The sequence below is a fragment of the Pseudomonas sp. Irchel s3h14 genome (assembly GCF_900187425.1).
Classification (GTDB): Bacteria; Pseudomonadota; Gammaproteobacteria; order Pseudomonadales; family Pseudomonadaceae; genus Aquipseudomonas.
The window spans coordinates 113091-226026 of the sequence record NZ_FYDJ01000006.1 but is presented as its reverse complement, the minus strand read 5'-3'; the positions used below and the strand labels follow the sequence as shown (position 1 = coordinate 226026).

The 112936-nt window shown below is 59.3% G+C and carries 110 protein-coding genes and 1 pseudogene (2 of these 111 only partly in view); 63 read left to right on the top strand and 48 right to left on the bottom strand.

The window, feature by feature from the left end:
• The 11 genes from nuoG to CKW16_RS14525 form a co-directional block, all read left to right on the top strand.
• Positions 1–2278 carry the 3' portion of an NADH-quinone oxidoreductase subunit NuoG gene (gene nuoG, locus CKW16_RS14575; RefSeq protein ID WP_095128994.1) on the top strand. Its footprint begins 437 nt before the window's first position, so 2278 of the gene's 2715 nt are visible here — the last part of the coding sequence; the start codon falls outside the window, past its left edge; its stop codon occupies positions 2276–2278.
• Positions 2275–3282 (top strand): NADH-quinone oxidoreductase subunit NuoH, encoded by a 1008-nt coding sequence (nuoH, locus tag CKW16_RS14570; protein ID WP_095128993.1) that lies wholly within the window; start codon positions 2275–2277, stop codon positions 3280–3282. Before nuoG ends, nuoH begins: the two co-directional genes overlap by 4 nt.
• A 12-nt stretch (positions 3283–3294) precedes the next feature.
• Positions 3295–3840, top strand: coding sequence for an NADH-quinone oxidoreductase subunit NuoI (nuoI, locus tag CKW16_RS14565; RefSeq protein WP_218244071.1), 546 nt, complete (start codon positions 3295–3297; stop codon positions 3838–3840).
• 9 nt (positions 3841–3849) lie between these two features.
• Positions 3850–4353: an NADH-quinone oxidoreductase subunit J gene (nuoJ, locus tag CKW16_RS14560; protein WP_007905076.1), complete on the top strand. Its 504-nt coding sequence runs from the start codon at positions 3850–3852 to the stop codon at positions 4351–4353.
• 2 nt (positions 4354–4355) lie between these two features.
• Positions 4356–4664, top strand: a complete 309-nt coding sequence (nuoK, locus tag CKW16_RS14555) for an NADH-quinone oxidoreductase subunit NuoK (protein WP_007946416.1) — start codon at positions 4356–4358, stop codon at positions 4662–4664.
• Positions 4661–6514, top strand: coding sequence for an NADH-quinone oxidoreductase subunit L (gene nuoL / locus CKW16_RS14550; protein WP_095128991.1), 1854 nt, complete (start codon positions 4661–4663; stop codon positions 6512–6514). The genes nuoK and nuoL overlap by 4 nt, the downstream gene beginning before the upstream one ends.
• A gap of 39 nt (positions 6515–6553) precedes the next feature.
• Positions 6554–8086 carry an NADH-quinone oxidoreductase subunit M gene (nuoM, locus tag CKW16_RS14545; RefSeq protein ID WP_095128990.1) on the top strand — a complete coding sequence of 511 codons (1533 nt, stop codon included), beginning with the start codon at positions 6554–6556 and terminating at the stop codon, positions 8084–8086.
• A 7-nt stretch (positions 8087–8093) separates the two neighbouring features.
• Positions 8094–9557, top strand: a complete 1464-nt coding sequence (nuoN, locus tag CKW16_RS14540; RefSeq protein WP_095128989.1) for an NADH-quinone oxidoreductase subunit NuoN — start codon at positions 8094–8096, stop codon at positions 9555–9557.
• 207 nt (positions 9558–9764) lie between these two features.
• Complete coding sequence (locus CKW16_RS14535) at positions 9765–10196, top strand: type II toxin-antitoxin system Phd/YefM family antitoxin (RefSeq protein WP_095128988.1); 432 nt, start codon at positions 9765–9767, stop codon at positions 10194–10196.
• A complete protein-coding gene (locus tag CKW16_RS14530) occupies positions 10193–10570 on the top strand; it encodes a type II toxin-antitoxin system VapC family toxin (protein WP_095128987.1) in 378 nt (125 codons plus the stop codon). Before CKW16_RS14535 ends, CKW16_RS14530 begins: the two co-directional genes overlap by 4 nt.
• A 170-nt stretch (positions 10571–10740) precedes the next feature.
• A complete protein-coding gene (locus tag CKW16_RS14525; protein WP_095128986.1) occupies positions 10741–12066 on the top strand; it encodes an OprD family porin in 1326 nt (441 codons plus the stop codon).
• A gap of 148 nt (positions 12067–12214) precedes the next feature.
• Here the strand turns inward: CKW16_RS14525 and CKW16_RS14520 are convergent, their stop codons facing one another.
• The 5 genes from CKW16_RS14520 to CKW16_RS14500 form a co-directional block, all read right to left on the bottom strand.
• Positions 12215–12547, bottom strand: coding sequence for a DUF2790 domain-containing protein (locus tag CKW16_RS14520; RefSeq protein ID WP_095128985.1), 333 nt, complete (start codon positions 12545–12547; stop codon positions 12215–12217).
• A 68-nt stretch (positions 12548–12615) separates the two neighbouring features.
• Positions 12616–12816: a co-regulatory protein PtrA N-terminal domain-containing protein gene (locus CKW16_RS14515; protein WP_095128984.1), complete on the bottom strand. Its 201-nt coding sequence runs from the start codon at positions 12814–12816 to the stop codon at positions 12616–12618.
• A gap of 225 nt (positions 12817–13041) precedes the next feature.
• Positions 13042–16194 carry a CusA/CzcA family heavy metal efflux RND transporter gene (locus CKW16_RS14510; protein WP_095128983.1) on the bottom strand — a complete coding sequence of 1051 codons (3153 nt, stop codon included), beginning with the start codon at positions 16192–16194 and terminating at the stop codon, positions 13042–13044.
• Between the two features lie 39 nt (positions 16195–16233).
• Positions 16234–17427: an efflux RND transporter periplasmic adaptor subunit gene (locus CKW16_RS14505; RefSeq protein ID WP_095128982.1), complete on the bottom strand. Its 1194-nt coding sequence runs from the start codon at positions 17425–17427 to the stop codon at positions 16234–16236.
• A 49-nt stretch (positions 17428–17476) separates the two neighbouring features.
• A complete protein-coding gene (locus tag CKW16_RS14500; RefSeq protein ID WP_095128981.1) occupies positions 17477–18736 on the bottom strand; it encodes a TolC family protein in 1260 nt (419 codons plus the stop codon).
• 467 nt (positions 18737–19203) lie between these two features.
• On the opposite strand from CKW16_RS14500, the gene CKW16_RS14495 reads away from it, so the two are divergent.
• From CKW16_RS14495 to CKW16_RS14480, 4 genes are all read left to right on the top strand, one after another.
• Positions 19204–19878, top strand: coding sequence for a heavy metal response regulator transcription factor (locus CKW16_RS14495; protein ID WP_007940896.1), 675 nt, complete (start codon positions 19204–19206; stop codon positions 19876–19878).
• The gene (locus CKW16_RS14490) at positions 19875–21281 is read left to right on the top strand and encodes a heavy metal sensor histidine kinase (RefSeq protein WP_095128980.1); all 1407 of its coding nucleotides are present in this window, start codon (positions 19875–19877) and stop codon (positions 21279–21281) included. The genes CKW16_RS14495 and CKW16_RS14490 overlap by 4 nt, the downstream gene beginning before the upstream one ends.
• Before the next feature lie 227 nt (positions 21282–21508).
• Positions 21509–21859, top strand: coding sequence for a toxin (locus CKW16_RS14485; protein WP_095128979.1), 351 nt, complete (start codon positions 21509–21511; stop codon positions 21857–21859).
• Positions 21849–22163 carry a DNA-binding transcriptional regulator gene (locus CKW16_RS14480; protein ID WP_095128978.1) on the top strand — a complete coding sequence of 105 codons (315 nt, stop codon included), beginning with the start codon at positions 21849–21851 and terminating at the stop codon, positions 22161–22163. The genes CKW16_RS14485 and CKW16_RS14480 overlap by 11 nt, the downstream gene beginning before the upstream one ends.
• Positions 22164–22354: 191 nt before the next feature.
• Here the strand turns inward: CKW16_RS14480 and CKW16_RS14475 are convergent, their stop codons facing one another.
• Genes CKW16_RS14475 through CKW16_RS14450 form a run of 6 tightly spaced genes read right to left on the bottom strand, consistent with a single transcriptional unit; the run spans position 22355 to position 28291 of the window.
• A complete protein-coding gene (locus CKW16_RS14475; RefSeq protein WP_095128977.1) occupies positions 22355–24097 on the bottom strand; it encodes an ABC transporter substrate-binding protein in 1743 nt (580 codons plus the stop codon).
• A gap of 47 nt (positions 24098–24144) precedes the next feature.
• Complete coding sequence (locus tag CKW16_RS14470; RefSeq protein ID WP_008146061.1) at positions 24145–24417, bottom strand: DUF2160 domain-containing protein; 273 nt, start codon at positions 24415–24417, stop codon at positions 24145–24147.
• A 10-nt stretch (positions 24418–24427) separates the two neighbouring features.
• A complete protein-coding gene (locus CKW16_RS14465; protein WP_017339615.1) occupies positions 24428–25228 on the bottom strand; it encodes a carbohydrate ABC transporter permease in 801 nt (266 codons plus the stop codon).
• Positions 25229–25236: 8 nt separating this feature from the next.
• Positions 25237–26103, bottom strand: coding sequence for a carbohydrate ABC transporter permease (locus tag CKW16_RS14460; protein WP_074878246.1), 867 nt, complete (start codon positions 26101–26103; stop codon positions 25237–25239).
• Between the two features lie 2 nt (positions 26104–26105).
• Positions 26106–27197: an ABC transporter ATP-binding protein gene (locus CKW16_RS14455; protein WP_095128976.1), complete on the bottom strand. Its 1092-nt coding sequence runs from the start codon at positions 27195–27197 to the stop codon at positions 26106–26108.
• Complete coding sequence (locus tag CKW16_RS14450) at positions 27197–28291, bottom strand: ABC transporter ATP-binding protein (protein WP_008146067.1); 1095 nt, start codon at positions 28289–28291, stop codon at positions 27197–27199. Before CKW16_RS14450 ends, CKW16_RS14455 begins: the two co-directional genes overlap by 1 nt.
• A 427-nt stretch (positions 28292–28718) precedes the next feature.
• Here CKW16_RS14450 and CKW16_RS14445 point away from each other — a divergent pair, with 427 nt between their 5' ends.
• Complete coding sequence (locus tag CKW16_RS14445) at positions 28719–30554, top strand: sigma-54-dependent Fis family transcriptional regulator (protein WP_095128975.1); 1836 nt, start codon at positions 28719–28721, stop codon at positions 30552–30554.
• A gap of 170 nt (positions 30555–30724) precedes the next feature.
• Here CKW16_RS14445 and cysS read toward each other — a convergent pair whose 3' ends face one another.
• A complete protein-coding gene (cysS, locus tag CKW16_RS14440; protein WP_095128974.1) occupies positions 30725–32107 on the bottom strand; it encodes a cysteine--tRNA ligase in 1383 nt (460 codons plus the stop codon).
• Between the two features lie 17 nt (positions 32108–32124).
• Positions 32125–33822, bottom strand: a complete 1698-nt coding sequence (locus CKW16_RS14435) for a glutamine--tRNA ligase/YqeY domain fusion protein (protein ID WP_095129097.1) — start codon at positions 33820–33822, stop codon at positions 32125–32127.
• 277 nt (positions 33823–34099) lie between these two features.
• On the opposite strand from CKW16_RS14435, the gene CKW16_RS14430 reads away from it, so the two are divergent.
• Both CKW16_RS14430 and lpxH read left to right on the top strand, forming a co-directional pair.
• Positions 34100–34603 (top strand): peptidylprolyl isomerase, encoded by a 504-nt coding sequence (locus tag CKW16_RS14430; protein WP_095128973.1) that lies wholly within the window; start codon positions 34100–34102, stop codon positions 34601–34603.
• On the top strand, positions 34600–35352 hold the full coding sequence (lpxH, locus tag CKW16_RS14425) for a UDP-2,3-diacylglucosamine diphosphatase (RefSeq protein WP_095128972.1): 753 nt from the start codon (positions 34600–34602) through the stop codon (positions 35350–35352). Before CKW16_RS14430 ends, lpxH begins: the two co-directional genes overlap by 4 nt.
• A gap of 127 nt (positions 35353–35479) precedes the next feature.
• Here lpxH and CKW16_RS14420 read toward each other — a convergent pair whose 3' ends face one another.
• From CKW16_RS14420 to CKW16_RS14390, 7 genes are all read right to left on the bottom strand, one after another.
• The gene (locus CKW16_RS14420; protein WP_095128971.1) at positions 35480–37009 is read right to left on the bottom strand and encodes a DHA2 family efflux MFS transporter permease subunit; all 1530 of its coding nucleotides are present in this window, start codon (positions 37007–37009) and stop codon (positions 35480–35482) included.
• 65 nt (positions 37010–37074) lie between these two features.
• The gene (locus CKW16_RS14415) at positions 37075–38280 is read right to left on the bottom strand and encodes an efflux RND transporter periplasmic adaptor subunit (RefSeq protein WP_095128970.1); all 1206 of its coding nucleotides are present in this window, start codon (positions 38278–38280) and stop codon (positions 37075–37077) included.
• A 15-nt stretch (positions 38281–38295) separates the two neighbouring features.
• On the bottom strand, positions 38296–39765 hold the full coding sequence (locus CKW16_RS14410) for an efflux transporter outer membrane subunit (RefSeq protein WP_095128969.1): 1470 nt from the start codon (positions 39763–39765) through the stop codon (positions 38296–38298).
• A complete protein-coding gene (locus tag CKW16_RS14405) occupies positions 39762–40235 on the bottom strand; it encodes a MarR family winged helix-turn-helix transcriptional regulator (RefSeq protein ID WP_095128968.1) in 474 nt (157 codons plus the stop codon). The genes CKW16_RS14410 and CKW16_RS14405 overlap by 4 nt, the downstream gene beginning before the upstream one ends.
• A gap of 261 nt (positions 40236–40496) precedes the next feature.
• A complete protein-coding gene (locus CKW16_RS14400; protein WP_095128967.1) occupies positions 40497–44171 on the bottom strand; it encodes a translocation/assembly module TamB domain-containing protein in 3675 nt (1224 codons plus the stop codon).
• Positions 44168–45895 carry an autotransporter assembly complex family protein gene (locus tag CKW16_RS14395; RefSeq protein WP_095128966.1) on the bottom strand — a complete coding sequence of 576 codons (1728 nt, stop codon included), beginning with the start codon at positions 45893–45895 and terminating at the stop codon, positions 44168–44170. The genes CKW16_RS14400 and CKW16_RS14395 overlap by 4 nt, the downstream gene beginning before the upstream one ends.
• 65 nt (positions 45896–45960) lie before the next feature.
• Positions 45961–46611 carry an N-acetyltransferase gene (locus CKW16_RS14390; RefSeq protein ID WP_095128965.1) on the bottom strand — a complete coding sequence of 217 codons (651 nt, stop codon included), beginning with the start codon at positions 46609–46611 and terminating at the stop codon, positions 45961–45963.
• A 176-nt stretch (positions 46612–46787) separates the two neighbouring features.
• On the opposite strand from CKW16_RS14390, the gene xthA reads away from it, so the two are divergent.
• On the top strand, positions 46788–47600 hold the full coding sequence (xthA, locus tag CKW16_RS14385) for an exodeoxyribonuclease III (protein WP_095128964.1): 813 nt from the start codon (positions 46788–46790) through the stop codon (positions 47598–47600).
• 196 nt (positions 47601–47796) lie between these two features.
• The gene (locus CKW16_RS14380; protein WP_095128963.1) at positions 47797–49137 is read left to right on the top strand and encodes a substrate-binding domain-containing protein; all 1341 of its coding nucleotides are present in this window, start codon (positions 47797–47799) and stop codon (positions 49135–49137) included.
• A gap of 178 nt (positions 49138–49315) precedes the next feature.
• Here the strand turns inward: CKW16_RS14380 and CKW16_RS14375 are convergent, their stop codons facing one another.
• A complete protein-coding gene (locus tag CKW16_RS14375) occupies positions 49316–49834 on the bottom strand; it encodes an ankyrin repeat domain-containing protein (RefSeq protein ID WP_095128962.1) in 519 nt (172 codons plus the stop codon).
• 111 nt (positions 49835–49945) lie between these two features.
• Positions 49946–51784: a long-chain-acyl-CoA synthetase gene (locus tag CKW16_RS14370; RefSeq protein ID WP_095128961.1), complete on the bottom strand. Its 1839-nt coding sequence runs from the start codon at positions 51782–51784 to the stop codon at positions 49946–49948.
• Positions 51785–52128: 344 nt separating this feature from the next.
• Between CKW16_RS14370 and CKW16_RS14365 the strand changes: the two genes are divergently transcribed.
• The gene (locus CKW16_RS14365; RefSeq protein ID WP_008146103.1) at positions 52129–52407 is read left to right on the top strand and encodes a DUF3509 domain-containing protein; all 279 of its coding nucleotides are present in this window, start codon (positions 52129–52131) and stop codon (positions 52405–52407) included.
• A gap of 163 nt (positions 52408–52570) precedes the next feature.
• Here CKW16_RS14365 and mtnC read toward each other — a convergent pair whose 3' ends face one another.
• From mtnC to aroC, 5 genes are read right to left on the bottom strand one after another with little or no spacing between them, the layout of a single operon-like run.
• A complete protein-coding gene (mtnC, locus tag CKW16_RS14360; protein WP_095128960.1) occupies positions 52571–53254 on the bottom strand; it encodes an acireductone synthase in 684 nt (227 codons plus the stop codon).
• 4 nt (positions 53255–53258) lie between these two features.
• On the bottom strand, positions 53259–53804 hold the full coding sequence (locus tag CKW16_RS14355; RefSeq protein ID WP_095128959.1) for an acireductone dioxygenase: 546 nt from the start codon (positions 53802–53804) through the stop codon (positions 53259–53261).
• Positions 53805–53824: 20 nt separating this feature from the next.
• Positions 53825–54451 carry a methylthioribulose 1-phosphate dehydratase gene (locus CKW16_RS14350; protein ID WP_095128958.1) on the bottom strand — a complete coding sequence of 209 codons (627 nt, stop codon included), beginning with the start codon at positions 54449–54451 and terminating at the stop codon, positions 53825–53827.
• The gene (locus tag CKW16_RS14345) at positions 54448–55599 is read right to left on the bottom strand and encodes an MFS transporter (protein WP_095128957.1); all 1152 of its coding nucleotides are present in this window, start codon (positions 55597–55599) and stop codon (positions 54448–54450) included. The genes CKW16_RS14350 and CKW16_RS14345 overlap by 4 nt, the downstream gene beginning before the upstream one ends.
• Positions 55600–55627: 28 nt before the next feature.
• Entirely contained in the window at positions 55628–56719 is a 1092-nt protein-coding gene (gene aroC, locus CKW16_RS14340; RefSeq protein WP_095128956.1) for a chorismate synthase, read from the bottom strand.
• A gap of 83 nt (positions 56720–56802) precedes the next feature.
• Between aroC and CKW16_RS14335 the strand changes: the two genes are divergently transcribed.
• Together CKW16_RS14335 and CKW16_RS14330 are read left to right on the top strand one after the other, a co-directional pair.
• Positions 56803–57801 carry an alpha/beta hydrolase gene (locus CKW16_RS14335; RefSeq protein ID WP_095128955.1) on the top strand — a complete coding sequence of 333 codons (999 nt, stop codon included), beginning with the start codon at positions 56803–56805 and terminating at the stop codon, positions 57799–57801.
• Between the two features lie 366 nt (positions 57802–58167).
• Positions 58168–58959, top strand: a complete 792-nt coding sequence (locus CKW16_RS14330) for a hypothetical protein (RefSeq protein WP_095128954.1) — start codon at positions 58168–58170, stop codon at positions 58957–58959.
• Between the two features lie 121 nt (positions 58960–59080).
• Here the strand turns inward: CKW16_RS14330 and prmB are convergent, their stop codons facing one another.
• Positions 59081–59989 (bottom strand): 50S ribosomal protein L3 N(5)-glutamine methyltransferase, encoded by a 909-nt coding sequence (gene prmB, locus CKW16_RS14325; protein WP_095128953.1) that lies wholly within the window; start codon positions 59987–59989, stop codon positions 59081–59083.
• Between the two features lie 238 nt (positions 59990–60227).
• Here prmB and CKW16_RS14320 point away from each other — a divergent pair, with 238 nt between their 5' ends.
• From CKW16_RS14320 to CKW16_RS14285, 8 genes and pseudogenes are all read left to right on the top strand, one after another.
• Positions 60228–60818 (top strand): cysteine hydrolase family protein, encoded by a 591-nt coding sequence (locus CKW16_RS14320; RefSeq protein WP_033057146.1) that lies wholly within the window; start codon positions 60228–60230, stop codon positions 60816–60818.
• A gap of 131 nt (positions 60819–60949) precedes the next feature.
• Entirely contained in the window at positions 60950–61270 is a 321-nt protein-coding gene (locus tag CKW16_RS14315; RefSeq protein WP_095128952.1) for a hypothetical protein, read from the top strand.
• Between the two features lie 75 nt (positions 61271–61345).
• A complete protein-coding gene (locus tag CKW16_RS14310; RefSeq protein WP_008146127.1) occupies positions 61346–61903 on the top strand; it encodes a Smr/MutS family protein in 558 nt (185 codons plus the stop codon).
• 69 nt (positions 61904–61972) lie between these two features.
• Positions 61973–62707, top strand: coding sequence for a helix-turn-helix transcriptional regulator (locus tag CKW16_RS14305; RefSeq protein ID WP_095128951.1), 735 nt, complete (start codon positions 61973–61975; stop codon positions 62705–62707).
• 275 nt (positions 62708–62982) lie between these two features.
• Entirely contained in the window at positions 62983–63657 is a 675-nt protein-coding gene (locus CKW16_RS14300) for a polysaccharide lyase family 7 protein (protein WP_095128950.1), read from the top strand.
• A 94-nt stretch (positions 63658–63751) separates the two neighbouring features.
• Positions 63752–63994, top strand: a pseudogene (locus tag CKW16_RS14295) (site-specific integrase); the annotation flags it as partial.
• Positions 63995–64016: 22 nt separating this feature from the next.
• Positions 64017–64562 (top strand): GTP cyclohydrolase I FolE, encoded by a 546-nt coding sequence (gene folE, locus CKW16_RS14290; protein WP_213028761.1) that lies wholly within the window; start codon positions 64017–64019, stop codon positions 64560–64562.
• Positions 64563–64663: 101 nt separating this feature from the next.
• The gene (locus CKW16_RS14285) at positions 64664–65035 is read left to right on the top strand and encodes a glutathione S-transferase N-terminal domain-containing protein (protein ID WP_046047502.1); all 372 of its coding nucleotides are present in this window, start codon (positions 64664–64666) and stop codon (positions 65033–65035) included.
• 78 nt (positions 65036–65113) lie between these two features.
• On the opposite strand, the gene CKW16_RS14280 is transcribed toward CKW16_RS14285, so the two are convergent.
• A complete protein-coding gene (locus CKW16_RS14280; protein WP_095128948.1) occupies positions 65114–66280 on the bottom strand; it encodes a PLP-dependent aminotransferase family protein in 1167 nt (388 codons plus the stop codon).
• Positions 66281–66361: 81 nt separating this feature from the next.
• Here CKW16_RS14280 and CKW16_RS14275 point away from each other — a divergent pair, with 81 nt between their 5' ends.
• From CKW16_RS14275 to CKW16_RS14265, 3 genes are all read left to right on the top strand, one after another.
• Entirely contained in the window at positions 66362–66808 is a 447-nt protein-coding gene (locus tag CKW16_RS14275) for a MarR family winged helix-turn-helix transcriptional regulator (protein WP_095128947.1), read from the top strand.
• 333 nt (positions 66809–67141) lie between these two features.
• Positions 67142–68491: an NCS2 family permease gene (locus tag CKW16_RS14270; protein ID WP_095128946.1), complete on the top strand. Its 1350-nt coding sequence runs from the start codon at positions 67142–67144 to the stop codon at positions 68489–68491.
• Between the two features lie 79 nt (positions 68492–68570).
• Complete coding sequence (locus tag CKW16_RS14265; protein ID WP_095128945.1) at positions 68571–69197, top strand: LysE family translocator; 627 nt, start codon at positions 68571–68573, stop codon at positions 69195–69197.
• Positions 69198–69405: 208 nt separating this feature from the next.
• On the opposite strand, the gene uraH is transcribed toward CKW16_RS14265, so the two are convergent.
• Complete coding sequence (gene uraH, locus CKW16_RS14260; RefSeq protein WP_008146146.1) at positions 69406–69759, bottom strand: hydroxyisourate hydrolase; 354 nt, start codon at positions 69757–69759, stop codon at positions 69406–69408.
• 431 nt (positions 69760–70190) lie between these two features.
• Here uraH and puuE point away from each other — a divergent pair, with 431 nt between their 5' ends.
• The 8 genes from puuE to CKW16_RS14215 all read left to right on the top strand — a co-directional run bounded on the left by puuE (position 70191) and on the right by CKW16_RS14215 (position 78224).
• Positions 70191–71117 carry an allantoinase PuuE gene (gene puuE / locus CKW16_RS14250; protein ID WP_008146148.1) on the top strand — a complete coding sequence of 309 codons (927 nt, stop codon included), beginning with the start codon at positions 70191–70193 and terminating at the stop codon, positions 71115–71117.
• Positions 71114–71629, top strand: coding sequence for a 2-oxo-4-hydroxy-4-carboxy-5-ureidoimidazoline decarboxylase (uraD, locus tag CKW16_RS14245; protein WP_095128943.1), 516 nt, complete (start codon positions 71114–71116; stop codon positions 71627–71629). The genes puuE and uraD overlap by 4 nt, the downstream gene beginning before the upstream one ends.
• A gap of 86 nt (positions 71630–71715) precedes the next feature.
• Positions 71716–72711 carry an allantoicase gene (gene alc / locus CKW16_RS14240; protein WP_046047508.1) on the top strand — a complete coding sequence of 332 codons (996 nt, stop codon included), beginning with the start codon at positions 71716–71718 and terminating at the stop codon, positions 72709–72711.
• A 139-nt stretch (positions 72712–72850) separates the two neighbouring features.
• A complete protein-coding gene (locus tag CKW16_RS14235; protein ID WP_008146154.1) occupies positions 72851–73354 on the top strand; it encodes an ureidoglycolate lyase in 504 nt (167 codons plus the stop codon).
• Positions 73355–73404: 50 nt separating this feature from the next.
• Positions 73405–74706, top strand: coding sequence for a urate hydroxylase PuuD (locus CKW16_RS14230; RefSeq protein ID WP_095128942.1), 1302 nt, complete (start codon positions 73405–73407; stop codon positions 74704–74706).
• 119 nt (positions 74707–74825) lie between these two features.
• Positions 74826–76184, top strand: coding sequence for a nucleobase:cation symporter-2 family protein (locus tag CKW16_RS14225; RefSeq protein WP_095128941.1), 1359 nt, complete (start codon positions 74826–74828; stop codon positions 76182–76184).
• A 94-nt stretch (positions 76185–76278) separates the two neighbouring features.
• Positions 76279–77064 (top strand): outer membrane protein OmpK, encoded by a 786-nt coding sequence (locus CKW16_RS14220; protein WP_095128940.1) that lies wholly within the window; start codon positions 76279–76281, stop codon positions 77062–77064.
• A gap of 374 nt (positions 77065–77438) precedes the next feature.
• Positions 77439–78224: an outer membrane protein OmpK gene (locus CKW16_RS14215; protein ID WP_095128939.1), complete on the top strand. Its 786-nt coding sequence runs from the start codon at positions 77439–77441 to the stop codon at positions 78222–78224.
• A gap of 115 nt (positions 78225–78339) precedes the next feature.
• Here CKW16_RS14215 and CKW16_RS14210 read toward each other — a convergent pair whose 3' ends face one another.
• Together CKW16_RS14210 and CKW16_RS14205 are read right to left on the bottom strand one after the other, a co-directional pair.
• On the bottom strand, positions 78340–79512 hold the full coding sequence (locus tag CKW16_RS14210; protein ID WP_095128938.1) for a patatin-like phospholipase family protein: 1173 nt from the start codon (positions 79510–79512) through the stop codon (positions 78340–78342).
• A 34-nt stretch (positions 79513–79546) separates the two neighbouring features.
• On the bottom strand, positions 79547–80479 hold the full coding sequence (locus CKW16_RS14205) for a lipid A biosynthesis lauroyl acyltransferase (protein WP_095128937.1): 933 nt from the start codon (positions 80477–80479) through the stop codon (positions 79547–79549).
• A 118-nt stretch (positions 80480–80597) separates the two neighbouring features.
• Between CKW16_RS14205 and minC the strand changes: the two genes are divergently transcribed.
• From minC to CKW16_RS14170, 8 genes are all read left to right on the top strand, one after another.
• Positions 80598–81335, top strand: coding sequence for a septum site-determining protein MinC (gene minC / locus CKW16_RS14200; protein WP_095129096.1), 738 nt, complete (start codon positions 80598–80600; stop codon positions 81333–81335).
• A gap of 203 nt (positions 81336–81538) precedes the next feature.
• On the top strand, positions 81539–82351 hold the full coding sequence (gene minD, locus CKW16_RS14195; RefSeq protein WP_008146172.1) for a septum site-determining protein MinD: 813 nt from the start codon (positions 81539–81541) through the stop codon (positions 82349–82351).
• A complete protein-coding gene (gene minE / locus CKW16_RS14190) occupies positions 82351–82605 on the top strand; it encodes a cell division topological specificity factor MinE (protein WP_007898843.1) in 255 nt (84 codons plus the stop codon). The genes minD and minE overlap by 1 nt, the downstream gene beginning before the upstream one ends.
• Positions 82606–82787: 182 nt before the next feature.
• Entirely contained in the window at positions 82788–83423 is a 636-nt protein-coding gene (locus CKW16_RS14185; RefSeq protein WP_008146175.1) for an RluA family pseudouridine synthase, read from the top strand.
• A 150-nt stretch (positions 83424–83573) separates the two neighbouring features.
• Positions 83574–84416 carry a hypothetical protein gene (locus CKW16_RS14180; RefSeq protein ID WP_095128936.1) on the top strand — a complete coding sequence of 281 codons (843 nt, stop codon included), beginning with the start codon at positions 83574–83576 and terminating at the stop codon, positions 84414–84416.
• 106 nt (positions 84417–84522) lie between these two features.
• A complete protein-coding gene (locus CKW16_RS14175) occupies positions 84523–85812 on the top strand; it encodes a M18 family aminopeptidase (RefSeq protein ID WP_095128935.1) in 1290 nt (429 codons plus the stop codon).
• A 140-nt stretch (positions 85813–85952) separates the two neighbouring features.
• Positions 85953–86129 (top strand): hypothetical protein, encoded by a 177-nt coding sequence (locus CKW16_RS32305; protein ID WP_176471556.1) that lies wholly within the window; start codon positions 85953–85955, stop codon positions 86127–86129.
• Positions 86130–86207: 78 nt separating this feature from the next.
• Positions 86208–88361, top strand: a complete 2154-nt coding sequence (locus CKW16_RS14170) for a mechanosensitive ion channel family protein (RefSeq protein ID WP_095128934.1) — start codon at positions 86208–86210, stop codon at positions 88359–88361.
• Between the two features lie 259 nt (positions 88362–88620).
• On the opposite strand, the gene CKW16_RS14165 is transcribed toward CKW16_RS14170, so the two are convergent.
• Entirely contained in the window at positions 88621–90294 is a 1674-nt protein-coding gene (locus tag CKW16_RS14165) for a DEAD/DEAH box helicase (RefSeq protein ID WP_008146183.1), read from the bottom strand.
• 421 nt (positions 90295–90715) lie between these two features.
• Here CKW16_RS14165 and CKW16_RS14155 point away from each other — a divergent pair, with 421 nt between their 5' ends.
• The gene (locus CKW16_RS14155; RefSeq protein ID WP_095128933.1) at positions 90716–91507 is read left to right on the top strand and encodes a crotonase/enoyl-CoA hydratase family protein; all 792 of its coding nucleotides are present in this window, start codon (positions 90716–90718) and stop codon (positions 91505–91507) included.
• Positions 91508–91644: 137 nt separating this feature from the next.
• Here the strand turns inward: CKW16_RS14155 and CKW16_RS14150 are convergent, their stop codons facing one another.
• Complete coding sequence (locus CKW16_RS14150; protein ID WP_046047519.1) at positions 91645–92400, bottom strand: spermidine synthase; 756 nt, start codon at positions 92398–92400, stop codon at positions 91645–91647.
• A gap of 149 nt (positions 92401–92549) precedes the next feature.
• Between CKW16_RS14150 and CKW16_RS14145 the strand changes: the two genes are divergently transcribed.
• Complete coding sequence (locus CKW16_RS14145; protein WP_008031425.1) at positions 92550–93896, top strand: class II 3-deoxy-7-phosphoheptulonate synthase; 1347 nt, start codon at positions 92550–92552, stop codon at positions 93894–93896.
• A gap of 114 nt (positions 93897–94010) precedes the next feature.
• On the opposite strand, the gene CKW16_RS14140 is transcribed toward CKW16_RS14145, so the two are convergent.
• Together CKW16_RS14140 and CKW16_RS14135 are read right to left on the bottom strand one after the other, a co-directional pair.
• Positions 94011–95240 (bottom strand): winged helix-turn-helix domain-containing protein, encoded by a 1230-nt coding sequence (locus tag CKW16_RS14140; RefSeq protein WP_095128932.1) that lies wholly within the window; start codon positions 95238–95240, stop codon positions 94011–94013.
• A gap of 64 nt (positions 95241–95304) precedes the next feature.
• Positions 95305–95520, bottom strand: a complete 216-nt coding sequence (locus CKW16_RS14135) for a DUF1127 domain-containing protein (RefSeq protein ID WP_074878333.1) — start codon at positions 95518–95520, stop codon at positions 95305–95307.
• Positions 95521–95615: 95 nt separating this feature from the next.
• On the opposite strand from CKW16_RS14135, the gene CKW16_RS14130 reads away from it, so the two are divergent.
• A complete protein-coding gene (locus CKW16_RS14130) occupies positions 95616–96470 on the top strand; it encodes a LysR substrate-binding domain-containing protein (protein WP_095128931.1) in 855 nt (284 codons plus the stop codon).
• Here CKW16_RS14130 and CKW16_RS14125 read toward each other — a convergent pair.
• A complete protein-coding gene (locus CKW16_RS14125) occupies positions 96460–97194 on the bottom strand; it encodes a sulfite exporter TauE/SafE family protein (RefSeq protein WP_371918030.1) in 735 nt (244 codons plus the stop codon). The two genes, CKW16_RS14130 and CKW16_RS14125, sit on opposite strands and share 11 nt — an antisense overlap.
• Before the next feature lie 127 nt (positions 97195–97321).
• Here CKW16_RS14125 and CKW16_RS14120 point away from each other — a divergent pair, with 127 nt between their 5' ends.
• From CKW16_RS14120 to CKW16_RS14105, 4 genes are all read left to right on the top strand, one after another.
• On the top strand, positions 97322–98278 hold the full coding sequence (locus CKW16_RS14120) for a LysR family transcriptional regulator (protein WP_095128929.1): 957 nt from the start codon (positions 97322–97324) through the stop codon (positions 98276–98278).
• Between the two features lie 69 nt (positions 98279–98347).
• Complete coding sequence (locus CKW16_RS14115; RefSeq protein WP_095129095.1) at positions 98348–98809, top strand: MarR family winged helix-turn-helix transcriptional regulator; 462 nt, start codon at positions 98348–98350, stop codon at positions 98807–98809.
• 276 nt (positions 98810–99085) lie between these two features.
• Positions 99086–99505, top strand: a complete 420-nt coding sequence (locus tag CKW16_RS14110; RefSeq protein ID WP_027925717.1) for an organic hydroperoxide resistance protein — start codon at positions 99086–99088, stop codon at positions 99503–99505.
• Between the two features lie 34 nt (positions 99506–99539).
• Positions 99540–100553, top strand: coding sequence for an alpha/beta hydrolase (locus tag CKW16_RS14105; protein WP_095128928.1), 1014 nt, complete (start codon positions 99540–99542; stop codon positions 100551–100553).
• A 181-nt stretch (positions 100554–100734) separates the two neighbouring features.
• Here the strand turns inward: CKW16_RS14105 and CKW16_RS14100 are convergent, their stop codons facing one another.
• Positions 100735–101304, bottom strand: coding sequence for an elongation factor P (locus tag CKW16_RS14100; RefSeq protein WP_028619992.1), 570 nt, complete (start codon positions 101302–101304; stop codon positions 100735–100737).
• Positions 101305–101352: 48 nt separating this feature from the next.
• Positions 101353–102495 carry an elongation factor P maturation arginine rhamnosyltransferase EarP gene (earP, locus tag CKW16_RS14095; protein WP_095128927.1) on the bottom strand — a complete coding sequence of 381 codons (1143 nt, stop codon included), beginning with the start codon at positions 102493–102495 and terminating at the stop codon, positions 101353–101355.
• 138 nt (positions 102496–102633) lie between these two features.
• Between earP and CKW16_RS14090 the strand changes: the two genes are divergently transcribed.
• Both CKW16_RS14090 and CKW16_RS14085 read left to right on the top strand, forming a co-directional pair.
• Entirely contained in the window at positions 102634–103044 is a 411-nt protein-coding gene (locus tag CKW16_RS14090; RefSeq protein WP_095128926.1) for a hypothetical protein, read from the top strand.
• Between the two features lie 14 nt (positions 103045–103058).
• Positions 103059–103541 (top strand): GreA/GreB family elongation factor, encoded by a 483-nt coding sequence (locus CKW16_RS14085; RefSeq protein WP_046047528.1) that lies wholly within the window; start codon positions 103059–103061, stop codon positions 103539–103541.
• Positions 103542–103709: 168 nt separating this feature from the next.
• Here CKW16_RS14085 and cysB read toward each other — a convergent pair whose 3' ends face one another.
• The 5 genes from cysB to CKW16_RS14060 form a co-directional block, all read right to left on the bottom strand.
• Positions 103710–104684, bottom strand: a complete 975-nt coding sequence (gene cysB / locus CKW16_RS14080; RefSeq protein ID WP_008148549.1) for an HTH-type transcriptional regulator CysB — start codon at positions 104682–104684, stop codon at positions 103710–103712.
• Positions 104685–104833: 149 nt separating this feature from the next.
• The gene (locus tag CKW16_RS14075; RefSeq protein WP_095128925.1) at positions 104834–105337 is read right to left on the bottom strand and encodes a universal stress protein; all 504 of its coding nucleotides are present in this window, start codon (positions 105335–105337) and stop codon (positions 104834–104836) included.
• A gap of 94 nt (positions 105338–105431) precedes the next feature.
• Entirely contained in the window at positions 105432–106337 is a 906-nt protein-coding gene (locus CKW16_RS14070; protein WP_095128924.1) for a 5'-nucleotidase, read from the bottom strand.
• A 25-nt stretch (positions 106338–106362) separates the two neighbouring features.
• Positions 106363–107319 (bottom strand): putative 2-dehydropantoate 2-reductase, encoded by a 957-nt coding sequence (locus CKW16_RS14065; RefSeq protein WP_095128923.1) that lies wholly within the window; start codon positions 107317–107319, stop codon positions 106363–106365.
• A complete protein-coding gene (locus CKW16_RS14060; protein WP_095128922.1) occupies positions 107316–107702 on the bottom strand; it encodes a thioredoxin family protein in 387 nt (128 codons plus the stop codon). The genes CKW16_RS14065 and CKW16_RS14060 overlap by 4 nt, the downstream gene beginning before the upstream one ends.
• On the opposite strand from CKW16_RS14060, the gene CKW16_RS14055 reads away from it, so the two are divergent.
• On the top strand, positions 107701–108144 hold the full coding sequence (locus tag CKW16_RS14055) for a PilZ domain-containing protein (RefSeq protein ID WP_046047532.1): 444 nt from the start codon (positions 107701–107703) through the stop codon (positions 108142–108144). The genes CKW16_RS14060 and CKW16_RS14055 overlap by 2 nt on opposite strands.
• 182 nt (positions 108145–108326) lie before the next feature.
• Entirely contained in the window at positions 108327–109403 is a 1077-nt protein-coding gene (locus CKW16_RS14050) for a 3-deoxy-7-phosphoheptulonate synthase (protein ID WP_095128921.1), read from the top strand.
• Between the two features lie 71 nt (positions 109404–109474).
• Here the strand turns inward: CKW16_RS14050 and CKW16_RS14045 are convergent, their stop codons facing one another.
• A complete protein-coding gene (locus CKW16_RS14045) occupies positions 109475–109762 on the bottom strand; it encodes a GNAT family N-acetyltransferase (RefSeq protein WP_008057026.1) in 288 nt (95 codons plus the stop codon).
• Positions 109763–110403: 641 nt separating this feature from the next.
• Here CKW16_RS14045 and oprI point away from each other — a divergent pair.
• Positions 110404–110655: an outer membrane lipoprotei OprI gene (gene oprI, locus CKW16_RS14040; RefSeq protein ID WP_002553018.1), complete on the top strand. Its 252-nt coding sequence runs from the start codon at positions 110404–110406 to the stop codon at positions 110653–110655.
• A gap of 124 nt (positions 110656–110779) precedes the next feature.
• Here the strand turns inward: oprI and CKW16_RS14035 are convergent, their stop codons facing one another.
• The 3 genes from CKW16_RS14035 to CKW16_RS14025 all read right to left on the bottom strand — a co-directional run bounded on the left by CKW16_RS14035 (position 110780) and on the right by CKW16_RS14025 (position 112809).
• Positions 110780–111751 carry a L,D-transpeptidase family protein gene (locus CKW16_RS14035; RefSeq protein WP_095128920.1) on the bottom strand — a complete coding sequence of 324 codons (972 nt, stop codon included), beginning with the start codon at positions 111749–111751 and terminating at the stop codon, positions 110780–110782.
• A 102-nt stretch (positions 111752–111853) separates the two neighbouring features.
• Positions 111854–112147: a hypothetical protein gene (locus CKW16_RS14030; RefSeq protein ID WP_003226812.1), complete on the bottom strand. Its 294-nt coding sequence runs from the start codon at positions 112145–112147 to the stop codon at positions 111854–111856.
• 56 nt (positions 112148–112203) lie between these two features.
• Positions 112204–112809, bottom strand: coding sequence for an arylesterase (locus CKW16_RS14025; protein WP_095128919.1), 606 nt, complete (start codon positions 112807–112809; stop codon positions 112204–112206).
• 10 nt (positions 112810–112819) lie between these two features.
• Between CKW16_RS14025 and CKW16_RS14020 the strand changes: the two genes are divergently transcribed.
• Positions 112820–112936 carry the start of an ABC transporter ATP-binding protein gene (locus CKW16_RS14020; protein ID WP_008148510.1) on the top strand. The gene runs 567 nt beyond the window's last position, so the window shows 117 of its 684 coding nt (coding positions 1–117); it begins with the start codon at positions 112820–112822; its stop codon lies off the right edge, out of view.

Sequence of the window (112936 nt, the reverse complement as noted above, 5' to 3'; positions counted from 1 at the left end):
CGAAATGAACCGCTGCATTGCTTGCTACCGCTGCGTGCGCTTCTATAAGGATTACGCTGGCGGCACCGACCTCGGTGTGTTCGGAGCCCACGACAACGTGTACTTCGGTCGCGTTGAAGACGGCACCCTGGAAAGCGAGTTCTCCGGCAACCTCACTGAGGTCTGCCCGACCGGTGTGTTCACCGACAAGACTCACTCCGAGCGCTACAACCGTAAGTGGGACATGCAGTTCTCGCCGAGCATCTGCCATGGCTGCTCCAGCGGTTGCAACATCTCCCCGGGCGAGCGTTACGGTGAACTGCGTCGTATCGAAAACCGTTTCAACGGTTCGGTAAACCAGTACTTCCTGTGCGACCGTGGCCGTTTCGGCTATGGCTACGTCAACCGCAAGGATCGCCCGCGTCAGGCATTGCTGGCCAACGGCGCCAAGCTGACGCTCGACGAAGCGCTGGATAAAGCCGCCGATCTGCTGCGCGGTCGCAACATCGTCGGTATCGGTTCGCCGCGTGCCAGCCTCGAAAGCAACTACGCGTTGCGCGAACTGGTCGGCGCCGAGCACTTCTACTCCGGTATCGAAGCCGCCGAGCTGGAACGCATTCGTCTGGTCATGCAGGTGCTGAAAGACAGCCCGCTGCCGATCCCGAACATGCGCGACATCGAAGACCACGATGCGATCTTCGTCCTCGGTGAAGACCTGACCCAGACCGCTGCGCGTATGGCCCTGTCCCTGCGTCAATCGGTCAAAGGCAAAGCCGAAGACATGGCCGACGCCATGCGCGTTCAGCCTTGGCTCGACGCCGCCGTGAAGAACATCGGTCAGAACGCTCTGAATCCGCTGTTCATCGCCAGCCTGGCTGAAACCAAGCTCGACGACATCGCTGAAGAATGCGTACACGCTGCGCCAGACGACCTGGCCCGCATCGGTTTCGCCGTGGCTCACGCCCTCGATGCCAGCGCGCCTGCCGTTGAAGGCCTGGACGCTGAAGCCCTTGAGCTGGCCAAGCGCATTGCCGACGCCCTGCTCGCCGCCAAGCGTCCGCTGATCATTGCCGGTACCTCGTTGGGTTCCAAGGCGCTGATCGAAGCCGCGGCAAACATCGCCAAAGCCCTGAAGCTGCGCGAGAAGAACGGTTCCATCAGCCTGATCGTGCCAGAGGCCAACAGCCTCGGCCTGGCCATGCTCGGTGGTGAATCGGTCGACGCAGCCCTGCAAGCGGTGATCGACGGCAAGGCCGACGCCATCCTCGTGCTGGAAAACGATCTGTACACCCGTACCGACAAAGCCAAGGTCGATGCTGCCCTGAACGCCGCGAAAGTGGTGATCGTGGCGGACCATCAGAAGACCGCCACCAGCGATCGCGCGCACCTGGTTCTGCCAGCCGCCAGCTTCGCTGAAGGCGACGGTACGCTGGTCAGCCAGGAAGGCCGCGCCCAGCGCTTCTTCCAGGTCTTCGACCCGACTTACCTCGACGCCAGCATCATGGTTCACGAAGGCTGGCGCTGGCTGCATGCCCTGCGCGCCACCCTGTTGAACCAGCCGATCGACTGGACCCAACTGGACCACGTCACCGCTGCCTGTGCCGCCAGCACTCCGCAACTGGCCGGCATTGTCAGCGCCGCGCCGTCCGCCGCGTTCCGCATCAAAGGCCTGAAACTGGCTCGCGAACCGCTGCGTTACTCTGGTCGTACCGCCATGCGCGCCGACATCAGCGTGCACGAACCGCGTACTTCCCAGGACAACGACACCGCGTTCTCGTTCTCCATGGAAGGTTACTCGGGCTCGGTCGAACCGCGTCAGCAAGTGCCATTCGCCTGGTCTCCGGGCTGGAACTCGCCGCAAGCCTGGAACAAGTTCCAGGACGAAGTCGGTGGTCACATCCGCGCTGGCGACCCGGGCACCCGCCTGATCGAAAGCACCGGTGACTCGCTGAACTGGTTCGCCAGTGTTCCGCGTGCGTTCAACCCGGCTCCGGGCACTTGGCAGGTTGTGCCGTTCTTCCACCTGTTCGGCAGCGAAGAGAACTCTTCCAAAGCCGCGCCGGTTCAGGAACGCATCCCGGCCGCTTACGTGTCGCTGGCCAAATCCGAAGCTGACCGTCTGGGTGTCAATGACGGCGCCTTGCTGAGCTTGAGCGTTGCTGGCCAGACCCTGCGTCTGCCGCTGCGCATCAACGAAGAGCTGGGTGCCGGTCTGGTCGCATTGCCGGCCGGTATCGCCGGCATTCCGCCAGCGATCTTTGGCAAATCCGTTGACGGTCTGCAGGAGGCAGCTCAATGACCTGGTTCACGCCTGAAGTGATTGACGTGATCATCTCGGTCCTCAAGGCCATCGTGATTCTGCTCGCCGTCGTGGTGTGCGGCGCGTTGCTGAGCTGGGTCGAGCGTCGTTTGCTCGCCCTCTGGCAGGACCGTTACGGTCCGAACCGCGTCGGCCCGTTCGGCGCGTTCCAGATTGCGGCCGACATGATCAAGATGTTCTTCAAGGAAGACTGGACCCCGCCGTTCGCCGACAAAGTGATCTTCACGTTGGCGCCGGTCGTGGCCATGAGCGCCTTGCTGATTGCCTTCGCGATCATCCCGATCACCCCGACCTGGGGTGTGGCGGACATCAACATCGGCATCCTGTTCTTCTTCGCCATGGCCGGTCTGTCGGTCTACGCGGTGCTGTTCGCCGGCTGGTCGAGTAACAACAAGTTCGCCCTGTTAGGCAGCTTGCGGGCCTCGGCACAAACCGTGTCGTACGAAGTGTTCATGGGCCTGTCGCTGATGGGCATCGTGATCCAGGTTGGCTCGTTCAACATGCGCGACATCGTTGAATACCAGGCGCAGAACCTGTGGTTCGTCATCCCGCAGATCTTTGGTTTCCTGACCTTCTTCATTGCCGGCGTCGCCGTGACTCACCGTCACCCGTTCGACCAGCCGGAAGCAGAGCAGGAACTGGCCGACGGTTACCACATTGAATACGCCGGCATGAAATGGGGCATGTTCTTCGTCGGCGAGTACATCGGCATCGTGTTGATTTCGGCGCTGCTGGTGACCCTGTTCTTCGGTGGTTGGCACGGTCCGTTCGGCATTCTGCCGCAGATCCCGTTCATCTGGTTCGCACTGAAAACCGCGTTCTTCATCATGTTCTTCATCCTGCTGCGCGCCTCGATTCCGCGCCCACGGTATGACCAAGTGATGGATTTCAGCTGGAAGTTCTGCCTGCCGCTGACCCTCATCAACATGCTGGTGACCGCTGCGATCGTGTTGCTCAACACGCCCGCCGTCGCGGCTCAGTGAGGATAGAGAATCATGAAGTACATATTTGACATCGTGCATGGCTTCTTCACCCAGCTTCGCAGCCTGGTGATGATCTTCAGCCACGCCTTCCGCAAGCGCGACACGCTGCAATATCCGGAAGAGGCGGTGTACCTGCCGCCACGCTTCCGTGGCCGTATCGTGCTGACCCGCGATCCCGACGGCGAAGAGCGTTGCGTAGCCTGCAACCTGTGCGCTGTAGCGTGCCCGGTCGGTTGCATCTCGCTGCAGAAAGCTGAAACCGATGACGGTCGCTGGTACCCGGAGTTTTTCCGTATCAACTTCTCGCGCTGCATTTTCTGCGGCCTCTGCGAGGAAGCCTGCCCGACCACCGCGATCCAGCTGACACCGGATTTCGAGATGGCCGAGTTCAAACGTCAGGACCTGGTGTACGAGAAAGAAGATCTGTTGATCTCCGGCCCCGGCAAAAACCCTGATTACAACTTCTATCGTGTTGCAGGTATGGCGATTGCCGGTAAGCCAAAAGGCGCCGCGCAGAATGAAGCCCAGCCGATCAACGTGAAGAGCTTGCTGCCTTAAGGAAGAAAGATGGAATTCGCTTTCTATTTCGCATCGGGTATCGCTGTTGTGTCCACGCTTCGCGTGATCACCAACACCAACCCTGTGCACGCCCTGCTCTACCTGATCATTTCGCTGATTGCCGTGGCGATGACGTTTTTCGCCCTCGGCGCGCCGTTCGCCGGTGTGCTGGAAGTGATCGCCTACGCTGGCGCCATCATGGTGCTGTTCGTGTTCGTGGTGATGATGCTGAACCTGGGCCCCGCCTCGGTTCAGCAAGAGCGCGTCTGGCTCAAGCCCGGCATCTGGCTCGGCCCGGTCGCACTCGGCACCCTGCTGCTGGTTGAACTGCTGTACGTGCTGTTCAGCGACGCCAGCGGTCAGGCCATCGGCCACACCACCGTAGACGCCAAGGCCGTGGGCATCAGCCTGTTCGGTCCTTACCTGCTGGTGGTCGAACTCGCCTCGATGTTGCTGCTCGCCGCAGCCGTCACGGCGTTCCACTTGGGCCGCAACGAAGCCAAGGAGCAATGACGATGCCTGCTATCCCTATGGAGCATGGTCTGGCGGTCGCCGGCATCCTGTTCTGCCTCGGTCTGGTCGGCCTGATGGTCCGCCGCAACATTCTCTTCGTGCTGATGAGCCTGGAGGTCATGATGAATGCCTCCGCACTGGCCTTCATCGTTGCCGGTAGCCGCTGGGCGCAGCCGGATGGACAAATCATGTTCATCCTGGTGATCAGCCTGGCAGCCGCCGAGGCCAGTATTGGCCTGGCGATTCTGTTGCAGCTGTATCGCCGCTTCCACACTCTCGATATCGACGCTGCCAGCGAGATGCGCGGATGAATCTTCTCTATCTGACTTTCGTATTCCCTCTCATAGGTTTCCTGCTGCTGGCGTTCTCACGCGGCCGCCTCTCGGAAAACCTGTCGGCGCTGATTGGCGTCGGTTCCATCGGCTTGTCTGCCATCGTCACGGCTTATGTGATCTGGCAATTCAACGTCGCGCCACCTGAAGGCGGTCACTACACCATGGTGTTGTGGCAGTGGATGGCGGTGGAAGGCTTTACGCCTAACTTCGCGCTGTACCTGGATGGTCTGTCCCTGACCATGCTCGGTGTGGTGGTCGGCGTCGGCTTCCTGATCCACCTGTTCGCGTCCTGGTACATGCGCGGTGAAGCCGGTTACTCGCGCTTTTTCGCCTACACCAACCTGTTTATCGCCAGCATGCTGTTCCTGGTGCTGGGCGATAACCTGTTGTTCCTGTACTTCGGTTGGGAAGGCGTGGGCTTGTGCTCGTACCTGTTGATCGGTTTCTACTACAGCAACCGCAACAACGGTAACGCGGCACTCAAAGCCTTCATCGTCACCCGTATCGGCGACGTGTTCATGGCCATCGGCCTGTTCATCCTGTTCGCGCAACTGGGCACGCTGAACATCCAGGAACTGCTGGTGCTGGCGCCACAGAAATTCCAGTCTGGCGACTTCTGGATGGTCATGGCCACCCTGATGCTGCTGGGCGGCGCTGTCGGTAAATCCGCGCAACTGCCGCTGCAAACCTGGCTGGCGGACGCGATGGCCGGTCCTACTCCGGTTTCGGCACTGATCCACGCCGCAACCATGGTGACCGCCGGTGTCTACCTGATCGCCCGTACTCACGGCCTGTTTTCCCTGGCACCGGATATCCTGCACCTGGTTGGCGTTGTCGGCGGTGTGACCCTGGTACTCGCCGGTTTTGCCGCACTGGTTCAGACCGACATCAAACGTATCCTCGCCTACTCGACCATGAGCCAGATCGGCTACATGTTCCTGGCCCTGGGCGTTGGCGCATGGGATGGCGCGATCTTCCACCTGATGACCCACGCCTTCTTCAAGGCGCTGCTGTTCCTTGCATCCGGTTCGGTGATCGTTGCCTGCCACCACGAGCAGAACATCTTCAAGATGGGCGGTCTGTGGAAGAAACTTCCGCTGGCCTACGCCAGCTTCATCGTCGGTGGTGCCGCTCTGGCAGCCCTGCCACTGGTGACCGCAGGTTTCTACTCCAAGGACGAAATCCTCTGGGAAGCATTCGCCAGCGGCAACCACGGTCTGCTGTATGCAGGTCTGGTCGGTGCGTTCATGACTTCGCTGTACACCTTCCGACTGATCTTCATCGCGTTCCACGGTGAAGTGAAGACCGAAGCGCACGCCGGTCACGGCATCGCTCACTGGCTGCCACTGTCGGTGCTGATCGTATTGTCTACCGCCATTGGCGCGATGATCGTTCCACCGCTGCACGGCGTGCTGCCGGAAAGCGTCGGCCATGCCGGCGGCGAAGCCAAGCACAGTCTGGAAATCGCGTCGGGCGCCATCGCCCTCGCCGGTATCCTGCTGGCCGCGCTGCTGTTCCTCGGCAAGCGTCGTTTCGTCACTGCAATCGCCAACAGCGGCATCGGCCGCTTCCTTTCGGCCTGGTGGTTCGCTGCCTGGGGCTTCGACTGGATTTACGACAAACTGTTCGTCAAGCCATACCTTGCGATCAGCCACGCACTGCGCAGAGACCCGCTCGACCAGACCATCGGTCTGATCCCGCGTATGGCCAAAGGTGGTCATACCGCCCTGAGCCGTACCGAAACCGGTCAACTGCGTTGGTACGCGGCATCGATGGCAGCCGGCTCCGTGCTGGTCATCGGCGCCATCGTGCTGGTAGCGGTCTGATATGAACCTTGCGAACTTGCGAAAGGAATTGAGCCCGTCATGATTCTGCCTTGGCTAATCCTGATCCCCTTCATCGGCGGCCTGCTGTGCTGGATGGGTGAGCGCTTCGGCGCTACCCTCCCCCGCTGGATTGCGCTGATCACCATGTCCCTGTTGCTCTCCCTCGGCCTCTGGCTGTGGGCCAACGGTGACTATTCACTTGCCCCGGCGCCTGGCGCCGACCCGAGCTGGGTGCTTGAGTTCAAGCATGTCTGGATCCAGCGCTTCGGCATCAGCGTGCACCTGGCCCTCGACGGCCTGTCGCTGCTGATGATCATGCTGACCGGTCTGCTGGGTGTTCTCTCGGTACTGTGTTCGTGGAAAGAGATTCAACGTCATGTTGGCTTCTTCCACCTGAACCTGATGTGGATCCTGGGCGGTGTCGTCGGCGTGTTCCTCGCCCTCGACCTGTTCATGTTCTTCTTCTTCTGGGAAATGATGCTGGTGCCGATGTACTTCCTCATCGCGCTCTGGGGTCACAGTTCTTCGGACGGCAAGAAAACCCGGATCTACGCGGCGACCAAGTTCTTCATCTTCACTCAGGCTTCCGGCCTGATCATGTTGGTGGCGATCCTGGGTCTGGTCCTGGTCAACTTCGACGACACCGGCGTGATTACCTTCAACTACGCCGACCTGTTGAAAACCAAGATGTCGCTGACCACCGAGTACATCCTGATGCTCGGCTTCTTCATCGCCTTTGCGGTGAAGCTGCCAGTGGTGCCGTTCCACTCCTGGTTGCCTGACGCTCACGCCCAGGCGCCGACAGCGGGTTCGGTCGACCTGGCCGGTATCTTGTTGAAAACGGCTGCTTACGGTCTGCTGCGTTTCGCCCTGCCGCTGTTCCCGAATGCTTCGGCCGAGTTCGCGCCGTTCGCCATGACCCTCGGTCTGATCGGGATCTTCTACGGTGCGTTCCTGGCGTTCGCGCAAACTGACATCAAGCGTCTGGTCGCGTACTCCAGCGTTTCGCACATGGGCTTCGTGCTGATCGGCATCTACTCCGGCAGCCAACTGGCGCTGCAGGGCGCGGTGATGCAGATGCTCGCGCACGGTCTGTCGGCGGCGGCACTCTTTATCCTGTGTGGCCAGCTCTACGAGCGCACTCACACTCGCGACATGCGTGAAATGGGTGGCCTGTGGTCGAAGATCACCTACTTGCCAGGCGTCAGCCTGTTCTTCGCGGCGGCCTCCCTGGGCTTGCCGGCGACCGGTAACTTCGTCGGCGAGTTCCTGATCCTGATCGGCACGTTCCCTACCGCCCCATGGATCACTATCATCGCGACGTCCGGTCTGGTGTTCGGTTCGGTCTATTCGCTGATCATGATTCACCGTGCCTACTTCGGCCCGTCCAAATCGGACGTGGTGCTGCGTGGCATGGATGGTCGCGAACTGATCATGGTGGTCGGTCTGGCAGCGTTGCTGATTTACATCGGCGTGTACCCGCAACCGTTCCTCGATACCTCTGCTGCGACGATGCATGGCGTGCAGCAATGGCTCGGCACCGCCTTCACTCAACTCGCTTCGGCCCGGTAAGAGCGCTATGGAATTCACGACTCAACACTTTATCGCGCTTGCGCCGTTGTTGATCACCAGCGTCACGATCATCGTGGTGATGCTGGCGATTGCCTGGCGCCGCAACCACTCGCAGACCTTCCTGATTTCCGTGGCGGGTCTGAACCTGGCGTTGCTGTCGATCCTGCCAGCCCTGAAAGTCGCGCCTCTGGCCGTGACTCCACTGCTGCAGATCGACACCTTCGCTTGCCTGTACATGGCGCTGATCCTGGTCGCCACCCTCGCTTGTGTGACCCTCGCCCACGCCTACCTCGGCGATGGCGGTTCGGGTTACCCGGGCAACCGTGAAGAACTTTACCTGCTGATCCTGATGGCCGCCGCCGGTGGCCTGGTACTGGTCAGCGCGCAGCACCTGGCCGGGTTGTTCATCGGTCTGGAACTGCTCTCGGTACCGGTCTACGGTCTGGTGGCTTATGCCTTCTTCAACAAGCGTTCGCTGGAAGCCGGTATCAAGTACATGGTGCTGTCGGCCGCCGGTTCTGCGTTCCTGTTGTTCGGTATGGCACTGCTCTACGCCGATTCGGGCAGCCTGAGCTTCGTCGGTATCGGCCAGGCGCTGGCGGCTACTGGTCTGCCAAGCTCGCTGGCGCAACTGGGCCTGGGCATGATGCTGATCGGTCTGGCGTTCAAGCTGTCGCTGGTACCGTTCCACCTCTGGACCCCGGACGTTTATGAAGGTGCTCCGGCACCGGTGGCCGCGTTCCTGGCCACCGCTTCGAAAGTCGCTGTGTTCGCAGTGATGGTGCGTCTGTTCCAGATCTCGCCGGCGGCGAGCAGCGGTGTACTGAGCGACGTGCTGACCATCATCGCCATCGCGTCGATCCTGTTCGGTAACCTGCTGGCACTGACCCAGAGCAACCTCAAGCGTCTGCTGGGTTACTCGTCCATCGCTCACTTCGGTTACCTGCTGATCGCCCTGGTGGCGAGCAAGGGTCTGGCCGTGGAAGCCATCGGCGTGTACCTGGTCACCTACGTGATCACCAGCCTCGGCGCGTTCGGCGTGATCACCCTGATGTCCTCGCCGTACAACGGCCGTGACGCGGATGCCCTGTACGAATACCGCGGCCTGTTCTGGCGCCGTCCGTACCTGACCGCCGTACTGACCGTGATGATGCTGTCCCTGGCCGGCATCCCGCTGACCGCGGGCTTCATCGGCAAGTTCTACATCATCGCTACCGGTGTCGAGTCGCACCAATGGTGGCTGGTCGGCTCCCTGGTACTGGGCAGCGCCATCGGCGTCTTCTACTACCTGCGCGTCATGGTCACCCTGTTCCTGATCGAACCAAACCTGCGTCGCCACGATGCGCAACTGCACTGGGAACAACGTGCAGGCGGCGTGATGCTGCTGGCGATCGCTGCACTGGCGTTCTTCCTTGGTCTGTATCCGCAGCCGTTGCTGATTCTGGTTCAGCAGGCGGGGTTGGCGGGTTGATCGCTTAAGCGGTACTTGGTAGAAAACAGAAACGGCACCTTCGGGTGCCGTTTTTGCGTTTGTACGATTTGTTACCGCTGCACTCCCCTCCTCTCGCAATCCCCGAAAGCTCTCGCCGGACTATCCGCCTCGTCCTACAGCCAGCATTGAGCACTTGGCTCTATCTTGAGTGACTGCTGGATAGAGCAATCAAGGCGAGAACGAATAATGAAACGTGACATCTTTTTAGAATTGGTAGAAGGCTTCGATGCTTTGGCCGCTGAGCGCCAAGGAAAAGTCTCACTGCTACACCCAAAAGCGAAAGCCGCCAAACTAGCCTCCGTCATCAATGAGGAACCGCACAACTTTGCCGCCCCCAAAAATTCTGGCTATATTTGTCCAGAATACGGGAGACACATGATGATCATTGTTCCGTTGGCAGAAGCAAAAAACAATCTATCTAAACTCGTCGATGACGCCGCCGCGGGACAGGTCATCACGATTACCAAACATGGTCGGGCACTTGCCCGCCTCGTTCCCGTGGGAAAACCCTGCGCACAGCGTATCGGAGCAATGAAAGGCAAACTGGTACTGCCCGAAGAGTTCGACGCTCCATTGCCGAACGACATGCTTGATGCTTTTGAAGGCACTCAAGAATGAGGCTTCTGCTCGACACGCATATATTGCTCTGGACGCTCAGCGATGACCCCAGGCTATCCGGCAAAGCCAGAACGCTTATTCAGAACGCTGCCGACATTTACATCAGCGCAGCGACATTCTGGGAGATGGCGATCAAGGTCGGGCTGGGAAAGCTGAACGTTGACCTGGAGGAAATCCGGCAGTACTGCCTCGACAGCGGGTTCATCGAACTGCCCGTGACCTCAGAACACGCCATTGCCGTGAAGGACCTCGAACATCACCATCGGGACCCGTTTGACCGCCTCATTGTTGCAACGGCCATGACAGAACCCATGAAACTCCTCACCGCCGATCCATTGGTTGCCCGGTACACGGATCTGGCTGTTTTGGTCTGATCGGGCAACATCAGATGCACATGACGAAATTGTAATTCCCCCATCACCTTGGCGTTATCCGCAGCTTGCGACGATGTCACCCGGCGACCATGCCGGCGGGCCCTTGCCCGCCGAACAATAAAACCTACGCCGAAGCACGTTCCCGTTCTGCCGAACCCAAGGAGTGATTGATGGTTAACAATACAAAAATGTCGATAGCCGCTTTAGCTGTGGTTGTCGGCTCCGGGCCGTCCATGGTGTTTGCGGAAGATAAAGCCGAGGGGTTTATCGAGGGCAGCAGCCTGACGGTGCTCAACCGCAACTTCTACTTCAATCGTGATCACCGTGACGGCCAGTCCAGCCCCACTGGCAATGGTTATTCCGAGGCCTGGGCCCATGCGGTCATCAGCAAGTTCGAATCAGGGTTTACACAGGGCACCGTCGGGGTCGGTGTCGATGCGTTTGCGATGATCGGTTTGAAGCTTGATACCGGTGACGGGCGCAACGGTGGCCGTAGTTCGTTTGATGTGCTGCCGGTCGACAGTGATGGCCAGGCGCGGGACGAATACACCAAGGTCGGTGGCGCCGCCAAAGTGCGCGCCTTCGATACGGTGGTGAAGGTCGGCGATGTGTTCCCCGCCAACCCGGTGGTTGCGGCGGGTGACTCCCGACTGTTGCCGGAAAGCTTCCGGGGTGTCACGGCCACCAACACCAGTATCGAAGGTCTGTCGGTACAGGGCGGTCGCCTGCATGCGATGAGCCAACCGGTGTCCAGCGACATGCGCGAGAACTTCGCGACCTTCTATGCCGGCCCGGTCAACTCGCCGTGGGTCGGCTACTTCGGTGGTGATTACGCGCTGAACAAGAACCTCAGTTTCAGCCTGTATTCCAGTCGCCTCAAGGATGCCTGGAATCAGTACTACGCCGGCACTGCGTGGACTTACCCACTGTCGGATGACCTGTCGCTGTTCGGTGGCCTGAACTATTACAAGGCGGTCGACGAAGGCAAACAACTGCTCGGCAAGTTCGACAACAACATCTGGAGCGGCCGGGTCGGGGTGAAACTCGGCGCCCACTCCGTTGCGTTATCGCACCAGCGCAACAACGGCAACGACGACTTCGACTACCTGCGCCAGTCCGACTCGATCTTCCTCGACAACTCCATCCAGTACAGCGACTTCAACTCGCCCAAGGAACGTTCGTGGATGGTGCATTACGACCTCGACATGAGCAGCTATGGCGTGCCGGGTTTGTCGTTCATGACCCGTTACGCCCGCGGCACCGACGCCGACTATTCCAGTGCCAACGCCGTGTACATGCGCCGTGATTCCGACGGCAACCCGCTGACCGACCAGAAGCGCTGGGAGCGCGACATCGAAGTCAAATACGTGGTGCAGAGTGGTTCGTTGAAAGATATGTCGCTGCGCCTGCGTCAGGCCAATACCCGAGCCACTGCGTATGAATCGGATCTGGATGAAGTGCGGGTGATTATCGAGTATCCGCTGGCGATTCTCTGACTTCACGGCTCATGCAAATTCACCTTTAGAAGCTCCTTGCTCCTTTGGTAAGAGGTGAATCTTTTGGCGCCCTTCGGGGCGCCTTTTTTATGCCTGTAGATTGAGCACTGCAGGAGCAGCCTTCGGCAGCTCCACAGGGGAATTGGTGTCAGCCGCCGCGATTGCGGCAATCGCCTGCCACGGTGTATTTGATGGTGTTGAGTTGGCCCTTCGAGTCTTCGTAGGTCATTGCGGTGGGAACTACAGCGCAGGCAACTTGCGGCCGCACAACGCTCACCACTTTCACCACGTCCAGCTTCATCCCGTATTCATAATCCTTGACCACAGGCGCCGGTTTGCCCTGGTTGGCCGCGTATTGCTCCATGGCTTTGGTGTTGGCACTGAGCGCTCTCTCGAACGTCCGGTCGCCCCCACCTTCAGCCAGCACATTCAGGGACATCGCCATCACACCGGCGAACGTCATCAACTTGATAAGTTTCATGTTCAATACCTTCATAAAAAAAGCCCGGCATCGGGACTCGACGACGGGCTTGTTCAAGTGCGACACGCTTACAAGTCTTTGGTGTTGTCGTCCTTCTTTTCATTGACGACGACTGGGTCGCGGGCCTGTTCCTTGGCTACGAACAGCTCTACGGAGCGGTCGTTGGCGGTCATCATTTTTTCGAAAGTTCGGTCGCCGCCGCCTTCGGCCAATGCCATGGAAGACATCACCAACGCCACTGCAAACGCACTCAGTTGTGCAAGTTTCATGTTTGATTCCTCGTTTAATTAACTGACGGGATCAAGGTAACAATCCGAACCTTTCGTGACGGTGGCGTGGAGATTACATATCCGTTATGTGGCTGCCACTCTGTTGAATCAGGGTAAATAACGAATGTGGGAGCGGGCTTGCTCGCGAAGGCGGTGTGTCATTCAAAGCATTTGTTGACTGACACGGCCTCTTCGCGAGCAAGCCCGCTCCCACAGGGGGATCACCTACTTAGTTGAAGCTGCGTCTTCGTCGCGTCGATGGGCTAGCTGATACAACGCAGGCAATATCAACAGCGTGAGAATGGTCGAGGATAGGATCCCGCCGATCACCACCGTTGCCAGCGGACGTTGCACTTCCGCACCTGTGCCGGTTGCCAGGGCCATCGGAATAAAGCCCAGGGACGCCACAAGCGCCGTCATCAACACCGGCCGCAGCCGCGTTAGCGCGCCCTCGTTGATCGCATCACTGAGTGAACGCCCCTCCTCCCGCAAATTGCGGATAAACGCAATCATCACCAACCCGTTAAGCACCGCCACCCCTGACAGCGCAATGAAACCGACGCCCGCCGAGATCGACAGCGGAATGTCCCGCAGCCACAACGCCATGACGCCGCCAGTCAAGGCAAACGGAATCCCGGTGAATACCAGCAAGCCGTCCTTGAGGTTGTTGAACATCATGAATAGCAGCCCGAACACCAGCAACAAAGCCACCGGCACCACAATCTGCAAGCGTTTTGCCGCCGACTGCAACTGCTCGAACTGCCCGCCCCAACGGGTCCAGTAACCCGCCGGAACCTGAACTTCGCGCTCGATCACCTCGCCGGCCTCTTTAACGAAGGAGCCAATATCCCGCCCACGCACGTTGGCGCTGACAATCACCAGGCGCTTGCCGTTTTCGCGGCTGACCTGATTCGGCCCGAGCACCAGATCAAGGCTGGCGACGTCGTTGAGGGCGATGAAGCCAATCTGATTGGCAGCGCCATTCAGGGGCGCCGGCACCGGAATCAACAGTGCCGACAAGCCTTCGATGTCCTTGCGCATGGCATCGGACAGACGCACCACCATGTCGAAACGCCGATCGCCTTCATACAGTGTCCCGGCCTGACGCCCGCCGACCGCCACCGCAATGGTGTCTTGCACATCGCCGACGTTGAGCCCGTAACGCGCCGCCTTGTCGCGGTCGATGTTGATGGTCAGCACCGGCAGGCCGGTGGTTTGCTCGACCTTGACCTCGGACGCGCCGTTGACCTTCTGCATGGCGGCGGCGATCTTCGCCGCCGTGGCGTTGAGCACGTCCATGTCATCCCCGAACACCTTGACCGCCACATCGCTGCGCACACCGGAGATCAGTTCGTTGAAGCGCAACTGGATCGGCTGCGACAGTTCATAGTTGCTGCCCGGCAGCGTCGCGGCGGCTTGTTGCAGTTCGGCCATCAGCGTTTCGCGGGACTTGCCCGGATCCGGCCACTGCTCCTTCGGCTTGAGCATCACGTAGCTGTCGGAGATGTTCGGCGGCATCGGGTCGGAGGCAATTTCGGCGGTGCCGGTACGGGCGAACACGCGCTCGACTTCGGGCACCTTGTTGAGGATCAAGGTCTCCAGACGCTGCTGCATATCCACCGACTGGGTCAGGCTGGTGCCTGGCACGCGTAACGCTTGCAAGGCAAAATCGCCCTCACTGAGGCTCGGCACAAACTCGCTGCCCATGCGACCGGTCAGCACACCACTGAGCACAATCACCCCGAGCGCCGCGCCCACGGCCACTGCTCGATGGGACATCACCCAGGCCAGCGCCGGCGCATATACCTGACGTGCGCCGCGCATGACCAAGCCTTCCTCTTCCTTGACCTTGCCGGTGACAAACAGCGCAATGGCCGCCGGGACGAAGGTCACGGACAAGAGCATCGCACCGAGCAGTGCGATGACCACGGTGAAGGCCATCGGGTGGAACATTTTCCCTTCGACACCGCTCAGGGCGAAGATCGGCAGGTACACGACCATGATAATCAACTGGCCGAAAATCAGCGGCCGCCGCGCTTCTTTTGCCGCCGCGAATACCTCGTGAAAACGTTCGGAACGGGTCAGCAATCGCCCGTGATGCTGCTGCGCATGGGCCAGGCGCCGCAGGGTGTTTTCGACAATAACCACCGCACCGTCCACGATGATCCCGAAGTCCAGTGCGCCGAGACTCATCAGGTTGGCGCTGACTTTGTTGGTGAACATGCCGGTGAAGGTGAACAGCATCGACAGCGGAATCACCATGGCGGTGATCAACGCCGCGCGGATGTTGCCCAGGAACAGGAACAGAATCGCGATGACCAGAATCGCGCCTTCCACCAGGTTCTTTTTCACCGTGGCGATGGCCTTGTCCACCAGGTGCGTGCGGTCATACACCGGAACCGCGATCACGCCTTTGGGCAGGGAGCGGTTGATCTGTTCAAGCCTGGTAGCCACTGCCTGGGAGACCGTTCGGCTGTTTTCGCCGATCAGCATGAACACTGTGCCAAGCACCACTTCGCGACCGTTCTCGGTGGCGGCACCGGTACGCAGTTCGCGGCCGATGTCCACGGTCGCGACGTTCTTCACTCGGATCGGCGTACCGTCGACATTGGCCATGACGATGTTGGCGATGTCCTCGACACTCGCTACCTGGCCGGGCGCACGAATCAGCAACTGCTCGCCGCTGCGCTCGATGTAACCGGCGCCGACGTTGGCGTTGTTGCGCTCCAGCGCCGTAACCAGATCGGTGAGGGTCAGCTTGTAAGCCGCCAGCCGTTTCGGGTCGGGGGCAATCTGGTATTCCTTGGCGAATCCGCCGATGGTGTTGATTTCGGCCACACCGGGCACGTTGCGCAATTGCGGCTTGATGATCCAGTCTTGAATCACCCGCAGGTCGGTCGGCGTGTAGGCCGTGCCGTCGTCCTTGAGCGCACCGTCCTGCGCCTCCACCGTCCACAGGAAAATCTCGCCAAGCCCGGTGGAAATCGGCCCCATCAGCGCCTCCGCGCCCTCGGGCAATTGCTCCCTGGCGATCTGCAAACGCTCGTTGACCAATTGCCGGGCGAAGAACAGATCGGTGCCGTCCTTGAAGATCACCGTGACCTGCGACAGCCCCGAACGCGACAGCGAACGGGTCTGCTCCAGCGCCGGTAGACCGGCCATGGCGGTTTCAATCGGGAAGGTGATGCGCTGCTCGGTTTCCAGCGGCGAAAACCCGGCCGCGCCGGTGTTGATTTGCACCTGGACGTTGGTGATGTCCGGCACGGCGTCGATCGGCAGCTTTTGATAACTGGCGATACCGAGGCCGGCCATGAGGAGAACGGCGAGCAGCACGATGATGCGCTGCTCGATGGCAAACTGGATCAGGCGTTCGAACATGAGGACCTTCTCGTCGAGGGGGCGGATCAGTGGGAGTCTTCAGTGAGAGTGCTCGGCTGAGGCTTTGCCCAACTCCGATTTGAGGACGAAGCTGCCGGCACTGGCGACTTGCACGCCCGGTTCCAGCCCTTGGGTGACTTCCACCAAACCGGCCGCGCGACTGCCCAGTTCCACCGGTTGCGCCTTGAAGCCGTCGTCGGTGCGCACGAACACCGTGGGTTTGTCCTCGACGGTCTGGATCGCGGTTTCAGGCACGGCGACCTTGGCTTGGCGACTGTCGGTAGCAACCAGCGCGGTGACGAACAGGCCGGGGCGCCACGAGCCTTGCGGATTTTCCAGGGTCACGCGAACCGTTGCAGTGCGGGTCTGTTCACCCAGCAAACTGCCGACGTAGGCCACGGTGCCGGCGACTTCGGCATTGAGTTCCGGGGCGCTGACGGTGACCGGTTTGCCCACTTGCACCTTGTTCAGATCCTTGGGCGAAACGCCGAACGTCACCCACACCCGCGACAGGTCGGAGAGCGTAAAAGCCGCCGAGGATTCATCGACCACCTCCCCCGGCGTCAGGTGTTTCTCCACCACCACGCCGTCGAACGGCGCGCGCAGTTCATAGCGATTGCCGCCGGTGGCGACCACGCTGCCACTGAGCACGCTGATTTTTTGCCGGGCATTGGTCAGGGAAATTTCGGCTTCTTCCAATGCTTGACGTGCCTGAAGGAAATCCTGCTCGGCGGAGATCTTGTCCTGCCACAGTTTTTTCTCGCGTTCGTAGGTGGTGCGCGCCAAGGTCAGGCGACGCTGTGCGGCAGCCTGTTCGCTGCGCTGATCGGAAATCTGCTGACTGGCGATCACCGCCAGCAACTGGCCCTTCTTCACCGACTGCCCGAGATTGACCGACACCGACTCGACCACGCCGGGGACGCGCGGCACCACGTGCGCGGTGCGGTCTTCGTCAAAGCGCACTTCGCCGGGGAACGGCAAACCGAGGCTGATGTTCTGCGCCCGCGCTTCGGCCAGTTGAATGCCCGCCGCTGTGATCTGTTCGGTGCTCAACTCCAAGTGCCCTTCTTCTGTATGTTCACCGTCGGCTGCAGCGCCTTCTTCAGCGTGATCGGCGTGTTCCGCCGCTTCATCGGCGTGAGCGTCGATGGACGCATTGCCCGGCCACATCGAGCCAATACCAATGCCCAGCGCCAACGTCGCCGCAGCAACCACGATCAGTTTTTTTTCCATGGAAACTCCTCTGCGCCATGCCATCGCGCAGTGATCTGAAAGATGAAATTCAAGGGCTGACGAAGAGGTCGCCGAAGATGCGTTCGATGCGTACTCGCGCGTCCGTCGCCTCGCTGACGGCCTGGATGTATTGGCTGCGCGCGCTGATCAGGGTGCGTTGGGCGTCGAGCACGTCGAGGAATCCGAACTTGCCCATTTCGAAGCCGCGCGTGGCGCTGTCGACCGCACTTTGCGCGGCGGGCAGGATGGTCTGGTTGAACGCTTCGACTTCGCCGTTGGCGGTCTGCCATTGCTCAAGGGTGGTCTGGATTTCCGTGCGCAAACGCAGCTCGGTGGCGTTGCGCAGATCCCGCGCCTGATCGCTGCGCCGGGCCGCCGCCAACACATTGCCCTGATTGCGATTGAACAGCGGAATCGGCATCGACAGCCCGACCACGTTGACCCGCTCGCGCTCGGTTTCACTGTATTGGCTGCCAATGCTCACGGTCAGGTCGGGAATGCGTTGCGACTTTTCCAGACCCAATGAGGCTTCGCGCTGATCGATCTGCAATTTGGCCAGACGCAGCTCGGCGGTCTCGTTCAGGCGCTCAAGCAATCGGGTCGGCGGTGGCACGGCGGGCATGCTTTGCGTGGCCGCTTGCACAGTGGTCGAGGTTGGCAACGGTGAGCCCATGACCTGCGCCAATTGCTGATAGGCGTTGGCCTGATCGCGTTCGGCGCGGCTCAGTTCCAGGCGTACTTCAGAGAGTTGCACTTGCGCACGGGTTCCTTCGACTGGCGATGATTTACCGGCCTCGATGCGTCCTTGGGCGACGCGCAAACCGTGTTCGGCGAGTTGCAGCGACTGGCGCGACAACTGCAAGCGTTGTTGCGCGGTCTGGGCGCTGTTGAACGCCTGAATCACATCGGCGCGCAAGGCATTGCGCTTGCGCTCCAGTTCGATCCCGGCGGCGTCCTGTGCGCGGCTGGCGACATCGATTCGTGCGCCACGTTTGCCACCCAGTTCGATCGGTTGGCTGAGCATCACGGTGGTGGTTCGCGAATCGCGGCGGGTGTCCTCAGCCTCCCACGACACTTCGGGGTTGGGGATCAGACTGGCCTGCTGCCGATCCCCTTCGGCGATACCGATTTCCCACTGAGCCGCCGCCAGATCGGGGTTACCGGTGAATGCCGTTTGCAGGGCTTGATCGAGGGTCAGGGTCGATGCATGCACAAGACCCGTGCCGGCCAGCAACACAACGCTGGCCGTCACTGTCCTCGCTGTTTTTTTCAGGCGTGATCGCGCCGTCAGTTCTTTTAAACCGGGCAATGGAAGACTTCCTTTATTCAAGAATCTTTGATGCCGCCACGGTAGGGTTTTGAACTTATCGGCAAGGTGACTGGAACATTACAAATCCGTTATCCACGGTTTGTGGAAGTTGTTTTGGTCTAGGATGCGAAGTGCGAAGTGCGACATAGCAATACACAGAAACAAATACACGGCAGTTATCTGCCAAACAGCACTTGCCTGAATGCGGCACTTCGGAACTCGGGCTTGCCTGCTGCGACAGGCTGTCGCAGATCGCCATTCTCAGGGCTCAAGACCCAGTATTTCAGTTGACTCTGTAGCCACTACAGCCTTTACCTTGCACGCCATCACACAGGGAAATCTCTGTCGGAAACCAGAAACTCACAACATCTAGTCGTTATTAAAACCCGTCCGGAAGCCCCTACAAAAACAACAACTTTCCCGGCCACCTTAATTAAATATCCATTAAATAAAAGTGGTGAAAGATCATGCGAATCCTTGTCGTCGAGGACGAGCTTAAAGCTGCCGAATACTTGCATCAGGGACTGACGGAAAGTGGTTATATCGTTGACCACGCGGCCACCGGCGCCGATGGACTGCATCTGGCGCAACAGCAGGCGTATGACCTGGTGATTCTGGATGTAAACCTGCCGGAACTCGATGGCTGGGGCGTGCTGGAACAATTGCGTCGCACCCACTCCACCCGGGTGATGATGCTCACTGCGCGCGGGCGTCTGGCCGACAAGATTCGTGGTCTGGATCTGGGCGCCGATGATTATCTGGTCAAACCGTTCGAGTTCCCCGAATTGTTGGCGCGGGTGCGCACGCTGATGCGGCGCAGCGAAAACATCCCGGTGCCACAGGTACTCAAGGTCGCCGATCTGGAACTCGATCCTGGGCGCCATCGCGCCTTTCGCGGCGAGCAGCGCATCGACCTGACCACCAAGGAGTTCGCCCTGCTGCATCTGCTGATGCGTCAGTCCGGGGAGGTGCTCACCCGCACCCAGATCATTTCGCTGGTGTGGGACATGAATTTCGACTGCGACACCAACGTGGTCGAAGTGTCGATCCGCCGCTTGCGCGCCAAGATCGACGACCCGTTCGACAGCAAACTGATCCATACCCTGCGTGGTGTCGGCTATGTGCTGGAGGCGCGGGAATGAAGCCCGCCAGCCTGTCGCTGCGCCTGGGCTTGACCGTCAGCATCCTGGGGGCGGTGCTGGTGGTGTTCCTGGCTGTATTGGCGTTCTTTGCCCTGACCCATGAACTGAACGTGTTATCCAGGGACAGCCTGACCCAGAAGATGGAACAGGTGGAACACAGCCTGTCGCTGTACGCCGATTCCGCAGAAATTCGTTCGGCGCCGCACATTCTGCTCGATCAGGTCATGGGCCATGACAACCTCACCCTGACGATTTATGACCGCGCCAACTTGCGTACGCCGCTGTTGAAATCCGGCTCTGGCATGGTCGACCCGCGTATTGAGCGCAAGGCAGCGCTGGCCGCCAACGAACAACTGGCGTTCTCGGGCAGCACCGACGATCAAGACAAACGCTACCTGACCGCCTCTCGGTTAATCCGCATCAAGGACGGCACCCGCGTCCCGGTGCTGCTGTCGATGGACGATGCCCACAACCAGGCGTTGCTCAGCGCCTATCTGCGCTCGACGCTGATTGCTTTGCCGTTGCTGCTGATCTTCATCGGCCTCAGTGCCTGGGCCGCCGTACAGCGGGGGCTGAGGCCGCTGCGCGAGTTTCGCAAAGTGGCGGCGATGGTCTCGACGCAAGACCTCGGCCATCGGCTGTCGGTGCTCGACATGCCCCAGGAACTCAGTGAACTGGCCCGGGGGATCAACTTCATGCTGGATCGCCTCGATAATGGTGTGCAGCAGTTGTCGCAGTTCTCCGATGACCTGGCCCATGAACTGCGCACGCCGATCAACAATTTGATGGGCAAGGCACAGGTGACGCTGTCCCGGGAACGCACGGCCGAGGCGTACAAAAACGTTTTGGTGTCTTGCACTGAAGAACTGGAGCGTGTCGCGCGGATTGTCTCGGACATGCTGTTTCTGGCGCAGGCCAGTAACCCGGCAGCGCTCACGTCCTACGAGTCGGTCGCCCTGGAAGAAGAAGCCGAAAAGGTGGCCGACCTGTTTTCCTTGTCGGCTCAAGACAAGCGCATAAGCCTGAGCGTGACCGGCAGCGCACGCGTGCTGGGCGACCGCTTGATGATTCAACGGGCAATATCGAACCTGCTGTCCAACGCCCTGCGCCACTGCCCGGCAGGGCAAACGGTTTCGCTACACATTGAGCAAGAGGCCACTCAGGTTTCGCTGCGGGTCAGCAACCCTGGCGCGGGCATCGAGGCACAGCATCTGCCGCATCTATTCGACCGCTTTTACCGCGTCGACAGCAGCCGCTCCCGCTCACAAGGCAGCACCGGACTGGGCCTGGCCATCGTGCGCTCGATCATGAGCTTGCATCAGGGAGTGGCCGAAGTTGAAAGCCTGCCCGGTGCGATGACCGTGTTCAGACTCGCTTTCCCCAAAAACGAAAATGCAATGTAGATACCGTCTTGAACCTCACCGAGCAAGCGCAAGTTTCGGGTCATAAGGCTGGCCCGCTTATTCCTCCTCCCCGATATCCAGAATCGCCTCGCGGGTGAATCAGCCTCGTCCTACATCCCGATCCTGCCTTCGACTTTAACGTAATGACTTGACCGAATTGGCCAAGAACAGAAGCCTTGACCTATTCGATTCTTGTGATAGAAATATACGCAGGTAACGTACAGAACATGGACGCTCTTTTTATCGAATTACCCGCATTTCAAAAGCACAGAAATGACTACCTGGACGACGAACTGTTTCGCAGCTTTCAACTGGAGCTGCTGAAAAACCCGGAAGCGGGCGATCTCGTGGAAGGTACGGGCGGTTTGCGCAAAGTCCGCTTCTCCGACCAGCGACGAGGCAAAGGCAAGCGCAGCGGATTACGGGTGATTTATTACTGGTGGTCAGGTTTCGATCAATTCTGGCTGTTCACGGTGTACAGCAAAAACGAGCAGGACGACCTGACGCCAGCCCAGAAAAAACTTTTCAGACAAACGCTGGATAGAGAAATCAATACGAGAACTCACTATGAAACGTGACATTTTTTCCGAACTGATGGAGGGCCTCGAAGCCTTGGCCGACGAGCGCCAAGGTAAGGTCACGCTGCGGAGCCACAAGGTCAAACTGCCAAAACTGGTACCCATCACTGCCGAGGAAGTGGTAGCCATACGCCAACAGCTCAACCTTTCCCGTTCGGTATTCGCGATGTATTTGCGTACGAATACCCGGACGCTGGAAAACTGGGAGCAAGGACGAGCGAAACCTAATGCTCAGGCGACAACGTTGATCCGGCTGGTTGAGCGCTTTCCGGAGACGGTTCAACAACTGGCGGCGCTGACCTGAAGTGCCCTCTGCGTTTTCAATGACGCCATCGCGAGCAGGCTCGCTCCCACAGGGGACCACGTTCTGTCAGAAAGAATGCGGTTCAATGTGGGAGCGAGCTTGCTCCGGGCGGCGATCCGACGAAGGCGGCGGAGCAGACACAAATGAGAACGGCACCTTACGGTGCCGTTTGCGTTTCACATTACAGACGCTTATTTACGCGCCGCCTCCCACGATTTCAGCAGTTCGGCATAGCTCACGGTTTCACCTTTAGGCTTCTCGTTCGCCAGTTTCGGCTTCGGTGCACCCGGTTGGTCCAGCCAGTACTGCGCGTCGCGCTCGGGGTTCATTTTCGGTGCGCAGGTGGCTTGCGCCTTCGAGCGTTCCAGACGGGTCATGATCGCGTCCTGATCCTTGGCCAAACCATCCAGCGCCTGTTGCGGGGTTTTCTCGCCGCTGGCGGCTTCGGCGATGTGGCTCCACCACAGTTGCGCCAAACGCGGATAGTCCGGCACGTTGGTCCCGGTCGGGGTCCATTGCACACGGGCCGGGCTGCGATAGAACTCAACCAGACCACCGAGTTTCGGTGCCAGGTCGGTCATGGCTTGCGAGTTGATGTCCGACTCGCGGATCGGCGTCAGGCCAACGATGGTTTTCTTCAGGGATATGGTTTTCGAGGTCACGAACTGCGCGTACAACCAGGCCGCCAGCCTTTGCTTTTCTGGCGTGGACTTGAGGAAGGTCCAGGAACCGGCGTCCTGATAACCGAGTTTCATGCCCTCTTCCCAATACGGACCTTTCGGCGACGGTGCCATGCGCCATTTCGGCGTGCCGTCGGCGTTCATCACCGGCAAGCCCGGTTTGGTCATGTCGGCGGTAAACGCGGTGTACCAGAAGATCTGCTGCGCGATGTTGCCTTGGGACGGCACCGGACCGGATTCGGAGAAGGTCATGCCCGCCGCTTCCGGTGGCGCATATTTCTTCAGCCAGTCGACGTATTTGGTGGTTGCATAGACCGCCGCCGGGCCGTTGGTGTCGCCGCCTCGGGTCACGCTGGAGCCGACCGGATGGCAGTCCTCGACGCGGATGCCCCACTCGTCCACCGGCAAGCCGTTGGGAATGCCCTTGTCGCCAGCACCCGCCATGGAGAACCAGGCATCGGTGAAGCGCCAGCCCAGGGACGGATCTTTCTTGCCGTAGTCCATGTGACCGTAGACGCGCTTGCCGTCGATTTCCTTGATGTCTTCACTGAAGAATTTGGCGATGTCTTCATAGGCCGACCAGTTCACCGGCACGCCCAGTTCATAGCCGTATTTTTCTTTGAATTTTGCTTTCAGATCCGCCCGCTCGAACCAGTCGGCGCGAAACCAGTAAAGGTTGGCGAACTGCTGGTCGGGCAGCTGATAGATCTTGCCGTCCGGCGCGGTGGTGAACGAGATGCCGATGAAGTCTTTGATGTCCAGGGTCGGCGAGGTATAAGCCTTACCTTCGTTGGCCATCAGGTCGGTGATCGATTCGGTTTTGCCGTAGCGAAAGTGCGTGCCAATCAGGTCCGAGTCATTGACCCAGCCGTCATAGATGTTCTTGTCCGATTGCATCTGGGTCTGCAGCTTTTCCACCACGTCGCCTTCTTGCAACAAGTCGTGGGTCAGCTTGATCCCGGTGATCTCGGTAAAGGCTTTGGCCAGCACTTTGGATTCATATTCGTGGGTCGCGATGGTTTCCGAGACCACTTTGATGCTCATTCCGCGAAACGGCTCGGACGCCTTGATGAACCACTTCAGCTCTTCGAGCTGCTGGGCTTCGGTCAGGGTGGACGGTTTGAATTCGCTGCCAATCCATTTCTTGGCGGCGTCTTCATAGGCATCCGCCCAGGCTGCAGCGCTCAACCCGCTGAGTGCCAGCATGGCTGCCAATGAAACGCTATGTCGCAGCTTATTGTTTTTGTCGAACATAGAGACCTCCTGTTTAGGTTTCGGAGCAACTTTGCCGAGCGATTCGACTAGCCCCAACGCATCACAGCCAACAGCCACACCAGGGACAACGCGAACGCCACCCAGATGCTCCAGTCGGTGACGCCGATTACCAGCAAATGCAGGTAGGCGCTGCCGAGAAGACCGATAAACAACCGATCGCCACGGGTGGTGGCAATCGGCAACAAACCACGCCGAAGGATGCTCGGCGAACGCAGTTCCCAGGTCGTCATGCCCACCAGGATCAAGGCAATGACGCTGAAGAATGCCGCCGTAGGGCCGGTCCAACTCATCCATTCCATCATCAGTTCCTCAGACCCGGCCCAGGGCAAAGCCCTTGGCCACGTGGTTGCGAACAAACCAGATCACCAGCATGCCTGGCAGGATAGTCAACACCCCCGCCGCCGCCAGCACGCCCCAGTCGATACCGGACGCCGAGACCGTGCGCGTCATCACCGCCGCAATCGGTTTGGCGTTGACCGACGTCAGCGTTCGCGCCAGCAGCAGTTCGACCCAGGAAAACATAAAGCAGAAAAACGCCGTCACACCGATCCCGGAACCAATTAGCGGAACGAAAATCTTCACGAAGAACTTGGGGAAACTGTAGCCGTCGATGTAGGCGGTTTCGTCGATTTCCTTCGGTACGCCGGACATGAAGCCCTCAAGGATCCACACCGCCAACGGCACGTTAAACAGGCAATGAGCCAACGCGACAGCGATGTGCGTATCGAACAAGCCAATCGAGGAATACAACTGGAAGAACGGCAGCAAAAACACCGCCGGTGGTGCCATGCGGTTGGTCAGGAGCCAGAAGAACAGGTGCTTGTCACCGAGGAACCGATAGCGCGAGAACGCATACGCGGCCGGCAATGCCACGCTCAGCGAAATCACCGTGTTCAGGCTCACGTAGTACAGCGAGTTGAGGTAACCGGTGTACCAGGCCGGATCGGTGAAGATCACCTTGTAGTTGGCGAAGGTGAAATCCTGCGGAAACAACGTCAGGCCACTGAGGATTTCGGTGTTGCTCTTGAAGGACATGTTCAGCAACCAGTAGATCGGCACCAGCAGGAACAGGATGTAGATCAGCAACGGAATCAGCTTTCTCTTGCTCATGGCAGACCTCAGCGGTTGGCGTCAGAGTGAGTCATGGCGGTGTAAAACAGCCAGGACACCAACAGGATGATCAGGAAGTACACCAGCGAGAAAGCCGCCGCCGGGCCGAGGTCGAACTGCCCGATCGCCATTTGCGTCAGGGTCTGACTCAAGAACGTCGTGGCATTCCCCGGACCGCCACCGGTTAGCACAAACGGCTCGGTGTAGATCATGAAACTGTCCATGAACCGCAACATCACCGCGATCAACAACACGCTCTTGAGCTTGGGCAACTGGATGTGTCGGAAAACCGCCCAGGCCGAGGCCCGATCAATCCGCGCCGCCTGGTAGTACACGTCCGGAATCGCTCGCAGACCCGAGAAACACAACAGCGCCACCAACGACGTCCAGTGCCAGACGTCCATCACCAGCACCGTGACCCAGGCGTCCATGGTGTTGGCCGCGTAGTTGTAGTTGATGCCCATGGCCTTGAGGCTGGCGCCGAGCAGACCAATGTCCGCCCGACCGAAGATCTGCCAGATCGTGCCGACCACGTTCCACGGAATCAGCAACGGAATCGCCAGGATGATCAGCACCAGCGACGACCAGCGGCCCTTGGTCGGCATGGTCAGGGCGATGGCGATGCCCAGCGGGATTTCGATCAGCAGCACACAGCCGGAGTAGATGAACTGACGCAGTAATGAGTCATGCAGGCGCGGATCGAGCAGCACTTGTCTGTACCAGTCGGCGCCGACGAAGTAGCGGCTGGACTGGTCGAAGATGTCCTGCACCGAGTAGTTGACCACCGTCATCATCGGGATCACCGCACTGAACGCCACCAGCAAAAACACTGGCAACACCAGCCACCAGGCCTTGTTGTTCTGCACCTTGTTCATGGCTACGTCTCCAAGAGATATTCGTCGGCATACACCATCAACCATTGCGCCGGAAAGCTGATGTGGGCGGTTCCCTCAGGCACTGGCTTGTCTTCGGCCAGGCGCACTTTCAAAGGAACGCCGTCGAGGTTCAGGGTCATGATCTTGTAGGTGCCAAGGTCTTCGACATGTACGACCTGTGCCTGCATCGCCTCATCAAACGGCTCGTCCCACACATGCACGAACTCCGGACGGATACCGACCTTCAGGGTTTTCCACTCGGACTCGGCAACGCGTTTCTGCTGAGCATCGGACAGCGGCAAATGTGTCGAGGCGAAACCGACACCACCCGGTTGTGGCTGTACCTCGATCAGGTTCATCCCCGGACTGCCGATGAAATAGCCGACAAAGGTGTGGCTCGGCCGCTCGAACAGTTCTCGCGGCGTGCCGAATTGCACAATCTGCCCGCCGTACATCACCGCAATCTTGTCGGCGAAGGTCGAGGCTTCGAGCTGATCGTGGGTGACGTAGACCATGGTGATGTTGAACTGCTCGTGGATCTGCTTGAGCTTGCGTCGCAATTTCCACTTCAGGTGCGGGTCGATCACGGTCAGCGGTTCATCGAACAGGATCGCTGACACGTCATCGCGCACCAGCCCACGGCCCATGGAGACTTTCTGCTTTTCATCGGCGGTGAGGTTGCGCGCCTTCTTGCTCAGCAGCGTCTGGAGGTCGAGGACTTCGGCGATTTCCTGCACCTTGCTGTGAATTTTCGCCTCGGCCATGCCCTGATTGCGCAGCGGGAAGGCCAGGTTGTCGAACACCGTCATGGTGTCGTAGACCACCGGAAACTGGAAAACCTGGGCGATGTTGCGCTTCTCCGGGGTCAAGTCGTTGACCACTTTGCTGTCGAACAGCACCTGACCCTGGGACGGACTGAGCAGCCCGGAAATGATGTTGAGCAAGGTCGACTTGCCGCAGCCTGAAGGCCCGAGCAAGGCATAGGCGCCGCCCTGCTCCCAGACGTGGTCCATCTCGCGGATCGCGTAATCCTCGGGGCCGGTCGGCGTGCGGGTGTAACTGTGGGCAAGGTGCTGCAAACGGATTTCGGCCATCAGGCAACCCTCGCGATACGGCGACCGGGCGCCTGGACCAGCCGCCCCTGCGTATCGAAGACAAACAGTTTATGGGTCGGGATATAGATGCGAATCGGCGCATCGACGTCGTATTCGTGAACGCCGGGCAAGTGCAGCACCAACAGGAAATGTTCGTTGCGCACGTGCAGGAAGGTTTCCGAACCGCTGATCTCGGCCACCTCGACGGTCACCGCCAGTTCCAGGTCATCGTCGTTGCTCGGCACCAGCGAAATATGGCTGGGCCGTACGCCAAAGCGGAACTCGCCCTCGCCCACCGGCCGCAGATCGACGTTCAGCGGGAAGTGCACGAAATTGGCGAAGCTGACTTCGTTGCCGGCAATGCGTCCCGGCATCAGATTGATCGGCGGCTCGGAGAACAGCTCTGCGGCCAGCACGGTTTGCGGCTGGTGATACACCTCGGAAGACTTGCCGCTCTGAATAACCCGACCTTCGTGAAGAATGGTGGTGGTGCCGCCCAGCGCCAGGGCTTCGTTGGGTTCGGTGGTGGCGTAGATGGCGATGGTGTGGTGAGCCTTGAACAGCTCGCGCATTTCCTGACGCAGTTCTTCACGCAGCTTGTAGTCGAGGTTCACCAGCGGTTCGTCGAACAGGATCAGCTCGGCATCCTTGACCAGCGCCCGGGCCATCGCCGTGCGTTGTTGCTGACCACCGGAGAGTTCAAGCGGATGGCGCTGGAGGAATTTCTCGATGCGCAACATCTTCGCGGTTTCCAGCACTTTGCTCTGGATCAGCTCATTGGAAACACCGCCCTGGCGCAAGGGCGAGGCGATGTTCTCGAACACCGTCATGGTCGGGTAGTTGATGAACTGCTGATAGACCATCGACACATTGCGCAAACGCACCGGGCGCTGGGTGACGTCGACGCCGTTCATCAGGATGCGGCCGCTGTCGGGCTTGTCCAGACCGGCCATCAAGCGCATGAGACTGGTTTTGCCGGACAGCGTGCGCCCGAGCAAAACGTTGAAGGATCCGGCTTCGAAACTAAGGCACGCATCGTCGATCCAGGTCTGGCCCTCGACGGTGCGGCTGACGTGCTCCAGGGTTAATGACATGGCTCGGCCTTTTTATTATTGGAGTCAAGCGACCGGAGCTACAGAGCGACATTCGTGCCAGAAAATGCAAGCCGTTGATCCGGCTTGAGAATCTTGCAAATGGAAGAAAAACCGCGTTCATTGCTGAACAGAAATGAACAACCGCGACTGAACAATTGAACAATCCGGCGGTTGACAATGAACAATAGTGAACAACACTCTACGGATGCTTTTACTGCGGGAAATTCTGAATCGCGCACGCCCTTGTAGCAGCTGGCGAAGCCTGCGTTCGGCGACGCAGTCGTCGTGATATCAGGCGGCGCGGTGTATCAGGATGACCGCGCAAACAGGTTTCACGACGACTGCGTCGCCGAACGCAGGCTTCGCCAGCTGCTACATGAATCGCGTTACTCATAACAAAAATAATAATGATCAGAGATCGATTGCCATGGCCGCACCCGCCTTGCCGCTCTCCCACGACGCCATCATCCAGGACTCCTGGTCCCGTTGCCGCGCGTTCGGCCTCAATCATCAGAGCGCCCCGGCGTTCGACCAGCTGCCGGCAGAGGGCATTGCGCAATTGCTGGAGAGCCAGCACTCACTGGTGCAAACCACTCACCAGGAAGTCCTGCCGTATTACGAGAACATCCTCAGCAACTCCAACTGCCTGATCATGCTCGCCGACAATCAGGGCCAGGTGCTGACGTCCTGGGGCACCCAGCGTTTTATCGAGCCGAACCTGACCCGCGGTTTCAGCGCCGGCGCCAGCTGGATGGAACGCTGCAGCGGCACCAATGCAATCGGCACCGCCCTGGCCTGCGAGCAGGCGGTGCACATCGAGCACGATGAACATTTCCTCAAGGCCAACCGATTCATGACCGGTTCTGCCGCACCGATTTTCGATGCCGAGCGCAAGGTCATCGCGGTGCTGGATGTGTCCAGCGACAGTTACCTGCCGCCGTCCCACACCCTCGGCATGGTCAAGATGATGAGTCAGACCGTGGAAAACCGGCTGATCCTCAACCTGTTCCATGGCCAGCATTTCCAGTTGACCTTCAACACCGGACTGAACAACCTCGACAGCCAATGGGCCGGGCTGCTGATCTTTGATGAAACCGGTCAGGTGCTGTCCGCCAACCGCCGGGCCGACAATCTGCTGGGCATCAGCCTGTCGCGGGTCAGTGTCGAAAGTCTGTTCAAAGTCTCACTGCTGGAGTTGCTGAACCAGCCGGACGGCCTGCCGTTTGCCCTGCAAGCCTCGGGGCGTAACCGCTTTCAATGCCTGCTGAAACGGCCAAAACAAGCGCCGATTCAAGCCCGAGTGTTTGCTGAACCCACGGTGCCGGCGCCCACAGCGATCAGCCTCAATACCCTGCATTTTGGCGACAGCCGCGTGGAAAAAGCCGTGCGTCAGGCCGAGCGGTTGCTGGAAAAAGACATTCCGTTGTTGATCCACGGCGAAACCGGGGTCGGCAAGGAAGTCTTCGTCAAAGCCCTGCATCAGGCCAGCTCACGCAGCAAACAACCGTTCATTGCGGTCAACTGTGCAGCGATCCCCGCCGAATTGGTGGAATCCGAATTATTTGGCTATGAGAAAGGCGCATTCACCGGTGCCAACCAGAAAGGCAGCATCGGGCTGATCCGCAAGGCTGACAAAGGCACCCTGTTCCTTGATGAAATCGGTGATATGCCGTTGCCGACTCAGGCTCGACTGCTGCGAGTGTTGCAGGAGCGCTGCGTGCAACCGGTGGGCAGCAGCGAGTTGTTCCCGGTGGATATACGGATTATTTCGGCGACCAACCGCTCGTTGCGCGAGCAGGTTCAGTTGGGGCGGTTTCGTGAGGATTTGTATTACCGGATTGGTGGTTTGACCCTGGAACTGCCTCCTCTGCGCGAACGCAGTGACAAGGAAGCACTGTTCAAACGCCTGTGGGAGCAACACCGCGAGCCGAGCCAATGGGCCGGCTTGAGCAGAGAGGTATTGGAGTTGTTTGGGCGTCATCCGTGGCCGGGGAATTTAAGGCAGGTCAGCAGCGTGATGCAGGTAGCGTTGGCCATGGCCGAGGAGCAACCGGTGCGGCCGGAGCATTTGCCGGATGATTTTTTTGTTGATCTGGAGATGGAGCCGGTGGGGGTGGCGGAGCCGTTGGCGGTGGATTTGAATGATGCCGAGGATTTGAATCGGCAGTTGCAGGCGGCCGGGGGGAATATCTCCCATTTGGCCCGCAGGCTTGGGGTTAGCCGAAATACCCTTTATAAACGATTGCGCCAGACAGGCGACTGATCGTTCCCACGCTCCGCGTGGGAATGCCTCAACGGACGCTCCGCGTTCGGCTCTGGAAGGGACGCGGAGCGTCCCGGGCTGCATTCCCACGCAGAGCGTGGGAACGATCAATCAGTGAGGCAAACAAAAACCCGCACAAGGCGGGTTTTGTTTTGTAGCCAATCAAGCAATCAGTCAGCCAGACGCCAGGTCGTCCCACCCTTCCCGTCTTCCAGCACCACGCCCATGGCGGTGAGCTGGTCGCGGATGCGGTCGGATTCGGCCCAGTCTTTACCAGCACGAGCGGCCAGACGCGCGGCAATCAGCGCATCAACCTCAGCCGCATCAACCCGCCCTTCGGCGCCGGCCTGCAGGAAGTCATCCGCTTCGAGCTGCAACACACCCAGCACACTCGCCAACTCCTTCAAGCGCGCCGCCAGACCCGCCGCCGCATCGAGATCACTATCGCGCAGACGGTTGATCTCACGAACCATCTCGAACAGCACAGCACAGGCTTCCGGCGTACCAAAGTCGTCGTTCATCACCTGAGTGAAACGCTCGACAAAGGCTTCGCCACCGGCCGGTGCCACGCTCGGCAGGCCTTTCAACGCATGGTAGAAACGCTCGAGTGCGCCTTTGGCGTCCTTGAGGTTGTCTTCCGAGTAGTTGATCGCACTGCGGTAGTGGCTCGACACCAGCAGGTAACGCACGACTTCCGGGTGGTACTTTTCCAGCACGTCGCGAATGGTGAAGAAGTTGTTCAAGGACTTGGACATCTTCTCGCCATTGATGCGAATCATGCCGCAATGCATCCACGCGTTGGCGTAGGTCTTGCCGGTGGCCGCTTCGCTCTGGGCGATTTCGTTTTCGTGGTGCGGGAACTCGAGGTCGCTGCCGCCGCCATGAATGTCGAAGGTCTCGCCGAGGCAGCAGGTGGACATCACCGAGCACTCGATGTGCCAGCCCGGACGACCATCGCCCCAAGGCGAAGGCCAGCTCGGCTCGCCCGGCTTGGCGCCTTTCCACAGCACGAAGTCCAGCGGATCTTGCTTGGACTCGTCGACTTCGATCCGCGCACCGATGCGCAGGTCTTCGATTTTCTTGCGCGACAGCTTGCCGTAGCCCATGAACTTGGCGACACGGTAATACACGTCGCCATTGCCCGGGGCGTAGGCGTAGCCCTTGTCAATCAAGGTCTGGATCATCGCGTGCATGCCGGGGATATGCCCGGTAGCGCGCGGTTCCATGTCCGGCTTCTTGATGTTCAGGCGCGCTTCGTCTTCGTGCATCGCCGCGATCATGCGCTCGGTCAAGGCTTCGAACGACTCGCCGTTCTCCTTGGCCCGATTGATGATCTTGTCGTCGATGTCGGTGATGTTGCGCACGTAAGTCAGGTCGTAGCCGCTGAACCGCAACCAGCGGGTCACCAGGTCGAACGCGACCATGCTGCGGCCATGGCCCAGGTGGCAGTAGTCGTACACGGTCATCCCGCAGACGTACATGCGCACCTTGTTGCCATCCAAGGGTTTGAAGACTTCTTTGCTCTTGGTGAGCGTGTTGTAGATCGAAAGCACGTTAGAGGTTCCTTGAATCACTGGCCCCACGAATCACGCAAGGTCACGGTACGGTTGAACACCGGATGACCGGGTTTCGAGTCCTTGATATCCGCGCAGAAGTAACCTTCGCGCTCGAACTGGAAACGGTCTTCCGGCTGTGCATTGCCCAGCGAAGGCTCGGCACGACAACCGGTGAGGACTTGCAGCGAGTCAGGGTTGATGTTGTCCAGGAAACTGGCGCTGTCTTCAGCCTTCTCAGGGTTGGCCGAACGGAACAGGCGGTCGTACAGACGTACTTCGCACTCGACGCTGGCAGCGGCCGGCACCCAGTGAACCACGCCTTTGACCTTGCGGCCTTCAGGGTTCTTGCCCAGGGTTTCCGGGTCATACGAGCAACGCAGTTCGACGATGTTGCCATCGGCGTCCTTGATCGCTTCGTCAGCGCGAATCACATAGCTGCCGCGCAGACGCACTTCGCCAGCAGGTTCCAGGCGTTTGTAGCCTTTTGGCGGCTCTTCCATGAAGTCTTCACGGTCGATGTAGATCTCACGGGCGAACGGCAGAACGCGCACGCCCATGTCTTCTTTCGGGTGGCACGCCAGTTCGAGGTTCTCGACCTGGCCTTCCGGGTAGTTGGTGATCACGACTTTCAGCGGGCGCAGCACGCACATGGCACGCGGGGCGCTGTGGTCGAGGTCGTCACGGATGCTGAATTCGAGCATGCCGAAGTCGACCACGCCGTCGGAACGGTTGGTGCCGATCATTTCGCAGAAGTTGCGGATCGATTTCGGCGTGTAACCACGGCGGCGGAAGCCGGACAGCGTGGACATGCGCGGGTCGTCCCAGCCATGAACGTGCTTTTCATCGACCAGTTGCTTGAGCTTGCGCTTGCTGGTGATCGTGTAGTTCAGGTTCAGACGGCTGAATTCGTACTGACGCGGTTGCGCCGGTACGGGCAGGTTCTCGAGGAACCACTCGTACAGCGGACGATGGCTTTCGAACTCCAGGGTGCAGATCGAGTGAGTGATGCCTTCGATGGCATCCGACTGACCGTGGGTGAAGTCGTAGTTCGGGTAGATGCACCACTTGTCACCAGTCTGGTGGTGGTGAGCGTGACGGATGCGATACATGATCGGGTCGCGCAGGTTCATGTTCGGCGAGGCCATGTCGATCTTGGCCCGCAACACGCGTGCGCCATCCTTGAATTCACCGGCCTTCATGCGGGCGAACCAGTCGAGGTTTTCTTCCACGGAACGATCGCGGAACGGGCTGTTCTTGCCCGGTTCGGTCAGGCTGCCACGGTATTCCTTGGCCTGTTCAGGGCTCAGGTCATCGACGTAGGCCTTGCCGGCCTTGATCAGTTCAACGGCCCAATCGTGCAACTGGTCGAAATACTGCGAGGCGTAGCGCACTTCACCGGACCATTCGAAGCCCAGCCATTTGACGTCGCTTTCGATCGCGTCGATGTATTCCTGGTCTTCCTTGGCCGGGTTGGTGTCGTCGAAACGCAGGTGCGTGACGCCACCAAATTCCTGGGCCAGACCGAAGTTCACGCAAATCGACTTGGCGTGACCGATGTGCAGGTAGCCGTTGGGCTCAGGCGGGAAACGGGTGACGATCTGCGTGTGCTTACCCGAGTCCAGGTCCGCCTGGATGATCGGGCGCAGGAAATTGACCGGCACGGCAGGGCCGGTCTTGGAATTCGAGGTAGGGTCGACAGTGGGCTTGCTCATAGGATCCTTGAACGTACAAGTGCGCGGCCAGTTGGCCAAATCAAAGCGGCGGTTAAAACAAAGGGGCTTATCATAGCCGATGCCGTCAAGTCGCTGACAGCGCAGGGCAAAAAACGGCTGCATTTAATCGGATGCAAATGAAAAACAGCCTCGAAATTCGCGCTTGGCACGCTAAACTGCGCATCTTGGCCAAAATTGGCCGGACCGGTTGAGGGCTTCAACGCCCCGAAACCCACGAATTCCCAGAAAACGCTTTTTTTAAAAAGAGTCCCCGATCATGACCCAAGTCAAACTGACCACCAACCATGGCGACATCGTCCTGGAACTGAACGCTGAAAAAGCCCCGATCACCGTGGCCAACTTCATCGAGTACGTCAAAGCCGGTCACTACGAAAACACCGTTTTCCACCGCGTCATCGGTAACTTCATGATCCAGGGCGGCGGTTTCGAGCCAGGCATGAAAGAAAAGAAAGACAAGCGCTCAAGCATCCAGAACGAAGCCGACAACGGCCTGCCGAACGAGAAGTACACCGTTGCCATGGCCCGCACCATGGAGCCGCATTCGGCTTCCGCCCAGTTTTTCATCAACGTGGCTGACAACAGCTTCCTGAACCACAGCGCCAAGACCACTCAGGGCTGGGGCTACGCCGTATTCGCCAAAGTCGTTGAAGGCACCGACGTAGTGGACAAGATCAAAGGTGTTTCCACCACCATGAAATCCGGCCACCAGGACGTACCAGCAGAAGACGTGATCATCGAGAAAGCCGAGATCATTGAGTGATACTGCTGATTTCAGACTTGCATCTGGAAGAGGAGCGCCCGGACATCAGCCGGGCGTTTCTGGATTTGCTCGCCGGACGCGCCCGCTCGGCGAGTGCGTTGTACATCCTGGGCGACTTTTTCGAGGCGTGGATTGGCGACGATGCCATGACGCCCTTTCAGCGTTCCATCTGCCAGGCCCTGCGCGAACTCAGCGACAGCGGCACGGCCATTTTTCTGATGCACGGCAATCGCGACTTCATGCTCGGCCAGGCCTTCTGCAAACAGGCCGGCTGCACATTGCTGAAAGACCCGAGTGTCGTGCAGTTTTACGGCGAGCCGGTGCTATTGATGCACGGCGACAGCCTCTGCACCCGCGACGAAGCCTATATGAAGCTGCGTCGCTATCTGCGTAATCCGATCACCCTGTTCATCCTGCGGCACTTGCCTTTGCGCACCCGGCATAAGCTGGCGCGCAAGCTGCGCAGTGAAAGCCGTGCGCAGACGCGGATGAAGGCCAATGACATTGTGGATGTCACGCCGGAAGAAGTGCCGCGAATCATGCAGGCATTTGGCGTGAAGACCTTGATCCATGGGCATACCCATCGCCCGGCCATTCACAAATTGCAGATTGGCGAGCAGGCGGCCAAACGGATTGTGTTGGGGGATTGGGATCGTCAGGGGTGGGCGTTGCAGGTGGATGAGAATGGGTTTGCGTTGGCACCGTTCGACTTCGCCCCGCCGCCACAGCTCGCAGCACCTGCGAACTGACTACCGAACACAAAACCCTTGTGGGAGCGGGCTTGCTCGCGAAGGCGGATTAGCATTCAACATCTTAGTTGACTGTTACACCGCATTCGCGAGCAAGCCCGCTCCCACATTGGTTCTTCACCTGACTCTAGTGGCCGGAGGCAGCCGGCCCCGCCTTCGCCGCAAACGGCGGTTTCGCCAGCCACACCAGCACAATCAAGCCCATGAATGCCCAGCCCAGCAATGTGAAGTAATCCACGGTGGAGAGCATGTACGCCTGACTGGTCAGCACATGATCCAGTTGCGCATACGCCGGATTGCTCGCCCCGCCCAGGCTGTTCAGCGCCTCGCGGGTCGCCGGCTCATAGGTGCTGATGCTTTCGCTCATATAGGCGTGGTGCTGATCGGCCCGGCGAATCCAGATCCAGGTCGTCAGCGACGCCGCAAAACTACCGCCCAACGTCCGCAGGAACGTCGCCAGGCCCGCGCCGTCGGCGATCTGGCTCGGTGGCAGGTCCGACATCAGAATGCTCAAGGTCGGCATGAAGAACAGCGCCACGCCAATCCCCATGAACAGCTGCACCAGAGCGATGTGCTGGAAGTCCACTTCGTTGGTAAACCCGGCACGCATGAAGCAGCTCAGGCCAATCGCCAGGAACGCCAGGCCGGCCAACAGCCGCAGGTCGAACTTGTGTGCGTACTTGCCGACAAACGGCGACATCAACACCGGCAGAATCCCGATCGGCGCCACCGCCAGACCCGCCCACGTGGCGGTATAGCCCATCTGGGTTTGCAGCCATTGCGGCAGAATCAGGTTGATCCCGAAGAACCCGGCGTAACCCAACACCAGCACAATCGTGCCGATCCGGAAGTTGCGGTAAGCGAACAGCCGCAGGTTGACCACCGGGTGTTTGTCGGTCATTTCCCAGATCACGAACACCGCCAGCGCTATCACTGAAATGGCCGCGCCGATGAGGATGAAGTTCGACTCGAACCAGTCCAGGTCATTGCCCTTGTCGAGGATCACCTGCAAGGCGCCGACGCCAATGATCAGCGTGATCAAACCGACGTAATCCATCGGCTGGTAGCTGGTTTCCACCGGCCGCGCCTTGAGTTGCTGGCGCACCACCATCACCGCGAAAACACCGATCGGCACGTTGATGAAGAAGATCCACGGCCAGCTATAGCTGTCGGTAATCCAGCCGCCGAGGATGGGACCGGCAATCGGCGCCACCACCGTGACCATCGCCAGCAACGCCAGGGCCATGCCGCGCCTGGCGGGCGGATAGACGGCAATCAGCAGCGTTTGAGTCATAGGGTACAGCGGACCTGCCACCAGACCTTGAAGCACCCGAAAGCCAATCAGCTCCGGCATCGAGGTCGAGATACCGCACAGAAACGAGGCCAGCACGAACAGGATCGTCGCCCAGAGAAACAGCTTCACCTCGCCGAAGCGCCGACTGAGCCAACCGGTCAGCGGCAGCGCGATGGCGTTGCTCACGGCGAACGAGGTAATCACCCAAGTGCCCTGCTCCGAACTCACGCCCAGGTTGCCGGAAATCGTCGGCAGCGCCACGTTGGCGATGGTGGTGTCGAGCACTTGCATGAAGGTCGCCAGCGACAGGCCGATGGTGCTGAGCAGCAGGCTGGGCGGCGTAAAAGACGCGTTATTGCTCATCGCGAATCCTTTGAAACTGGGCTGTCGCGACACCTTTTAACGGGCGTCGCTGAGGGATTGGCGAATCAGCGTTGAACGGTTTTGCTGACCGCAGCGCTGTTGTCGTGGATCAACTGAGTGATCATCGCGTCGGCCTCGGCCAACTGACGGTCATAGACGTTGGTGCTGAACGAGGCCTTTTGCGGCGGTTGTTGCGCCAGCACCGGGCCGCTCTGGTCACGCAGGTTCACATCGACCTGGGTCGACAGGCCGACCCGCAACGGGTGCTTGGCCAGTTCTTCGGCGTTGATGTGAATCCGCACCGGCACCCGCTGGACGATCTTGATCCAGTTGCCGGTGGCGTTCTGTGCCGGCAGCAAGGCAAACGCGCTGCCGGTGCCAGCGCCGAGGCTGTCGATGGTGCCGCTGAACTTCACGTCGCTGCCGTACAGGTCGGCTTCGATGTCCACTGGCTGCCCGATGCGCATGTCACGCAGCTGGGTTTCCTTGAAGTTGGCGTCGATCCACAGCTGATCCAGCGGAATGACCGCCATCAATGCGGTGCCCGGCTGGACGCGTTGGCCCAGTTGTACCGAGCGCTTGGCCACGTAACCGGTCACCGGCGCGATCAAGGTGCTGCGGGAGTTGTTCAAGTAAGCCTGACGCAATTGCGCGGCAGCGGACATCACGTCCGGGTGCGACGACACCACGGTGTCATCGACCAGCGCACTGGTGGTTTTCAGTTGCTGTTTGGCGTTGGCCAAGGCGTTTTGCGCCGAGGTCAGGTCGTCGCGAGCGTGGGACAGTTCTTCCTGGGAAATCGCGCCGCCAGCGGCGAGGTTTTTCCGGCGATTGAAGTTGTCCTGAGCCTTTTGCACTTCAGCCTGTTGGGCGTTGACCTGGGCTTTCATGCCGTCGACGTTGCTGTACAAGCCGCGAACCTGACGCACCGTGCGGGCCAGATTGGCCTGGGCACTTTGCAGACCGACTTCGGCGTCGTTCGGGTCGAAGTTGATCAGCACCTGACCTTCGTGAACCAGGTCGCCGTCGTCGGCACCGATGCTGACCACCGTGCCGGTGACCAACGGAGTGATTTCCACCACGTTGCCGTTCACATAGGCATCGTCGGTGCTTTCGTTCCAGCGCCCGTAGAATTCGTGATAACCCCAGACGCCGACACCCGCGAGGACTACCACGATAGCCAGAACGACCAGCATGACTTTGCGTTTGCGCGGATTGCTCGTGTCTTGAGCGTTGTCAGGGGTTTGTGTTGTTGAATCGGCAGTGGCCATGACAAGTACCTTGAATTAGTTGTGCTGCGTGGCTGGGGTTGCGTTGGCTGCGGTCAGGGTTTCGCCCTGGAAGCCGCCGCCCAGCGCCTGCATCAGTTGGATCGACAGGTCGATCTGCTCGGCATTCAGGTTGGCCAGCTGACGCTGGGCCTGGAGCAATTGCTGCTCGATGCTGAGCACGTCCAGGTAATTCCCGATGCCGGAACCGTACCGCTGGACCACGGTGTTGTAAGAATCCTGGGCAATGTCGGTGGCGTGCTGCTGAGCCCCGATCTGCCGGCCGATATCGCGCAACTGGTTGAGGGTGTCGCTGACATCACCCAGGGCTTTCACCAGGCTTTTGTTGTACTGCGCCACGGCGAGGTCGTAATCGGCGTCGCGGGAATCGAGGTCGGCGCGCAGGCGGCCACCGTCGAAAATCGGCACAGAAATGGTCGGCGCGATGTTGAAGAAACGACTGGCCGAACCGAACATCGCATCGCCCAGCAACGACTCGGCTCCGGCCGCGGCGCTCAGGTTGAGGTTGGGGTAGAAGCGGGTTTTTCCGGCGTCGATGTTCTTGCTCGCGGCCTCGACCCGCCAACGGGCGGCCACCAGGTCTGGACGACGACCGAGCAACTCGGCCGGCAGCACCGTTGGCAACGCGACGGCACTGGCCTGAAGGATTTTCGGCCGGGCGATTTCGTTGCCGCGATCCGGGCCTTTACCGAGCAAGACGGCCAAGGCGATTTTCGCGCTTTGCAGGCGTTTTTCGGCGTCGATCAGGCTGGCTTCGGACGTGGCTTCCAGACTCTCGGTTTGCTGGAACTGGTATTGACTGTCGATCCCGGAACTCAGGCGGCGCTGGCTCAGATCGAGCATTTGTTTGGTGCGTTTGAGGTCTTCCTGCGCCAGGTCGTGAACGATATGCGCCTGCCCCAGATCGCTATAAGCGCGGGCAACGTCGGCGGATAACGTCAGTTGCGCCGCTTGCTGATCGACTTCGGCAGCGCGGGCCTGGCCCAATGCGGCTTCCCAGGCGTCACGCTGACCGCCCCAGAGGTCGAAGTTGTAATTGAAACTGGCACTGATGTTACGCACGGTGGAGTATGCATCGCCCTCGCCTCTCGGGTCCTGATCCCGGGCCAGACGCGAACGGCTGACGCCAGCGCTGGCATCGAGGGTGGGCATGCGTGCGGCATCTGCTGCATAAGCGGCGGCGCTGGCCTGGTGGGCGCGGGCGTCTGCGATTTGCATGTCGGGGCTGTCGTGCAGGGCCTCGCGGATCAGGCCATCGAGCTGTGGGTCGCCGAGGCTTTTCCACCAGTCGCTTTTCGGCCAGGCCGCGGGCGACAGGGTCACGCCGCTAAGGGATTGCCCGGCCTTGAGGTTTTTCGCATCGAGGCTGACGCCTTCAGTGGTCAGGCCGCTGTAGCTGGCACAACCGGCCAGGGTCATGGCCGCCAGCACCAGACTCAAGCCGGTACGCAGGGTTTTACTGCTCATTTGCCACCTACCCGCAGCAGGGTGATCGAGTCACCGGCTGCCACCAAAATCTTCTTCAGGATCTGTTCGAGGGTCTGCAACTCCTCTGGGGTGATCGCGCCAGCCAGTTCATTCATCGCGTCGGCGCCGATCTCCGGCAGGCGGTCAGTCAACCGCTGGCCTTGTTCGGTCAGCACCAGCTGAACCTGACGGCGATCCGCTTCGGAGCGTTGGCGGGCGAGGAAGCCTTTCTGTTCCAGACGGTCGAGCATGCGGGTCATCGATCCGCTATCCAGCGACAGGTGACGGCACAGCTCGGCCGGGGTATCGACGCCGAACTGGGCCATGATGATCAGCACTTTGAACTGCGCGGCGGTGATGCCGTGGGGTTCCATATGCGTGTCGATGATCCGGTCCTTGAGCAACGCAGCGCGCCCGAGCAGGAGGCCGAGATGGCAAGTGTGGAATGCGTCCGGGGTGAAATGTTTCATCTGGCCACCAATTAGCTGCCTAGGCAGAGAATGTATGTCGAGATGTTACTGCCTAGACAGTGAATGTCAACGCAATAGTTAGGTTGCTTGCTATTTAGTTGATAAATGGCGCGGCAAAGTTGCTTCGGATCGATGACCGCAGCGCGCCCTTCGCGAGCAAGCCCGCTCCCACACTTGACCGAGTTGTCTGGGCAAACGCGGTTAAATGTGGGAGCGGGCTTGCTCGCGAAGGCAGCGAATCGGTTTTGGAGGAGCGGGAGTTTAGAAATCCCGCTTGTAGAAGATGTCCAGCGAACTGGCCACGCCGCCCGCCGCTTCGAGGTAGACCTTCTTGCTCAGCTTGTAACGCAAGGCGATGGTGTTGGCCGGCTCGAACACGCCAACGCCATAACGCAGGCTGAGCTTCTCGGAGATATTGCCGCTGGCTACCACGCTGGTGGCGTTGCCGCTGCCCTGAGTGTCGAGCTGGAAGTCCTGAATCCCCAGGTTCTTGGCCAAGCCGCTGGTCACTCCCGAACTGCCCATCAAGCCCAACCCGAGGGCCGCTTGAGCCAGCATGTTGTTGTCCTCACCGCTGGTGCTCAGCGGACGCCCCAGCACCAGATAGGACAACGCCTGTTCCTGACTCATGGCCGGCTCGGAGAAGATCTGTGTGGTCGGCTGCTCGGCGCTGCCGCTCAGGCGAATGCCGGCGATCACGTCGTCGGTCTGGCGGATTGCTTCGATGTCCAGATACGGCTGATCGATGGGACCTGCAAACAGCAAACGCGCCCGGCGCACGGTCAATCGCTGACCATAGGCACGGTATCGCCCATCGTTGAGCCAGAGCTCGCCGCGGGTGTCCATGTTGTCGCCGATGTGCACATGACCTTGCAGGTTGGCGGTCAGGCCAAACCCGGCGAAGCTGAGTTTGTCCTGACCGACCACCACATCGATGTCCATCGCCATGGCCATCGGCGGTTTGCCCTCTTCGGTCTGCTGACCGACGATCACCGTGTCATCGGACACCTTGACCGTCGATGGCGGCAACTCGCGCACGGTGATCTCGCCTTTCGGCACCAACACTTTGCCGGTGATCGCCAGTTTGTCGTCCTTCACCGAAATCTTCAGGTCCGGCGCCACTTCCAGCTTGGCGTACGGCTCGACGGTGACGGGCAATTGCGTACCTTTGAGCGCCAGATCCACCACCAATGCCTGACCCCAGGCGATGTTGCCGCTCAAGGTGCCCTGCCCGGTCTTGCCGCTTTTCCAGCCGCCGTTCAATTGCACGGTTTCGCCAGCGATCACGGCTTGAAGTTGCAGCGCTTCAAGGTCCATCGGCAGTTCAGGCCCGGAAATCTCACCATCGCTGAGCAGCAGATTGCCGTTGACCTGCGGCGCCAGCAGCGTACCTGCGAGCGTGCCGCTGCCATTCAAGCGTCCGGTCAGTTTCTCGACCATCGGCACAAACGGCCGCGCCACCGACAGGTCCAGTCCATTCAAACGGAATGAGCCGGTCAGTGGCTTGTCCTTCGGCAACGGATTGATCTGCGCCTGGAGCATAAGCTCACCGAGCTTGCCGCCGACGAAGTTGAGGTCAGTGTCGATGCGCTTGGGCGTGAGTTTGCTGTTGAGTTTCAGGGTCTGGTACGGGAAATCCAGCCACTGGTCCTTCTCCTTGATGCGCAACGTGCCGCCGCTGGCATCGACGCTGATCTGGCCGTTCGGGCCGCTGGCCGGCAGGTCCAGTTGCAGGTCGGCGTTGAGCCGGCCCTTCCAGGTGAAATCTTTGGGCAACCACTGCGCCAGGCTGTCGATCGGGAATTGTTTGAGGTGATAACGCAGCTTCGGCTCAGGCATCAGGCGCTGATCCTCACCGCACAGGCTGGCCGGGCCGGACGTCCAGCAGTGAGCGCCAAAATTGATCTTGCCGTCCGCCAGCCGCTCCAACTTCGCCGGACCTTGCAGTTTCCAGTCTTGACCGCCGGCCTGGATATCGCCGCTGGCCAGGCGCCCACGCCAATTGCCTTGGTCCAGATTGCCGTCGAGGCCGAGCGCGAGTTTCAGCTTCGGCCCTTGCAGGTCGAGGGTGAGTTTCTGGTTTTTGATATCACCCTGGCCGCTGGCGGTCAGCGTCCCCAGTGACGTCTCACCGGCCTGAATGCCGCTGCCCTTGAGGTCGATTTTCGCGCGCTGCGCGCTGTCGAGGGTGGCGTCCAGATTCAGGCTTTGCAGGCGATTGTCTTCGAAGGCCAGTTGCGTGCCTTGCAGCCCGAGCTTGCCTTGCGGGGCCTTGAGTGTCCCGGCGACATCGACGCGACCATTGAGCTGACCGCGCAGTTGCGGCCACAGCTGGCCCAGGCGCGGCAGCTTGATATCGATCTGACCGGCGAGCTTCTGTTGCAGACTGCCCTTGCCGTTGATGCTGTTGTCGCCGAGGCGAATCTGCAATGCGCTGAGGTTCCATTGCTCGCCGCCGCCATCGGCTTTGGCCTGGACCACTGCCGGTTGGCCGCGCAGCTTGCCTTTCAGATCGAGATCAGCGGTCAGGCTGAGTTTTTCATTCTTCATCTCGCCTTTACTGCGCAACGGTCCGGCCAGGGTGCCCGGCAACTCCGCGACCCAATACGCCGGATTGATCGCCGACAGGTCCAGCGCGGTGTCCCAGGCAATGCCGTCGGCGAACTGCAGGTTCAGGTGCCCTTCGGCCTTGCCCTGCCCGGCTTCGAGTTGAATTTGTTGCAGGTAGATTTTCGTCAGATCACCGCTGAACGGGCTGGTAAGGCTGAACGCCCCGGCCGGGCCGTCGAGTGCGGCTTTGAAGTTGCCGAGGTATTTACCGTCGGTGTAGGAGACTTCACCGTTGAAGCTGCGCAACGCCACTTCGGGCTCGTCGATCAGTGGATAAAGGCTGTGCCACGGGAAATCCAGCCAGTCGATTTTGGCATCGGCGCTCAGGCCTTTGCTCCAGTCGAGGTTGCCGGTGAGTTTCAGGCTTTGCTTGTCGTTGGCAGTGAGGTCCAACCCGGCGATCTGAGCGCCATTGGTGTCGACCTTGCCTTGCAGCAACAACGCGACGGGTCCTTTTTCGCCAGGCAACGTGGCTCTGCCAAGCAACTGGTAACCGTTTTTCAGGTCGCCGTCGCCGGTGAGTTCCAGTTGGTTGAGTTGCAGGGTGTCCGGCAGATCGGCGCTAGGCTTGAAACCGTCACCGGTGATCCGCACCTTGGCCGGCAGGTTTTCCACCAGCGGTTGCAGTTCGCCGGTCAATTGCCCGTTGAGGTAACCGCTGCTGTCGGCTTTCAGGTTCAGGGTTTTCAGCAGATCGCCGTCGACCTTCAGCGCCAGCGTCCAAGGCCCGGTGCCGGGGGCTGGCAGGGTCAGTTTGCCTTCGGCCTTGAGCGGCCAGTTGCCGCTGGGTTGCAGCAGGCCTGAAAGATTCAGGCTCAGGTCATCCCTTTGCAAATGAACGGAGTCGATCTGCAAGCCGTTGACCGTCCAGTGCGCCGCCAGTTGCAGGCCCTTGAGTTCTTCGCTGCCGTTGAACATCAGGCTGCCGACCTGGACATCGCCCAGCTCGATGGCCAAAGGCAGTTTCAAATCCGGGAGACTGATCGGCCCGCTGCTTTCTTCTTCCGTGCCGGGCGGAAATTGCAGGCTGACCTGATCGGCTTTCAATTGCTCGATGCACAGGGTCATGCGCGTCAGGCACAACGGCGACCAGGCGAAAATCACCTTGTTCAGCTCGACTCGACTACTGTCCTGCTGCCACAGCAGATGGTCGGCACTCCACTGTCCGCCCAAACGACCCTGGAAATTCTCGACGGTCAAACCTGGCACAAACACCAGCGCCCAGCGACTGCCCGTTGCCGTGCCCAGCACCGTGGCCACGGTCAGGACGACCAGCATCAGCAGCGCCAGAATCGCCAGCAGCGTTACTTTCAAACCACGCTTCACAGCTCAGGCCCCATGGAAAAGTGCAATCGAATGCCGCCGTCGTCGTCCATCGCATGAGCCAGGTCGAGGCGTATCGGCCCCACCGGAGAAACCCAGCGCACACCGATACCGACACCGGTCTTGAGGTTTGGCAGTTCGAGGGTATTGAAAGAGTTGCCCTGATCGATGAACGTCGCGACTCGCCATTTTTCGGCGATGGAGTACTGATACTCGACGCTGCCGGCAACCATGTAGCGGCCACCGATGCGGTCGCCCTCGGAGTTCTCCGGGGACAGGCTCTGGTAATCGTACCCGCGCACGCTCTGATCGCCACCGGCAAAGAAGCGCAACGACGGCGGCACTGATTTATAGCCATTGGTGGCGCTACCGCCGACCTGCACCCGACCGAGGAAGCGGTGTTTGTCGAAGACCGTGGTCAAGCCTTTCACCAACGCGGTGCCGTAAAGCAGGTTGGTGTCGGAGCCCAAACCTTCCTTGGCCACTTTGGTCTCGAATTCCAGGCGATAACCGTTGTGCGGGTCGATGCGGTTATCACTTTTCAGGTAGGAATAGCTGACGCCAGGCATCAGCAACGTGCTGAGCCCTGAGTCGTCGCCGAGCCTGTATTCCTCGCGCTGCCACTTGAGCGACACCACCCGCTGCCAACCGCTGGGCAACTTGCTGTGCCACTCGGGGCCGACGGTCAGCAGTTTGCTGAGGGAGTCCTTGTCTGCGATTTCTTCGTTCTGATAACCACCGGCGAACCGCAGTTTGTCGGTCAGCGGCGGGTCCAGGGGAATGTCGTAGAACACACCGACGTTCTGCCGGGGCGCGGAAACTTCAGTCTCCCAGCCATAACTGTGCCCTTGAGGGTTGACCCAATGCCGGGTCCAGTTGGCCTTGACCCGTGGGCCGACGTCGGTGGAATAACCCAGCCCCAGACCCATGGTCCGTGGTTTGCGGGTTTCGAGTTTGACGTCCACCGGGATCACGTCGTTCTTGGACGCCGTCGGCGCCGCATCCACCCGCACGCTTTCGAAATAGCCGCTCGATTGCATGGCCTGACTGAGTTCGGCGATCAGTTCGGAGTCATAAGGCGCGCCCGCCTTGAAGGGCACCATGCGCCGCAGCAGGTCTTCGTCGAACGGCGTGTCACCTTCAAAACTGACCTTACCCAATGAATAACGCGGGCCGCTGTTATAGATCAGTTCGATGTCGGCGACGCCGGCTCGCGGGTCGACCAACAATTTCTGGCTGCTGAAATAACCACTGAAAAAGCCATAGCGCGAGGCCTGATTCTGAATCAGGCGTTTGGCGTCTTCGTAATGGCCATGGTTGAGCACGGCGCCGGTTTTCAGCGCATCGCTTTTGGGTACACGGAAGGATTTGAGGGAGGCGGCCGGGCCGTCGATGCGAATAGTGACATTGCGCAAATGCACCGGCTCGCCGGGATCGATGTTCAGCACCAGGCGCGGCGTCTTGCCGCCCTTCACATCCGAGTCGATCTGCGGCTGGTAATAACCCAAGGCCTGGGCGGCCTTGCGTGCCTGTTCTTCGGCGCCACGACTGAAGCGCAGCAAGGCTTCTTCGTCACGATCGCCGAGGCTGCCGATATAGCCCTCTATATTGGCTTTCAGTTCATCGTTGGACGGTTTGATCCGCACATCCAATTCACTTTGCGCCAGCGCCGCGCAGCTGGTAATCAGCATCAGCACGCCGCTGGTCATTCTTCCTGGAAAATTCATAGGCGCGGATGCTATCACGAGCTTGGGAGCGTGATAGAGCCTGGCGTGCGGTGAAAGTTCTACCTTTATGCCGTTGCAGTTTGTAACACCTGCGGATTGGCATGGAAAAACACGTGTTCGCGAATCGGTCCTACGGCGACCTCACCGATTTCCTCATAACCCTGACGCTTGTAGAACTCCAGATAACGAGGATTCCCGGTATCGAGGATTACGCCCTCGGAGTGTTCATCCACTGCGCACCAGTTGTGCACCGCTTGCAGCAATTGTTCGCCAAAGTGTTGGCCCTGAAATTGCGGATGAACCCCCAGCAACGGCAGCAGGTGCACCGAGTCGGACGGCACGCAAGCCATCACGGCATCGTGATACTCGAGATAACGTCGGGTGCAGCGAAACCCGGTGCTGAGCACCATGCGCAGACGCCAGGCCCAACTTTCAGTGATGCCCAGGCGGCGTTGCGGCGGCGCGATCAGCGCGATGCCGATCAACCGGTCGTTGACCAGCAGGCCGATGGCCGGCAATTCCTGAAAAAAGTGTTGCTTGACCAGTTCACGCACAGTGGCGCGGACCCGTTGTTCATAGCCGGGACGCTCCGCTTCGAACAGGTAGCCGAACGTCGGCTCATGCCGGTAAGCCTGGTACAACAACGAACGTGCTTCGCGGGAATAGCCGCTGTCGAGCATGTGAATATCGGCGATGACGGTCGAGGTTTCGGGCATAACGGTAGTTCTCCCCTGGGCGAGGCTCAAAAAGGCCTCGTTCTTATTGGTACGAGCCTTGCGCAGTCGCGATCGTTCCCACGCCCCCAGACATTAGCAGCGCATTTGGACTACTGCCACGCTGGCCCCGATCCTACATGTCAGCTAGCATCGCCCTTTTGCCAGGACTGCCGACCATGAAGATCGTCTCCTTCAACATCAACGGGCTGCGCGCTCGCCCGCATCAGCTGGCAGCGCTGATCGAAAAGCATCAGCCAGACGTTATCGGCTTGCAGGAAACCAAGGTTCACGACGACCAATTCCCGCTGGCCGAGGTTCAGGCGCTGGGTTATCACGTGTATTTCCACGGTCAAAAAGGTCATTACGGCGTCGCCCTGCTCTCGCGTCAGGAACCTATCGCGCTGCACAAAGGTTTCGCCACCGATGAAGAAGACGCTCAGCGCCGCTTCATCTGGGGCACGTTCGCCGACGCCAATGGTGTGCCGGTGACCATCATGAACGGCTATTTCCCACAGGGCGAAAGTCGCGATCACCCGACCAAGTTCCCGGCCAAGGAACGCTTTTACAGCGATCTGCAACAATTGCTGGAAAGCCAGTTCAGCAACGATCAGCCGGTGGTGGTGATGGGCGACGTGAACATTTCCCCGGAAGACTGCGACATCGGTATCGGCCCGGACAACATGAAACGCTGGCTGAAAACCGGCAAATGTAGCTTCCTGCCGGAAGAGCGCGAGTGGATGGCTCGCTTGAAGAACTGGGGCCTGGTGGACAGCTTCCGTCACTTGAACCCGGAGGTGGCCGACCGTTTCAGCTGGTTCGACTACCGTAGCCGCGGTTTTGAGGATGAGCCCAAGCGTGGGCTGCGGATTGACTTGATCATGGCGTCCCACGGGTTGTTGCCACGCGTGAAGGATGCGGGTGTGGATTACGAATTGCGCGGGATGGAAAAACCGTCGGATCACGCGCCGATCTGGCTTGAACTGAGCTGATCCCGCTTTAGATCGTTCCCACGCTCCGCGTGGAAATGCCGCCAGGGACGCTCCGCGTTCCGCCTCTGGAGGTGACGCAGAGCGTCACGGGATGCATTCCCACGCAGAGCGTGGGAACGATCACTCACCCTGTCATCTTTCAGAAACCTTACTGTCTTATTCTCCCGGCACTTCCTTTGGCTTATAAGGTGCCGGCATGACGCTACGCGTGTTGTTCCTGTTGATGCTGTGCGCCTGGCTGCCGCTGACGACTTCGGCGGGCGCGTTGCCGACGCCCGAGTCTGGCCCGGTGCTGCGCATCCAGGGTTCCAACACCATTGGCGCGGCATTGGGCCCGGCGTTGGTTGAGGGATTGATGCGCGAACAGGGCCTGCTGAAGATTCACAGCGAAGCCCCGGACAAAGCCAACGAACTGCGCGTCATCGGCGAAACCGTTCAGGGCCGCCGGGTCGCGGTGGACATTGCCGCCCACGGTTCCAGCACCGGTTTCACCGCCCTGAAAACCGCCACCGCCGACCTCGCCGCCTCTTCGCGCCCGATCAAGGACAGCGAACGGACAGACCTTGCACGCCTGGGCGACTTTAAAAGCCCCGGCGCCGAGCAGGTCATCGCCATCGATGGCCTGGCAATCATCCTTCATCCGCAAAATCCGTTGAGTGAACTGAACACCGAACAACTGGCAAGAATCTTCAGCGGCGAGGCAAAAACCTGGGAAGAACTCGGCGGCAGCGGTGGGACGATTCATCTCTATGCGCGGGATGACCAATCGGGCACCTACGACACGTTCAAGGAATTGGTCCTCAGCCGTCGTGGGAAAACACTGAGCAGCGCTGCGAAACGGTTCGAATCCAGCGAGCAATTGTCCGATGCGGTCAGCCTCGACCCGCAAGGTATCGGCTTCATCGGCCTGCCTTATGTGCGTCAGGCCAAAGCCGTGGCGATTGCCGACGGCCAATCCCAAGCCATGTTGCCGCTCAACAGCCTGATTGCCACGGAAGACTATCCGCTGTCCCGCCGGCTGTTCTTTTACTTGCCGCCCAACGGGAAAAACCCTTGGGCCGACGCACTGGTGGCGTTCGCACAAAGCAGCAAGGGTCAGGCGATTGTTGCGGCCAATGGCTTTATCGCCCAGACCGTCCAGGCCATGACCGTCACGCCGAATGCATTGATGCCTGAGGGTTATCAGGCGCTCAGTCGCCATGCCCAACGACTGACAGTGAATTTCCGTTTCGAAGAAGGCAGTGCGACGCTGGACAACAAGGCCCGGCAGGACCTGTGGCGGGTACTCGACTATATAAAGCAGCGTGACAAGACCAATCGGCAGGTGACGCTGGTGGGGTTTGGCGACGCCAAAAGTGATCCGGCCCGCGCCGATCTGCTGTCGAAACTGCGCGCGATGGCGGTGCGGCGGGAACTGGTGAAAAGCGGCGTGGTGTTTCGCGAGATTCGTGGTTTTGGCGCCGAGATGCCAGTGGCGGCCAATAGCGCGGATGAGGGGCGAATCAAGAATCGGCGGGTTGAGGTTTGGGTGTATTGACGGTGTGTATGTGTAGCAGCTGTCGAGCTTGCGAGGCTGCGTTCGGCTGCGCAGCAGTCGTGAAATCAGGCGATGCGGTGTTTCAGGGAGACCGCACATACAGGTTTTACGACTGCTGCGCAGCCGAACGCAGCCTCGCAAGCTCGACAGCTGCTACATGGCAGCTACAGGGTGCAAATCAGCCAAGCAGTTTCTGCAACTGCGCCGTGGTGTCCACCGCGCCCATCGTCTTGGCGGCATCCAGCGCAGAGACGCCATTGGTGTCCTTGGCTTTCGGGTCGGCGCCTTTGCTGATCAGGTAGTCGACGATTTCGACGCGATTGAACATCGCCGCCATCATCAGCGCCGTACGACCGTCGAAGGACGAACCTTCGACTTGCGCGCCGCCTTCAACCAGTGCCTTGACCACCGCCAGGTCACCTTTGAACGCCGCGCCGGCAATCGGGCTCTGGCCGTTGTCGTTGCGGATTTCCGGGTCAGCCTTGTGTTCGAGCAGGACTTTTACCGTCTCCACATGGCCGTGGTAAGCGGCCAGCATCAGCAAGGTGTCGCCCTTGTGGTTACGCAAGTTCGGCGGCAAGCCCTTGGTCAACAGCGCAGCCATCATGGCCGCATCGCCCTCGCGCGCCTTGTTGAATACCTGTTCGGCAAATTCAGCGGCTTCTTCGGGGGACATCTGGCGGCTTTGGTCTGACATTGGGCACTCCACGTTCGGTTATTCGCAAAGCCGACAGTTTCCCGAGCAGCCCCGAGGCTGTCACTTCTTTTTTCTCATGGACGGCCATAGCCACATTCAATAGCGCTGCATTCAATAACGAAAAGCGCCGCCGTGAATATCCGCCAGCAACTGCGGAGTGACCTGCACGTAAGTCTGGGTCCCCGGCAGCCAGGCGTAGATCGGATCATCGCCGGTTTTGCCGGGGTCGAAGGCTTCGTCCTTGAGGCGGGTCTTCTGATATTTGAAGGTGCCGGTGGTCTCCATTTTCACTTTGACTCGCAGGAACAAGGGCACCGCATAGGCGGGCATTTGTTCACGAGCGAAAGCCAGCAGCTCACTGAAATCCAGGGTCGCCAGGGACTCGGCTGGCGTAATCGCCGCCATCCCCGCACGCCCGTTGGTGTTGCGGATTTCCACGCCGTAGGCCACGGCTTCGGAAATATTCGGGTGTTGCAGAAGGATGTTCTCGACCTCGGTGGTCGAGACGTTTTCACCCTTCCAGCGGAAGGTATCACCCAAACGGTCAACAAACTGCGCATGACCGAAACCGATGTTGCGCAGCAGGTCCCCGGTATTGAAGTAACGGTCGCCCTTCTCGAACACGTCGTGCAGCACAACCTTTTCGGTCTTCTGCGGATCGGTGTAGCCGTCCAGCGGCGCCTTGTCGTCGATCTTCGCCAGCAACAAACCCTGCTCGCCTTTGGCGACTTTGCGCATGAAGCCCTGGGCATCCCGAATCGGCGCGCCGCTGTCGTGGTCGTACGCGGCCAACTCCCATGACATCAGGGAAAAACCGACGGTGTTATCAAAGTTGAGGATGTTGGTGAAACCGATGTTGCCGTCGCTGGCGGCGTAGAGCTCGCAGATGTGGTTCACCCCGAATCGCGTCTTGAACTCGCCCCACGCGCCGGGGCGCAGGCCATTGCCGATCATCTTCGTCACGCTGTGCTTGCTGTCGTCGGCGCTGGGCGGTTGATCCACGAGGTAGCGGCACAATTCGCCGACATAACCGAGGGTGGTCGCGCGGTACTTGCGCACGTCGTTCCAGAATTGACTGGCGCTGAACTTGCGGCGAATGGCGAAGCCCGAGGCGCCACTGATCGCCGAGCCCCAGCACACGCACAGCCCGGTGGCGTGATAGAGCGGCAAGGTGCAATAGACGACATCCTCCGGACGCATATCCAAGGCGATCAGCCCGAAGCTTGCGGAGCTACGCATCCAGCGGCCGTGTTTGAACACCCCGGCCTTGGGTAAGCCAGTGGTGCCCGAGGTGTAGATATAGAAACAAGGGTCGTCGAAAAAAACCTGCTGACTGCTGACGGGGTTAGCGCCGGAGCTGTCAGCACTGGCGGTCATCAGGTTGATGAACCCGTCGGGCGCAATACCCGGATGGCTGAAGGTGTCTCGATCAGCGACGAACCAGGTGCGCGCCGCCTCGATCGACACCCGTTCGCGGACCGCCGAAAACGCCGGGACCAGCTCTTCTCCGACAATGATCGCCGCGGGTGCCACCAGGTTCAGGCTGTGGGCCAGGGTATCGCGGGTCTGCGACGTATTGAGCAAGGCACTGATCGCGCCGACCTTGGCCACCGCCAGAATCGTCACCAGCAGTTCCGGGCGATTCTCGATAAAGACCGCCACCACGTCGCCCTTGCGGATGCCTTGGGCAATCAGGTGATGGGCAATGCGATTGGCCCATTGGTTGACCTGAAAATAAGTCAGCGCCACTTCACCCTGCAGCAATGCCGGGCCATCGGGATTGCGCAACGTCGCTTGTTCGAAGCTCCAGCCCAGGCCGCACGGTTGGGTCGGGTCCTTGACGTTGGCGGCTTTCATGCCCTTCACCACGCGAGGAATGGCTTTGGCAATGGAAGGCAGCTTGCGGAGCATCATGCCCCAGGTAATCGTGTCGTTCGGCGTGCGGCTCATGGTTGCTCCCGGTCGATCTTTTTATTGTTCGGGCGGCGTTGATTGAGGCCGAAAATACGTCAGCGGTTCCTGAGCTGTACACGCGGTTTTTGAAATGATTTGTATCCACGGCTGCGGTATTCGAAATCGTGAGCCTGCGCCGGGCAAATGGTTCCATCGAATCGACGTCGACCACGCAAAATGCAGGATGCACGATGGCCATTCATGCAGATTGCACGAAAGCGAAAAATCACTGAAAGATCAACTTATTGATTTATAACGATTTTTAAAAAATCAGGTGCTGGCACAATCACTGCAACTACCTCTGCATGCTTGCCATTCAAGAGCTAACGGAGCTGATAGACATGAACCTGATCCAAGAAAAATTTTCGTCCCTGTTCTCCAACTTCGAAGTGACCACCCAGCCACGTCCTGACGGCGGCATTCTGCTGACCTTGAGCAGCACCGACGGCAAAGTCTTCAAACGCTCGATTTCCTACCAGCAATTGCATGCTGGCGATCAGCTGTCCTGGGTGATCAGTGCCATTCGCCGTGACATCGCCGAACAGGCAAGCGAACTGCCGCAGATTTCCATGCTGCAAAGCCAGCAGCGGTTTGCCCTGCCGACGTATCACTCGGTTTAAACCGTTCCAGAGCTGTAAACAAACAGGCCGTGAGAGCTTTCGCTTCACGGCCTGTAGGAGCCGAGCTTGCTCGCGATGGCGGCGTGTCAGTCAGCACTAATGTCGCCTGATACACCGCCATCGCGAGCAAGCTCGGCTCCTACAGGTTATGTGAGTTATGTGGTTACAGGGTAGAAGGGTTGATCCGCGCAAAACTGTCGACGGTCACATGCCCCGCCAGCTCCCCGCCGTCACGGGCCAGCCCGCACGTCGCCATTCCCGCCGTGCGCGCCGCGTCCAGTTCCTCGACGATGTCGGACAGAAACAGGATCTGCGAAGCGTCCAGGCCAATGGCCTGGGTAATGCGCTCGTAGGACTGCGCTTCACGCTTGGGCCCCGAGGTGGTGTCGAAATAGCCGCTGAGCAGCGGCGACAAATCACCCGCCTCCGAGCAACCGAAGATCAGCCTTTGCGCCTGAATCGATCCCGAAGAATAAACAAACAGTTTGAAGCCGTCCTGATGCCAGCGTTTGAGCGCTTCAACGGCGTCCGGGTAAACGTGGCCTTTCAACTCTCCGGCCTGATAACCCTGCTCCCAGACCATGCCTTGCAACGCTTTTAGCGGCGTGGCTTTGCGGTCTTCGGCGATCCATTGCAGAAGAATGTCGATCACCCGCTCGACGTCGGCGTTCGGCTCGTTGGTATCCCGGCGAACGGCGTCCAGTTGCTCGGCAACATCCGCACGCGCGGCGTTATGGCGAACAAAATCCGGCAAGTGTTTGGCCGCGTAGGGAAACAGCACGTCGAACACAAAACTCACCGCGCTCGTAGTGCCTTCGATGTCGGTGAGAATCGCTTTGATCGGCATCGCCTCAGTCCTCAAGACGCGGGAAGCGACTGGCGATGTCGTCGCCGGTGAAATTGGCCACCCAGCCTTCAGAGTTGTTGAACAGGCGGATCGCGACGAAATGCGGATGCTCGCCCATGTCGAACCAGTGCGGGGTGCCGGCCGGTACCGAGATCAGGTCGTTTTTCTCGCAGAGCACCGCGTAGACGTAATCGTCGATGTGCAGGGTGAACAAGCCACGGCCGGCGACGAAAAATCGTACTTCGTCTTCGCCATGGCGATGTTCGCCGAGAAACTTGGCGCGCAATTCGGCTTTTTGCGGGTGATCGCTGTTCAGGCTGATCACATCGACGGTGATGTAACCACGTTCGGTCATCAGCTTGTCGATTTGCTCCTGATACGCGGCGATCACTTCTTCCTGACTGGCGCCGGGCTGGATTTTCGCCGCGGCATGCCAGCGGTCGAAACGCACGCCCTGCTCGGCCAGGGTCGAGGCGATGTCTTCGAAATGCGTCAGCACCTTGTTTGGCAAATCAGGGCTTGAGACGTGGTAAACGGACAGGCTGCTCATCAGGGCAACTCCTTAACGGTTCATGCTTGGCGGTTCAAGAGTGAGCGCATCTTCAACTCGCACTCGAACAAAAATTCAAAGGCCTCGATCTGCCGCAGCGCATCGCTCATGCGTGCGCCCCAGGTGTAGAGACCGTGGCCGCGGATCAGGTAGCCGACGCAATCGGGATGGGCCTGGAGCCAAGGCTGCACCTTGGCGGCGAGGCGCGCAATGTCTTGATCGTTGTCGAAAATCGGCACACGCACCCGGGATTCGTGGGTGGACACACCACTGAAGGCTTTTTGCAGTTCGTAGTCTTCGAACTCGATGAAGTCTTGCGGCGTCAGGCGCGACAGCACCGTGGCGTTCACCGAATGCGTGTGCAGCACCGCGCCGATCTCCGGGCGCCAGCGGTAGAGCTGGGTGTGCAGCAGGGTTTCGGCGGACGGTTTTTTGCCCGGTTCCAGGCTGTTGCCGGACAGATCGGTGGCTAGCACATCGTCGACGCCGAGTTGGCCTTTGTGCTTGCCGGACACCGTCAGCAGCGCTTCAGTCGGCGACAGGCGCGTCGAGTAGTTGCTGCTGGTGGCCGGCGACCAACCGCGGCCATAGAGAAAACGCCCGGCATCGATGATTTCCTGGGCGAGGTGCTCACGGGTAAGGCTCATGGCCTGTCCTCTTGCATACGTGTGGCAATGATAACGGCTGCCGCGAAGGCTGCGAGGCTGGCAATACTAAAGGTCAATGCGGGGCCAAGGGCATTCCAGCTGTAGCCGGAATACAACGCGCCCAGTGCGCCGCCGGTGCCGGCCAGTGCGGCGTACAACGCCTGGCCCTGCCCTTGTTGGCGCGCGCCGAAGCTACGTTGCACGAACTGGATGGCAGCCGCGTGAAAGCTGCCGAATGTCGCCGCGTGCAGCACCTGGGCAAACAACAGCACCCAAAGGAATTCAGCAAACGAACCGAGCAACAACCAACGCAACGCTGCCAGCAGAAAGCTCGCCAACAACACCCGACGTACGGAGAAACGCGCGAGGATCTTGCTCATGGCCAGAAACATCAAGACTTCGGCGACCACACCGACCGCCCAGAGCACGCCGATCAGTCCACGGCTGTACCCGAGTCGTTCCAGGTGCAAGGTCAGAAAGGTGTAATAAGGACCGTGGCTCATCTGCATCAGCGCCACGCAACCGTAAAACGCCAACACCCCGGGATTGCGCAATTGCTTGAGAAACCCATCTCCCGCAATTCGATTGCCCTGAGCCGGTTGGGCGTTCGGCACCCACAAACTGCTGAGCACGATTCCGGCCATAATCAGCACCAGCGCCACCGGATAGATATCCAGGCTCAACCATTCGAACAGCCGGCCAAGCGCGACCACAGTGATGATAAAACCGATGGAACCCCACAGGCGGATCTGGCTGTAGCGGTTAGTCTGGCCCTGCAAGTGCGCCAACGTGATGACTTCGAACTGCGGCAACACCGCGTGCCAGAAGAACGCGTGCAAGGCCATGACCATCGCCAGCCAGGCATAGGTCTTGCTGACGAAGATCAGCGAAAACGTCAGCAGCGTGCAGACCGCACCGAAGCGCACGATGGCCAGGCGTCGGCCGGTGTAATCACCGAGCCAGCCCCAGATATTCGGCGCCACGCAGCGCATCAGCATCGGGATCGCCACCAGCTCGCCGATGCGCGCGCTGGAAAAGCCCAAGTGATCGAAGTACAGCGCCAGAAACGGCGCTGTCGAACCGAGCAAGGCGAAATAGAACAGATAGAAACTGGAGAGCCGCCAGTACGGGAGCGCCGCTGTTGTCATCTGACAACAGCGGCTTTGAGGTCAGCCATTAAAGCTGACCCAGCACCGGCGTGCTCACGCGCACGTCCAGGTTCTGCCCGCGGTGACGCAACAGGTGATCCATCAGCACGATAGCCATCATCGCTTCGGCAATCGGTGTGGCGCGGATGCCGACGCACGGGTCATGGCGACCCTTGGTGACGACTTCCACCGGGTTGCCATGGATGTCGATGGAACGGCCCGGCGTGGTGATGCTCGAGGTTGGCTTGAGCGCCAGGTGCGCGACGATCGGCTGACCCGACGAAATGCCACCCAAAATGCCGCCCGCGTTGTTGCTGAGGAAACCTTGCGGGGTCATTTCATCGCGGTGTCCGGTGCCGCGCTGGGCAACGCTGGCGAAACCGGCACCGATTTCCACGCCTTTGACTGCGTTGATGCTCATCAGCGCGTGAGCGAGTTCGGCATCGAGACGGTCGAAGATCGGCTCGCCGAGGCCCGGCATTACGCCTTCAGCGACTACGGTGATCTTCGCGCCAACCGAATCCTGATCGCGACGCAACTGGTCCATGTAGGCCTCCAGCTCCGGGACCTTGTCCGGATCAGGGCTGAAGAAAGCGTTCTCTTCTACCGAATCCCAAGTCTTGAACGGGATTTCGATCGGGCCGAGTTGGCTCATGTAGCCACGAATGACGATGCCCTGAGTGGCCAGGTATTTTTTCGCAATCGCACCGGCGGCCACGCGCATGGCCGTTTCACGGGCCGAGCTGCGACCGCCGCCGCGGTAATCGCGCTCGCCGTATTTGTGGTGATAGGTGTAGTCGGCGTGGGCCGGGCGGAACAGGTCCTTGATCGCCGAGTAATCCTTGGACTTCTGGTCGGTGTTGCGAATCAACAGGCCGATGGAGCAACCGGTGGTGCGCCCTTCGAACACGCCGGAGAGGATTTCGACTTCGTCGGCTTCCTGGCGCTGGGTGGTGTGGCGGCTGGTGCCGGGTTTGCGGCGGTCCAGGTCACGCTGCAGATCCTCCAGAGAGATCTCCAGGCCCGGCGGGCAGCCATCGACAATGGCGACCAACGCCGGACCATGGCTTTCGCCCGCGGTGGTGACAGTGAACAGCTTGCCGTAGGTATTGCCGGACATGCAGGACGCTCCGTGAATTCGAACCAAATACGTAATGCGCGCCAGTATACGCAGGCTACCCAACTAGTTCATCCTCGAACCTTATGGGTGCCTGCGAGTCCAACCGGCATCTTGTTCATGATGGCGTGATGATGCTGCGAGTTATAGCCTTGAGCCTTACCCTGTTTACCGGCTTTGTACAGGCCACTGTCCTGCAACGCCCGATCACGTTGGACACCGGCACCGGCGAGCTTTTCGGCTCGTTATTGCTGCCCAAGTCCGACACGCCGGTACCGGTTGTCCTGATCATTTCCGGCTCCGGTCCTACAGATCGTGACGGAAACAACTCCGACGGCGGACGCAACGACAGCCTCAAGCGTCTCGCTTGGGTACTGGCCAAACACAACATCGCCAGCGTGCGCTATGACAAACGCGGCGTGGCGGCGAGCCTTGCGGCGACCCCGGATGAACGCAATCTGTCGGTTGAAGCCTACGTGGCCGACGCCGAGGCCTGGGGCCAGAAGCTCAAAACCGATCCGCGCTTTGGCCAACTGATCCTGCTGGGCCACAGCGAAGGCGCCTTGATCGCCAGCCTCGCGGCGCCGAGCCTGGACGCCGCCGCGGTCATTTCCATGTCCGGCAGCGCCCGGCCGATCGATCAGGTGCTGCGCCAACAATTGAGCAATCGCCTGCCGCCAGCACTGATGTTGCGCAGCAATGAACTGCTCGACAGCCTCAAGGCTGGCCACACCGACGACAACGTTCCGCCGCAGTTGCAGGTGATTTTCCGCCCGAGCGTGCAGCCGTATCTGATTTCATTGTTCCGCCAGGACCCGGCGGCGGCGTTCGCCAAGTTGAAGATGCCGGCGCTGATCATCCAGGGCAGCAATGACATCCAGGTCGGCGTCGGTGACGCCAGGCTGTTGAAGGCCGCCAAACCGGACGCCGAACTGGCGCTGATCGAAGGCATGAACCACGTGATGCGCATCGTGCCCAACGATGTAAAACGGCAATTGGCCTCTTACAAAGATCCGCAATTGCCGCTGGCGGCCGAACTCGGCGCGCGAATCATCGGGTTTATTGACGGACTTCGCACCAGTTAAGCGGTGTAGGGGGCGCTCTCAACTAGTTTTCACGCCGCGTTGTCGCCTTAAAGCGGGCCAAGCAAGGCGCAGGCCGCTGGTAATGGTTGTTCCCTTTCCAAGGCCTGCAACGCAGCCTGGCCCGCTTTAAGGCACAACCCGAAGGGCCGGGCCTGCTGTTGTGCAGGGCTGCGTTGCTCGAAGCTTATTTGGAATGACCAAACCACGCTTCTCGCGCCTTGCCCTGCACAACAGCAGGCCCGGCGCGGCGTGAAAACTAGTTTAGAACGCCCCCTAACCCTCCAGTACTGAAAAAAACGGCCGATAAGCCTTTGTCGCCAGCGCTATGACTGGCGGCAAGCAGAGCTTGGACAGGATCTCGCCGTTATGACTGATACCCAGACTTCACCCGACACCACCGCTGAAAAAGACACACCACCAGTGGTCGAGCTGCCGTGGGCGGACGTCCACGCCGAGCACCACAAGATGCTCCGTCTGGCGCCATTGCAAACCGACCGCAACACCGGTGGACGGCCGCTGCGCTTTGTTGAGTTCGGTTACGCCGAGCGCAACAACAAGGAACACAGCCTGATGCGCATGAGCATTGCGCTGCCCGGCCAGCGCGTGCGCAAGGAACAGAATCATCTGGACGTGTGGGTCGATCACGCCACCAAGCGCGTGCATTTCGGACCTGACAGCGGTTTGCAGATCGAACCGATGAACCGTGGCATCGGTCGCTTCATGGCCGCTCAGGGCATTACCTGGGCGAAAAAGAGATGGCCCGGCTACACCGTCGACGGCACAGACCTGAACAACAAGGATGCGCTGAACGAAGACACTCGCCTGCGCCGCGATCACTTTTTGCGGATGCATGGTTTTGATGTGATCTACGCCGACGCCCAGCATTTGAAGGGCAGCGTCAAAGAAGTGCAGGTCGGCGACCTGTTGGGTGACTGGAGTACGGAAAAACTTCAGGTCGTGGAAATTCTTGAGGCGGCGCAGATGCTCCAGCAAGCCGAGCAAAATCTCGCCGAGCAGGAAGTCAAACTCAAGAAACACGAAGAAAAAGTCAGCAAGTACAAGCGCGAAGACGCCGGACTGCGTTTTACCATTACCTGTCTGGTGGCGTTTGCGGTGTTTCAGGCGGGATTGTTGATCTGGATTGCCACGCACCGGTGACTGATCGTTCCCACGCTCCGCGTGGGAATGCAGCCCGGGACGCTCTGCGTCCCATCAAGAGCCGAACGCGGAGCGTCCGTTGAGGCATTCCCACGCAGAGCGTGGGAACGATCGTTACGGGTTAAACGCGAGAAGCGAACAGCGCCTGATGGTTGCGGCACTGTTCCGCCGTCAGCATGAATACACCATGCCCACCGCGCTCGAAATCGAGCCAGGCGAAGTCGACTTCCGGGTACAGCGTCTCAACGTGAACCTGGCTGTTGCCCACTTCGACAATCAGCAAGCCCTTCTCGGTCAGGTGATCCGCCGCTTCGGCGAGCATGCGACGCACCAGGTTCAAACCATCATCACCGCAGGCCAGGCCCAGCTCCGGTTCGTGCTGGTATTCGTCCGGCATGTCGGCGAAATCTTCCGCATCAACGTAAGGTGGGTTCGACACGATCAGGTCGAAACGCTGACCCGGCAAACCATCAAATCCATCGCCCTGCACCGCGTACACCCGCTCATCGACGCCATGGCGCTCGATGTTCTGGTTGGCCACTTCCAGCGCTTCGAACGACAGGTCGGCCAGCACCACTTCGGCGTTCTGGAACTCGTAGGCACAGGCGATACCGATGCAACCGGAACCGGTGCACAGGTCGAGAATCCGCGCAGGTTCGGTACCCAGCCACGGCGCGAAACGTTTTTCGATCAGTTCGCCAATCGGCGAACGCGGGATCAATACACGCTCATCGACAATGAACGACATGCCGCAAAACCACGCTTCACCCAACAGGTAGGCGGTAGGAATGCGTTCTTCGATACGGCGCTTGAGCATGCGTTGCAGCTTGACCAGCTCGTCTTCTTCAAGATTGCAGTCGAGATAGCTGTCGGCGATTTCCCACGGCAAGTGCAAGGCACCCAACACCAACTGACGCGCTTCGTCCCAGGCGTTGTCGGTCCCATGGCCGAAAAACAGATCCTCCCCATGGAAGCGGCTGACGGCCCAACGGATATGGTCACGCAGGGTACGAAGTCGGGAAGTGATCACGGGGCAAACTCCAAAAAAAACGACTGGCGATTCTAACAGCCAAAACGCGTCTCGACGACGCGGGAAAACTACCGGCGCAAATGTAGGACTATTCTATTTTTTCGGCCGGCTATTGAACAAAACGGGCCTATTGACAAGGCTGCGAGCCAGAAAAGACGGCGCCTACGATGGTAGCGATTCACAGAAGCGCTCAGCCAGAGGACAATGTCGCAAAAGCCCCACTCGAAGGAGCCCCAGAATGTCCGTTCCAAAAACGATGTTTCAACTCAGCGGCCGCGGTTATGCAGCAGCCGTTCTGAGCCATGCGACCCTTGTCATCATCGATGCCCAGAAAGAATACCTCAGCGGCCCGTTGGCCCTGATCGGCATGGATGCTGCCGTCGCGAACATCAAGCAACTGGTGGCCGCTGCCCGTGCAGCCGGCCGGCCGATCGTCCATGTCCGCCACCTCGGCACCGTCGGTGGGCTGTTCGATCCACAAGGTGAGCGCGGTGAGTTCATCCCGGGCCTGGAACCACAGGGCGACGAAACCATCATCGGTAAATTGCTACCGAGTGCGTTCCACGGCACCGAACTGCTGGAACGCCTGCAGAATCTCGGCTCGCTGGACCTGATCGTGTGCGGTTTCATGAGCCACTCCAGCGTCAGCACCACGGTGCGCGCCGCGAAGAACCTGGGCTTTCGTTGCACGCTGGTGGAAGACGCCTGCGCAACTCGCGACCTGCCTTACAAGGGCGGCGTATTGAGCGCAGACCACGTTCAGCAGACCGAAATGGCGATCATGGCGGACAACTTTGCCACCCTCGCACTGACTCACGAACTGATCTGATCAACGCTCGATGAGCGGTCCATGCCGCCGCTCATCCGCAAAAGCCTATCATTTGCTGTAATTGTCTTAGCCTCAGGAACATCCCGGTCAACTCCCGGTCGAAGGGCCGATACCCATTGAGGAAGGTCGGAATGAAGTTATCCGATGGTTTTGACGCTCGCCGCTTGCGGCCCAAAGGCCAACGCAACTGGCGTTTTCGAATCGGCGCGGCATTTGCTGCCTTGCTGTCGATGAGCGGTGTGTTGCTGGCGATGGCAGGCATAGCCAGCCTGCTTGGCCACGCGCCCGCCCTGGGCGAGTTGAACACCAACCGGGTCGGTTCGGCAGTGGTTCTGGCGATTGGCCTGTTCGTGCTGTACCTCGGCGTGTGGCTGTGGCGTCGCTGCCGTCGCCGCTCGCGGCAGTCGCAAGAACTGAACATCTCCCCGCATTTGATGAAAAAGCACGACTGAGCCGAGTGCTGCGCGTTTTCTCGCGCCGCATTCGCCTCGAGTTGGGTAAACTGGCCGCCCTTCGCGGAGGCTGACATGCAAGACGACGATTTTTCCCTGTTCAAAAGCGCGATCCAAGGCGTCAAGCCGATCAAACACGATCGCGCCGAAACCGGCAAACCCAAAGCTGACCGCGCGCAAATCGCCAAGTTGCGTCAGGCCGCCACCGTGCGCACCGATGCCACCACCGTTGACGGGCTGTCCGATCAGTTCGTTATCGATGTTGGCCCGGAAGACGAGCTGATGTGGGCGCGTGACGGTGTTCAGGAAAGCCAGATGCGCAAGCTCAAGATCGGACAGATTCCGTTCGAAGGCAGCCTCGACCTCCATGGCATGAGCGTGGAAAAGGCCCGGGAAACCCTCTGGGCGTTTCTGGCCGAAGCGACCAAATTCGAAATCCGCTGCGTGCGCGTCACCCATGGCAAGGCTGTGCGTCTGGACGGCAAGCGTCCGATGATCAAAAGCCACGTCAACACCTGGCTGCGCCAACATTCACAAGTGCTCGGCTTCACCTCGTGCCAAGCGAAACACGGCGGTGCCGGAGCGGTTTATGTGATGCTCAAACGGACCATGATGGAAGGTCGCGACGAATAAAGCGGTCGCCTGGCAAATTATCGGGATAACGATTTGCAATGATATGGGAGCTCCCGTAATACTTCGCAGATGGAATTTAAAGAACGACTCAAAGCAGCCCGCCAACACGCCAAGCTCAATCAGACCGAGCTTGCCGAGCGCGCAGGCCTGACGCAAACCTCAATCTCCGACCTCGAGCGCGGGAAATCGAAGGCAACAGCCTTTGCTGCCCAGATCGCTTCAGTGTGTGGCGTTTCATCGATGTGGCTGGCTGAAGGTGTCGGTGACATGCTTAAAGGGGTGTCCGATGCTGCTCCGTTGAATCGCATCCCTCCAGGCATTTCAATGTCAGACATCCAGCCTTGGGACGACAGCACGCCCCTGGATGACGATGAGGTTTATGTCCCCTTCCTGCGTGAAGTTGAGCTGGCGGCCGGCTCAGGCCGTTTCGTGATCGCAGAAAACGACAGCGCCAGACTACGTTTCTTCAAGAAAGACCTGCGTCACAACAACGTGCAGTTCAACAACGCCAAGTGCGTGGTGGTGAGCGGAAACAGCATGCTCCCGGTACTGCGCGACGGCGCTACGGTTGGCATGAACGTCGGAAAGAACTCGCTGGGCGACATCGTCGACGGCGAAATGTACGCGATCAACCACAACGGCCAGCTCCGCGTGAAACAGGTCTACCGACTGCCCAGTGGAATCCGCCTACGCAGCTTCAACCGTGACGAGCATCCGGACGAGGACTACACGTTCGCTGAGATTCAGGAGCAGCAGATTGCGATCCTGGGTCATGTCTTTTGGTGGGCGATGTATTCGCGGTGAACTGAGTTGCGGTGATTCGACGCCCATCCATGTGAAGCCCGCCAAGCGCGGGCTTTTTTTGTACCTGGAATATAGGCACGGAATAAAATATGGGAATACCCATTGACACAAAATATGGGAACACCCATATTTATATCCAAACCAACGGGAAATCGATCGGAAGCTGCCAGGCATCACTTCTGCCCATTCACTGAGTGGGCAGTGGGATGTAGGCCTGCATCAAACGCAAGGCTCACCAGAGCAAAACGCGACATCAATGGACTGAGGCAAAAACCATGACTGTAGACATCAGCAACTTCACCATCGCTACCCCGCTTCCAATCTCCGACACCAACCCGATTGCGCTTGAGCTCATCGGCTGGCGCGCACTGATCGAATGCCCCGACGTCATCTCAATGCTTGAAGATGGTTCGCTGCAGATGACGGCGCCGACACTTGGAGCCTCGAGCAAGAGCACGCTACGAACCCGCTGCGAGTGGAAGGAGCCAGGTTACTGGCTGTTCTCCAGCGCAGCGGACCACTGGAATCGACAGGAAATGCGACTGACGAAGGTCAACTCGCTGCAGAAAGTCGTGATTGGCCAGATTCATGTGAAGGGTTCAGAACGACCTCCGGTAAAGGTGTTCTGGAACAAAGGAAAAATCACCATGGGGTTCCGGTCAAGCTACCTCCAGGACGATCCGGTCAACTCGACGGTGTTGGAGAACGTGCCGCTCGGAGCACTTTTCAAAATAAACATTCACGCCAATTCGAGCGGCGCCGTCTCTGTATCGGCTAGTTGTAACGGCGTCAAATCCACTTCCGCGATCATGCGTCTCGACAACACCTGGGACACGAAAACTCTCGCCTTTCACGGTGGCGTGTACAACCAGATCGATTACTCCGACACCACCGACCCGCTAGACGGTTCTATCTGCATCATCAGCGATCTGTCGATCACTCACGGCTGATACGACCTGCTCGGCCTGATGAGCAAGACAGGCTTCAGGGAAGCATCACTGCTGCACCTTGGCGACAGGGTGTAGCGGGATGCGCAAACCCGAAATGACCGATTTGGGGATTCGCGCCCGCCGGCAATACAACTGCCGGCACACATACGCTACCATGTGCCTCATGTCGGGGATGAACCCTGCGATTATTGCCACTCAGCTCGGTCATAGCGTTCAGATGTTGCTATCGACCTACACCCGATGGATCAACGCCAGCACAGACTGGGGTGAGCCCGGGAAGATTGAAAAGAGCTTGATTGGTACACAATTGGTACAGACAGAAACAGTACCCCTCTGAAACCCTTATGGAATCAGCCTCTGTGACACTGGAACAGAACTACACCGCGATTCTCGGCCAATTGGGCGAGGACGCCTCCCGCGAGGGCCTGCTCGACACGCCAAAACGTGCCGCCAAAGCCATGCAGTACCTCTGCCGCGGTTATGAACAGACACTGGAAGAGGTCACCAACGGTGCCTTGTTCAGCTCCGACAACAGCGAAATGGTGCTGGTGAAGGACATCGAGCTCTACTCGTTGTGCGAACACCACCTGCTGCCGTTTATCGGCAAGGCTCACGTCGCCTACATCCCGAGCGGCAAGGTATTGGGCCTGTCGAAAGTCGCGCGGATCGTCGATATGTACGCCCGCCGCCTGCAGATCCAGGAAAACCTCAGCCGCCAGATCGCCGATGCGGTCCAGCAAGTCACCGGCGCCCTGGGCGTTGCGGTGGTGATCGAGGCCAAGCACATGTGCATGATGATGCGCGGTGTGGAGAAACAGAATTCGTCGATGATCACCTCGGTGATGCTGGGTGAGTTCCGCGAAAACGCGGCCACCCGCAGCGAATTTCTCAGCCTGATCAAGTAATTCGCAGCAGAAGAAAACCGGCATTCATCGCCGGTTTTTTTTCGCCTGTGAAAAATCAGGTAAGCTGCGCGCCTTCTGTTTGCCCCTGTGAGGCTTATACCGTGTTCGTTAAAGCGCTTCGTGTCGGCCTTGGCCAACTGATCATCTTCATCGACTTCATTACCCGCCCAGGCAAAAAGCAGCGCCCTGCCGCCGCTCAGGCTCAGGTCGAGACGGCCGCCAAGGACCTGACCCTGTATCAGTTCCACGCCTGCCCGTTCTGCGTGAAAACCCGCCGTACCCTGCGCCGCTTGAACGTGCCAGTGGCGTTGCGCGATGCGAAGAACAATGAACAGGATCGCCAGACCCTGCTGGAACAGGGCGGCAAGATCAAGGTGCCGTGCCTGCGCATCGAAGAGAATGGCCAGACGACCTGGATGTATGAGTCCAAGGTGATCATCGATTATCTGGACAAGCGTTTCGCGGCAGCCTGAATCCGTACAGATTTCGGATAAAAATAAACCGGCCCATTGGCCGGTTTATTTGTTTTTGCACCCTTCGCACCAGCAGCCTCAAGCCGCTTTTGCCGCCTGGGCCTGACGCAGCACCGCTGCCAGCCTTTTGAGCCCTTCGTCCAGCCGTGCCGGGTCGATGTGACTGAAGTTCAGGCGCAAATGCCCCGGATTGCTGTCCGGTTCGGGAAAGAACGGCTCGCCCGGCATAAACGCCACATCCGCTGCCAGAGCAGCCTTGAGCAACGTACGCGTGTCCAGCGGCTGCTTGAGTGTCAGCCAGAAAAACAGCCCGCCCTGCGGCACGTTCCAGTCCGCCAAATCAGCAAAATGCGTTTCCAGGGATGACTGGAACGCGTCCCGACGAACCCGGTAGAAGTCCCGCAGTTCGCTCAAGTGATTCTGAAATTTGTCGGTGCCGATCCACTGCAGCGCTTGCCACTGGCCCACGCGATTGGTGTGCAGGTCGGCCGATTGCTTGAGTTTCAGCAAGTGCGGAAAGAGATCCGGACTGGCGATCAGATAGCCTACTCGCAATCCGGGCAACAGGGTTTTCGACACGGTGCCGGTGTAGATCCAGCTGGCCTTTTTCAAGCGGCTGACAATCGGCGTGGCGCTGCCACCGTCGAAAGTCAGTTCGCGGTAAGGCTCGTCTTCGATCAAGGTCACGCAGAACTCATCCAGCAAGGCTGCCACGGCATCGCGCTTGGCTTCGCTGTAGCGCACAGCCGAAGGATTCTGAAAAGTCGGAATTAGGTAGATGAACGCCGGACAGTGTTTTTCCAGACGAGTACGCAGTTGCGCCAGGTTCGGGCCATCAGCCTCCAGCGGGACAGTGATGCAGTCGGCGCCGAACAGCTGAAAAATCTGCAACGCCGCCAGATAAGTCGGTGCTTCAAGCAGGATCTCGGTGCCTTTGTCGATATAGAGCTTGGCTGCCAGATCGAGGGTTTGCTGGGAACCGCTGACCACCAACACCTGACTCGCCTCGCAGGGTACGCCCAGCGCCCGCGCCTCTGCTGCCAGCGCTTCACGCAGCGCCGGCTCACCTTCGCTCATGCCGTATTGGCCCATGGACAGCGGCATGTCGGCCCACTCGACTTTTGGCAGCATGGCTTCGGCCGGCAAGCCGCCGGCGAACGACATCACTTCCGGGCGCTGGGCGGCGGCGAGAATTTCACGGATCAAAGAACTTTTAAGGCGCGAGACACGTTCGGAAAATGCCATGGGGTCACCGGTAGCGAGGTCTGAGGAAAATGAGTCAAACTGGTTGACCGAAATTACGACAGACCGAACGGATACGTCAATATGCTTGACCTTAAAAACCCCGCGACTCAGCAACAAGCGATGGAAGCGTTTTTCTTCGGTTACCAGGCGTTCACTGCGAAGGCCGACGAAATGCTCGAGCGGCGCGGTTTGAGCCGGGTGCATCAACGCATTGTGTTTTTCATCGCGCGCTACCCGAACTTGAGCGTCAAGGAGTTGCTGGCATTGCTCGGGGTGACGAAGCAGGCGCTGAACATTCCGCTGCGTCAATTGGTGGAAATGCATCTGGTGAACAGTGTCGCGTCCCAGACCGACAAGCGTAAGCGGTTGCTGGAGCTGACCGACGATGGTGCGCGGTTTGAGCAGTCGTTACGGCGTGAGCAGGTGAAATTGCTGGAGCGGGTGTTTGCCGAGACTGGGGAGACGGCGGTGAATGGGTGGCTGGCGGTGAATCTGGCGCTAGGCAAAAGTCAGATGGCTGCTGATTGAGTTTTTCCTTGGTGGATTTGTAGTGGCCGATCTGGCCTCTTCGCGAGCAAGCCCGCTCCCACACTCGACCGCATTCCTCTGAAGGAACCCGATCACCTGTGGGAGCGGGCTTGCTCGCGAAGGGGCCAGAACAGGCGATATATCCCTATTGCCAAACTTTTCGTCTACAAAATCAAAAACATTATTTGCTTTATTTGTATACAAAAGCATAATCCACTTCGTGCGAGTTCCTGACCAAGCGGTCAACAAATTCGCAAGTACCTCAAAGGGTCGCTGCCACCCTCATGGGTCCGGCCCTGGAAATAACAATAAAACTCTTGAGGAGTATTCGCTGTGGAAAGCCGCAAATCCGAAGCCCCGACGCTGGAACTCTCGCCGCCATTACGCAATGGCTGGCTGGAGCGCATCTTCAAACTCAGCTTGCATGGCACCACGGTGAAGACCGAGTTGATTGCCGGTCTGACAACCTTCATCACCATGGCCTACATCATCTTCGTCAACCCCAACATCATGGCCGACGCCGGGATCGATCACGGTGCCGCGTTCGTCGCCACCTGCATCGCCGCCGCGCTGGGTTGCCTGTTGATGGGGCTCTACGCCAACTGGCCGGTCGGCCTTGCGCCGGGCATGGGCCTGAACGCCTTCTTCACTTACACCGTGGTCGGCACCATGGGCTACAACTGGGAAACCGCCCTTGGCGCGGTGTTCGTGTCCGGTGTGTTGTTCATGTTCCTGACCTTTTCGCGGATCCGCGAATGGCTGCTCAATAGCATCCCGGTCAGTTTGCGCTTTGCCATGGGCGCCGGTGTGGGCCTGTTTTTGGGGCTGATAGGCTTGAAAACCGCGGGCATCGTGGTCGACAGCCCGGCCACCCTGATCAAGCTCGGCTCCCTGCGCGAACCTGGCCCGCTGCTGGCTGCCATCTGCTTCCTGATGATTGCCGTGCTCAGCTACCACAAAGTGTTCGGCGCGATTCTCATCAGCATCATCACCGTGACTCTCGCCGGTTGGGGCCTGGGCCTGGTGCACTACGAGGGCATCATGTCAGCTCCACCGAGCCTGGCCCCGACCTGGATGGCCATGGACGTCGCCGGCGTATTCAACGTCAGCATGATCAGCGTGGTGCTGGCCTTCCTCTTCGTGCACATGTTCGACACTGCCGGCACCTTGATGGGCGTCGCCCAGCGCGCCGGCCTGGTGAACGCCGACGGCAAGATCGAAAACCTCTCCCGCGCCTTGAAAGCTGACAGTGCGTCCAGCGTATTCGGTGCGGTGGTCGGCGTTCCGCCGGTTACCAGCTATGTAGAAAGTGCTGCGGGTGTAGCCGCTGGTGGTCGGACTGGTCTTACCGCTGTGACCGTAGGTGTGCTATTTATTGCCGCAATGTTTTTCGCACCGCTGGCTGGCATGATCCCCGCTTACGCAACCGCCGGTGCGCTGATTTATGTGGCGATGCTGATGATGGGCGGTATGGCGCACATCGAATGGGACGAAGCGACCGACAGCATTCCGGCGATCGTTACCGCGATCATGATGCCCCTGACCTTCTCGGTCGCCGACGGCATTGCGCTGGGCTTTATCACTTACGTGGTAATGAAGGCCGGCACCGGTAAGTACAAGGAAATTTCCATCAGTCTGTGGGTGCTCTGCGCGATCTTCATCGCCAAGTTCATTTTCTTGTAAACCGTTTACGCTTCAAAAGCAGTGTTTCAAAACAGCCTCACCCCGTCGGGTGAGGCTTTTGTGCAAATGGAGGAAAGTGATGAGTCTGGAAACCTGGCTGCTGTTCAGCGGCGCTGCGCTGGTGGTAATCCTGATCCCGGGGCCACTGTCTTTGCTGATGATCAGCAACAGTCTGAATTACGGTTTGCGTCGTTCTTACCCGGCGTTTCTGGGTGGTGTGATTGCGTCGATCTGCTTGCTCAGTGCGTCGGCGCTGGGTTTGGGCGCCTTGCTGCTGGCGTCGGAACAGTTGTTCAGCGCGCTGAAGATCGTCGGGGCGCTGTACCTGTTCTACCTGGCCTGGCAGAGCTGGCAGCAATCGCGGCTGCCCTCCCACGGCGCTGAAGTGCCCCAGGCTGCGCCGGTTCCACGCTTTCGCGCACTGTTCGGGCGCGCGTTCATGTTGGGCGCCAGCAACCCGAAAGACATTTTGTTCTTCGCTGCGTTCCTGCCGCAGTTCCTCAGTGCCGAGCAACCGTTTCTGCCGCAGTTGCTGGTGATGATTGCCACCTGGACCGTGCTGGATTTGCTGTGCAAGTTGGCTTATGGGCTGGGTGCTCATGGTGCGGCGCGGTACCTGCGCAGCGGCAAGGGGCAGAACTGGTTTAACCGGGTGAGTGCGGGGTTGTTCAGTGGTGCCGGTGCTGCGTCTCTGTTGAGCCGCTAAAGAGCAAAAGCATCGCGAGCAAGCTTTGCTCCTACAGGTTTGGTGTCGTTCACATAGCTGGGGAACGACACCAAACCTGTAGGAGCAAAGCTTGCTCGCGATGGCGTCAGCACAAGCGACACCTTTCCCAGCAGGCAAAAAAAAGCCCGCAGTGTGAGCGGGCGAAAGACCAAAGAAGCTATTTGCGCAGGATTCTGGGGGGAAAGTCCTAGCTTCCTCTGTAGGTCGAATAGCTGTACGGCGAAATCAGCAATGGCACGTGGTAGTGGTCCTGCTCTGCAGAGATGCCAAACCGCAGCACCACCACATCCAGGAACGCGGGTTCTGGCAGCTGAACGCCACGGGCGCGGTAGTAATCGCCCGCATGAAACTGAACCTGATAGACCCCTGAACGGTAGTCATCACCTTGCAGCAGCGGTGCATCGACCCGACCATCGCTGTTGGTTATCGCAGTGGCGACCAATTCCAGCTGCGAACCTTCAACGCGGTACAACTCGACCTTGATCGAGCTGCCCGGGCAACCGTGTGCAGCGTCCAAAACGTGTGTAGTCAAACGTCCCATTGATTCTGCGCGCCTGCCTGCATGGAGCAGTCAGACCTCGCGCCTCCCGAAGTCAGTTGAAAAGGAGACCGCACCGATTCGGAGCACGAAAAGCTGCGGCGAGCGACTGATTAAGACACTTTTCAGAAAAATTGTACACAATAAAAACAACATATTTACCGCTATACCCGTCATTCAGGGATTCCCGGCGAATCTGCCACTGAGCCATAGGATCAGAGGACCTTCCATCCATTAGCTGACCAGTCAGGCAGGTTTCTTGCAATAACATGTGAAGATGACAGTTTTGAAAAATGCAAAAAAACAGGCTTACAAAGTGGACATAAAGTTGTATACAATCAGCCCATCGCTGTGACGCCAGCCTGTCATCACACTGCAGGCCGCCACACAAACCTGACCTTGAATAAGTCGAACGAATAAGAAGGAAGACTGCAGTGAGCGCTGACTACCCACGCGACCTGATCGGTTACGGCAGTAACCCTCCTCACCCACACTGGCCGGGCAATGCCCGCATCGCCTTGTCCTTCGTGCTCAATTACGAAGAAGGCGGCGAGCGCAATATCCTGCACGGCGATAAAGAATCTGAAGCCTTCCTCTCGGAAATGGTCTCGGCGCAGCCGCTGCAAGGCGCGCGCAACATGAGCATGGAATCCCTTTACGAGTATGGCAGCCGCGCCGGCGTCTGGCGGGTTCTGAAACTGTTCAAGGAATTCGACATCCCGCTGACCATCTTCGCCGTGGCCATGGCCGCCCAGCGTCACCCGGACGTGATCCGCGCGATGGTCGATGCCGGCCACGAGATCTGCAGCCACGGCTATCGCTGGATTGACTATCAGTACATGGACGAAGCGCAGGAACGCGAGCACATGCTCGAAGCGATCCGCGTCCTCACCGAAATCACCGGCGAGCGCCCACTGGGCTGGTACACCGGCCGCACCGGCCCGAACACTCGCCGACTGGTGATGGAAGAAGGCGGCTTCCTCTACGACTGCGACACCTACGACGACGACCTGCCCTACTGGGAACCGAACAACCCGACCGGCAAACCGCACCTGGTGATTCCGTACACGCTGGACACCAATGACATGCGCTTCACCCAGGTCCAGGGTTTCAACAAGGGCGACGATTTCTTTGAATACCTCAAAGACGCCTTCGACGTGCTGTATGCCGAAGGCGCCGAAGCGCCGAAGATGCTGTCGATCGGCCTGCACTGCCGTCTGATTGGCCGTCCGGCGCGTCTGGCCTCGCTCAAGCGCTTTATCGAATACGCTAAAAGTCATGAACAGGTGTGGTTCAGCCGTCGCGTCGACATCGCTCGCCACTGGCACGAAACCCATCCGTATCAAGGGGCCGCGAAATGAGCCAGTTCCAAACCCTGAAGCCCTCGACCCTGAGCCGCGACGCGTTTGTCGCCGCTTTCGCCGACATTTATGAACATTCGCCATGGGTGGCCGAAAAGGCCTTCGACCTGGGCCAGGACGCTTCGATCGACGAGATTGAAACCCTGCACCAGCGCATGAGCGACATCCTGTTGAGCGCCGATCACGAAGGCCAATTGGCACTGATCAACGCTCACCCGGACCTGGCCGGCAAAGCCGCCGTCCAGGGCCAACTTACCGCAGCCAGCACTGAAGAACAGTCTGGCGCGGGTATTCACCAATGCACGGCCGAAGAGTTTCAACGCTTCACCGAGCTGAACGACGCCTACAAAGCCAAGTTCAAGTTTCCCTTCATCATGGCGGTAAAAGGCAGCAACCGGCATCAGATCCTCGCGGCGTTCGAAACGCGCATTCACAACCCGGAAGACACCGAGTTCAAGTGCGCGCTGGCGGAGATCAACAAGATTGCGTTGTTCCGATTACTGACCCTATAGCGAGCCTTGCCCGAGTGTTTAAAACGCGAAGACACCCAGGGCACTGCAAGCATCCCAAGCCACTTATTTAAAGGCAGACAAGAAGAATGAAAGCTTACGCCGTACCTTTCGAGAAGTTCGTCAACCTGGCCGACGCCCGCCTGGGCACCAAAATCATCTCGGTCACCGATGACTGGTTCGCTGATGCCAACCGCCTGTTCCAGCCGACCCCGGCTGTGTGGAAGGAGGGCGTGTTCGATGACAACGGCAAGTGGATGGACGGCTGGGAGTCGCGCCGCAAGCGCTTCGAAGGCTACGACAGCGCCGTGATCCGCCTGGGCGTACCGGGTTCGATCAAAGGCGTGGACATCGACACTTCATTCTTCACCGGCAACTTCCCGCCGTCGGCCTCCCTGGAAGCGTGCTTCCTGGCCTCGGGCGAGCCAGACGACAACACCCAGTGGACTGAAGTGCTGTCCGCCGTCGAGCTGCAAGGCAACAGCCACCACTTCCACGAAATCAACAACGACCAAGCGTTCAGCCACCTGCGCTTCAACATCTACCCGGATGGTGGCGTGGCCCGTCTGCGTGTTTACGGTGTTCCTTTCCGCGACTGGTCCGCTGTCGGCGACAACGAGCAAGTTGATTTGGCAGCAGCTCTGAACGGTGGCCGCGCCCTCGCCTGCTCCGACGAACACTTCGGTCGCATGAGCAACATCCTCAACCCGGGCCGTGGCATCAACATGGGCGACGGCTGGGAAACCGCACGTCGTCGCACGCCAGGCAATGACTGGGTCATCGTCGCGCTGGGTCATGCCGGCGAGATCGAGAAAGTCATCGTCGACACCCTGCACTTCAAGGGCAACTACCCGGACACGTGCTCGATCCAGGGCGCTTTCGTGAAGGGCGGCACCGACAGCCAGATCGAAACCCAATCGCTGTTCTGGCGCGAATTGCTGCCGGCGCAGAAACTGGAAATGCACGCCGAACACACCTTCGCCGAGCAGATCAAGGCGCTGGGCCCGATCACCCACATCCGCCTGAACGTGTTCCCTGATGGTGGTGTGAGTCGCCTGCGCGTTTTGGGCAAAGTCGCTAAATAAAATTGCGATGATCGTTCCCACGCTCCGCGTGGGAATGCATACCGTGACGCTCCGCGTCACAGTGGACGCGGAGCGTCCATGGAGGCGTTCCCACGCAGAGCATGGGAACGATCAAATTCAAAAGATTAAGAAGACCAGCATGCGCACATTGACGATTGAACCGCTGACCAAAGAAGCCTTCGCCCCTTTCGGTGACGTAATCGAAACCGACGGCAGCGATCACTTCATGATCAACAACGGTTCGACCATGCGCTTCCATAAACTGGCGACGGTGGAAACCGCCAAGCCAGAGGACAACGCGATCATCAGCATCTTCCGCGCCGACGCGCAGGACATGCCGCTGACCGTCAGCATGCTGGAGCGTCACCCGCTGGGCAGCCAGGCTTTCATTCCGCTGCTCGGCAACCCCTTTCTGATCGTGGTCGCGCCACTTGGCGATGAACCTGTATCAGGCTTGGTCCGCGCCTTCGTCACCAACGGCAGGCAGGGCATTAATTACCATCGCGGCGTTTGGCACCATCCGGTGCTGACGATCGAAAAGCGGGATGACTTCCTGGTGGTTGATCGCAGTGGCACAGGCAACAACTGCGATGAGCATTTTTTCAAAGAGGATGAGCGTTTGATCCTCGCCCCCCACCAATAAGAGAAGGTCTGATCACTCGACAACAGAGTGACAGGCGAGAGGTAAAGACTGTGGAAGCACATCTGTTGGAATGGCTGAACCTGAGCGTGCGCTGGGTTCACATGATTACTGGCGTGGCCTGGATCGGTGCGTCGTTCTATTTCGTCTGGCTGGAAAACAACCTCAATCGGGTCAACCCGAAAAGTGGTCTGGCGGGCGATTTGTGGGCGATCCACGGCGGCGGTATCTATCACCTGGAAAAATACAAACTGGCTCCACCGACCATGCCGGACAACCTGCACTGGTTCAAATGGGAAGCCTACTTCACCTGGCTGTCGGGGATCGCGCTGCTGTGCGTGGTGTTCTACTCCAATCCGACGCTGTACCTGCTGGCACCGGGCAGCAGCCTGACCGGCCCTGAAGGGGTCGCACTGGGCATTGCCTCGTTGTTCGTCGGCTGGTTCGTCTACTCCTTCCTCTGCGACTCGGCCTTGGGCAAACGCCCTGCCCTGCTCGGCTTCATCCTGTTTGTGCTGATCATTGGCGCCGCTTACGGCTTCAGCAAAGTGTTCAGCGGTCGTGGTGCGTACCTGCACGTCGGCGCGATTATCGGCACCATCATGGTCGGCAACGTGTTCCGCATCATCATGCCGGCGCAGCGCGCACTGGTTGCCGCGATTGCCGAAAACCGCACGCCGGATCCGGCGCTGCCGGCCAAAGGCTTGCTGCGTTCGCGTCACAACAACTACTTCACCTTGCCGGTGCTGTTCATAATGATCAGCAACCACTTTCCGAGCACCTACGGCAGCCAATACAACTGGCTGATCCTGGCCGGAATCGCGGTGCTGGCGGTGTTGGTGCGTCACTACTTCAACACCCGTCACGACAGCCACAAATTTGCCTGGACCTTGCCCGTTGCGGCAGTCGGCATGATCTGCCTGGCTTACGTGACTGGCCCGGCGCAGATGCCCAGCGCTCCTGAAGTAGCCAAGGCGCCTGGCACCATCGAGTACCAGCCGTTGCCGGAGACTGCTCTCGGTGGTGGTGCCAAACCTGAAGCGGCGAAACCTGCTGCACCTGCCGCTGCACCGGCTCAGGCGTCCAACGCCGGCCCCGGTTTCGACAAGGTTCACAGCGTGATTCAGGAGCGTTGCACGGTCTGCCATTCGGCCAAACCGACCAGCCCGCTGTTCAGTGCTGCACCGGCCGGCGTGATGCTCGATACCCCCGAGCAGATCCGCCAGAACGCGGCACGCATCCAGGCTCAAGCCGTCACCAGCCAGATCATGCCACTGGGCAACATCACCCAGATGACCCAGCAGGAACGTGACCTGATCGGTGCCTGGATTGTTCAAGGAGCTCCAACCAATTAATCGTTGAAAAGCTTCGCGGGCAAGCCTCGCTCCTGTAGGAGCAAGGCTTGCCCGCGATTGGCCGCGCCGCGGTCCCTGCTGCAGAAAATCACAAGAATAAAAAAGATCCGAGGTGTTGCATGTCCGAGCTATCCCAAGCGCGCATCCCCGACGCACCCGCCATTCAGCGTTTACCCCTTTTGCAACTGATCCTGGTCGGCCTGCAACACGTTCTGCTGATGTACGGCGGAGCCATCGCGGTGCCGCTGATCATCGGACAGGCAGCTGGCCTGACTCGTGAAGAAATCGCCTTCCTGATCAACGCCGACCTGCTGGTGGCCGGGATCGCTACCATCGTGCAATCGTTGGGCATCGGCCCCATGGGCATCCGTATGCCGGTAATGATGGGCGCCAGTTTCGCCGCCGTCGGCAGCATGGTCGCCATGGCCGGCATGCCGGGCATCGGTCTGCAAGGGATCTTCGGTGCAACCATCGCCGCCGGATTCTTCGGCATGATCATCGCGCCATTCATGTCCAAAGTCGTACGCTTCTTCCCGCCTCTGGTGACCGGCACAGTCATCACCTCGATCGGTTTGTCGCTGTTCCCCGTGGCGGTCAACTGGGCTGGTGGCGGTGCTGGCGCCGCTCAATTCGGCTCACCGATTTACCTGGCCATCGCCGCGCTGGTGCTGGCAACCATTCTGCTGGTCCACCGCTTCATGCGCGGTTTCTGGGTCAACATTTCCGTGCTGATCGGCATGTGCCTGGGTTACGTGCTCTGCGGCCTGATCGGTATGGTCGACCTGAGTGGCATGGCCCAGGCGCCGTGGCTGCAATTCGTGACCCCGCTGCATTTCGGCATGCCGAAATTCGAACTCGCACCGATCCTGTCCATGTGCCTGGTGGTGGTGATCATCTTCGTCGAGTCCACCGGGATGTTCCTGGCACTGGGCAAAATCACCGGCCAGGAAGTCTGCCCACGAATGCTGCGTCGCGGGTTGTTGTGTGATGCCGGCGCCTCGTTCTTCGCCGGGTTCTTCAACACCTTCACCCACTCTTCTTTCGCGCAGAACATCGGCCTGGTGCAGATGACTGGCGTGCGTTGCCGCTCGGTGACCATCGTCGCCGGCGGTTTGCTGGTGGTGTTGAGCCTGTTGCCCAAAGCCGCGTTCCTCGTTGCCTCGATTCCACCGGCCGTACTGGGCGGCGCGGCGATTGCGATGTTCGGCATGGTCGCCGCCACCGGCATCAAGATTCTTCAGGAAGCCGACATCGGTGACCGTCGCAACCAATTGCTGGTGGCGGTGAGCATCGGCATGGGGCTGATTCCGGTGGTGCGTCCGGAATTCTTCGCCCACCTTCCGCTGTGGATGAGTCCGATCACCCACAGCGGAATCGCCATGGCCACGCTGAGTGCGCTGTCGCTGAACCTGCTGTTCAACATCCTCGGTGGCGCCGAACGCGCGGCCATCAACGACTGCCACGCGCACCCGCATTAACTGACTAAAACCACAAAACCTGTGGGAGCTGGCCTGCTCCCACAGGTCAGTGGATGCCTGCGCCTCAAACAATAAAAACAAGAGGGAGCAACAGATGATTCGGACACAGACAAACATGCTGTTAGGCGGTGGTCTATTGGCCGCCAGTCAGGCCATGGCCGGCGATTTACTGCTGTGGCAGACCAACAGCCTGAGCTATCTGTATGGCAAGGATTTCGCGGTCAACCCGTCGATCCAGCAGACGATAACCTTTGAGCACGCCGACCGCTGGAAGTACGGCGACAACTTCCTGTTCGTCGACAGCACTTACTACAACGGCGAGAAAGACCGGAACAAAGGCGTTCACGCCTATTACGGCGAGTTCAGTCCGCGCCTGTCTTTCGGCAAAATCCTCGACCGCCGTTTCGAATTCGGCCCGATCAAGGACGTGTTGCTGGCCATGACCTACGAGAATGGCGAAGACGACACCGAGGCCTATCTGATCGGCCCCGGTTTCGACCTCGCGGTACCGGGCTTCAATTTTTTCACCTTGAACTTCTACTATCGCCAGACCGAAGGCTCGCGTCCCGGCGACGATGTCTGGCAGATCACGCCGGCCTGGTCCTACACCCTGCCATTAGGCAACTCGAACCTGTTGATCGACGGCTACATCGACTGGGTCGTGGATAACGACCAGAACTCACAGGGCACCTACCACGCCAACCTGCACTTCAACCCGCAGATCAAGTACGACCTGGGCAAAGCCCTGGGCTGGCGGGAGAAACAGGTGTACGTCGGCGTCGAGTACAGCTACTGGAAAGACAAATACGGCATCGAGAACAGCGCCAACTTCGATGCTAATGAGAACACCACCAGCCTGCTGGTGAAGGTGCATTTCTAGATGATCCGCAACGGTGCTCCAAACCTGTCGTCGGTGCGCTGTTGCGGGGCACTTGAGACCTGGCCAAGGAGTCAGTATTCTCCGCGGCCGCCCGAATCTGGTCTAAAAAAAAGCCCGGATTTAATTCCTGACCAGAAAGCCAACTTATCCCGGCTCTGGACGGTACCAAGGCACTCCAAAACCACTCTCAATCGACTGCTCTTGAGCCGCCGAACGGGAGTTTTTTGGCTTTTCAAAAGCCTTGGCTCAGCTCTTGCTAACAGCACTGAAGCTGACCGATTGGATGATTTTTACAGCTACAGAAAAAGGCGCCACACCAGAGCGCCGACCTTAGAAAAATAACGTGGAACCACCTACTTTTTGGGAGCAACCGAATGAAACGTACGTGCACTAGCCTGATGCTGGCGGGATCTTTGCTGGCCGGGGGCCAGGCCATGGCCGGCGACTTGCTGCAATGGCAGAACAACAGCCTGACCTACCTGTATGGCAAGGACTTCCAGGTCAACCCGCGCATTCAGCAGACGGTGACCTTCGAACACGTCGATGGCTGGAAATACGGCGACAACTTCATGTTCATCGACAAGATTTTCTACAACGGCAAGGAAGATTACTACGCCGGCGAGAACAGCTACTACGGTGAAATCAGCCCGCGCCTTTCGTTCGGCAAGATCTTCGATCAGAAACTCGAGTTCGGCCCGATCAAAGATGTGCTGCTGGCCATGACTTACGAGTTCGGTGAAGACGACACCGAGTCCTACCTGGTCGGTCCTGCTTTTGACCTGGCGATCCCGGGCTTCGATTACTTCCAGCTGAACTTCTATAACCGTCATACCGAAGGCGACCGCCCAGGTGACAATATCTGGCAGGTCACTCCGGTCTGGTCTTACACCATCCCGGTGGGCGATTCGAACATCCTGGTCGACGGTTTCATGGACTGGGTGGTCGACAACGACGTCAACAAAAAAGGCGAATACCACGCCAACCTGCACTTCAATCCACAGGTCAAGTACGACTTGGGCAAGGCGCTGAACCTTGGCGAAAAGCAGTTGTATGTGGGTGTGGAGTATGACTACTGGAAAAACAAGTACGGTATTGAAGACAGTCAGGGCTTCAAAACCGATCAGAGCGTAACCAGCTTCCTGGTCAAGGTTCACTTCTGATCCGGCGGCGTCTGTAAGGACGCCATCGCGAGCAAGCTTTGCTCCTACAGGTTTTGTGTCGTTCGCCAATTATGTGAACGACACAAGCTTGCTCGCGATGGCGACACCGCCGATCTCAAGCAGTGACCGCTGCCTCGGCTATCCCGAGAAACCGGCACAACTCCCCGCGCTTGGCCAACGCATCCCGCCGCCCCAAATCAATCAATTCGCTGCAATACCCCGCCTCGAACAGCAGATAACTCAGCACCCCCGCCCCGCTCGTCTTGGTCGCCCCCGGCCCGCGCAGAAACAGGCGCAGCGCCGCTGGCAATTCCTGCCGATGCCGCGCCGCAATCTCATCGATCGGCTGACTCGGCGAAATCACCAGCACCTCCACCGGCGCCACACCCAGCGCGCGCGTCGGCGTGCCATCGGGCAGCAGATGACTGAACTGATTGAGCCGCTGCAGCAACTCGATGTCGCTTTCCAGGCTGTCAATGAACGTGCTGTTGAGCATGTGCCCACCGATCTGCGCCAGGCTCGGCTGCTGGCCGGTGTAGGCGCGTTGCAGCGGTTGTTCCGGGTCGACGCCGCGGGGGTTGCCGCTGACGCCCACCACCAGCACTCGGCTGGCGCCCAGGTGCAGCGCCGGGCTGATCGGTGCCGACTGACGTACCGCGCCGTCGCCAAAATACTCTTCACCGATTTTCACTGGCGCAAACAGCAGCGGAATGGCGGAGCTGGCCAGCAAGTGATCGACGGTCAATTGCGTGGGGACGCCGATTCGCCGATGGCGCAACCAGGCATTGATGGTGCCGCCGCCCTGATAAAAGGTCACCGCCTGACCGGACTCGTAGCCGAACGCGGTCACCGCAACCGCCTGCAACTGCTTCTGAGCAATGGCCTCGGCAATCCCGCTCATCTGCAGTTTGTCGTCGAGCAATCCGCGCAGCGGCGAACTGTTGAGCAAGGCCACCGGCACCTGAGCGCCAATGCCGAGCAAACTGTGGCTGACAAAACGGCTGGCCTGGTGGATCACGCCCGGCCAGTCGCTGCGCAGCACCAGGTGACTGCGAAAGCCCTGCCAGAAGGCTGTCAGACGTTGAATCGCACCACGAAAATCCATCGCCCCACTGGCGAGGCTGACCGCGTTGATTGCGCCGGCCGAGGTGCCGACGATCACCGGAAACGGATTGCTCGCGCCGACCGGCAACAGCTCGGCAATCGCCGCCAGCACACCCACCTGATAAGCCGCCCGAGCCCCGCCGCCGGAAAGAATCAACCCTGTAACCGGTTCAGCAGGACTCATCGCAACACTCCATGGTGCTTATAAGGACGGTGGTTCAACCGCGTTTTGCGTACAGCTTCGGCTCACCTGGAGGACGACTCTTGAAGCGACGATGAGCCCAAAGGTATTGCTCCGGACATTCGCGCAAGACGCCTTCAATCCATTGGTTGATCCGCAGGCAATCGGCCTCTTCGGTTTCGCCGGGGAAACCCTCGAGCGGTGCATGAATCACCAGTCGATAACCGCTGCCGTCCGCCAGACGTTCCTGAGTGAACGGCACCACCAGCGCCTTGCCCAACCGCGCAAACTTGCTGGTGGCAGTGACGGTGGCGGCCTGAATCCCGAACAGCGGCACGAAGATACTTTGCTTGGCGCCATAGTCCTGATCCGGTGCGTACCAGATTGCCCGGCCTGCCCGCAGCAATTTGAGCATGCCGCGCACGTCTTCACGCTCCACGGCCAATGAGTCGAGGTTATGCCGCTCGCGACCATTTCGCTGGATGTAATCGAACAGCGAGTTCTTGTGTTCGCGGTACATGCCATCAATGGTGTGCTGCTGGCCGAGCAACGCCGCGCCGATTTCCAGCGTGGTGAAATGAACGGCCATCAGGATCACGCCTTTGCCTTCGCGCTGGGCTTTTTTCAAATGCTCCAACCCTTCGACATGGGCCAGCTTCGCCAGACGCTCGCGCGACCACCACCAGCTCATGGCCATTTCGAAAAACGCGATGCCCGTTGAGGCGAAGTTTTCCTTGAGCAGGCGCTTGCGCTCGGCAGCGGTTTTTTCAGGGAAACACAGTTCGAGATTGCGCTTGGCAATGCGCCGTCTGTCGCCCGCTACTCGATACATCAATGCACCCAGGGCGCGACCGATCGACAGCAACGCCGGATACGGCAGCTGGACAATCAGCCACAACAGCCCCAAGCCACACCACAGCGGCCAGAAACGTGGAGATAGAAATGCTGTTCGAAAACGCGGGCGATCCATTAAAGGTTCCGGAAAGACAATGGCCGCGCATTCTACATCGTTCGACCCGGCTTGCGGCTCGCGGGCGTTCTCGTTATAAGTCTCGGCACTTTTAGTGACAAGTCGTTGTATGCCGACCATGAGCCAAACCGAACCGCTAGACCAAGATCCCGTGTTCCAGTTGAAGGGCAGCATGCTCGCCATTACGGTGCTGGAGCTGGCCCGTAACGACCTCGAGAACCTCGATCGTCAACTGGCCGCCAAGGTCGCCCAGGCGCCTAACTTCTTTAGTAACGCGCCATTGGTGCTGGCCCTGGACAAACTCCCGGCCAGCGAAGGCGCGGTCGATCTGCCGGGACTGATGCGCGTCTGCCGCCAGCATGGTCTGCGCACCCTGGCGATCCGTGCCAGCCGCATCGAAGACATCGCCGCGGCCATCGCGGTCGACCTGCCAGTGCTGCCACCGTCCGGCGCCCGTGAACGTCCGCTTGACCCGCTTGAAGGCCAAGTCAAGAAAAAACCGGAAAAACCACCGGAGCCGACTATCAAGCCAACGAAGATCATCACGTCGCCAGTACGTGGTGGCCAGCAGATTTATGCCCAGGGCTGCGATCTGGTGGTGATCTCGTCGGTCAGCCCGGGAGCGGAACTTCTCGCCGACGGGAACATCCATGTATACGGCCCGATGCGTGGTCGAGTGTTGGCCGGCGTCAAAGGCGACACGAAAGCCAGGATTTTCTGTCAGCAAATGAGCGCTGAACTGGTCTCCATCGCAGGCCACTACAAGGTTTCGGAGGATCTGCGTCGCGACCCTTTGTGGGGCGCGGGCGTACAGGTCAGCCTGTCGGGCGATGTGTTGAACATCATTCGTCTTTAACGGATACTGCCGCATTTTCCAAGCATCTCTAAAACGTAGCGAAAACGGCTCAAACGAAGTAGGAAAAAGGCCAAAAGCAGTGTTTACCGGGGGTAGGCATCGCTCAAAACCGAATTCCAGCCAAGGCTGTCCGACTGCAGTAGTTTTTAAAAGAGATGTTTTTCAGGGGCTAACAAGTCCTTTTTCCTTAGGGGTGAAACACCTTGGCCAAGATTCTCGTGGTTACATCCGGCAAGGGTGGTGTGGGTAAGACCACCACCAGCGCCGCTATCGGTACCGGCCTCGCTCTGCGCGGCCACAAAACAGTGATCGTCGACTTCGACGTGGGCTTGCGTAACCTTGACCTGATCATGGGTTGCGAGCGCCGCGTGGTGTATGACTTCGTCAACGTGGTAAACGGCGAAGCCAACCTGCAACAAGCCCTGATCAAAGACAAACGCCTGGAAAACCTTTACGTACTGGCCGCCAGTCAGACCCGCGATAAAGACGCGCTGACCGTGGAAGGCGTGGAAAAAGTGTTGATGGCGCTGAAAGAAGACTTCGAATACGTGGTCTGCGACTCTCCGGCCGGCATCGAAAAAGGCGCCCACCTGGCCATGTACTTCGCAGACGAAGCGATTATCGTGACCAACCCGGAAGTGTCCTCGGTTCGTGACTCGGACCGCATGCTGGGCCTGCTGGCCAGCAAATCGCGCCGCGCTGAAAAGGGCGAAGAGGCGATCAAGGAACACCTGCTGCTGACCCGCTACAACCCGCAACGAGTCAGTGACGGCGAGATGCTCGGCGTCGAAGACGTCAAAGAGATTCTGGCGGTCGCCCTGCTGGGTGTCATTCCGGAATCCCAAGCGGTACTCAAGGCTTCCAACTCGGGCGTGCCGGTCATTCTCGACGACCAGAGCGATGCCGGTCAGGCATACAGCGATGCGGTCGATCGTCTGCTGGGCAAAAACGTGGAGCATCGTTTTCTCGATGTAACGAAGAAGGGATTCTTCGAGCGCCTGTTTGGAGGTAGATAATGAATCTTTTTGACTTCTTTCGTGCCAGCAAAAAGGTCAGCACCGCGTCGGTAGCGAAAGAGCGTCTGCAGATCATCGTGGCGCACGAACGCGGCCAGCGCAGTACACCGGACTACCTGCCAGCCTTGCAGAAGGAGTTGGTCGAGGTCATCCGCAAGTACGTCAATATCGGGTCCGATGACGTGCACGTCGCTCTGGAAAACCAGGGCAGTTGCTCGATTCTGGAACTCAATATCACCCTGCCAGATCGTTAATCGATCCAGCGGGAGCCACGGCGGCCCAGAACCTGCCTTTTGTAGGAGCCGAGCTTGCTCGCGATGACGGTTTTACATTCAACGACGATGTTGAATGACCAACCGCTATCGCGAGCAACCTCGGCTCCTACAGAGTGCGGGGGTTCTGAGCCGCCGTTGGCGTTTGTTACGAGGCTGTTTTAATGCCGCTGTCCAACATCCGCATCATCCATCAGGACGCCGCCGTACTGGTGGTGAACAAACCGACCCTGCTGCTCTCTGTCCCTGGCCGGGCCGATGACAACAAGGACTGCCTGATTACCCGCCTGCAAGAAAATGGCTACCCGGAAGCGCGAATTGTCCATCGTCTGGACTGGGAAACTTCCGGCATTATTCTGTTGGCCCGTGACCCGGACACTCATCGCGAGTTGTCTCGGCAATTTCACGACCGCGAAACCGAAAAGGCCTACACCGCCCTGTGCTGGGGACAACCGGAACTGGACAGTGGCAGCATCGATCTGCCCTTGCGCTACGACCCGCCGACCAAGCCTCGCCATGTGGTGGACCATGAATTCGGCAAACACGCCCTGACCTTCTGGCGAGTACTGGAACGTTGCGGCGACTGGTGTCGTGTCGAATTGACGCCGATCACCGGCCGCTCCCATCAGTTGCGCGTGCACATGCTTTCCATCGGCCACCCACTGCTGGGTGACGGGCTGTATGCCCATGAGCAAGCGCTGGCCGCCTGGCCACGGTTATGCCTGCACGCGAGCATGCTGAGCTTCACTCACCCGCAAAGCGGCGAACGCTTGCGCTTCGAGTGTCCTGCTCCTTTTTAAGCAACCGCCCAAACAAAAAACGCCCTTCCATTGAAGGGCGTTTTTTTATTTTCTTGTTACAAAACGACGTAAAAACGGCGTGAAAATATTGTCATGAATTTGTAATGAAACGTAAAATGCCGACACTTTGACAGCCAGCAGAAAGCCCTCGTGCTCAGCAACAAGACATTCCAAGACGACTACCCGTTCACCTTCTGCCTGTTCAACACCACGCTGCACTTTAGCGAGCAGCCTTCAACCGAAGCACAACAGGCGCTTGAACAGCTCATACACAAACGACGCGCCCACAAGCTCAGCCGTGCGAGTGCGCCGCTGGCCTCCGGCGATACGCCGCTGTTTGCCAAGGTCCAGCCACTGGATACCTTGAAAGCAAAAGTGCGCGTGACCTTTGGCAAACCACAGCGCAATGGTCGATTCGACTGGCCGCTGGAAGAGCTGATCAACACGCTCGAAGCGCAACGCCGTGGCGTACAAATGCCGCCGCTGCAAGGGTTCGGTTACACCAAAGACCGACTGGGGCTGACCCAGGAGTATTTCATTATCACGCGCCTGCTCGACGATCATATCGACGGCGTGCAATGGCTTAAACGCAACCCGGACAACGTCGAAACATTCATTCTCGACGCCTTCGAACTGCTGAGCTCCTTGTCGCGGAAAAACATCACGCACATGGATTTCTGGGCCGGCAACATCATGATCCCGGAAACACCACAGACTCCGCTCAAAGCCATCGACTTTGAAAACTGCTTTGCCAGCCAGACAAACCATCAAAGCGAAACTTTGGGCTTTCAACTGGGCTTCTTCTATCGCCGGGACATCTACAAGCTCATCACCGAAGCCGCCTATGACCGACTGGTGGACGACTACATTCGACAGATCCCGGGCATCTCGAAGGAAAAATTCAACGAGGTGTACCTCGCGAGCAAACATGAATATGTGGGCCGCAAGCAACGTCGCGAAGTGTTCCTCAATGGCAAGCTGATCACCGGTTGACTCATCCGCTTTGCCAATCGGCAGCCGGCGTACGTCGAACGGCATTGTCTCTGCAATGCCGTGAGCCAATACGTTAAACTTGCGCCATTGCTGTCTGGAGCTACTTATGCGCGAAGAGTTGAACCAAGGCCTGATCGATTTCCTCAAGGCCTCCCCTACCCCATTCCATGCCACCGCCAGCCTTGTTCAGCGCCTGGAAGCGGCGGGCTATCAACGCCTTGACGAGCGCGAGCCATGGACCACCGAAGCCAACGGTCGTTACTACGTCACCCGTAACGACTCGTCGATCGTCGCGTTCAAGATGGGCCGTCATTCGCCCCTGCACGGCGGCATTCGCCTGGTTGGCGCGCACACCGACAGCCCGTGCCTGCGGGTCAAACCCCAGCCGGAACTGCAACGTCAGGGCTTCTGGCAGCTGGGAGTCGAAGTCTATGGCGGCGCACTGCTGGCGCCATGGTTCGACCGCGACCTGTCCCTGGCCGGCCGCGTGACCTTCCGCCGTGATGGCAAGGTCGAGAGCCAGTTGGTCGACTTCAAGGCGCCGATCGCCGTCATCCCGAACCTGGCCATTCACCTGAACCGTGAAGCCAACATGGGCTGGGCGATCAACGCCCAGACCGAACTGCCGCCGATCCTTGCGCAATTTGCCGGTGACGAGCGCGTGGACTTCCGTGCCGTGCTCACCGACCAACTCGCCCGCGAACATGGCTTGAACGCCGACGTGGTGCTCGACTATGAGCTGAGCTTCTACGACACCCAAAGCGCTGCGGTCATCGGCCTGCATGGCGACTTCATTGCCGGGGCGCGCCTGGACAACCTGCTGTCGTGCTATGCCGGCCTGCAAGCCTTGCTGACCGCCGAAACCGACGAAACCTGCGTGCTGGTCTGCAACGACCACGAAGAAGTCGGTTCCTGCTCGGCCTGCGGCGCCGATGGCCCGATGCTGGAGCAGACGCTGCGTCGCCTGCTGCCTGAAGGTGATGAATTCGTCCGCACCATTCAGAAATCCCTGCTGGTCTCGGCCGACAACGCCCACGGCGTGCATCCCAACTACGCCGACAAGCACGATGCCAACCACGGCCCGAAACTCAACGCCGGCCCGGTGATCAAGGTCAACAGCAACCAGCGCTACGCCACCAACAGCGAAACCGCCGGGTTCTTCCGCCACCTGTGCATGGCCGAAGAAGTGCCGGTACAGAGCTTCGTGGTGCGCAGCGACATGGGTTGCGGCTCGACCATCGGCCCGATCACCGCCAGCCACCTGGGCGTGCGCACCGTGGACATCGGCCTGCCAACCTTCGCCATGCACTCGATCCGTGAACTGTGCGGCAGCCATGATCTGGCGCATCTGGTCAAAGTGTTGAGCGCGTTTTACGCCTGCCGCGAGCTGCCGTAATCCGCGTAGGAGCATGGCTTGCCAGCGATGGCGATCTTAAGGACGCCATCGCTGGCAAGCCATGCTCCTACAGGTGTTCACCACCGGTCGCCCAAAAGCCACCTAGACTTCAACTACCCCTTTCGACAAGGCAGTCGCTCATGATCTCGTTGTCTTCGTTTCACGCCATGCTGATCCCGATTCTTTCCGGGATGATCATGCTGGCAATCGGCTTCAATTTTCGCGACAAGAACATCGGCGTGTTCGCGATGTGGATCGGCATGTTGACGATCCTCGCCACCGTGATTTTCAAGATCCTCGCCAAACTCAACGAATAAATCCTCACCCCTGGCTCGCATTGATTTTGACGGGCTCGTACACTCGGTCGATCCGCTCATCCCGAGGTTGACCGCCTAGTGTTCGCTCGTCTTTTTGCCCTGCCGTGTTTATTCCTTGTCTGCCTCATGACGCTGCTGCCGATGGCGCCGGCCCAGGCGGTCGGCTTGCCTGGCCTGCTCAACAGCTCGGCAAAACAGCCTGAGGCGCAAGAGCCCTTGGGACAATCCCTGGACGAAGTCATCAAGTCGCTGGAGAACGATCAGCAACGCTCCAAATTGCTGGCGGATTTGAAGAAGCTGCGCGATGTCACCAAAAAAGCCCAGCCGGCCACCGAAGTAGGCGTCCTGGGATTGATCGGTGGCACCCTCGCCAGTTTCGAAAAACAGTTTTCAGGCGCCGACAGCCCTCTCACTCGCTGGTCCGAAGAGTTCAAACTGGCTGAGGATGAACTGACAGCGCTGGTGCTGCCGGCCAATGAATGGCTGCCGATCATCTTTGCCTTTGCCATGATCCTGATGCTCTGGAGCTTGCTGGCCGCCGCGCTGATCTGGGTCAGCCACCGGGTGCGGATGCGCTTTGGCCTGACCGAAGAACTGCCGCAGCACCCCAAGGCCCTGGACATGCTGCGCTTCGCCCTGCGCAAACTCGGGCCGTGGCTGATTGCTTTGGTCATAACGGTCTACATGAGCTACGCCCTGCCCTCGTCACTGGGCAAAAGCCTGGCCATGGTGCTGGCTTATGCGTTGGTGGTCGGCACCTGTTTTTCGGCGATCTGCGTGATCGCCTTTTCGCTGCTCGACGGCCCACACCGCCACCGCGCCCTATACATCCTGCGGCATCAAGCCTTTCGGCCGCTGTGGCTGATCGGCAGTTTCGCCGCCTTCGGTGAAGCCCTGAGCGATCCGCGACTGGTCGAAAGCCTTGGCAGTCATCTGGCGCACACCGCCGCGACGGTCGCCAACGTACTGGCGGCATTGTCCACAGGGCTGTTCATCCTGCGGTTCCGTCGCCCCATCGCCCACTTGATTCGCAACCAACCGCTGTCCCGACGTCTGACCCGCCGCGCCCTCAGCGACACGATCGAGATTCTCGGCACCTTTTGGTACATGCCGGCGCTGGTGCTGGTGGGTATTTCCCTGTTCGCCACGTTCGTCTCGGCCGGCGATACCAGCACCGCGCTGCGTCAGTCGCTGATCTGCACCGTGCTGCTGGTGTTGTGCATGGTCATCAACGGCTTGGTGCGCCGCCATTCACTCAAACCACAGCGCGGCGTGAAGCGTCATGCGCTGTATTCGGAGCGCCTGAAAAGCTTCTTCTACACACTCGCTCATTTGGTGGTGTGGCTCGCGTTCATCGAACTCGGCCTGCGGGTCTGGGGCATGTCGCTGATCCGTTTCACCGAAGGCGAAGGCCATGAAGTCAGCGTCAAACTGTTCAGCCTCGGCGGCACGCTGATTTTTGCCTGGTTGATCTGGATTCTCAGCGACACCGCCGTGCACCACGCCCTCACCCGCTCGCGCAAAGGCCTGGCGAATGCCCGCGCGCAGACAATGATGCCGCTGATCCGTAACGTGTTGTTCGTGGTGATTTTCATCATTGCGCTGATCGTCGCCCTGGCGAACATGGGCATGAACGTCACGCCACTGCTGGCCGGTGCCGGCGTGATCGGTCTGGCCATCGGTTTCGGTGCACAGTCGCTGGTGGCGGACCTGATCACCGGGCTGTTCATCATCATCGAAGACTCGCTGGCCATCGACGACTACGTGGACGTTGGCGGCCACCTGGGCACCGTCGAAGGGCTGACGATTCGTACCGTGCGCCTGCGGGACATCGACGGTATCGTCCACACCATTCCGTTCAGCGAAATCAAAAGCATCAAGAACTACTCCCGGGAATTCGGCTACGCGATTTTCCGGGTGGCGATACCTTCCAACATGGACATCGATAACGCGATCAAATTGATGCGCGACGTCGGCCAGAAGATACGCACCGACCCACTGCAACGGCGCAACATCTGGTCGCCATTGGAGATTCAGGGGGTCGAGAGTTTCGAGTCAGGCAACGCGATTCTTCGCGCCCGGTTCAAGACCGCGCCGATCAAGCAGTGGGAAGTGTCCCGAGCGTTCAACCTGTCACTCAAGCGACACCTGGACGAAGCCGGGCTCGATCTGGCGACACCACGCATGAGCGTGCAAGTGATCACGGCAGGTGGCGGGACGGAAGTGGAATAACCCTTCCGGCTGACACTGATAGACCGTCGATACTCGATCCCTGTAGCAGCTGCCGAGCCTGCGAGGCTGCGTTCGGCTGCGCAGCAGTCGCCAATCCATTCCCTGCGGTTTTCCTGGATGACCGCGGTGTTTGGTTTTACGACTGCTGCGCAGCCGAACGCAGCCTCGCAGGCTCGGCAGCTGCTACAAACGGCAGGCAAAAAAAATCCCCGAACCAGTCGGGGATTTTTTATGTTCGATCAATCAGCCCGAGAGCGGATCAATCTTCACGATAACGACGCAGCTTCAACTGCTTACCGGCAACGCGAGTGTCCTTCAGCTTGGTCAGCAGACGCTCCAGACCATCTTCCGGCAGCTCAACGAGGCTGAAGCTGTCACGCACCTGGATGCGACCGATTGCTTCGCGAGCCAGACCACCCTCATTGAGGATAGCGCCCAGCAGGTTCTTGGCAGCGATACCATCACGCGCACCCAGCGCGGTACGGCAACGAGCACGACCTTCGGCCAATGGAACCGGAGCACGACGCTCACGATCACCACGGTCCGGACGATCACCGGTACGCTCTGGACGATCGCCACGCGGTGCGTTGTTCGGCACCAGTGGACGTTCTTTCTCGATTGCAGCCAGGGTCAACGCTTGAGCATTGGTTGCCTTGCGCAGCAGAGCAGCGGCCAGTGCACGCGGGGTGCAACCGATGTCGGCAGTCAGGCGATCCAGCAGATCACCGTGAGTCGATTCGGCATCAGCCACCAGCGGCGACAGGCTGTTGGTCAGTTTCTTGATGCGGGCATCGAGAACGGCCTGAGCGTCCGGCAGGCGAACTTCGGCAACTTTCTGACCGGTTACACGCTCGATCACTTGCAGCATGCGGCGCTCACGTGGAGTCACCAGCAGCAGTGCACGACCTTCGCGACCGGCACGGCCGGTACGGCCGATACGGTGAACGTAGGACTCTGGATCGTACGGCATGTCAACGTTGAACACGTGAGTGATACGCGGAACGTCCAGACCACGAGCAGCAACGTCGGTCGCCACAACGATGTCCAGACGGCCATCCTTGAGGGATTCGATCACGCGCTCACGTTGGTTCTGAGCAATGTCACCGTTCAGCGCAGCGGCTTTGTAGCCTTTGGCTTCCAGGGCACTGGCCAGGTCCAGGGTCGCTTGCTTGGTGCGCACGAACATGATCAGGGCATCGAAGTCTTCAACTTCCAGCAGGCTCAATACAGCCGAGGTCTTCTGGTCAGCGTGAACCAACAGGTGAGCCTGTTCGATCGCGGTAACGGTCTGAGTCTTGGTCTGGATCTTCACGTGTTGCGGATCGCGCAGATGGCGTTCGGCAATGGCACGGATCGACTGCGGCAAGGTGGCCGAGAACAATACGGTCTGACGGGTTGGTGGCAGAGCCTTGAAGATAACTTCGAGGTCGTCCATGAAACCCAGTTTCAACATTTCGTCCGCTTCGTCGAGAACCAGGTGGTTCACGGTCGACAGAACTTTTTCGTCGCGACGCAGGTGGTCGCACAGACGGCCCGGAGTGGCGACAACGATCTGTGCGCCATTACGGATTGCTTTCAGTTGTGGACCCATAGGGGCGCCGCCGTAAACGGCCACAACGGTAACGCCCGGCATTTGCTTGGCGTAGGTTTCGAAAGCGGTTGCTACTTGCAGCGCCAACTCACGGGTTGGCGCCAGGATCAGGGCTTGCGGCTCGCGCTTAGCAGGATCGATGCGATGCAGGATCGGCAGGGCGAACGCAGCGGTTTTACCCGTACCGGTTTGCGCCTGACCAATCATGTCGTGACCGGCCATGATGATCGGGATCGATTGCTGCTGAATAGCCGAAGGCTCTTCGTAGCCAGTCGCAATGACGGCTGCAAGAATATTCGGATTAAGATTAAAAGCGGCGAAGCCGCCGGTTTCCTGGGTCATGGGTCTGCCTCTAAGTGCATCCGCAAAGACCCATGCTCCAAAGCTGCGCATGCCGTGTAAGACTCAAGAGTCGCCCTGGCTGCTTTGTCGGCGGGGATTTGCGAAAACGAATGAATGAAAAAGATTCGTCAAGGGAGAGTCCGCTGTGCGGACGTGCAGCCGAAGCTGACTTCGGGGAATTGCGCTACCTAAACGCGGCCCGGTTAAAGGCCGGCGCGCACTATACCGGAATTAGCCCAAAAAGGGAGCATTATTTGTCGGAAAACTGACGGATACACCGTTGTGTCACAGGCTTTGCGGATAATCGTGCAACAGTCTATTTTTCAAAGGCCCGGCCCTGCTGGCGATGGCGCTAAAACGGTTCACCGTTATCAGGCAGATCTGCTGTCTGACACCCCCTTCCCGCCCGAGGAAATGCTCCATGAATCAGCCCTGCTCCAGTCGTGTGAGCCGTGAACGGCACGGTCATGTCCTGATGATCGGCCTGGATCGGGTGGCCAAACGCAATGCCTTCGATCTCGAGCTGCTCAACGAACTGAGCCTGGCCTATGGCGAGTTCGAGGCCGATAGCGAGGCGCGGGTGGCGGTGGTATTCGGCCATGGCGAGCATTTCACCGCAGGGCTGGACCTGGTCAGTGCCAGCGTATCCCTGGCGCAAGGCTGGCAGACACCGCCCGGCGGCTGCGATCCGTGGGGTGTATTCGCCGGCCCCAGGGTCAGCAAACCGGTGATTGTCGCCGCACAAGGCTACTGCCTGACCATCGGCATCGAATTGATGCTGGCCGCCGATATCAACCTGTGCGCCAGCAACACCCGCTTCGCCCAGAAAGAAGTGCAACGCGGGCTCCTCCCGTTCGGCGGCGCCACGTTGCGCCTGCATCAGGTCGCTGGCTGGGGCAATGCCATGCGCTGGCTGCTGACCGGTGATGAATTCGACGCGCATGAGGCGTTGCACCTGGGGTTGGTGCAGGAAGTCATGGCCAGCGAGGATCTGCTGCCACGGGCGATTGAGCTGGCTGAGCGGATTGCCCGGCAGGCGCCGCTTGGGGTTCAGGCGACATTGATGTCTGCAAGACAGGCGCGTTATGAAGGGGAAACAGCGGCGGCGCAGGGATTGCAGCCGCTGGCGAAGAAGTTGCTGGCCAGTGAGGATGCCAAGGAAGGCGTGCGGTCGATGATCGAGAAGCGTCCGGGGGTCTTCAAAGGGGTTTGAGAGGTGTGTTGTGAGCGATATCGCCATCGCGGGCAAGCCATGCTCCTACAGGTTATGTGTCGTTCGCCGGCAGCGTGAACAACACATAACCTGTAGGAGCATGGCTTGCCCGCGAAGAGGCCCTTACAGGCAACAAATCAAGTAGCCGGGCGGATTGCCTTGATCAACGACTGCAACGAATACCCCAACCGCGGCGCCAACCCTTCGGCGCGGGCGATCAAGCCGTCCATGTCCAGCTCCTGATCCAGCTCCGAAGGCACGAGCAGAATCACATTGCCCTCCTTCACCGGCAGTTCCCAGTAATGCCGGTGATAGAGCCCGCGAAACAATGCGGCGCCCAACGGTTTGCCATCATCGGTGGCCCACTGATTGATCACCAGCCAACCACCCGGATTCAGGCGTTTTTGACAGTTTTCCAGGAAATTCCACGCCAGATGCCCGACACCCGGCCCGACATCGGTATAGAGGTCGACGAAAATCAGATCCGCCGGCTCAGCGGTATCGAGCAGTTCCAGCGCATCGCCCACCCGGATATACAGCCGCGGATCGTCATCCAGCCCAAGGTATTCAATGGCCAGACGCGGCACGTCGGGGCGCAGTTCGATGGCTTCGACGTCTTCCAGCGGCAGGAACTTGAGGCAGGCCTGGGTCAGGGTGCCAGCACCGAGGCCGAGGAACAGCGCGCTTTCCGGCTGCTCGTGGCACAACGCGCCAATCAGCATCGCCCTTGTGTAATCGTATTCGAGCCAGCTCGGGTCAGCCGTGAACACGCAGCTCTGCTCGATGGCATCACCGAACTCGAGAAAACGATAATCGGCCACTTCCAGCACGCGAATCACGCCGAACTCATCCTGTACCTCGGCGAGCAGATGCTCGACGCGCTCCTCAGTCATTTCGTCTCCTGATCGTCACCGGGCCCGGCAACGCAATAAAACCGCGGAGTGGCGCGGCAAAAGCGCGATTGTCCGCGAAGCGACGGGAACAGGTCACGCACTAATTGCTGATAACATGACAGTCCGAGCGTAAAACACTAGAGACCGTGATGAGCCAACCCTGGAGCCCTGACAGCTGGCGCGCCCTGCCGATCCAGCAACAACCCCATTACCCCGACGCGGCGCATTTGCTGCACGTCGAGCAAACGCTGGCCAGTTATCCGCCGCTGGTGTTTGCCGGTGAAGCCCGGGAGTTGCGCCGTCAGTTTGCCGAAGTGACCCAGGGCCGCGCGTTTCTGCTGCAGGGCGGCGACTGCGCCGAAAGCTTCGCCGAGTTCTCCGCCGCGAAAATCCGCGACACCTTTAAAGTCCTGCTGCAAATGGCGATCGTCATGACCTTCGCTGCCGGTTGCCCGGTGGTCAAGGTCGGGCGCATGGCCGGGCAGTTCGCCAAACCGCGTTCGGCCAACGACGAAACCATCGACGGCGTAACCCTGCCGGCCTACCGTGGCGACATCGTCAACGGCATCGGTTTCGACGAAAAAAGCCGCGTGCCGGACCCGGAGCGCTTGCTCCAGTCCTACCACCAGTCCACTGCGACCCTGAACCTGCTGCGCGCCTTCGCCCAAGGCGGTTTTGCCGACCTGCATCAGGTGCATAAGTGGAACCTGGACTTCATCGCCAACTCGGCGCTGGCGGAAAAGTACAGCCACCTGGCCGATCGCATCGACGAAACCCTGGCGTTCATGCGCGCCTGCGGCATGGACAGCTCGCCGCAACTGCGCGAAACCAGTTTCTTCACCGCCCACGAAGCGCTGTTGCTGAACTATGAAGAAGCCTTCGTGCGTCGCGACAGCCTGACCAACGATTACTACGATTGCTCGGCGCACATGCTGTGGATCGGCGACCGCACCCGTCAGCTCGACGGCGCTCACGTCGAGTTCCTGCGTGGCGTGAACAATCCGATCGGGGTCAAAGTCGGCCCGAGCATGAACCCCGAAGACCTGATTCGCCTGATCGATGTGCTCAACCCGGACAACGATCCGGGTCGTCTGAACCTGATTGCGCGGATGGGTGCGAACAAGGTCGGCGATCACCTGCCGCAACTGATCCGTGCCGTGCAGCGCGAAGGCAAGCAAGTGCTGTGGAGTTCCGACCCGATGCACGGCAACACCATCAAGGCGAGCAGCGGCTACAAGACCCGCGACTTTGCGCAGATCCTTGGCGAAGTGAAGCAGTTCTTCCAGGTTCACGAAGCGGAAGGCACGTATGCCGGCGGCATCCACATCGAGATGACCGGACAGAATGTCACCGAGTGCATTGGTGGGGCGCGACCGATTACCGAAGACGGGTTGTCGGATCGGTATCACACCCATTGCGACCCGCGGATGAATGCCGATCAGTCGCTGGAGTTGGCGTTTCTTATTGCCGAGACGTTGAAACAGGTTCGCCGCTAAATCGCAGCGCTCCCTTCGCGGGCAAGCCTTGCTCCTACAGGGTTTGTGTCGTTCACAGCGTCGGCGAACGACACAAACCCTGTAGGAGCAAAGCTTGCTCGCGATGGCGTCAGTTCAATCACCACTGAACTGCGCCAATGCCACCCTCAACCGCGCCGCACTCGCCCGCGGGCAATTCAATTGAACCCGCTCAAGCCCCAGCCAATCCGCCATTCGCCGCAGATTGACCGACAACGCCAGCATCCCCTCCTCATCCAGCCCCGACTCTTCCTCATGCACAGCGTGCACCGCCAGCCTGCCCGACGCCCGCTCGGCGCGCAGATCCACCCGCGCGGCAATCCGTTCATTGTGCAAAAACGGCAACACGTAGTAGCCGTAGACCCGCTTGTCCGGCGGCGTATAAATCTCCAGCCGATAGCGGAAATCGAACAGGCGCTCGGTGCGACTGCGCTCCCAGATCAGTGAATCGAAGGGTGAAAGCAAGGCGCTAGTCTCAACCTTGCGCGGCACTTTCGGCTCCGGCAGACAATAGGCCGGTTGCCGCCAGCCCTGGACTTCACAGCTCAGCAATTCACCCGCCTCCACCAGTTCCGCCAGACGCGGACGGGCATCACCGGGACTCAGGCGAAAGTAATCCCGCAGGTCTTTTTCTGTTCCGACGCCCAAGGCTGTCGCGGCATGCAGCAACAGGCCGCGCTGGGCCTCGGCCTCACTCAGCAGCGGCTGCGCAAGAATCGCCGAAGGAATCACCCGCTCCGGCAGATCATAAAGCCGCTCGAACCCGCGCCGCCCGGCCACGGTCACTTCACCGGCGGCGAACAACCATTCCAGCGCATGCTTTTCCGCGCTCCAGTCCCACCAGGGCCCTGCCCGTTCCTGACGGGTCGACAGGCTTCCGGCCCCCAGTGCGCCCAGCTCCTGAACCGAGGCCAGTACCCGGCGAATCGTGTCCTGCTGCTCACGCCCGAAACGTGCCAGTTGCTGGTAGATATCTTCACCACGGGTCGCACGCAGCATGCGCCAGCGCATCAACGGGTACATCGACAAGGGCAGCAACGAGGCTTCATGCCCCCAATACTCGAAGAGCGTGCGCCGCCGGCCCGAACTCCAGGCAGCCTGGTCGAGCAAGTCGGATGAGTAATTGCCGAGGCGGGAAAACAAGGGAAGGTAGTGCGAACGCACCAACGCATTGACCGAATCGATCTGCAGAATGCCCAGCCGCTCGATCAGACGATTGAGCTGAACCGGTTTGATCGCCGCTGGCGGCTGGCGCCCGTTGAACCCTTGGGCGGCCAGCGCCAGACGCCGAGCCTGTTTGATGGAAAAGGACAGTGTTGCGCGCATGAGCATCTCCTTGTCTGCTCGCAACCTACCTCACCGGGAGACGGTTTGTGTAGTTGTGTATGACTCATTTGTGCATCGGGTCATCCCAGAATGGGCGGATGGCTTCGTGCTCGACATCCGCACGACTGAGCCCGATGTCCTTCAACGCTTCATCACTCATGCCCGCCAACATTTCACGTTCACGGTGCAGTTCGTACCAGCGATTGAATTTGTGCAGCAAATCAGAGATCAGGTGCACCGAGTGTTTTTCTACGTCGACATAACCTTTTTGACCTTTCATCTTGTTGCCCTCCGTTTGGATGGCTCAAGTGTCGCGCTGGGGCTAAGATCAATCCAACGAATGTTTCTGATGTAACACATCTCGGAGATTGATGAATGTCCGCCTTCCCAAGTATCGACACCGAAGTGCTGCGCACCTTTGTCGCCATCGCCGACCAGGGCGGTTTTACTCGCGCCGGCGAGTTGGTCAACCGCACTCAATCCGCCGTGAGCATGCAGATGAAGCGGCTGGAAGAGGATGTGTTGCAGCGTCAATTGTTCCAGCGCGACGGACGGCAGGTGCGGCTGACGGCTGAGGGCCAGGTGTTGCTCGGCTATGCCCGGCGCATCCTCAAGTTGCACAGTGAGGTGTTCAATACGCTGCGCGAGCCGCACATGGTCGGCATGGTGCGCATTGGCACGCCCGACGATTACGTGATGCGTTTTTTGCCGGGAATTCTGCGGCGATTTGCCCAGTCGTATCCGCTGATCCAGATCGAGGTGCACTGCGAATCATCAAAACAATTGCTGCTGCGCCAGGACCTGGACTTGACCATCGTCACCCGCGAACCGGGTAACGAGATCGGCCAGTTGTTGCGCAAAGAGCATTTTGTCTGGGCCGAGGCGCAATGTTTCAGCGCTCATGAGCAAACGCCGCTGCCGCTGGCGATGTTCAACAGTGATTGCTTCTGCAGGCTGTGGGCCTGCAATGCGCTGGACGCCATGGGTCGCGATTACCGCGTGGCGTACAACAGCGACAGCCTGTCGGCGATCATGGCGGTGGTCAGCGCCGGGCTGGCCGTCACCGCGCAACTCGAAAGCCTGATCACACCCGACATGCGCATTCTCGGTGAAGCCGAAGACCTGCCGATTCTGCCCGAGGCCAGCATCATGCTGGTGCGCAACCTGCACAACCCGTCGCCGATCACTGAGTGCCTGGCCGAACACATCGTCGAAGGCTTCAAACTTTAAGGGCGAGCATCACCGCGCAGAACACCAGGAAACCACAGAACAACCCGCGCAGCAGTCGCTCCGGCAGTGCGTGGGCGATCCTCACGCCCCAACTGATGCTCATCAGGCCGCCGACCGCCAAGGGCAGGCCGATCATCCAGTCCACCTGATGGTGCACCGCGTAAGTCACCAGCGTGACGCCCGTACTCGGCAACGCCAGCGCCAGCGACAAACCCTGCGCAACCACCTGACTGGTGCCGAACAGGCTGGTCAGCACCGGCGTTGCCACCACCGCCCCGCCCACGCCAAACAACCCGCCCATGGTGCCGGAGGCGGCGCCGAGCACGCTCAGCCATGGCCATGAGTAATTCATCTGCGCAGATGCCGGCGCGTTGGCGGCGAACATTCGCACCAGGTTGTAGGCCGACAGGGCAATCAGGAACGCGACAAATCCCACGCGCATGGTTTGCGCATCAATGCCCACCGCCCAGATCGAACCGATCCAGGCAAAACAGAACCCCATCGAAGCCAATGGCAGCGCATGGCGCAATTCAATCCGGTTGCGCTGGTGATAACGCCACAGCGCCAACATCACGTTGGGTACCACCATCACCAGCGCCGTGCCTTGGGCAATCTGCTGATCGAGGCCGAACAACACGCCCAGCAGCGGGATCGCAATCAAACCACCACCAATGCCGAACAACCCACCGAGGGTTCCCAGGGCAGCGCCAAACACCAGGTACATCAAAAACTCAATCACAGGCGATTTTCCCTTCACGTCAGGCTATTCATCCTACGCAGTCGGCGCTGGCGGGGAAACGCACAGCAACGCACAATGGCTGTGCCAACTTCGCACAAACGCTGACAACACCATGAACCCCAATCAATTGACCGAACAACTGGGTCTGTTCCTCGACGTGCTGGAAACCGGCAGTTTTTCCGCCGCGTCCCGCCGCCACCCGCTAACCCCTTCGGCGGTGGCACGGCGCATCGACAGCCTGGAAAACGCCGTCGGCAGTCAGTTGTTCATTCGCAGCACCCACGCGGTGCGCGCGACCCCGGCGGGCTTGGCGTTTGCCGAGCGCGCGCGGCGGATCGTTGCTGAACTGCGGCTGGCTCGGGCTGAGGCGGTATCCTTGAGCAGCGCACCGGAAGGCTTGATTCGGATCGATGCACCGGCAGCGTTCGGACGGCGGCATCTGGCGCCGGTGATTGCCGACTTTCTGATGCTCTACCCCGGCCTCGATGTGCAGTTGCACCTGATCGACAGTTTCGTCGACATGCAGGGTTTGAATCTGGGCAAGGTCGATCTGGTGCTACGCGCCGGGCAAATGGCCGATACCCGGCTGGTGGCCACGCCGCTGGCGAGCATGGTGCGCATCGCCTGTGCCAGCCCCGAGTATTTGCAACGGCGTGGTGTGCCGACCGATCCGGCGCAGCTGATTGAGCATGACGGGCTCGACTGGGATGGCCTGGCCCCACCCTTCGCATGGCGCTTCGAACGGGACGGGCAGATGCACTTGCACCGCCCGGCGCGCATCCGCATGAGTGCCAATAACGCCGAGGCTTTGGTCTGCGGCGCATTGGCCGGGCTGGGTATCGCACACTTGCCAACCTGGTTGACCAGCGAATACCTGCTACGCGGTGAACTGCTTCCGCTGTTCTGCGAACACGGCCTGCCACCACCGGAAACGACCGGCATTTATGCCTTGCGCCTTGAGCAACAACCCAATCCCCGCAGCCGCTTGTTGCTGGAATACCTGAAAACCCGCTTCAGCCCGATCCCGCCGTGGGATCTGGCGCTGCAAAGTACCCTCGACCGGCACTAGGCTAGAATTGTCTGGTGCATTAAAGATTCGCCCGCTAGATTTATGACGATCACTGATCAAGGCTTCGAAATGACCACCGAGCGCAACACCCCCGATAACTGCGACGACCTGCTGCTGGATAATCAGGCCTGCTTCGCCCTGCACTCCACCTCGCTGCTGATGACCAAGGTCTACAAGCCGCTGTTGCAAGCACTGGGCCTGACCTATCCGCAATACCTGGCGATGATGGTGTTGTGGGAACAGGACGGTTTGACCGTAGGCGAAATCAGCACGCGCCTGCTGACCGATCCTGGCTCATTGACGCCGTTGCTTAAACGCCTGGAAGTCGAAGGTTTACTCAGCCGCACCCGCAGCCGTGAAGACGAGCGAGTGGTGATTGTCGAACTCACCGAACAGGGTCGTGCATTGCGGGAGCGCGCGCGCGGTATTCCCCAGTGCATCCTCGGCGCCAGCGGGATGACGCTGGAGAGACTGCAGAAACTGCAAGCGGAACTGCAAACGCTGCGCAGCAATCTACAAGACAGCCTGTAATCTTCAAACCACCACAAATCCCTGTGGGAGCGAGCTCCCACATTTGTTTTGTGGTGTCCCTTCCGGTCTCGTTCCCCCCCGTCAAAAAAATTCTTCGCTGAAAATCCTGCCGCAACAGCTCTAGCTCAACACTTCTAATCAGCGCCCTCCCCCCAAGCCAAAACTTTTTTCAAAATTTATCTTGCGCGCTAAATATCAGCGCGCTACATTTGCTTCGCACTTACTTAGCGCGCAAACATTTAGCGCAAAACACCAAATCCGAATGAGGCTCACACCATGCAAACTCTCTACACCGCTATCGCAACTTCCACTGGCGGCCGTGACGGTCGTGCGGTTTCCAGCGACAACATTCTCGACGTCAAACTCGCCACCCCAAAAGAACTCGGTGGTGCCGGCGGTGCAGCGACCAACCCTGAGCAACTGTTCGCCGCCGGTTATTCCGCCTGCTTCATCGGCGCGCTGAAATTCGTGGCCAGCCAGACCAAACGCACCATCCCGAACGACGCCTCGATCACTGCCCACGTCGGCATCGGCCAGATCCCTGGCGGTTTCGGCCTGGACATCGACCTGCACATCAGCTTGCCGGGGCTTGAACAAGCCGATGCACAAAGCCTGGTCGATGCTGCACACCAGGTCTGCCCGTACTCCAACGCCACCCGTGGCAACGTCGATGTGCGCCTGCACGTTACCGTCTAACCGCTGATTCCCAGTCCCGAACCAGGAAACGAACATGAAAACTTTCAGCAAAGTCTTGACCGGTACCCTTCTCGCCCTGTCCATCCACAGCGCGTTTGCAGGTGAGGGTGTTGAACACAACACCCAGGCGTTCCTCGACGTTCTGAACGCCGGCACCGGCAAACCGATGGAACAACTCACCCCTAAAGATGCCCGCGCCGTGCTGGTCGGCGCGCAGGCCGGGGTGAAACTGACGCTGCCAAAAGCCGATGTCAGCGAGAAGACCATTCAAGTCGACGGCCAACCGCTCAACCTGACCATCGTCCGGCCGGCCGGGGTCAAAGGTCCGCTGCCAGTATTCATGTTCTTTCACGGCGGTGGCTGGGTACTGGGGGATTTCCCGACCCATGAACGTCTGGTTCGGGACTTGGTTACCGGTTCGGGGGCGGCGGCGGTGTTCGTCAATTACACCCCCTCGCCGGAAGCGCATTACCCGGTGGCGATCAACCAGGCTTACGCCGCAACCCAATGGGTGGCCGAGCACGGTAAAGAGATCAACCTCGACGGCAAACGCCTGGCCGTGGCCGGCAACAGCGTCGGCGGCAACATGGCGGCAGTGGTTGCGCTGATGGCCAAAGACAAGGGCACGCCGGCGATCAAGTTCCAGGTGCTGCTGTGGCCGGTGACTGACGCCAGCTTCGAAACGGCGTCCTACAACCAGTTTGCCGAGGGGCACTTCCTCACCAAAAATATGATGAAGTGGTTCTGGGACAACTACACCACCGATGCCAAACAGCGTAACGAGATCTATGCCTCGCCGTTGCGGGCGACCGCTGCGCAACTCAAGGGTCTGCCACCTGCATTGGTGCAAACTGCCGGCGCCGACGTGTTGCGCGATGAAGGTGAAGCCTACGCCCGCAAACTCGACGAAGCCGGGGTGCCGGTCACGGCCGTGCGCTACAACGGCATGATTCACGACTATGGTTTGCTCAACGTGGTGAGCCAGGTGCCAGCAGTGCGTTCGGCGATGCTGCAAGCGTCCGAAGAACTCAAGCAACACCTGAAATAACATCGCCCCCCCTGTAGGAGCACGGCTTGCCGGCGATGGCGTACTTAAGGCAGCTATCGCCGGCAAGCCGTGCTCCTACAGGGATTGGGTTGTGTATCGGCCGCGCATCGGCCCATACATTTCCTTCAGATACAAAAAAGCCCGACTCAATGGTCGGGCTTTTTCATTCCTGAAGCAGTGCTTATTTAGCACGGCCTTTGTAGGAACCGCCTTCGCGGGTGTCGATCTCGATCTTGTCACCGATTTCGATGAAGTCAGCAACTTGCAGCTCAGTACCGTTGCTCAGCTTGGCAGGCTTCATCACCTTGCCGGAAGTGTCGCCGCGAGCCGAACCTTCGGTGTAGTCAACTACGCGCACGATGGTGGTCGGCAGTTCTACGGAAACCAGACGCTCTTCGAAGAAGATCGCTTCGCAAACATCGGTCATGCCTTCTTCAACGAAAGGCAGAACGGCTTCGATGTCTTCAGCGTTCAGCTCGTACATGGTGTAGTCAGTGGTGTCCATGAACGTGTAGGTGTCGCCGCTGATGAAGGACAGGGTCGCTTCTTTGCGGTCGAGGATTACGTCGTCCAGCTTGTCGTCGGCGCTGTAAACGATCTCGGTCTTGTAACCGGTCAGCAGGTTTTTCAGCTTGGTCTTCATGATTGCGCTGTTACGACCAGACTTGGTGAATTCAGCTTTCTGAACCAGCCAAGGATCGTTTTCGAGACGGATCACGGTACCGGGTTTCAGTTCTTTACCAGTTTTCATTGCGAATATCCGAATTTGGATGGGATTTACAAAAATCTAGGCCGCGTATCATATCCAATTTACATAAAACTGTACCAGCGCCGCGGCAAGATCTGCCTGCAAAGCCTGTTCCAGACACCACGCTTCGGCGTGTTTTTGCAGTTCTGGCCAGTGTTTTCGGGTCGATTGCCAGTGCCCGGTCATATTGTCACCCGCATTCCACGCTCGCCAAAGACCGCTGATCGCCTCGCGGGCAGGCTCGGACAGGCCTTTGGTGTACAGAGCGAGGAAGGCGTCGAGCTTGTCCAGGTGGATGTCTTCGTCCTGCTGATAGATGTGCCAGAGCAGCGGCCGGCCCGCCCATTGGGCGCGGACAAAGGAATCTTCACCGCGCACGGCGTTGAAATCGCAGCACCAGAGCAGGTGATCGTATTGATCCTGTCGGACGAACGGCAGCACTTGCACAGTCAATTCACCGCGCACATGCACCGCGCCGGCCACCAGACCGTCCACACCGAGCCAACGTTCGACATCCCCAAGAATCCGACCTTCGGGCACCAGCAGATGAGTGGGCGTCGAGTCGGCCGCCATTGCCTCGAGCCAGCTGGCCAGCCCGTTATTTTCGTAGGCAAACAGCGAGATCAACTGCGCACCTTGCGCGCGATCAATCCCCAAACCTTGCAGGAATTCTCGTTGAGCCTCGGGGTTTTGCTGAAACTGCTGACGACGCTCAAGCAATCCGCTTTCACGCAGCAAGCCACCCGTGCCCTTCTGAAACCCCGGAAAGAAGAAGAATTTTTGTACGCTCTTGTATTTCACCGACGGCAAGCCGTGGCAGCCGACGATCCAGTCCTCGGCACTCAGATAGTCGAGATTCATCCACAGCGGCGGTTTTTCCCGCTCGGCCATCACCTCCATGTAAGCACTCGGCAATTGGCAGGCGAACGCGGCGATCACCACATCAGCGGCTTCAGTGGGCTGCCAGTCGGCCGCCCACTGACGCACTTCGACGCCCTGCTGCCATTGTTGTGAGGCGTTGATGTCGATTTCCGGGCACAAGCGCTCGAAGGCTCGCAAGTCATCGACCCACAAACGCACCGTCACCGAATGTTCGGCCACCAGTTGTCGGGCCAGACGCCAGGTCACGCCGATGTCGCCAAAGTTGTCGACCACCGCGCAGAAAATATCCCAGCGGGCTTTCATTTCACGCATTCCAGGCTCCCGTTGGCAAAGGCGCCGATTGTCCTCATAAATTACCCCGTGCAGAAGAGCCGACGGCGATTAATCTTCATGCGACAATCGCCACTCGCCACTCGCCACTCGCCCGCGACCACCCGCCAGGAGGCAGCCATGCCCTACCGTCCCAACCCGCGCCGCCCGTTGCCGATCCAGCTCAACGCCTTGCAACTGACCGGCAGCATTGCCCTCGGTGTGTGGCTGGGGTTTATCGCGATCGCGCTGACGTGCTGGCTCGCCTCTCGACTGTTGTTCAGCGAGCAGCTGGCGCCCGTGGCTGAGGCCGTGCAGCAACTGGCCAAACCACCGGTGGTGGTGCAACCGGTGCCGGATATTCCGCCGCAGAGCCCGTTGTTCGAACAGTACGAAGAGAACCTGCGCAAGAACGAGCAGCAGCAACGAATGGATCAGGCCCGCAGCACCGGCCGCAATCTGTCCAACCCGAAATGCCAGTTCTGGCTGCAACAGGACCAGACTGCGCCGAGCGAAAAAAGCCGCGCCAACGTCCTGCAATTCTGCGATTGATCAAGAAGCTCTCTATGCACAAGCCGACCGTCCACCAACTGATTCTCGACAAGCTGCGGATCGACCTCGACATCGCCGAGCGTGCCGCACAAACCGCTTACGAAACCGCGACCCACGAAGAAAACATCGCCGAGAACAAGTACGACACGCTGGGGTTGGAGGCGTCTTATCTGGCAGCCGGGCAAGCCAGACGGGTGGAGGAAATCAGGCAGTCACTGACGCTTTGCCAGAACCTGACGCTACGCCCTTACGACGATCAGCGTGGCATCGAAGTCGGTGCCTTGCTCGGTCTGGAAGACGAAAAGGGTCGTGAGCAATGGTTGTTTCTGGCCCCCGACGCGGCGGGTTTGAAGGTCGACCTGGTGGGGCAATGGATTACCGTCATCACCCCTCGCTCACCACTAGGCAAGAGTCTGCTGGGCAAGTTCGAAGGGGACGAGGTGGAGATTCTGGTGGCGGGTGCTCGGCAACAGTTTTCTGTTACCGAGGTGGTATAGCGGGAAGTGTCCTGCCTCACAAATACGTTCCTCTTTTGACGAGTGGCTGTTGTCGTCAGGCAAGGCGCCGCGACGAGTCATAGCCCGCTATGGCGAGGAGCGGCAACGCAGCATGACGGCAACAGACGCCGTCAAAAAGGAACAGTATTTGCGAGGCAGGACACTCAATTAATGGACCGGCAGTTCGACGCCGTCGAACAGCTCTTCCAGTTCCTGCTTGTTGTGGCACTGGATGGCCTTGGCCATGACTTCTCGGGTCAGGTGCGGGGCGAACTTCTCGATGAAGTCGCACATGAAGCCACGCAGGAACGTGCCGCGACGGAAACCGATTTTAGTAATGCTGGATTCGAACAAGTCGCTGGCATCAAGCATGACCAGGTCGCTATCGAGTTTGGCATCGACCGCCATTTTCGCCACGATGCCCACGCCCAGGCCCAGGCGAACGTAAGTCTTGATCACGTCGGCGTCGGCGGCGGTGAACACCACTTTCGGCGTCAGGCCGCGATGGCTGAACGCTTCGTCGAGCTTCGAACGGCCGGTGAAACCGAACACGTACGTCACGATCGGGTATTCGGCCAGGGCTTCGAGGGTCAACTTCGACAGCTTGGTCAGCGGGTGGCCCTGAGGCACGACCACGCAGCGGTTCCAGCGATAGCACGGCATCATCACCAGATCACCGAACAGTTCCAGCGCTTCGGTGGCGATGGCGAAATCCACGGTGCCGTCAGCGGCCATTTCAGCGATCTGCATCGGCGAACCCTGGTGCATGTGCAGGGCAACGTCCGGGTATTGCTTGATGAAATTGCTGATCACCGGTGGCAACGCATAACGCGCCTGGGTGTGCGTGGTGGCGATCGACAGGGTGCCTTTCTTCTCGTTGGAGAACTCCTGGGCGATCTGCTTGATGCTTTCAACCTTGCGCAAGATCTCGCCGGCGGTGGTGATAATTCGCTCGCCGGCCGGGGTGACGCGGGTCAGGTGCTTGCCGCTGCGAGCGAAAACCTCGACCCCCAATTCGTCTTCCAGCAGACGGATCTGCTTACTGATGCCCGGTTGCGACGTGTAAAGGCTTTGGGCTGTAGCGGAAACGTTGAGGTCGTGGTGCGCCACTTCCCAGATGTAGCGCAATTGTTGAAGCTTCATATGAATCCCTCAAAGCAGGTAGACGCCACGGGCATCAGCGACGGTATATAACTATATTAATGGTTTGAAGAATAAATCTAGAACTTTTTTATCAAACTGCCACTATTCGTGTTCTGGCGTCCTGCCTCGTGAATACGCGAGGCAGGACACTAACGATCCCCTTGGCGACGACGTTCCACCAGCGGCACCAGATAGACCGGCACCCGAGACAGTTGCAGCACCCGCGCGGCAGTCCGGCCCAAAGGCGTTTCCGCGCCAGCACCATGGCTATGACTACCTACGATCAACAAATCCACGGAGAGTTTCTGCGCCTGGTCGAGAATCACCTGCGACGGATCGCCCTGAAGCACCCGCACCGCTTGAATCCGCTCCAGATCCTGCGCCCCGTCATCCCCCAATTCTTCACGAAAGCTGTCGAGCACCCGCTGCTCGATATTGGCTATCACTGTATTCAGGCCCTGACTGTGAAACTCGTTCAATGCTTGCTCATCGAGGTAACTCTGAAGCACCGATTCGGCGAACAGCCCCATCGGTTCAACGGCGTGCACCACGTAGAGATCGGCATTGAAAGTTCGCGCCAGCGCCAAGGCATGATGCATAACCAAAGGTGCGTACAGGCCGAGGTCAGTGGCGTACAACATAGAACGAATCATATGACCTCCTCGAGTGCCGACATGGCGGAGATTGATTCAGCTTAGCAGTGCCTTGGCGAGTACGACGTTTCGCGTAACGCGTTGAACCGTGGGCTTAAACCTTTTGCTCGTTGCTTATGCCATGCGGCACGTGGCCGGTAGCGACCACCTCGCGAGCCAACTCGCAATGACCGGCCTGATCGTCGAAAAACACGTCGGCGGCAAAGGCTTCAAGAAACGCCGACTTGGTCAGGCCGCCGAGAAACAGCGACTCGTCCAGACGAATGTCCCATTCGCGCAAGGTACGGATCACTCGCTCGTGGGCGGGCGCCGATCGCGCGGTCACCAGCGCGGTGCGGATCGGACAGGCGTCTTCCGGGAACTCGCGCTGCAACAGATTGAGGGCTGCAAGGAAGCCTTTGAACGGCCCACCGCGCAATGGCTCGCGGGCGGCTTCACGCTCGCTGGCTTGAAACGCTTCCAGACCACCAGACTGATAGACGCGCTCCGATTCGTCGGAAAACAGTACCGCGTCACCATCGAAGGCAATGCGCAATTCATCACTGGCCGCACGGCTGGCGCCACCCGACAGAATGGTCGCCGCGGCGAACCCGGCATCCAGTGCACTGCGCACGTCTTCGGCATGCGTCGAGAGAAACAGGTCGCAGCCAAACGCCTTCAGGTACGGATAAGGACTGCGTCCGCCGACAAACGCCGCGCGGGAAATCGCCAGGCCATAGTGGTGGATCGAATTGAACACCCGCAGGCCGGTGTCGGCACTGTTGCGCGACACCAGAATCACCTCGACCCGGGCGCGGCCAAGGTTGGTGTTCAAGTTGAGGAGTTTTTGTACCAAGGGAAATGCATCACCGGGCTCGAGGATTTCGTCTTCGTGTTCGATCTGATATTGCCGATAGGCTTCGACGCCGCTCGACAGATAGACCTTGTGGCTTTCGCTCAGGTCAAACAGCGCACGCGAAGAAATCGCCAGCACCAGTTTGTCGTCGATAGTCTTTGCCATGCCCTTCCCCCTCAGGATGATCGACTCAGGTGTTACGTCGATCGATAAAACTCAAACTGCGATACAAGGCTTCGATTCGCGGCAACTCGCACCCTGCGGCCTTGGCTGCCGCCAGTGGCCGGGCGTAAATCGCATCCAGCTCAAGTGGTCGTTTGTGCAGAAAATCGTGGTACATGCTCGGCCAATAGTCCGGCATTTTCTCGGTCACCATGAACAGATGATCGGCATAACCGGCCGGTACGTCGTGACCGCAGGCGATTGCCCCCTGAACCACTTCAGCCATCAGAGCCTTGATCAGTTCCCGACTGTCGGCATCGGCCATCAACGGCGTGGTGCTTGCCCCGAGCAGCACCGACAGACCGTTGTAGGGGATATTCCAGACCAGTTTTTGCCAGCGTGTCTGATGCAGGTTCGCCATGGCCTGGGAGTCGATGCCGGCGGCGCGGAACAGCCCGGCGCCCTCCTCGACAATCGCCATGCGCGCCTGCTCATCGGTTGCCGGGCCACTGTGATAACCAACATTCACCGCACCGAGCGCCTGATGAGTGATGATGCCTGGTCCGTCGCGATGAACGCAGATATAGCAGAGCCCACCGAGCACGTGCAGCGAATCGGGGAGCAACGCTCGCAGACTGTCTTCAACGTCCAGGCCATTTTGCAGCAACAACACTTTGGCATTCGGTGCCGCGGCTTGAATGATCGTCGGTGCCAGCTGCGCGTTACTGGTGGTTTTCGCGCCCACCAGCAACCAGTCACAGGGCGGCATGTCTTCGGCACTCGAATAGGCCTGAACCGGATTCAACGTCAGCGCACCGTGCACCGCACTGTCGAGCTGCAACCCGCGCTCGGCCACCGCTGAGAATTCACTGCGTAACAGAAAATGCACATCGAAACCGGCACGCGCCAGCATCAACCCGTAGAACCCGCCGATCGCACCGGTTCCGATAATACCGATTGTCGGTTTGGTCACTGCCCCCATCATGGCAACTCCTCTGCAATTCGACTCAACGCCTGACCCACGGCTGCATTGAGCTCGGTGCTGGTCAGGCGCGATTTTAGTGCCCCGAAGAATTCACCGTCGCGCACCACAAACAGCGCCGGCAAATAAAAAACCTGATAACGCTCGACCACCCCGCCATTGTTCCCGGCATCGATCCAGCACAACCGATCGACGTCCAGATCGAGTCGTGGCAATTGCTCACGGGCAAAACGGCAACTGGCGCAGCCGACGCTGGTGAAAATAACCAGCGACACACCGCTCATCGCCAGCAGCCGTTGGTCGGCGTCGAAATCAGTCAGTTCCGATTCGACCACTATACTGGGTGAAACAATGTCAGATGGCCGACACATGGAGTCCGTGTTCATGGGACGTTTTATTCCTCACCCTGACGATGTGCCCGTCGAATTAACGTTGCTCAAACCTGAGTGTATTTCACGGCAACAGCTGCACACTATCAGCCTCGGGGGCATGGCTTGCAATTATCACCGGGCGTGGCGCCACGGTACGGCGCTGGAAATACGCATGCCGACCTTGAACCCCGACATGCGTTTTCTGGGCTATGTGGCCTGGTGCCTGCGACGAAAGCGCGGCTATCTGGTAGGCATTGCCTTTGTTGACGAACAGATGATGTTCAGTGCCCGGATGGGCGAGCAGGTGTGCCAGATCGAACGTTACTGCCGCCTGCATGACGCGCATGACGATCTGCAGGAAACCCAGGCCCTGGCCCTCGAATGGGTCCAGGAGCATGCCGACGAGTTCTCTCACGACACGGTTCGCAAGGCATTTGTACAGGTTGTACTGGATTAGGCGGGGCATCCTCAATGGGTTTCCCCGCGAAAACTAATTGTGAATGCCCCTTAAACCGGTGTCTGCCCATTGTCGAGCCACGGTGTAACGCGCTAAGGTTCTGCTCCCCGACGCGCTTAATTTGCTGTGCTCCGCCGCGCGGGTTCGCTGGCGGCCGGCACCCGTGACCTGACGAGTAAACGATGGCTGATTTACCGATCAACGACCTAAACGTCGCTTCCAACGAGACGCTGATCACTCCCGATCAGCTCAAGCGTGATATCCCTCTGAGCGACGCTGCCCTGCGCACCGTCACCAAGGGCCGCGAAGTCATTCGCAACATTCTTGATGGCACCGACCACCGCCTGTTTGTTGTCATCGGGCCTTGCTCGATCCACGACATCAAGGCTGCCCACGAATACGCCGAGCGCCTGAAGACGCTTGCGGCCGAAGTGTCCGATACCCTGTATCTGGTCATGCGCGTGTATTTCGAGAAGCCACGCACCACCGTCGGCTGGAAAGGTTTGATCAACGATCCGTACCTGGACGACTCCTTCAAGATTCAGGACGGTCTGCACATCGGTCGTCAATTGTTGCTGGACCTGGCCGAGATGGGCCTGCCGACCGCAACTGAAGCCCTCGACCCGATCTCCCCGCAGTACCTGCAGGACCTGATCAGTTGGTCGGCCATTGGTGCGCGCACCACCGAATCCCAGACTCACCGTGAAATGGCCTCTGGCCTGTCCTCGGCAGTCGGCTTCAAGAACGGCACCGACGGCGGCCTGACGGTCGCTATCAACGCCCTGCAATCGGTTTCCAGCCCTCACCGCTTCCTGGGCATCAACCAGGAAGGTGGCGTGTCGATCGTCACCACCAAGGGCAATGCCTACGGTCACGTGGTACTGCGCGGTGGCAACGGCAAGCCGAACTACGATTCGGTCAGCGTCGCGCTCTGCGAGCAAGCGCTGAACAAAGCGAAGATCAAGCCGAACATCATGGTCGATTGCAGCCACGCCAACTCCAACAAGGACCCGGCCCTGCAACCGCTGGTGATGGAGAACGTCGCCAACCAGATCCTCGAAGGCAACCAGTCGATCATCGGCCTGATGGTCGAAAGTCACCTGAACTGGGGCTGCCAGGCGATCCCGAAAGACCTCGCCGACCTGCAATACGGCGTGTCGATCACCGATGCCTGCATCGACTGGACCGCCACCGAAAACACCTTGCGCAGCATGCATGCCAAGCTCAAGGACGTGCTGCCGAAACGCGATCGCAGCTGATCACTTTTCGCCGCACAAAAAAACGCCGGGCTTGACCCGGCGTTTTTTTATGCGTTCGATTCTTTGAAAGGTTACTGGCTCAGCTTGGCTGCATGCCGCTGGTGGCGCTCCATGTAGCGTTCCACGTAGGAACACGATGGAATGACGGTGTAACCCATTTCTTCAGCATACTCCAACGCCTTCTCGGTCAAGGCTGCCGCAATACCGCGACCACGTAGCGCGTTGGGCACAAAGGTGCGATAGATATCCAGGGTCTGTTTCCCCAGATCCATATAGGTCAGGTAGGCACGATGACCGTCCACATTGGTCTCGAACTGATGACCAGCCTGGTCATGGTGGATGGACAACGCCTCGCTCATCACTACTCCTCGCGGGTCTGGAATTCTGACCCCTACCTTACCGATGTTTTTCCGGCGAAGGAACATCTACGCCACCCCGTGCCTGAATGGACACCGAGAAGAACTGCACCCATCTCGCGCAACCGAGCACGTATCAAATAGTAGGCACCATTGGCAGAAATGCTCAAGGTACGCTCGTCATCACGCTGGGGGGGCGGGGGTGCTGCTCCGGGTTACGCAGAGACGGCTCGACCAAGATATCTGAAGGTCGACAGCCTGAACATTGCCGGATGTTGAGACTTAAGACGAGCGCCCTTTGTTAAAGTCACCTGAACATGGAGAAAGATATGAGAGGCGCCACGCAAAATCCGAACAAAAGTGTGGACGAATCCATCTAGACAGACTTTAGCCAAGACTCGGAAAAGAGCTGTGAGCGCGCGGAACTTTTCTTCGGCGGCTCGCTCAGCTCGGGCCTCCCAGCTGGATATTTTTTAAACAATGCAGTTAAAAGTTGCTCGAAAAAGAATCAACGCCTACAATTTTTTTGGCTTCTTGCATTACGTCAGTTTACTTACGACAAGTAATGGGTAGTATGTACGCCGGCTATTTCCTCACTCTGAGGAGACAGCTAACTTAATAGAAAGTCCTTGAAGGGGAACACGATGAACAACGTTCTGAAATTCTCTGCTCTGGCTCTGGCCGCAGTTCTGGCTACCGGTTGCAGCAGCGTATCGAAAGAAACCGAAGCACGTCTGACCGCTACTGAAGACGCAGCAGCTCGCTCCCAGGCTCGTGCAGACGAAGCTTACCGTAAAGCTGATGAAGCTCTGGCTGCTGCTCAAAAAGCACAACAGACTGCTGACGAAGCTAACGAGCGTGCTCTGCGCATGCTGGACAAAGCTAGCCGCAAGTAATAATCCCTCGGGATTGTTATCAAGCCGACCCATTTTTTGGGTCGGCTTTTTTATTGCCCGCTATTTCGTACAGGCAATAAAAAACCCGCCGACGCGGTCAGCATCGGCGGGTTCCTTTCAAGTATTACTGCAACGGGTCGATCGGCGCACTCGTCACCATCGGCGCCGAGGAACTCGGCACTCCGATTTCCACCGGCAGGCCATCTTCAGCGGCAACCACGTCGCGGACCACATCCCAGTTCATGCGCAGGTTGTTGGTGATGTCCTCACGCTTGAGCATCGCGTTGATTACCGCGGTGTGCTTGTCGACCACAGAAGGGTTGCCCTTGTCGTCCAGCGGCGTGTGCGCTTCCAGATACACCTTGCCGCCACTGACACCGAACTTGTACGGGTCGCTGATAATGCGCACCGACGTGCCTACCGGCACCATGCTCGCCATTTCCAGCACGTTGTTGTTGAACATGCGGAAGCAACCGTGGCTGGTGCGCATGCCGATGCCGAACTTCTTGTTCGAACCGTGGATCAGGTAGCCCGGCGTGCCCAGCGTGAACTTGAACGGCCCCAGCGGGTTGTCCGGGCCGGCCGGCACCACGTTCGGCAGTGGATCGCCATCGGCGGCGTGCTCGGCCTTGATCGACGCTGGAGGGGTCCAGGTCGGGTTCGGCGTCTTGGCGGTGATGCTGGTATGGGCAATCGGCGAGCCCCAGCCTTCACGGCCGATACCCAGCGGGAAGGTGTACACCACGTTCCGGCCTTTCGGGAAGTAATAGAGGCGGTACTCGGCCAGGTTGATGACGATGCCTTCACGCGGACCTGGTGGCAGGATGAAACGCGTCGGCAGCACCACTTCGGTGCCAGCGCCCGGCAGCCATGGATCGACGCCAGGGTTGGCCGCGACCATTTCCGAATAGCCCAGATCGTAGGTGGTACCAAGGTCGGCGAAGGTATCTTCGTACTTGGCCTTGATCACCTGGACCTGACCGATGATGTCTTCACCGGGCGGTGGCAGGGGCAGCTCCAATGCTGCTACGGGACCCGCCACACAGAGGGCGGCGAGAGACAGGTAGCGGGTGACGGCAGGAAAGCGCGGCAACATCCGGAAAATCCTTCGCATGATCGACAAGGGTATAAAAACGGGATTGTACACCGGCATCTGGAAAATCGGGGAGTTGACCGATAGCAAGCAATCTATCGGCTTCTAAAGCTCGAAACGCAGTTCCGGCCAGATCGGCGATGTGCCGCGTTTTTGCGATTCCAGAATGGCCCGGCACAGCGAGCACAGGCGCTGATCCTGGAACACACGGCGATCGACACTCGACCAGCGCGGTTGTGCTGGCAACAGGCTGCCGCACAAGGTCCGGTCCGCCGAGCCGCCCAACTCCAGTTGACGGGTCACCAGATGTACCCGCACTTCCTGGCAGGCGAACAGATCCAGCTGTTCGTCAGGCTCGATCAGTTGGTAGGCAAAAAGTGACCAGGCAGGACGCGGCATCGGGGGCTCCAAATCGGGGGCGCCACCTTAGCCGAAACACCGCCGCTAGAAAAGCGTCAAAGCAGCGGTTTCAGTGTAGGCCAGACATTTTCCAGCAACTTGTTCTGAGCCCCGGCAGCCGGGTGCAAGCCGTCGGCTTGCATCAAGTCCGGATGACCGCCCACGCCGTCGAGAAAAAACGGCACCAGCGGGATCTTTTTCTCCTCGGCCAGCGTGCTGTAGACCTTCGCGAAGGCCTCGGTATAACGAACACCGTAGTTGGGTGGCAATTGCATGCCGAGCAGCAGCACCTTGGCGCCACTGGCGCGGGAGCTGTCGATCATTGCTGCAAGGTTTTGTTGCAATTGCGTTGGCAGCAATCCGCGCAGGCCATCGTTGCCGCCCAACTCGAGGATTACCAGCTCCGGCTTATGCTCTGCAAGCAGCGCGGGCAGGCGCGCCTGGCCTCCGGCACTGGTGTCGCCGCTGATGGACGCATTGACCACCTTATCGTCGAAACCTTCGCGCTTGAGCCGCTGCTCAAGCAATGACACCCACCCTAACCGGGTATCCAGTCCGAAACCCGCGCTGATACTATCGCCAACGATCAGGACTGTACCCGCCGCTGCGTTCTGGGCCATGCACATCAAGGCCAGGCCAGCACTCAAAAACCACACACGCATCGGATTCTCCATGGGCGCAAGCATTCTCACCGCGAAGAACCTCAGCAAAGTGGTTCCCAGCGCGGAAGGTGAACTGACCATCCTGCACGAACTGAGCCTGAAACTGAACAAGGGCGACAGTCTGGCC

Excerpts from the sequence above, each read along its gene's own strand:
- CKW16_RS14520 (WP_095128985.1), bottom strand. The coding sequence starts at position 12,547 with ATGAAACTTATCAAGTTGATGACGTTCGCCGGTGTGATGGCGATGTCC.
- CKW16_RS14315 (WP_095128952.1), top strand. The coding sequence starts at position 60,950 with ATGAAGTTATCCGATGGTTTTGACGCTCGCCGCTTGCGGCCCAAAGGC.
- CKW16_RS14215 (WP_095128939.1), top strand. The coding sequence starts at position 77,439 with ATGAAACGTACGTGCACTAGCCTGATGCTGGCGGGATCTTTGCTGGCC.
- CKW16_RS14350 (WP_095128958.1), bottom strand. The coding sequence starts at position 54,451 with ATGAGCCTTACCCGTGAGCACCTCGCCCAGGAAATCATCGATGCCGGG.
- CKW16_RS14310 (WP_008146127.1), top strand. The coding sequence starts at position 61,346 with ATGCAAGACGACGATTTTTCCCTGTTCAAAAGCGCGATCCAAGGCGTC.
- CKW16_RS14465 (WP_017339615.1), bottom strand. The coding sequence starts at position 25,228 with ATGAGCAAGAGAAAGCTGATTCCGTTGCTGATCTACATCCTGTTCCTG.
- CKW16_RS14100 (WP_028619992.1), bottom strand. The coding sequence starts at position 101,304 with ATGAAAACTGGTAAAGAACTGAAACCCGGTACCGTGATCCGTCTCGAA.
- CKW16_RS14345 (WP_095128957.1), bottom strand. The coding sequence starts at position 55,599 with ATGACAACAGCGGCGCTCCCGTACTGGCGGCTCTCCAGTTTCTATCTG.
- CKW16_RS14455 (WP_095128976.1), bottom strand. The coding sequence starts at position 27,197 with ATGGCCGAAATCCGTTTGCAGCACCTTGCCCACAGTTACACCCGCACG.
- CKW16_RS14395 (WP_095128966.1), bottom strand. The coding sequence starts at position 45,895 with ATGAATTTTCCAGGAAGAATGACCAGCGGCGTGCTGATGCTGATTACC.
- CKW16_RS32305 (WP_176471556.1), top strand. The coding sequence starts at position 85,953 with ATGATCTCGTTGTCTTCGTTTCACGCCATGCTGATCCCGATTCTTTCC.
- CKW16_RS14055 (WP_046047532.1), top strand. The coding sequence starts at position 107,701 with ATGGGACGTTTTATTCCTCACCCTGACGATGTGCCCGTCGAATTAACG.
- nuoI (WP_218244071.1), top strand. The coding sequence starts at position 3,295 with ATGAAGTACATATTTGACATCGTGCATGGCTTCTTCACCCAGCTTCGC.
- nuoJ (WP_007905076.1), top strand. The coding sequence starts at position 3,850 with ATGGAATTCGCTTTCTATTTCGCATCGGGTATCGCTGTTGTGTCCACG.
- nuoN (WP_095128989.1), top strand. The coding sequence starts at position 8,094 with ATGGAATTCACGACTCAACACTTTATCGCGCTTGCGCCGTTGTTGATC.
- CKW16_RS14025 (WP_095128919.1), bottom strand. The coding sequence starts at position 112,809 with ATGCGTGTGTGGTTTTTGAGTGCTGGCCTGGCCTTGATGTGCATGGCC.
- CKW16_RS14150 (WP_046047519.1), bottom strand. The coding sequence starts at position 92,400 with ATGACTGAGGAGCGCGTCGAGCATCTGCTCGCCGAGGTACAGGATGAG.
- CKW16_RS14070 (WP_095128924.1), bottom strand. The coding sequence starts at position 106,337 with ATGGCAAAGACTATCGACGACAAACTGGTGCTGGCGATTTCTTCGCGT.
- CKW16_RS14155 (WP_095128933.1), top strand. The coding sequence starts at position 90,716 with ATGAATCAGCCCTGCTCCAGTCGTGTGAGCCGTGAACGGCACGGTCAT.
- mtnC (WP_095128960.1), bottom strand. The coding sequence starts at position 53,254 with ATGCCGATCAAAGCGATTCTCACCGACATCGAAGGCACTACGAGCGCG.
- CKW16_RS14365 (WP_008146103.1), top strand. The coding sequence starts at position 52,129 with ATGAACCTGATCCAAGAAAAATTTTCGTCCCTGTTCTCCAACTTCGAA.
- CKW16_RS14280 (WP_095128948.1), bottom strand. The coding sequence starts at position 66,280 with ATGGCATTTTCCGAACGTGTCTCGCGCCTTAAAAGTTCTTTGATCCGT.
- CKW16_RS14075 (WP_095128925.1), bottom strand. The coding sequence starts at position 105,337 with ATGATTCGTTCTATGTTGTACGCCACTGACCTCGGCCTGTACGCACCT.
- CKW16_RS14420 (WP_095128971.1), bottom strand. The coding sequence starts at position 37,009 with ATGAGCAATAACGCGTCTTTTACGCCGCCCAGCCTGCTGCTCAGCACC.
- CKW16_RS14375 (WP_095128962.1), bottom strand. The coding sequence starts at position 49,834 with ATGTCAGACCAAAGCCGCCAGATGTCCCCCGAAGAAGCCGCTGAATTT.
- CKW16_RS14185 (WP_008146175.1), top strand. The coding sequence starts at position 82,788 with ATGCCGCTGTCCAACATCCGCATCATCCATCAGGACGCCGCCGTACTG.
- CKW16_RS14435 (WP_095129097.1), bottom strand. The coding sequence starts at position 33,822 with ATGAGCAAGCCCACTGTCGACCCTACCTCGAATTCCAAGACCGGCCCT.
- CKW16_RS14430 (WP_095128973.1), top strand. The coding sequence starts at position 34,100 with ATGACCCAAGTCAAACTGACCACCAACCATGGCGACATCGTCCTGGAA.
- CKW16_RS14050 (WP_095128921.1), top strand. The coding sequence starts at position 108,327 with ATGGCTGATTTACCGATCAACGACCTAAACGTCGCTTCCAACGAGACG.
- CKW16_RS14045 (WP_008057026.1), bottom strand. The coding sequence starts at position 109,762 with ATGAGCGAGGCGTTGTCCATCCACCATGACCAGGCTGGTCATCAGTTC.
- nuoM (WP_095128990.1), top strand. The coding sequence starts at position 6,554 with ATGATTCTGCCTTGGCTAATCCTGATCCCCTTCATCGGCGGCCTGCTG.
- CKW16_RS14175 (WP_095128935.1), top strand. The coding sequence starts at position 84,523 with ATGCGCGAAGAGTTGAACCAAGGCCTGATCGATTTCCTCAAGGCCTCC.
- nuoH (WP_095128993.1), top strand. The coding sequence starts at position 2,275 with ATGACCTGGTTCACGCCTGAAGTGATTGACGTGATCATCTCGGTCCTC.
- CKW16_RS14535 (WP_095128988.1), top strand. The coding sequence starts at position 9,765 with ATGAAACGTGACATCTTTTTAGAATTGGTAGAAGGCTTCGATGCTTTG.
- CKW16_RS14335 (WP_095128955.1), top strand. The coding sequence starts at position 56,803 with ATGGGTGCCTGCGAGTCCAACCGGCATCTTGTTCATGATGGCGTGATG.
- CKW16_RS14305 (WP_095128951.1), top strand. The coding sequence starts at position 61,973 with ATGGAATTTAAAGAACGACTCAAAGCAGCCCGCCAACACGCCAAGCTC.
- cysB (WP_008148549.1), bottom strand. The coding sequence starts at position 104,684 with ATGAAGCTTCAACAATTGCGCTACATCTGGGAAGTGGCGCACCACGAC.
- CKW16_RS14445 (WP_095128975.1), top strand. The coding sequence starts at position 28,719 with ATGGCCGCACCCGCCTTGCCGCTCTCCCACGACGCCATCATCCAGGAC.
- CKW16_RS14370 (WP_095128961.1), bottom strand. The coding sequence starts at position 51,784 with ATGAGCCGCACGCCGAACGACACGATTACCTGGGGCATGATGCTCCGC.
- CKW16_RS14210 (WP_095128938.1), bottom strand. The coding sequence starts at position 79,512 with ATGAGTCCTGCTGAACCGGTTACAGGGTTGATTCTTTCCGGCGGCGGG.
- CKW16_RS14165 (WP_008146183.1), bottom strand. The coding sequence starts at position 90,294 with ATGACCCAGGAAACCGGCGGCTTCGCCGCTTTTAATCTTAATCCGAAT.
- CKW16_RS14205 (WP_095128937.1), bottom strand. The coding sequence starts at position 80,479 with ATGGATCGCCCGCGTTTTCGAACAGCATTTCTATCTCCACGTTTCTGG.
- CKW16_RS14470 (WP_008146061.1), bottom strand. The coding sequence starts at position 24,417 with ATGGAATGGATGAGTTGGACCGGCCCTACGGCGGCATTCTTCAGCGTC.
- minC (WP_095129096.1), top strand. The coding sequence starts at position 80,598 with ATGAGCCAAACCGAACCGCTAGACCAAGATCCCGTGTTCCAGTTGAAG.
- alc (WP_046047508.1), top strand. The coding sequence starts at position 71,716 with ATGAAAGCTTACGCCGTACCTTTCGAGAAGTTCGTCAACCTGGCCGAC.
- CKW16_RS14300 (WP_095128950.1), top strand. The coding sequence starts at position 62,983 with ATGACTGTAGACATCAGCAACTTCACCATCGCTACCCCGCTTCCAATC.
- uraD (WP_095128943.1), top strand. The coding sequence starts at position 71,114 with ATGAGCCAGTTCCAAACCCTGAAGCCCTCGACCCTGAGCCGCGACGCG.
- uraH (WP_008146146.1), bottom strand. The coding sequence starts at position 69,759 with ATGGGACGTTTGACTACACACGTTTTGGACGCTGCACACGGTTGCCCG.
- CKW16_RS14510 (WP_095128983.1), bottom strand. The coding sequence starts at position 16,194 with ATGTTCGAACGCCTGATCCAGTTTGCCATCGAGCAGCGCATCATCGTG.
- CKW16_RS14275 (WP_095128947.1), top strand. The coding sequence starts at position 66,362 with ATGCTTGACCTTAAAAACCCCGCGACTCAGCAACAAGCGATGGAAGCG.
- CKW16_RS14415 (WP_095128970.1), bottom strand. The coding sequence starts at position 38,280 with ATGGCCACTGCCGATTCAACAACACAAACCCCTGACAACGCTCAAGAC.
- CKW16_RS14525 (WP_095128986.1), top strand. The coding sequence starts at position 10,741 with ATGGTTAACAATACAAAAATGTCGATAGCCGCTTTAGCTGTGGTTGTC.
- earP (WP_095128927.1), bottom strand. The coding sequence starts at position 102,495 with ATGCGTGAAATGAAAGCCCGCTGGGATATTTTCTGCGCGGTGGTCGAC.
- CKW16_RS14115 (WP_095129095.1), top strand. The coding sequence starts at position 98,348 with ATGACCACCGAGCGCAACACCCCCGATAACTGCGACGACCTGCTGCTG.
- CKW16_RS14130 (WP_095128931.1), top strand. The coding sequence starts at position 95,616 with ATGTCCGCCTTCCCAAGTATCGACACCGAAGTGCTGCGCACCTTTGTC.
- nuoL (WP_095128991.1), top strand. The coding sequence starts at position 4,661 with ATGAATCTTCTCTATCTGACTTTCGTATTCCCTCTCATAGGTTTCCTG.
- CKW16_RS14530 (WP_095128987.1), top strand. The coding sequence starts at position 10,193 with ATGAGGCTTCTGCTCGACACGCATATATTGCTCTGGACGCTCAGCGAT.
- CKW16_RS14490 (WP_095128980.1), top strand. The coding sequence starts at position 19,875 with ATGAAGCCCGCCAGCCTGTCGCTGCGCCTGGGCTTGACCGTCAGCATC.
- CKW16_RS14110 (WP_027925717.1), top strand. The coding sequence starts at position 99,086 with ATGCAAACTCTCTACACCGCTATCGCAACTTCCACTGGCGGCCGTGAC.
- CKW16_RS14120 (WP_095128929.1), top strand. The coding sequence starts at position 97,322 with ATGAACCCCAATCAATTGACCGAACAACTGGGTCTGTTCCTCGACGTG.
- CKW16_RS14405 (WP_095128968.1), bottom strand. The coding sequence starts at position 40,235 with ATGAAACATTTCACCCCGGACGCATTCCACACTTGCCATCTCGGCCTC.
- CKW16_RS14060 (WP_095128922.1), bottom strand. The coding sequence starts at position 107,702 with ATGAACACGGACTCCATGTGTCGGCCATCTGACATTGTTTCACCCAGT.
- CKW16_RS14085 (WP_046047528.1), top strand. The coding sequence starts at position 103,059 with ATGCACAAGCCGACCGTCCACCAACTGATTCTCGACAAGCTGCGGATC.
- CKW16_RS14035 (WP_095128920.1), bottom strand. The coding sequence starts at position 111,751 with ATGTTGCCGCGCTTTCCTGCCGTCACCCGCTACCTGTCTCTCGCCGCC.
- CKW16_RS14225 (WP_095128941.1), top strand. The coding sequence starts at position 74,826 with ATGTCCGAGCTATCCCAAGCGCGCATCCCCGACGCACCCGCCATTCAG.
- CKW16_RS14380 (WP_095128963.1), top strand. The coding sequence starts at position 47,797 with ATGACGCTACGCGTGTTGTTCCTGTTGATGCTGTGCGCCTGGCTGCCG.
- CKW16_RS14450 (WP_008146067.1), bottom strand. The coding sequence starts at position 28,291 with ATGTCATTAACCCTGGAGCACGTCAGCCGCACCGTCGAGGGCCAGACC.
- CKW16_RS14355 (WP_095128959.1), bottom strand. The coding sequence starts at position 53,804 with ATGAGCAGCCTGTCCGTTTACCACGTCTCAAGCCCTGATTTGCCAAAC.
- CKW16_RS14235 (WP_008146154.1), top strand. The coding sequence starts at position 72,851 with ATGCGCACATTGACGATTGAACCGCTGACCAAAGAAGCCTTCGCCCCT.
- CKW16_RS14475 (WP_095128977.1), bottom strand. The coding sequence starts at position 24,097 with ATGTTCGACAAAAACAATAAGCTGCGACATAGCGTTTCATTGGCAGCC.
- aroC (WP_095128956.1), bottom strand. The coding sequence starts at position 56,719 with ATGTCCGGCAATACCTACGGCAAGCTGTTCACTGTCACCACCGCGGGC.
- CKW16_RS14125 (WP_371918030.1), bottom strand. The coding sequence starts at position 97,194 with ATGTACCTGGTGTTTGGCGCTGCCCTGGGAACCCTCGGTGGGTTGTTC.
- oprI (WP_002553018.1), top strand. The coding sequence starts at position 110,404 with ATGAACAACGTTCTGAAATTCTCTGCTCTGGCTCTGGCCGCAGTTCTG.
- nuoK (WP_007946416.1), top strand. The coding sequence starts at position 4,356 with ATGCCTGCTATCCCTATGGAGCATGGTCTGGCGGTCGCCGGCATCCTG.
- CKW16_RS14135 (WP_074878333.1), bottom strand. The coding sequence starts at position 95,520 with ATGAAAGGTCAAAAAGGTTATGTCGACGTAGAAAAACACTCGGTGCAC.
- CKW16_RS14390 (WP_095128965.1), bottom strand. The coding sequence starts at position 46,611 with ATGCCCGAAACCTCGACCGTCATCGCCGATATTCACATGCTCGACAGC.
- xthA (WP_095128964.1), top strand. The coding sequence starts at position 46,788 with ATGAAGATCGTCTCCTTCAACATCAACGGGCTGCGCGCTCGCCCGCAT.
- CKW16_RS14320 (WP_033057146.1), top strand. The coding sequence starts at position 60,228 with ATGTCCGTTCCAAAAACGATGTTTCAACTCAGCGGCCGCGGTTATGCA.
- CKW16_RS14460 (WP_074878246.1), bottom strand. The coding sequence starts at position 26,103 with ATGAACAAGGTGCAGAACAACAAGGCCTGGTGGCTGGTGTTGCCAGTG.
- CKW16_RS14495 (WP_007940896.1), top strand. The coding sequence starts at position 19,204 with ATGCGAATCCTTGTCGTCGAGGACGAGCTTAAAGCTGCCGAATACTTG.
- CKW16_RS14480 (WP_095128978.1), top strand. The coding sequence starts at position 21,849 with ATGAAACGTGACATTTTTTCCGAACTGATGGAGGGCCTCGAAGCCTTG.
- CKW16_RS14105 (WP_095128928.1), top strand. The coding sequence starts at position 99,540 with ATGAAAACTTTCAGCAAAGTCTTGACCGGTACCCTTCTCGCCCTGTCC.
- CKW16_RS14065 (WP_095128923.1), bottom strand. The coding sequence starts at position 107,319 with ATGATGGGGGCAGTGACCAAACCGACAATCGGTATTATCGGAACCGGT.
- minE (WP_007898843.1), top strand. The coding sequence starts at position 82,351 with ATGAATCTTTTTGACTTCTTTCGTGCCAGCAAAAAGGTCAGCACCGCG.
- CKW16_RS14220 (WP_095128940.1), top strand. The coding sequence starts at position 76,279 with ATGATTCGGACACAGACAAACATGCTGTTAGGCGGTGGTCTATTGGCC.
- CKW16_RS14090 (WP_095128926.1), top strand. The coding sequence starts at position 102,634 with ATGCCCTACCGTCCCAACCCGCGCCGCCCGTTGCCGATCCAGCTCAAC.
- CKW16_RS14330 (WP_095128954.1), top strand. The coding sequence starts at position 58,168 with ATGACTGATACCCAGACTTCACCCGACACCACCGCTGAAAAAGACACA.
- CKW16_RS14410 (WP_095128969.1), bottom strand. The coding sequence starts at position 39,765 with ATGAGCAGTAAAACCCTGCGTACCGGCTTGAGTCTGGTGCTGGCGGCC.
- CKW16_RS14515 (WP_095128984.1), bottom strand. The coding sequence starts at position 12,816 with ATGAAACTTGCACAACTGAGTGCGTTTGCAGTGGCGTTGGTGATGTCT.
- CKW16_RS14145 (WP_008031425.1), top strand. The coding sequence starts at position 92,550 with ATGAGCCAACCCTGGAGCCCTGACAGCTGGCGCGCCCTGCCGATCCAG.
- CKW16_RS14265 (WP_095128945.1), top strand. The coding sequence starts at position 68,571 with ATGAGTCTGGAAACCTGGCTGCTGTTCAGCGGCGCTGCGCTGGTGGTA.
- CKW16_RS14140 (WP_095128932.1), bottom strand. The coding sequence starts at position 95,240 with ATGCGCGCAACACTGTCCTTTTCCATCAAACAGGCTCGGCGTCTGGCG.
- CKW16_RS14030 (WP_003226812.1), bottom strand. The coding sequence starts at position 112,147 with ATGCCGCGTCCTGCCTGGTCACTTTTTGCCTACCAACTGATCGAGCCT.
- CKW16_RS14505 (WP_095128982.1), bottom strand. The coding sequence starts at position 17,427 with ATGGAAAAAAAACTGATCGTGGTTGCTGCGGCGACGTTGGCGCTGGGC.
- CKW16_RS14485 (WP_095128979.1), top strand. The coding sequence starts at position 21,509 with ATGGACGCTCTTTTTATCGAATTACCCGCATTTCAAAAGCACAGAAAT.